General features: G+C 65.5%; 106 protein-coding genes and 1 other RNA gene (2 of these 107 only partly in view). 66 read left to right on the plus strand and 41 right to left on the minus strand.

Annotation, left to right across the window (positions count from 1 at the left end; all coding sequences use genetic code 11):
• Positions 1-342, plus strand: partial view of a methyl-accepting chemotaxis protein gene (locus tag DBY63_RS06635; protein WP_081398804.1) — the 3' end only. The gene continues 1,521 nt to the left of window position 1, outside the view; only the last 342 of its 1,863 coding nucleotides appear in the window; its start codon lies beyond the left edge, outside the window; the stop codon is at positions 340-342.
• A gap of 130 nt (positions 343-472) precedes the next feature.
• Here the strand turns inward: DBY63_RS06635 and DBY63_RS06640 are convergent, their stop codons facing one another.
• The gene (locus DBY63_RS06640; RefSeq protein ID WP_108581522.1) at positions 473-1,027 is read right to left on the minus strand and encodes a nucleotidyltransferase family protein; all 555 of its coding nucleotides are present in this window, start codon (positions 1,025-1,027) and stop codon (positions 473-475) included.
• Positions 1,028-1,286: 259 nt separating this feature from the next.
• Here DBY63_RS06640 and DBY63_RS06645 point away from each other — a divergent pair, with 259 nt between their 5' ends.
• From DBY63_RS06645 to DBY63_RS06655, 3 genes are read left to right on the plus strand one after another with little or no spacing between them, the layout of a single operon-like run.
• A complete protein-coding gene (locus DBY63_RS06645; RefSeq protein WP_042135324.1) occupies positions 1,287-2,909 on the plus strand; it encodes a methyl-accepting chemotaxis protein in 1,623 nt (540 codons plus the stop codon).
• Between the two features lie 51 nt (positions 2,910-2,960).
• Positions 2,961-4,082 (plus strand): hypothetical protein, encoded by a 1,122-nt coding sequence (locus DBY63_RS06650; RefSeq protein WP_051399180.1) that lies wholly within the window; start codon positions 2,961-2,963, stop codon positions 4,080-4,082.
• A gap of 11 nt (positions 4,083-4,093) precedes the next feature.
• On the plus strand, positions 4,094-4,495 hold the full coding sequence (locus DBY63_RS06655; RefSeq protein ID WP_074583517.1) for a phosphate ABC transporter substrate-binding protein: 402 nt from the start codon (positions 4,094-4,096) through the stop codon (positions 4,493-4,495).
• Positions 4,496-4,556: 61 nt separating this feature from the next.
• Here the strand turns inward: DBY63_RS06655 and DBY63_RS06660 are convergent, their stop codons facing one another.
• From DBY63_RS06660 to yrfG, 4 genes are all read right to left on the minus strand, one after another.
• Positions 4,557-6,881, minus strand: a complete 2,325-nt coding sequence (locus DBY63_RS06660) for an FdhF/YdeP family oxidoreductase (protein WP_108581523.1) — start codon at positions 6,879-6,881, stop codon at positions 4,557-4,559.
• A gap of 16 nt (positions 6,882-6,897) precedes the next feature.
• Positions 6,898-7,713, minus strand: a complete 816-nt coding sequence (gene fdhD / locus DBY63_RS06665) for a formate dehydrogenase accessory sulfurtransferase FdhD (protein ID WP_027598201.1) — start codon at positions 7,711-7,713, stop codon at positions 6,898-6,900.
• A 94-nt stretch (positions 7,714-7,807) separates the two neighbouring features.
• Complete coding sequence (locus DBY63_RS06670) at positions 7,808-8,701, minus strand: LysR family transcriptional regulator (RefSeq protein WP_007161326.1); 894 nt, start codon at positions 8,699-8,701, stop codon at positions 7,808-7,810.
• A gap of 77 nt (positions 8,702-8,778) precedes the next feature.
• Positions 8,779-9,438, minus strand: coding sequence for a GMP/IMP nucleotidase (gene yrfG / locus DBY63_RS06675; protein ID WP_027600319.1), 660 nt, complete (start codon positions 9,436-9,438; stop codon positions 8,779-8,781).
• Between the two features lie 63 nt (positions 9,439-9,501).
• On the opposite strand from yrfG, the gene nudE reads away from it, so the two are divergent.
• The 3 genes from nudE (at position 9,502) to DBY63_RS06690 (ending at position 12,463) form a co-directional block, all read left to right on the plus strand.
• A complete protein-coding gene (gene nudE / locus DBY63_RS06680; RefSeq protein ID WP_027598200.1) occupies positions 9,502-10,068 on the plus strand; it encodes an ADP compounds hydrolase NudE in 567 nt (188 codons plus the stop codon).
• A complete protein-coding gene (gene cysQ, locus DBY63_RS06685) occupies positions 10,065-10,901 on the plus strand; it encodes a 3'(2'),5'-bisphosphate nucleotidase CysQ (RefSeq protein WP_108581524.1) in 837 nt (278 codons plus the stop codon). Before nudE ends, cysQ begins: the two co-directional genes overlap by 4 nt.
• A gap of 122 nt (positions 10,902-11,023) precedes the next feature.
• Positions 11,024-12,463 carry a PD-(D/E)XK nuclease family protein gene (locus DBY63_RS06690; RefSeq protein ID WP_108581525.1) on the plus strand — a complete coding sequence of 480 codons (1,440 nt, stop codon included), beginning with the start codon at positions 11,024-11,026 and terminating at the stop codon, positions 12,461-12,463.
• Positions 12,464-12,511: 48 nt separating this feature from the next.
• Here the strand turns inward: DBY63_RS06690 and DBY63_RS06695 are convergent, their stop codons facing one another.
• Genes DBY63_RS06695 through DBY63_RS06710 form a run of 4 tightly spaced genes read right to left on the minus strand, consistent with a single transcriptional unit; the run spans position 12,512 to position 16,839 of the window.
• Positions 12,512-13,741 (minus strand): 2-octaprenyl-3-methyl-6-methoxy-1,4-benzoquinol hydroxylase, encoded by a 1,230-nt coding sequence (locus tag DBY63_RS06695; protein ID WP_108581526.1) that lies wholly within the window; start codon positions 13,739-13,741, stop codon positions 12,512-12,514.
• A 19-nt stretch (positions 13,742-13,760) separates the two neighbouring features.
• Entirely contained in the window at positions 13,761-14,942 is a 1,182-nt protein-coding gene (gene ubiH / locus DBY63_RS06700; protein ID WP_108581527.1) for a 2-octaprenyl-6-methoxyphenyl hydroxylase, read from the minus strand.
• Entirely contained in the window at positions 14,929-16,278 is a 1,350-nt protein-coding gene (pepP, locus tag DBY63_RS06705) for a Xaa-Pro aminopeptidase (RefSeq protein ID WP_027598196.1), read from the minus strand. The genes ubiH and pepP overlap by 14 nt, the downstream gene beginning before the upstream one ends.
• A gap of 6 nt (positions 16,279-16,284) precedes the next feature.
• A complete protein-coding gene (locus DBY63_RS06710; RefSeq protein ID WP_027598195.1) occupies positions 16,285-16,839 on the minus strand; it encodes a UPF0149 family protein in 555 nt (184 codons plus the stop codon).
• A 98-nt stretch (positions 16,840-16,937) separates the two neighbouring features.
• Here DBY63_RS06710 and DBY63_RS06715 point away from each other — a divergent pair, with 98 nt between their 5' ends.
• From DBY63_RS06715 to DBY63_RS06730, 4 genes are all read left to right on the plus strand, one after another.
• Positions 16,938-17,168, plus strand: coding sequence for a TIGR02449 family protein (locus tag DBY63_RS06715; protein WP_007161334.1), 231 nt, complete (start codon positions 16,938-16,940; stop codon positions 17,166-17,168).
• Positions 17,165-17,473, plus strand: coding sequence for a cell division protein ZapA (locus DBY63_RS06720; RefSeq protein ID WP_007161335.1), 309 nt, complete (start codon positions 17,165-17,167; stop codon positions 17,471-17,473). The genes DBY63_RS06715 and DBY63_RS06720 overlap by 4 nt, the downstream gene beginning before the upstream one ends.
• A gap of 58 nt (positions 17,474-17,531) precedes the next feature.
• A non-coding RNA gene (gene ssrS, locus DBY63_RS06725) (6S RNA) lies at positions 17,532-17,709 on the plus strand.
• 9 nt (positions 17,710-17,718) lie between these two features.
• The gene (locus tag DBY63_RS06730; protein ID WP_077171382.1) at positions 17,719-18,354 is read left to right on the plus strand and encodes a 5-formyltetrahydrofolate cyclo-ligase; all 636 of its coding nucleotides are present in this window, start codon (positions 17,719-17,721) and stop codon (positions 18,352-18,354) included.
• Here the strand turns inward: DBY63_RS06730 and DBY63_RS24975 are convergent.
• Positions 18,321-18,485 (minus strand): hypothetical protein, encoded by a 165-nt coding sequence (locus tag DBY63_RS24975; protein WP_169742417.1) that lies wholly within the window; start codon positions 18,483-18,485, stop codon positions 18,321-18,323. The genes DBY63_RS06730 and DBY63_RS24975 overlap by 34 nt on opposite strands.
• Before the next feature lie 182 nt (positions 18,486-18,667).
• Here DBY63_RS24975 and DBY63_RS06735 point away from each other — a divergent pair, with 182 nt between their 5' ends.
• Positions 18,668-19,123, plus strand: a complete 456-nt coding sequence (locus DBY63_RS06735) for an EVE domain-containing protein (RefSeq protein WP_077171340.1) — start codon at positions 18,668-18,670, stop codon at positions 19,121-19,123.
• Positions 19,124-19,132: 9 nt separating this feature from the next.
• Here the strand turns inward: DBY63_RS06735 and DBY63_RS06740 are convergent, their stop codons facing one another.
• Both DBY63_RS06740 and DBY63_RS06745 read right to left on the minus strand, forming a co-directional pair.
• A complete protein-coding gene (locus DBY63_RS06740; protein WP_027598192.1) occupies positions 19,133-19,546 on the minus strand; it encodes a flagellar basal body-associated protein FliL in 414 nt (137 codons plus the stop codon).
• A gap of 44 nt (positions 19,547-19,590) precedes the next feature.
• Positions 19,591-20,616, minus strand: a complete 1,026-nt coding sequence (locus tag DBY63_RS06745; protein WP_108581528.1) for a DUF5924 family protein — start codon at positions 20,614-20,616, stop codon at positions 19,591-19,593.
• Between the two features lie 190 nt (positions 20,617-20,806).
• Here DBY63_RS06745 and glpT point away from each other — a divergent pair, with 190 nt between their 5' ends.
• A complete protein-coding gene (glpT, locus tag DBY63_RS06750; RefSeq protein ID WP_042135302.1) occupies positions 20,807-22,147 on the plus strand; it encodes a glycerol-3-phosphate transporter in 1,341 nt (446 codons plus the stop codon).
• A gap of 86 nt (positions 22,148-22,233) precedes the next feature.
• Here the strand turns inward: glpT and DBY63_RS06755 are convergent, their stop codons facing one another.
• From DBY63_RS06755 to DBY63_RS06775, 5 genes are all read right to left on the minus strand, one after another.
• On the minus strand, positions 22,234-23,202 hold the full coding sequence (locus tag DBY63_RS06755) for a CDP-6-deoxy-delta-3,4-glucoseen reductase (RefSeq protein ID WP_108581529.1): 969 nt from the start codon (positions 23,200-23,202) through the stop codon (positions 22,234-22,236).
• A gap of 11 nt (positions 23,203-23,213) precedes the next feature.
• Entirely contained in the window at positions 23,214-24,680 is a 1,467-nt protein-coding gene (gene ubiD / locus DBY63_RS06760; RefSeq protein WP_074583511.1) for a 4-hydroxy-3-polyprenylbenzoate decarboxylase, read from the minus strand.
• A 118-nt stretch (positions 24,681-24,798) separates the two neighbouring features.
• Entirely contained in the window at positions 24,799-26,061 is a 1,263-nt protein-coding gene (gene rho, locus DBY63_RS06765; protein ID WP_007161344.1) for a transcription termination factor Rho, read from the minus strand.
• A 226-nt stretch (positions 26,062-26,287) separates the two neighbouring features.
• On the minus strand, positions 26,288-26,614 hold the full coding sequence (trxA, locus tag DBY63_RS06770; protein WP_017639417.1) for a thioredoxin TrxA: 327 nt from the start codon (positions 26,612-26,614) through the stop codon (positions 26,288-26,290).
• A 107-nt stretch (positions 26,615-26,721) separates the two neighbouring features.
• Positions 26,722-27,417 carry a FadR/GntR family transcriptional regulator gene (locus tag DBY63_RS06775; RefSeq protein ID WP_042135298.1) on the minus strand — a complete coding sequence of 232 codons (696 nt, stop codon included), beginning with the start codon at positions 27,415-27,417 and terminating at the stop codon, positions 26,722-26,724.
• 267 nt (positions 27,418-27,684) lie between these two features.
• Here DBY63_RS06775 and DBY63_RS06780 point away from each other — a divergent pair, with 267 nt between their 5' ends.
• The 5 genes from DBY63_RS06780 (at position 27,685) to ppx (ending at position 32,123) form a co-directional block, all read left to right on the plus strand.
• Positions 27,685-28,467: a transporter substrate-binding domain-containing protein gene (locus DBY63_RS06780; protein ID WP_027600330.1), complete on the plus strand. Its 783-nt coding sequence runs from the start codon at positions 27,685-27,687 to the stop codon at positions 28,465-28,467.
• Positions 28,468-28,480: 13 nt separating this feature from the next.
• Positions 28,481-29,146, plus strand: coding sequence for an amino acid ABC transporter permease (locus DBY63_RS06785; RefSeq protein WP_027598186.1), 666 nt, complete (start codon positions 28,481-28,483; stop codon positions 29,144-29,146).
• The gene (locus tag DBY63_RS06790; protein WP_169854531.1) at positions 29,143-29,793 is read left to right on the plus strand and encodes an amino acid ABC transporter permease; all 651 of its coding nucleotides are present in this window, start codon (positions 29,143-29,145) and stop codon (positions 29,791-29,793) included. Before DBY63_RS06785 ends, DBY63_RS06790 begins: the two co-directional genes overlap by 4 nt.
• Positions 29,780-30,511 (plus strand): amino acid ABC transporter ATP-binding protein, encoded by a 732-nt coding sequence (locus DBY63_RS06795; RefSeq protein WP_027598184.1) that lies wholly within the window; start codon positions 29,780-29,782, stop codon positions 30,509-30,511. Before DBY63_RS06790 ends, DBY63_RS06795 begins: the two co-directional genes overlap by 14 nt.
• 112 nt (positions 30,512-30,623) lie before the next feature.
• Positions 30,624-32,123, plus strand: coding sequence for an exopolyphosphatase (ppx, locus tag DBY63_RS06800; protein WP_108581569.1), 1,500 nt, complete (start codon positions 30,624-30,626; stop codon positions 32,121-32,123).
• 851 nt (positions 32,124-32,974) lie between these two features.
• Here the strand turns inward: ppx and ppk1 are convergent.
• Together ppk1 and hemB are read right to left on the minus strand one after the other, a co-directional pair.
• Positions 32,975-35,197: a polyphosphate kinase 1 gene (gene ppk1, locus DBY63_RS06810; RefSeq protein WP_007161352.1), complete on the minus strand. Its 2,223-nt coding sequence runs from the start codon at positions 35,195-35,197 to the stop codon at positions 32,975-32,977.
• A 9-nt stretch (positions 35,198-35,206) separates the two neighbouring features.
• Positions 35,207-36,229 (minus strand): porphobilinogen synthase, encoded by a 1,023-nt coding sequence (hemB, locus tag DBY63_RS06815; RefSeq protein WP_007161353.1) that lies wholly within the window; start codon positions 36,227-36,229, stop codon positions 35,207-35,209.
• Positions 36,230-36,492: 263 nt separating this feature from the next.
• Here hemB and DBY63_RS06820 point away from each other — a divergent pair, with 263 nt between their 5' ends.
• Both DBY63_RS06820 and DBY63_RS06825 read left to right on the plus strand, forming a co-directional pair.
• Positions 36,493-37,047 carry a DedA family protein gene (locus DBY63_RS06820; protein WP_027598182.1) on the plus strand — a complete coding sequence of 185 codons (555 nt, stop codon included), beginning with the start codon at positions 36,493-36,495 and terminating at the stop codon, positions 37,045-37,047.
• 118 nt (positions 37,048-37,165) lie between these two features.
• The gene (locus tag DBY63_RS06825) at positions 37,166-39,286 is read left to right on the plus strand and encodes an EAL domain-containing protein (RefSeq protein ID WP_082066275.1); all 2,121 of its coding nucleotides are present in this window, start codon (positions 37,166-37,168) and stop codon (positions 39,284-39,286) included.
• Between the two features lie 9 nt (positions 39,287-39,295).
• Here the strand turns inward: DBY63_RS06825 and DBY63_RS06830 are convergent, their stop codons facing one another.
• On the minus strand, positions 39,296-39,757 hold the full coding sequence (locus DBY63_RS06830; protein ID WP_017639406.1) for a YaiI/YqxD family protein: 462 nt from the start codon (positions 39,755-39,757) through the stop codon (positions 39,296-39,298).
• Positions 39,758-39,857: 100 nt separating this feature from the next.
• On the opposite strand from DBY63_RS06830, the gene DBY63_RS06835 reads away from it, so the two are divergent.
• A complete protein-coding gene (locus tag DBY63_RS06835; protein ID WP_108581531.1) occupies positions 39,858-40,622 on the plus strand; it encodes an SDR family NAD(P)-dependent oxidoreductase in 765 nt (254 codons plus the stop codon).
• Between the two features lie 8 nt (positions 40,623-40,630).
• Here the strand turns inward: DBY63_RS06835 and DBY63_RS06840 are convergent, their stop codons facing one another.
• Genes DBY63_RS06840 through DBY63_RS06850 form a run of 3 tightly spaced genes read right to left on the minus strand, consistent with a single transcriptional unit; the run spans position 40,631 to position 43,762 of the window.
• The gene (locus tag DBY63_RS06840) at positions 40,631-41,266 is read right to left on the minus strand and encodes a LysE family transporter (RefSeq protein ID WP_027600338.1); all 636 of its coding nucleotides are present in this window, start codon (positions 41,264-41,266) and stop codon (positions 40,631-40,633) included.
• A 4-nt stretch (positions 41,267-41,270) separates the two neighbouring features.
• The gene (locus DBY63_RS06845) at positions 41,271-41,849 is read right to left on the minus strand and encodes a mechanosensitive ion channel family protein (protein WP_027598178.1); all 579 of its coding nucleotides are present in this window, start codon (positions 41,847-41,849) and stop codon (positions 41,271-41,273) included.
• Entirely contained in the window at positions 41,849-43,762 is a 1,914-nt protein-coding gene (locus DBY63_RS06850) for an ATP-binding cassette domain-containing protein (RefSeq protein ID WP_108581532.1), read from the minus strand. Before DBY63_RS06850 ends, DBY63_RS06845 begins: the two co-directional genes overlap by 1 nt.
• 47 nt (positions 43,763-43,809) lie before the next feature.
• Between DBY63_RS06850 and DBY63_RS06855 the strand changes: the two genes are divergently transcribed.
• A complete protein-coding gene (locus DBY63_RS06855) occupies positions 43,810-44,274 on the plus strand; it encodes a TIGR02444 family protein (RefSeq protein WP_027598176.1) in 465 nt (154 codons plus the stop codon).
• Here DBY63_RS06855 and DBY63_RS06860 read toward each other — a convergent pair.
• The 8 genes from DBY63_RS06860 to DBY63_RS06895 form a co-directional block, all read right to left on the minus strand.
• Positions 44,271-44,747 (minus strand): Rsd/AlgQ family anti-sigma factor, encoded by a 477-nt coding sequence (locus DBY63_RS06860; protein ID WP_007161363.1) that lies wholly within the window; start codon positions 44,745-44,747, stop codon positions 44,271-44,273. The two genes, DBY63_RS06855 and DBY63_RS06860, sit on opposite strands and share 4 nt — an antisense overlap.
• Positions 44,748-44,856: 109 nt before the next feature.
• Entirely contained in the window at positions 44,857-45,342 is a 486-nt protein-coding gene (locus DBY63_RS06865; protein ID WP_027598175.1) for a disulfide bond formation protein B, read from the minus strand.
• An 88-nt stretch (positions 45,343-45,430) separates the two neighbouring features.
• On the minus strand, positions 45,431-46,639 hold the full coding sequence (locus DBY63_RS06870) for a heme biosynthesis HemY N-terminal domain-containing protein (RefSeq protein WP_027598174.1): 1,209 nt from the start codon (positions 46,637-46,639) through the stop codon (positions 45,431-45,433).
• The gene (locus tag DBY63_RS06875; RefSeq protein WP_042135286.1) at positions 46,636-47,802 is read right to left on the minus strand and encodes a uroporphyrinogen-III C-methyltransferase; all 1,167 of its coding nucleotides are present in this window, start codon (positions 47,800-47,802) and stop codon (positions 46,636-46,638) included. The genes DBY63_RS06870 and DBY63_RS06875 overlap by 4 nt, the downstream gene beginning before the upstream one ends.
• A 17-nt stretch (positions 47,803-47,819) precedes the next feature.
• Positions 47,820-48,578 carry a uroporphyrinogen-III synthase gene (locus DBY63_RS06880; protein ID WP_042135284.1) on the minus strand — a complete coding sequence of 253 codons (759 nt, stop codon included), beginning with the start codon at positions 48,576-48,578 and terminating at the stop codon, positions 47,820-47,822.
• The gene (gene hemC, locus DBY63_RS06885; RefSeq protein ID WP_027598171.1) at positions 48,575-49,519 is read right to left on the minus strand and encodes a hydroxymethylbilane synthase; all 945 of its coding nucleotides are present in this window, start codon (positions 49,517-49,519) and stop codon (positions 48,575-48,577) included. Before hemC ends, DBY63_RS06880 begins: the two co-directional genes overlap by 4 nt.
• A gap of 87 nt (positions 49,520-49,606) precedes the next feature.
• Positions 49,607-50,353, minus strand: coding sequence for a LytTR family DNA-binding domain-containing protein (locus DBY63_RS06890; RefSeq protein ID WP_007161369.1), 747 nt, complete (start codon positions 50,351-50,353; stop codon positions 49,607-49,609).
• A 4-nt stretch (positions 50,354-50,357) separates the two neighbouring features.
• Complete coding sequence (locus DBY63_RS06895) at positions 50,358-51,434, minus strand: sensor histidine kinase (protein WP_007161370.1); 1,077 nt, start codon at positions 51,432-51,434, stop codon at positions 50,358-50,360.
• A 128-nt stretch (positions 51,435-51,562) separates the two neighbouring features.
• Between DBY63_RS06895 and argH the strand changes: the two genes are divergently transcribed.
• Together argH and DBY63_RS06905 are read left to right on the plus strand one after the other, a co-directional pair.
• Positions 51,563-52,957, plus strand: coding sequence for an argininosuccinate lyase (gene argH, locus DBY63_RS06900; protein WP_108581533.1), 1,395 nt, complete (start codon positions 51,563-51,565; stop codon positions 52,955-52,957).
• A 331-nt stretch (positions 52,958-53,288) separates the two neighbouring features.
• Positions 53,289-54,017, plus strand: a complete 729-nt coding sequence (locus DBY63_RS06905; RefSeq protein ID WP_108581534.1) for an endo alpha-1,4 polygalactosaminidase — start codon at positions 53,289-53,291, stop codon at positions 54,015-54,017.
• A gap of 8 nt (positions 54,018-54,025) precedes the next feature.
• Here the strand turns inward: DBY63_RS06905 and DBY63_RS06910 are convergent, their stop codons facing one another.
• Both DBY63_RS06910 and DBY63_RS06915 read right to left on the minus strand, forming a co-directional pair.
• Complete coding sequence (locus tag DBY63_RS06910; protein WP_074583503.1) at positions 54,026-54,901, minus strand: NAD(P)-dependent oxidoreductase; 876 nt, start codon at positions 54,899-54,901, stop codon at positions 54,026-54,028.
• A gap of 36 nt (positions 54,902-54,937) precedes the next feature.
• Positions 54,938-55,924: a magnesium transporter CorA family protein gene (locus DBY63_RS06915; RefSeq protein WP_007161374.1), complete on the minus strand. Its 987-nt coding sequence runs from the start codon at positions 55,922-55,924 to the stop codon at positions 54,938-54,940.
• A 55-nt stretch (positions 55,925-55,979) separates the two neighbouring features.
• Here DBY63_RS06915 and DBY63_RS06920 point away from each other — a divergent pair, with 55 nt between their 5' ends.
• On the plus strand, positions 55,980-56,258 hold the full coding sequence (locus DBY63_RS06920) for a hypothetical protein (RefSeq protein ID WP_027600343.1): 279 nt from the start codon (positions 55,980-55,982) through the stop codon (positions 56,256-56,258).
• On the opposite strand, the gene rnk is transcribed toward DBY63_RS06920, so the two are convergent.
• Positions 56,255-56,638: a nucleoside diphosphate kinase regulator gene (gene rnk, locus DBY63_RS06925; RefSeq protein ID WP_007161376.1), complete on the minus strand. Its 384-nt coding sequence runs from the start codon at positions 56,636-56,638 to the stop codon at positions 56,255-56,257. The genes DBY63_RS06920 and rnk overlap by 4 nt on opposite strands.
• A 192-nt stretch (positions 56,639-56,830) precedes the next feature.
• Positions 56,831-57,160 (minus strand): iron donor protein CyaY, encoded by a 330-nt coding sequence (gene cyaY / locus DBY63_RS06930; RefSeq protein ID WP_027598165.1) that lies wholly within the window; start codon positions 57,158-57,160, stop codon positions 56,831-56,833.
• Between the two features lie 169 nt (positions 57,161-57,329).
• Here cyaY and DBY63_RS06935 point away from each other — a divergent pair, with 169 nt between their 5' ends.
• The 17 genes from DBY63_RS06935 (at position 57,330) to DBY63_RS07015 (ending at position 75,755) form a co-directional block, all read left to right on the plus strand.
• A complete protein-coding gene (locus DBY63_RS06935) occupies positions 57,330-57,455 on the plus strand; it encodes a lipoprotein (RefSeq protein ID WP_007161378.1) in 126 nt (41 codons plus the stop codon).
• Between the two features lie 9 nt (positions 57,456-57,464).
• Positions 57,465-58,712, plus strand: coding sequence for a diaminopimelate decarboxylase (gene lysA, locus DBY63_RS06940; RefSeq protein ID WP_027600344.1), 1,248 nt, complete (start codon positions 57,465-57,467; stop codon positions 58,710-58,712).
• A gap of 10 nt (positions 58,713-58,722) precedes the next feature.
• Positions 58,723-59,553, plus strand: a complete 831-nt coding sequence (gene dapF / locus DBY63_RS06945) for a diaminopimelate epimerase (RefSeq protein WP_007161380.1) — start codon at positions 58,723-58,725, stop codon at positions 59,551-59,553.
• A complete protein-coding gene (locus DBY63_RS06950) occupies positions 59,550-60,236 on the plus strand; it encodes a DUF484 family protein (protein ID WP_007161381.1) in 687 nt (228 codons plus the stop codon). Before dapF ends, DBY63_RS06950 begins: the two co-directional genes overlap by 4 nt.
• A 15-nt stretch (positions 60,237-60,251) precedes the next feature.
• Positions 60,252-61,145: a tyrosine recombinase XerC gene (xerC, locus tag DBY63_RS06955; protein ID WP_007161382.1), complete on the plus strand. Its 894-nt coding sequence runs from the start codon at positions 60,252-60,254 to the stop codon at positions 61,143-61,145.
• Positions 61,142-61,834 (plus strand): HAD-IA family hydrolase, encoded by a 693-nt coding sequence (locus tag DBY63_RS06960; protein ID WP_042135278.1) that lies wholly within the window; start codon positions 61,142-61,144, stop codon positions 61,832-61,834. Before xerC ends, DBY63_RS06960 begins: the two co-directional genes overlap by 4 nt.
• Positions 61,835-62,824: 990 nt before the next feature.
• Positions 62,825-64,204 carry a hypothetical protein gene (locus tag DBY63_RS06965; protein ID WP_027598161.1) on the plus strand — a complete coding sequence of 460 codons (1,380 nt, stop codon included), beginning with the start codon at positions 62,825-62,827 and terminating at the stop codon, positions 64,202-64,204.
• A 44-nt stretch (positions 64,205-64,248) separates the two neighbouring features.
• Positions 64,249-65,421 carry a DegT/DnrJ/EryC1/StrS family aminotransferase gene (locus tag DBY63_RS06970; RefSeq protein WP_042135276.1) on the plus strand — a complete coding sequence of 391 codons (1,173 nt, stop codon included), beginning with the start codon at positions 64,249-64,251 and terminating at the stop codon, positions 65,419-65,421.
• A 19-nt stretch (positions 65,422-65,440) separates the two neighbouring features.
• Entirely contained in the window at positions 65,441-66,976 is a 1,536-nt protein-coding gene (locus DBY63_RS06975; RefSeq protein ID WP_108581535.1) for an oligosaccharide flippase family protein, read from the plus strand.
• Between the two features lies 1 nt (position 66,977).
• Positions 66,978-67,913 carry a glycosyltransferase gene (locus DBY63_RS06980; RefSeq protein ID WP_007161387.1) on the plus strand — a complete coding sequence of 312 codons (936 nt, stop codon included), beginning with the start codon at positions 66,978-66,980 and terminating at the stop codon, positions 67,911-67,913.
• A gap of 57 nt (positions 67,914-67,970) precedes the next feature.
• Positions 67,971-70,184 (plus strand): polysaccharide biosynthesis tyrosine autokinase, encoded by a 2,214-nt coding sequence (locus DBY63_RS06985; protein WP_108581536.1) that lies wholly within the window; start codon positions 67,971-67,973, stop codon positions 70,182-70,184.
• 47 nt (positions 70,185-70,231) lie between these two features.
• Positions 70,232-70,762 (plus strand): transcription/translation regulatory transformer protein RfaH, encoded by a 531-nt coding sequence (gene rfaH / locus DBY63_RS06990; RefSeq protein WP_044341124.1) that lies wholly within the window; start codon positions 70,232-70,234, stop codon positions 70,760-70,762.
• A 33-nt stretch (positions 70,763-70,795) separates the two neighbouring features.
• Positions 70,796-71,794, plus strand: coding sequence for a glycosyltransferase (locus tag DBY63_RS06995; protein WP_027598158.1), 999 nt, complete (start codon positions 70,796-70,798; stop codon positions 71,792-71,794).
• Complete coding sequence (locus tag DBY63_RS07000) at positions 71,791-73,038, plus strand: glycosyltransferase family 4 protein (protein ID WP_108581537.1); 1,248 nt, start codon at positions 71,791-71,793, stop codon at positions 73,036-73,038. Before DBY63_RS06995 ends, DBY63_RS07000 begins: the two co-directional genes overlap by 4 nt.
• A 31-nt stretch (positions 73,039-73,069) precedes the next feature.
• The gene (locus DBY63_RS07005) at positions 73,070-74,158 is read left to right on the plus strand and encodes a glycosyltransferase family 1 protein (RefSeq protein WP_108581538.1); all 1,089 of its coding nucleotides are present in this window, start codon (positions 73,070-73,072) and stop codon (positions 74,156-74,158) included.
• Positions 74,159-74,195: 37 nt separating this feature from the next.
• The gene (locus DBY63_RS07010) at positions 74,196-74,510 is read left to right on the plus strand and encodes a hypothetical protein (RefSeq protein ID WP_037006539.1); all 315 of its coding nucleotides are present in this window, start codon (positions 74,196-74,198) and stop codon (positions 74,508-74,510) included.
• Positions 74,511-74,555: 45 nt separating this feature from the next.
• Entirely contained in the window at positions 74,556-75,755 is a 1,200-nt protein-coding gene (locus DBY63_RS07015; RefSeq protein ID WP_027598154.1) for a glycosyltransferase family 4 protein, read from the plus strand.
• Positions 75,756-75,758: 3 nt separating this feature from the next.
• On the opposite strand, the gene DBY63_RS07020 is transcribed toward DBY63_RS07015, so the two are convergent.
• Positions 75,759-76,622 (minus strand): oxaloacetate decarboxylase, encoded by an 864-nt coding sequence (locus tag DBY63_RS07020; RefSeq protein ID WP_027598153.1) that lies wholly within the window; start codon positions 76,620-76,622, stop codon positions 75,759-75,761.
• A gap of 298 nt (positions 76,623-76,920) precedes the next feature.
• On the opposite strand from DBY63_RS07020, the gene DBY63_RS07025 reads away from it, so the two are divergent.
• The 20 genes from DBY63_RS07025 (at position 76,921) to DBY63_RS07120 (ending at position 104,897) form a co-directional block, all read left to right on the plus strand.
• On the plus strand, positions 76,921-78,129 hold the full coding sequence (locus tag DBY63_RS07025) for a methyltransferase (RefSeq protein WP_108581539.1): 1,209 nt from the start codon (positions 76,921-76,923) through the stop codon (positions 78,127-78,129).
• 138 nt (positions 78,130-78,267) lie between these two features.
• On the plus strand, positions 78,268-78,480 hold the full coding sequence (locus DBY63_RS07030) for a hypothetical protein (RefSeq protein WP_027598151.1): 213 nt from the start codon (positions 78,268-78,270) through the stop codon (positions 78,478-78,480).
• A gap of 470 nt (positions 78,481-78,950) precedes the next feature.
• A complete protein-coding gene (locus DBY63_RS07035) occupies positions 78,951-80,360 on the plus strand; it encodes an undecaprenyl-phosphate glucose phosphotransferase (RefSeq protein WP_007161398.1) in 1,410 nt (469 codons plus the stop codon).
• Positions 80,361-80,516: 156 nt separating this feature from the next.
• On the plus strand, positions 80,517-80,957 hold the full coding sequence (locus tag DBY63_RS07040; protein WP_027598150.1) for a low molecular weight protein-tyrosine-phosphatase: 441 nt from the start codon (positions 80,517-80,519) through the stop codon (positions 80,955-80,957).
• A 15-nt stretch (positions 80,958-80,972) separates the two neighbouring features.
• A complete protein-coding gene (locus DBY63_RS07045; protein ID WP_027598149.1) occupies positions 80,973-83,189 on the plus strand; it encodes a polysaccharide biosynthesis tyrosine autokinase in 2,217 nt (738 codons plus the stop codon).
• A gap of 201 nt (positions 83,190-83,390) precedes the next feature.
• Positions 83,391-84,266: a glycosyltransferase family 2 protein gene (locus DBY63_RS07050; RefSeq protein ID WP_027598148.1), complete on the plus strand. Its 876-nt coding sequence runs from the start codon at positions 83,391-83,393 to the stop codon at positions 84,264-84,266.
• Positions 84,259-84,999: a WecB/TagA/CpsF family glycosyltransferase gene (locus DBY63_RS07055; RefSeq protein WP_027598147.1), complete on the plus strand. Its 741-nt coding sequence runs from the start codon at positions 84,259-84,261 to the stop codon at positions 84,997-84,999. The genes DBY63_RS07050 and DBY63_RS07055 overlap by 8 nt, the downstream gene beginning before the upstream one ends.
• Before the next feature lie 84 nt (positions 85,000-85,083).
• Positions 85,084-86,361 (plus strand): hypothetical protein, encoded by a 1,278-nt coding sequence (locus tag DBY63_RS07060; RefSeq protein WP_027598146.1) that lies wholly within the window; start codon positions 85,084-85,086, stop codon positions 86,359-86,361.
• Positions 86,362-86,416: 55 nt separating this feature from the next.
• Positions 86,417-87,688, plus strand: coding sequence for a flippase (locus DBY63_RS07065; RefSeq protein WP_074583494.1), 1,272 nt, complete (start codon positions 86,417-86,419; stop codon positions 87,686-87,688).
• A gap of 57 nt (positions 87,689-87,745) precedes the next feature.
• On the plus strand, positions 87,746-88,780 hold the full coding sequence (locus DBY63_RS07070; RefSeq protein ID WP_108581540.1) for a glycoside hydrolase family 5 protein: 1,035 nt from the start codon (positions 87,746-87,748) through the stop codon (positions 88,778-88,780).
• A gap of 283 nt (positions 88,781-89,063) precedes the next feature.
• Complete coding sequence (locus tag DBY63_RS07075; RefSeq protein ID WP_027598144.1) at positions 89,064-90,176, plus strand: polysaccharide biosynthesis/export family protein; 1,113 nt, start codon at positions 89,064-89,066, stop codon at positions 90,174-90,176.
• A 361-nt stretch (positions 90,177-90,537) separates the two neighbouring features.
• The gene (locus tag DBY63_RS07080) at positions 90,538-93,261 is read left to right on the plus strand and encodes a bifunctional glycoside hydrolase 114/ polysaccharide deacetylase family protein (protein WP_187697312.1); all 2,724 of its coding nucleotides are present in this window, start codon (positions 90,538-90,540) and stop codon (positions 93,259-93,261) included.
• On the plus strand, positions 93,242-96,838 hold the full coding sequence (locus DBY63_RS07085) for a tetratricopeptide repeat protein (RefSeq protein WP_177411433.1): 3,597 nt from the start codon (positions 93,242-93,244) through the stop codon (positions 96,836-96,838). Before DBY63_RS07080 ends, DBY63_RS07085 begins: the two co-directional genes overlap by 20 nt.
• A 22-nt stretch (positions 96,839-96,860) precedes the next feature.
• The gene (locus DBY63_RS07090; protein WP_108581542.1) at positions 96,861-97,376 is read left to right on the plus strand and encodes a penicillin-binding protein activator LpoB; all 516 of its coding nucleotides are present in this window, start codon (positions 96,861-96,863) and stop codon (positions 97,374-97,376) included.
• Positions 97,376-98,749: a PelD GGDEF domain-containing protein gene (locus DBY63_RS07095; protein ID WP_007161410.1), complete on the plus strand. Its 1,374-nt coding sequence runs from the start codon at positions 97,376-97,378 to the stop codon at positions 98,747-98,749. The genes DBY63_RS07090 and DBY63_RS07095 overlap by 1 nt, the downstream gene beginning before the upstream one ends.
• Positions 98,727-99,716, plus strand: coding sequence for a hypothetical protein (locus tag DBY63_RS07100; protein ID WP_027598139.1), 990 nt, complete (start codon positions 98,727-98,729; stop codon positions 99,714-99,716). Before DBY63_RS07095 ends, DBY63_RS07100 begins: the two co-directional genes overlap by 23 nt.
• The gene (pelF, locus tag DBY63_RS07105) at positions 99,713-101,236 is read left to right on the plus strand and encodes a GT4 family glycosyltransferase PelF (protein WP_007161412.1); all 1,524 of its coding nucleotides are present in this window, start codon (positions 99,713-99,715) and stop codon (positions 101,234-101,236) included. Before DBY63_RS07100 ends, pelF begins: the two co-directional genes overlap by 4 nt.
• A 1-nt stretch (position 101,237) precedes the next feature.
• Positions 101,238-102,608 carry an exopolysaccharide Pel transporter PelG gene (gene pelG / locus DBY63_RS07110; RefSeq protein WP_027598138.1) on the plus strand — a complete coding sequence of 457 codons (1,371 nt, stop codon included), beginning with the start codon at positions 101,238-101,240 and terminating at the stop codon, positions 102,606-102,608.
• An 80-nt stretch (positions 102,609-102,688) separates the two neighbouring features.
• Positions 102,689-103,300, plus strand: a complete 612-nt coding sequence (locus tag DBY63_RS07115; protein WP_044341133.1) for a hypothetical protein — start codon at positions 102,689-102,691, stop codon at positions 103,298-103,300.
• A 103-nt stretch (positions 103,301-103,403) separates the two neighbouring features.
• Positions 103,404-104,897 carry an aldehyde dehydrogenase gene (locus DBY63_RS07120; RefSeq protein WP_108581543.1) on the plus strand — a complete coding sequence of 498 codons (1,494 nt, stop codon included), beginning with the start codon at positions 103,404-103,406 and terminating at the stop codon, positions 104,895-104,897.
• A gap of 43 nt (positions 104,898-104,940) precedes the next feature.
• On the opposite strand, the gene DBY63_RS07125 is transcribed toward DBY63_RS07120, so the two are convergent.
• The 5 genes from DBY63_RS07125 to DBY63_RS07145 all read right to left on the minus strand — a co-directional run bounded on the left by DBY63_RS07125 (position 104,941) and on the right by DBY63_RS07145 (position 109,449).
• Positions 104,941-105,993 carry a hypothetical protein gene (locus DBY63_RS07125; RefSeq protein ID WP_027598135.1) on the minus strand — a complete coding sequence of 351 codons (1,053 nt, stop codon included), beginning with the start codon at positions 105,991-105,993 and terminating at the stop codon, positions 104,941-104,943.
• 263 nt (positions 105,994-106,256) lie between these two features.
• Positions 106,257-106,862 carry a hypothetical protein gene (locus tag DBY63_RS07130; protein ID WP_042135254.1) on the minus strand — a complete coding sequence of 202 codons (606 nt, stop codon included), beginning with the start codon at positions 106,860-106,862 and terminating at the stop codon, positions 106,257-106,259.
• Between the two features lie 12 nt (positions 106,863-106,874).
• Positions 106,875-107,369, minus strand: coding sequence for a hypothetical protein (locus DBY63_RS07135; protein WP_139346894.1), 495 nt, complete (start codon positions 107,367-107,369; stop codon positions 106,875-106,877).
• Between the two features lie 588 nt (positions 107,370-107,957).
• On the minus strand, positions 107,958-108,578 hold the full coding sequence (gene gmk / locus DBY63_RS07140) for a guanylate kinase (RefSeq protein WP_007161416.1): 621 nt from the start codon (positions 108,576-108,578) through the stop codon (positions 107,958-107,960).
• A gap of 10 nt (positions 108,579-108,588) precedes the next feature.
• Entirely contained in the window at positions 108,589-109,449 is an 861-nt protein-coding gene (locus tag DBY63_RS07145) for a YicC/YloC family endoribonuclease (protein WP_007161417.1), read from the minus strand.
• Between the two features lie 172 nt (positions 109,450-109,621).
• Between DBY63_RS07145 and rph the strand changes: the two genes are divergently transcribed.
• From rph to DBY63_RS07165, 4 genes are all read left to right on the plus strand, one after another.
• A complete protein-coding gene (rph, locus tag DBY63_RS07150; RefSeq protein ID WP_044341134.1) occupies positions 109,622-110,344 on the plus strand; it encodes a ribonuclease PH in 723 nt (240 codons plus the stop codon).
• Positions 110,345-110,356: 12 nt separating this feature from the next.
• Positions 110,357-110,719: a DUF4870 domain-containing protein gene (locus tag DBY63_RS07155; RefSeq protein WP_077171325.1), complete on the plus strand. Its 363-nt coding sequence runs from the start codon at positions 110,357-110,359 to the stop codon at positions 110,717-110,719.
• A 306-nt stretch (positions 110,720-111,025) separates the two neighbouring features.
• Positions 111,026-112,324, plus strand: a complete 1,299-nt coding sequence (locus DBY63_RS07160; RefSeq protein WP_042135246.1) for a membrane protein — start codon at positions 111,026-111,028, stop codon at positions 112,322-112,324.
• A gap of 48 nt (positions 112,325-112,372) precedes the next feature.
• Positions 112,373-113,016, plus strand: the 5' portion of a protein-coding gene (locus tag DBY63_RS07165; RefSeq protein WP_108581544.1) for an acyltransferase family protein. It continues 1,261 nt past the right edge of the window; only the first 644 of its 1,905 coding nucleotides appear in the window; the start codon lies at positions 112,373-112,375; the stop codon falls past the right edge of the window.

The following is a 113,016-nucleotide window of genomic DNA, read 5'->3' on the forward strand; positions in this document are numbered from 1 at the left end:
AGCCTCATCACCCGACTGCACGGCAGCACCGACAAGATGAGCGCCGCCCTCGACCGCAATATCGAACTGACCGGCGAAAGCGTCGACCTGACCCGCCAGGCAGGCGTGGTGCTGGGCAGCGTCAGCAGTGCGGTGAGCGAGATCGAGGCCATGAACGAGCAGATCGCCACCGCGGTCGAGCAACAGAGTGCGGCCAGTGAAAACATCAGCCGCAGCGTGGTCAAGGTCCACGAAGTGGCCGACCAGACCGCCGCCGCCACCGAGAAAACCGCCGGCTCCAGCACCGAACTGGCCAACCTGAGCCTGCAGCTGCAAGAGCTGACGTCGCGCTTCAGGGTCTGAGACCCGGGCCAGGCGATGCTCGGGAATCGCCTGGCCGCACCCCGGCCGCAAGGCTTCGAACTCGATCGGGCCGCGTTGCCGGAAGGCCACGGGCGACGCGCCTGACCCACACCCGCGGGAGCCCCCCTCCTCAAGCGGTTTGAATACGCAACCGCGGCCAACGCTCCAGCCAGCCCTTGGTCGCGAGCCGCTGGCGAAAGGCTTCGGGTCGTGGACGCCAGGGATTGGGCGTGAGATGCAGGGCGAAGAGCCCTTCCTGGGCGAAGGGGCTGACCACTTCGAGCTCGCCCTCGGCGGTCAGGCGCGCGGCCAGGGCAGACTCGACCTCGACCCAAAAACGCATGGCGTCCAGGCTATCGCCATAACGCGCATCGTCATTGCGCAGGTGCATGGCGGCTTGATTGCGTACCGACCAAGGCCAACCCGGCGCCCGCGCCGCCAACAGCGCTTCGATTTCCCTGTCCCGCTCGGGCCGGCAGTCAGTCGCGTCGAAATAGATGACATCCAGATCCGCCAGCGGCGTCGACTCGGCGTGGCCATGCAGTCGATCCCACACCAGGTTGCGTACGAAGCCCGCGGCCAGCCAGGCGTCGGGCAGGTGCAGGTCGGCGAGGACGCGCAGCAGGCGCAGACGCTCGGCGTCAGTCTTCAACCAGGACGCTATCTGGGAGAACTCCGGGGTCATGGCACGGCTACAGAGTCGGAAAATCCCGAAGATGACCGTCTACACCCGCTTTCGCAACGTCCATCGCCAATAATCGCAATAACCTTTGGCCCTCTTAAGTTTTACAAACAGATGTCGAAAATGTGACGGCTTCGCTTGATCACGTTTGCGAGGCCAACAGGACGTGGTGACCGGTCAGGACATGACCACTGGCAGCCCTCGCTGAAAAGAGGGCGCCGCACCTCGCTGCTCGCTACTGCCCAAGCTTTCCGAGGTGTAGATGTTCCGTAACCTGTCGCTGACGCTCAAGCTGTCGCTGCTGCCCGCTGCCGCTCTGCTGGGCCTGCTGCTCTACGTGGCCTACACCTCGGCCCAGCTGGCTGGCAACGATCAACGCCTCGACCAGCTGGAAAATCACAGCTATCCGCTGCTGGAAAAGGCTGACGCCGTACTGTTCCAGTTTTCCCGTTTGCCCGGCCTGTTCAACAGCGCGGTGACCGCTAGTGAGCTGGAAACCCTGGGCGAGGCGCGCAAGGTGGTCGATGACATCGACCACCGCCTGCAGGAAATGGCCGACCTCACCCGTCAGACCTCGGCGCGCAACGACGAGATATCCGGCTGGCGCCAGGGCATCCATCGCTATGCGGACAATGCCCTGGGCGCCTCCGAGCAGCTGATCAAGGGCAGCGGCTCCTTCGACTCCCTGCGACCCAACCTGGACCGCATGGCCACGGATCTCGCCGCCGCCCAGCAGCTGGGCACCACCCTGCGCAGCCATGCCTATACCGACTTCCAGCAGACCCTGGCCCAGGCTCGCGACCAGAACGCAGACACCACCCGGGTGGGTATCTGGCTGAGCCTGCTACTGGTGGTGATCCTGGCCGGCGCCGCGGTGCTGACCATCCGCAGCGTGCTCGGCAGCGTGCGCGAGGTGATCGCCTCGCTGCGCGCCATCGCCGAGGGCGACGGTGACCTCACCCGCCGCCTGCAGGTCGGTTCGCGGGACGAGATCGGCCAGATGACCGCGCTGTTCAACGTCTTTCTCGATCAGTTGCAGGGCACCATCAAGGCCATCGTCGACGCCGCCCATCCGCTGGGGCAGGTGTCCGGCGAGCTCTATAGACTCACCCAGACGGTAGAGAACAACGCCCGTTCCCAGCAGGGTCACACCGAGTCCATCGGCCGTGACATCCAGACCATGAACACCAACCTGCACGAGGTAGCCGACCGCTCGCGCGAGGCCGCCGACCAGGCCTCCGCCGCGGCCGAGCAGTCCGCCGCCGCCCGTACCAGCATCGGCCAGCTGTCGCGCAACATGGGCGAACTGGACGACAGCGTGCGCCAGTCGGCCGAGTCCATGCAGCAGCTGGAACAGGAAACCCGCCAGGTCGGGCTGGTGCTGGACGTGATCAAGTCCATCGCCGAGCAGACCAATCTGCTGGCGCTCAACGCCGCCATCGAGGCCGCGCGCGCCGGTGAACAGGGCCGCGGCTTTGCCGTGGTGGCCGACGAGGTACGCAATCTGGCGCAGAAGACCGCGCGCTCCACCGCCGAGATCCAGCAGATCATCGAACGCCTGCAGGGCAACGCCCAGCGCGTGCTGCAGGCCATGCAGGGCAGCCATACCCAGGCGCAGGTCAGCGCCAGCAGCTCCCAGGCCGCCACTGCCATGCTCGAAGGCATCGCCCAGGCCGTGGCGCGGATCAACGACTACAACGCTCAGATCGCCCTGCTCACCGGCGAGCAGCTGAGCCTTTCCGATTCGATCAGCAGCGACACCCGCCGCCTGCAAAGCGATACCCAGTCCAGTGCGGACAGCACCACCGCCACCGCCCGCATGGGTGAGCAACTGGTGGTGGTCGACACCGACCTCCGGCAGGCGACCTCGCGCTTCCGCATCTAGCTATCCCTCTACCGCCTTTCCCTATACCGAGAAACCTCTAGGAGCACTTCCATGGCTTTTGCACGTCTGCTCGCCTTCGGCGCGGCCCTCACCTGCGCGGGATCCGCGCTCGCCCTCGATCAGGGTGACTACCGCTTCAACGGCTTCGGCACCGCCGGCATCACCCACCTGGGCGGCGAAGACGACGGCCGCAGCTTCGGCATCAATGGCCAGACCAACGACCACTGGCGCGGCGATCAGCTGAGCAAGCTGGGCGGCCAGTTCCAGTACGGCCTGACAGACAAGCTGGACGCCACCGTGCAGGTCACCGCCAAGGCCGAGCAGGACCAGTGGAAGGCCAACCTGGAATGGGCCTACCTGGCCTTCCACGCCACCGACAACCTGACCTTCCGCGCCGGCCGCCTGCGTACGCCGGTGTTCATGTATTCCGAGACCCTGGACGTGGGTATCACCTACCCCTGGCTGCGCCTGCCCGACGAGGTCTACAGCCAGGTGCAGGTCTCCAACTACGAAGGCGCCGATGCCCTCTGGAGTCTGCCGGTCGCCTTCGGCACCCTGAACCTCCAGGTGAGCGGGGGCCAGGCGGTCAATCGCAACTACTTCGTCAACGACGACCTCTACGACATCGACTACAAGCGCATCGCCGCCGCCAACGTCAGCCTGGCGACCAACGAGTACGGCACCGTGCGCCTGGCCTACACCGAGTCCAGCATCGACCTGCACTATCCGTTGCTGACCCTGGACGACCAGAAGGGCAAGTTCACCTCGCTCGGCTACCAGTACGACAACGGCACCTGGCTGACCAGCAACGAATGGACCCGCCGCGTCATCGAGGGTGACAACCAGGGCAGCAGCAACGCCTTCTACCTGATGGCCGGTCGCCGCTTCGGTGACTTCCTGGCCCATGTGACCTACGCCCAGCTGGACGAGGAACGCGCCGGTCGCCAGAGCTCCTGGACCTACGGCCTGAACTACAACATCACCCCCAGCCTGGTGCTCAAGAGCGAATACAAGCGCGTCGACACCACCGGCGGCTACAACGGCACCTTCGTCAAGACCGACAACGAGAGCATCGCCAATGCCGTCTACGACCGCAGTGGCGGCCGCTTCGGCGCGCCGGCCCGCAACTTCGACGGCGACATCATCAGCATCGGCCTCGACTTCATCTTCTAAGGAATCCGCCCATGAGTTCTCTCCGCCTGCTCACCGGCGCCGCCCTACTGTTCAGCGTCAGCCTGGTCCACGCCGAAGTCGCCGTGATCGTCAATCCGGCCGCTGCCAAGACACCCGGCCAGGAGGAAGTGGCCAACATCTTCCTCGGCAAGGACAAGTCGCTGAAGGGCGTCGACCAGAAGGACTGGTCGGCCACCAAGGAAGCCTTCTATGCCAAGGTCGCCAACAAGAACGAAGCCCAGCTGAAGTCCTACTGGTCGGGCCTGGTGTTCACCGGCAAGGGCCAGCCGCTGCCCAGCGTGGCCGGCGATGCCGCCGTGGTCGCCCAGGTGGCCGGCGAAGCCGATGCCATCGGCTACGTGGACAAGGCCGCGGTCACCGACAAGGTAAAGGTGCTCTTCACCCTGCAGTGATCAGCGCAGCGCCATGAAAAAAGCCGTCTTAACGACGGCTTTTTTCGTTTCCGGGAGAGCGTCAGGCCACCGAGGCGATGCGGTTGCCGGCGCTGGCCTTCTCGACCTTGATGGCGACGAACTTGGAGGTGGGCGTGAAGCTGCCCTCGCCGTAGCTTTCCAGGGGCACCAGCGGATTGGTCTCCGGGTAGTAGCCGGCTGCCTGGCCGACCGGGATGTCGAACGGCAGCGCAGTGAAGCCGCGGACCCGGCGTTCGAGGCCGTCGTCCCACAGGGCGACCAGATCCACCTTCTCGCCGGCGGCCACGCCCAGGCGATCCAGATCGGCCTGGTTGACGAAGACCACGTCGCGCTGGCCCTTCACGCCGCGATAGCGGTCGTCGAGGCTGTAGATGGTGGTGTTGTACTGGTCGTGGGATCTCATGGTCTGCAGGATCAGGTCGGGCTTGATGCCCTGGCGCCGGACCGCATCCGGCAAGAGGTCATGCAACAGCGCATTGGCCGCGAAGTTGGCCTTGCCGGTGGGGGTGTTCCACTCCCGGCGTCCGGCCCTGTTGCCCAGGTAGAAACCGCCGGGTGCGGCGAGACGCGCGTTGAAGTCCTGGAAGCCGGGAATGACGTCGGCGATCAGATCGCGGATGCGGTCGTAATCCTCGATCAGCCAGTCCCAGTCCACCGGATGGTTGCCCAGGGTGGCCTTGGCCAGGCCGGCGACGATGGCCGGCTCGGACTTCATCTGCGTCGACAGCGGCCGCAGGATACCGGCCGAGGCGTGCACCATGCTGAAGCTGTCTTCCACGGTGATCGCCTGCTTGCCACCCCTCTGCACGTCCATCTCGGTGCGGCCCAGGCAGGGCAGGATCAGCGCCTGGCGACCGGTCACCAGGTGGCTGCGGTTGAGCTTGGTGGCGATATGCACGGTCAGGTCGCACTTGCGCAGCGCCCTGTGGGTGCGCGGGGTGTCCGGGGTCGCCTGGGCGAAGTTGCCGCCGAGGCCGATGAACACCTTGGCCTTGCCCTGCTCCATGGCGGCGATGGCTTCCACGGTGTTGTGACCACGATTGCGTGGCGGCTCGAAGGCGAAGCGCCTGGCCAGGGCGTCGCTGAGCCAGGCCGGGGCCTTCTCGTCGATGCCCATGGTGCGGTCGCCCTGGACGTTGCTGTGGCCGCGCACCGGGCAGAGGCCGGCGCCGGGCCGGCCGATGTGACCGCAGAGCAGCTGCAGGTTGGCGATCTCCTGCACCGTGGCCACCGAGTGGCGGTGCTGGGTGATGCCCATGGCCCAGCAGATGATGACCTTCTCGGCGCGGGCATACATGCGCGCGGCCTGCTCGATCTCGTGCAGCGACAAGCCCGACTGGCGCTCGATCAGCTCCCAGGAGGTGGCGTCGACCTGGGCCAGGTAGTCGTCCATGCCCAGGGTGTGGGCGGCGATGAAATCGTGGTCGAAGACCCGCTTGGCGCCCTTGGCAGCGGCTTCGCGCTCCCACTGCAGGAGGTACTTGGCGATGCCGCGCAGCGCCGCCATGTCGCCGCCCAGGGCCGGACGGAAGTAGGCGGTGTTGGTCGGCCGCGAGTCGTTGGTGAGCATCTCCAGCGGACTTTGCGGGTGCTGGAAGCGCTCCAGGCCCCGCTCCTTGAGCGGGTTGAAGCAGACCACCTGGGCACCGCGCTTCACCGCGTTGCGCAGGGTCTCGATCATGCGCGGGTGGTTGGTGCCGGGGTTCTGGCCGATGACGAAGATGGCATCCGCCTCGTCCAGGTCGTGATAGGTCACGGTGCCCTTGCCGACGCCGATGCTGCGGCCCAGGCCGACGCCGCTGGCCTCGTGGCACATGTTCGAGCAGTCGGGGAAGTTGTTGGTGCCATAGGCGCGCACGAACAGCTGATAGAGGAAGGCCGCCTCGTTGCTGGCGCGCCCCGAGGTGTAGAACTCGGCTTCGTCGGGACTGGCCAGGGCCTTGAGCTCCTTGGCGATCAGCGCGAAGGCGGCGTCCCAGGCGATGGGCACATAGCGATCGGTGGCCGCGTCATAGCGCAGCGGCTCGGTCAGCCGGCCCTGGTATTCGAGCCAGTAGTCGCTCTGCTCCAGCAGCGAGGTCACGCTGTGGCGAGCGAAGAAGGCGGCATCGACGCGGCGCTTGGTGGCTTCCCAGTTGACCGCCTTGGCGCCGTTCTCGCAGAACTTCACCAGGCCGTTTTCCGGGGCCTCGCCCCAGGCGCAGCCGGGGCAATCGAAGCCATGGTCCTGGTTGGTCTTGAGCAGGGTCCGCAGATTCTTGAAGGCGTTGCCGCTGTCGAGCCAGAAGTGCACCACGCTCTTCAGGGCGCCCCAGCCGGCGGCGGGGCCTTGATAGGGTTTGAAGGACTGCTGAGGTTTGTTCATGGCGATTCCCGTGGGATCAAGGGGCCACCGGCGCCGGGGCATAGACCCGCGGCGGCGACCGGTGTGGCAGATGGATCAGATTGAGACGATGACGGCGCGCCCACTCCACGGCCAGCCCGGTAGGCGCCGACAGAGTGATGAGGGTGGCGAGTCCGGCCCGCACCGCCTTGTGGATGAGTTCGAGGCTGCAACGGCTGGTGACCACCACGCAGCCCTCGCGCACCGGCTGGCGCTGGCGCAACAGGGCGCCGATCAGCTTGTCCAGGGCGTTGTGGCGACCGATGTCCTCGCGGCACAGGGTCAGTTCGCCCTGGCCGTCGATGAACAGCGCGGCGTGCACCGCGCCGCTGCGCTGGCCCAGGTCCTGGGCGGCATCGATGCGCTGGCGTAGGTCGTGCAGGTGGGCGGCCGGTGGCAGCGGCACCTTGCGCAGGCGATCCAGCTGCGGCAGCGCCTGTTCCAGGGCCTCGACCCCGCACAGGCCGCAGCCACTGGTGCCGGCCAGCTGGCGGCGCTGCTGCTTGAGCGCCCAGAAGGTGCGGCTGCTGATCTCGACGTCGACATTGAGGGCTTCGCCGACGCGCCGCACCTGGATGCCATAGATGTCGTCGATGGCATCGACGATACCGGCGCTGAGACTGAAACCGACCACGTAGTCTTCGACGTCGGCCGGCGTCGCCATCATCACCGCATGGCTGATGCCGTTGTAGGCGATGGCCAGCGCCACCTCCTCGGCCAGCGGCTGTTCGCCGCGCACGGCAGGCTGCTCCAGCTCGGCGAAGGCATAGCCGGCGGGGGGCGCGGCAACGAGGTCTGGCGAATCCTGGGACATGGGCGAAAACGACCTGCGGCGGTTTGACACAGATCAAAGATTAACCAGCACATCCCGGGGCGTCTAATCGCTATGACCGATGCCTTGATAAACGCTATCTATCACTCTCGGCATAGAGCGCCTTGACCGCCTGGAAACAGGCATCGGCGACCGCCAGTCGGGGTTCGGTCCGACGAATGAGCAGCCCCAGAGGCGCTAGGGTGCGGGCCGTGGCGATGGGGATCAGCCGCGCATGGGGGGTGAGCCGATCGAAACCGCCGGCCAGGGGCACCACGGCGCAGCAGAGACCGGCATTGACCGCCTGCAAGAGCAGATAGACGGCGTCGGTCTCCAGCACCGGCTGTGGCGTCAGCCCCAGGCTGCGAAAGCCATGGTCCACCGACTGGCGAAAATGCATGGCGCCGGTAAGCAGGCCGAGCGGCAAGCCGGCCACCGCCTGCCAGTCCAGCGCGGCCTGGTCGAAGCTGAAATGGCGCTCGTCATAGAGCAGGCCCATGCGCGTCTCGGTCAGGGTCAGGCTGTCGAAGCGCGCCGGATCCAGGTGTTCCAGGTAGGAGATGCCCAGCTCCAGGCGATTGCTGGCCACGGCTTCGAGGATGCGCTCGGTGCTGAGCACCTGCAGCTGGAAATGCAGCTTGGGGTGCAGCAGGCGCAGGTGCTGCAGCAGCGGCATGGGATCGAAGCTGGCCAGCGGTACCAGGCCGACCCTCAGGGTGCCCACCAGTTGCCCCTGGAAGGCCTGGGCCTCGGCATAGAGACCGTCATGGGCGGCCATCAGGGTGCGCGCCCAGGCGAGGATGCGCTGCCCCGCCTCGGTGAATCCCTCGAAGCGCTGCCCGCGACGCACCAGTTCCACCCCCAGCTCGTCTTCCAGGCCACGCAGGCGCATGGACAGGGTCGGCTGGGTGACGTGGCAGCGCGCCGCCGCCTGGCCGAAGTGACGCGTCTCGTCCAGGGCGATGAGAAAACGCAGTTGCTTGATATCCACTGATTACCTCCGGGCGCTCTGCCCCCTCTCCCCCCGGGAGAGGGCCGGGGTGAGGGTCGCCAGGACGGCGGCAATCCTCACTGCGGCAGCAGCTCGCGATAATCCCGCACCGCCTCGAACTCCTCGCTGTCCTTGGGACCGCGCCGGCTGTCCGGCTCGTGGATCGCCAGCAGGTGGGCGACGCCATAGTCGCGGGCGCTGCGCAGGATCGGCAGGTTGTCGTCGATGAACAGGGTACGCGCCGGATCGAAGGCGAAGTCGGCCTGCAGGGCGTGCCAGAACTGCTGTTCTTCCTTGGGGAAGCCGTAGTCGTGGGAGCTGATCAGCCGGTCGAAATAGGGCGCCAGCTCGATGCGCTCCAGCTTCAGCGACAGGGAATCGCGGTGGGCGTTGGTGATCAGCGCCACCCGCTTGCCGGCGCGTTGCAGGGCGGCGAGAAAGGTGTCGGCGTCCGGCCGCAGGGCGATCAGGTGAGCGATCTCCTCCTTGAGTTCGCGCATGGAAAAGCCCAGCTCGGCGCTCCAGAAGTCCAGGCAGTACCAGGTCAGCTTGCCCTGGTGGCTACGAAACAGCGGCTCCAGCTCGGCCTTGGCCAGCGCCAGGGACTGGCCGTGGCGCTCGGCATAGCGCTGCGGCAGGTACTCCAGCCAGAAATGGTTGTCGAAATGCAGATCGAGCAGGGTGCCGTCCATGTCCAGCAACACGGTATCGATACGGCTCCAGTCGAGAGGGGTCATGGTGACTCCGGATCATGTAACAGGCGGGTTATCATACCCGTCCGCCCAGCCCAGGAGCCGTCCATGCGCCAGAAACCCACTGTTCTCGCCCGACAGATCGTGGCCAAGAGCCGTCTGTTCACCGTCGAGGAGATGCAGTTGCGCTTCGCCAACGGCGAGGAACGCACCTACGAGCGCCTGGCCAACAAGGGCACCGGTCATGGCGCGGTGATGGTGGTGGCCCTGCAGGACGCCACCCACGCCCTGCTCATCGAGGAATACTGCGGCGGCGTGGAAGACTACGAACTGTCGCTGCCCAAGGGGCTGGTGGAGCCGGGCGAAGAGATCCTCGACGCCGCCAATCGCGAACTCAAGGAAGAAGCCGGCTTTGGCGCGCGCCAGCTGGAATACCTCACCGCCCTGTCGCTGAGCCCGGGCTACATGAGCCAGCGCATCCACGTGGTGCTGGCCCGCGACCTCTATCCCGAGCGCCTGCCGGGCGACGAACCCGAGCCCCTGGAAGTCAGCAGCGTCGACCTGCGCGAACTGTCGCAGCTGGTGCAGAATCCGCGCTTTTCCGAAGGCCGCGCCCTGGCCGCCCTCTACCTGGTGCGCGACCTGCTCACCCAACGCGGAGAACTGCCGGCATGATGGCGCCCGTTTCCATTACCGCTCCGCTGGTGCTCAACGTCGTCGACCTGGTGCGCCAGGCCGGCGCGGCCATCCTGCCCCATTGGCGCCAGGGCGTGGCGGTGCGGCAGAAGAGCGACGACTCGCCGGTGACCGCCGCCGACCTCGCCGCCCACCGGGTGCTGGCCGAAGGCCTGGCGCGGCTGACCCCGGACGTCCCGGTGCTGTCGGAAGAAGCCTGTGACATCCCCTTCGCGGCGCGCAGCGCCTGGGACGTCTGGTGGGTGGTCGACCCCCTGGACGGCACCAAGGAATTCATCGACGGCAGCGAGGAATTCACCGTCAACGTGGCCCTGGTCGAGCGCGGCCAGGTGATCTTCGGCGTGGTCGGCATCCCTACCCGGGACGTCTGCTTCAGCGGCGGCCGCGAACTGGGCGCCTTCCGCATCCAGGGCGAGGACGGCGTCGAGATCGGCGTGCGCACCCAACTGGAAGAAGCCTTCACCGTGGTCGCCAGTCGCCGTCACGGCAGTCCGGCGCAGCAGCGGCTGCTGGAAGAACTGGGCACCACCCTGGGCGAACCCAAGCTGGTCAGCGTCGGCAGCTCGCTCAAGTTCTGCCTCCTGGCCGAAGGCCTGGCCGACTTCTATCCCCGGCTCGCCCCCACCTCCCAGTGGGACACCGCCGCCGCCCAGGGCGTGCTGGAAGGCGCCGGCGGCGAGGTCCTGACCCTGGACGGCCAGCCCCTCACCTACGAGATGCGCGAGTCCTTTCTCAATCCGCACTTCCTCGCCCTGCCCCGCGAGGCCACCTGGCGGCAGCAGGTGCTGGAGCTGGCCGCTGCAGGTGGCTGAAGGTCCACCCCCTTAGACCTTCTATTATTGGTAGCTCGCGGCGTAGCTATATAAATTTTCGAATTGCTGTCGCAGAGCTGCCCTTCAAAGGGCTACACCCTCACCTGCCAGAGGGACTAGCCATGCACACTGCTACTGATGATGAAGCACGCCTATCGCATTTGCTTTCGAAGACCCGCAAGCCTCTCGGGATATCTGCGATACAGAGGCGCTTGAAGTGGGGCTACCATCGCGTACGTAGCGCCTTAGCGGCACTTGAATCAGCAAAGCACGTAGCGATTCATCCGCTTGGCCAAGGTTGGATCACTACGTTGGTAACTGAAGGTGAATGGGTCATGTTCGATAAACAGCGCCAATTACTAGAAAACCTTTCAGGCCAATTACGCCTTTTACAGCGCACCAATCGACTTTATCAGCGTCAGCTATCGCCAGATTTTTCCGCTTTCAACTTCATGAGATTTGACGAGAATGGATTCTCCAGAATTCTCGCTTCGCTTTTGGACCCCCACGGCAACCATGCCCAAGGCAGCAGCTTTCTCAGGCTGTTTATCGAGCACTTCGGCATCACCGAATCAGCTGACTGGGAGCGAGCACACGTCAAGACTGAACAGTCCACTTCTCATTTGCCTGATAATTCAAAGCGCAGAATTGACATAGAAATTTCAGCGAGTGGCTTCGGACTGGGCATAGAGAACAAACTATATGCAGCAGATCAAGCCGATCAAATAAGCGATTACCTATCTCATCTGCAAGCAAAGTACGGAGAACGCCATCAGCTCCTCTACCTTACTGCAGAAACTGGTCGAACCCCTTCCGTGGCCTCAATCAGTAAAGAAAAATCGCAGGCGGCAATGGAAAAAGGACATCTCATCGTAGGCAGCTACGCCGACCTCGTTGAGTGGATCGATAAAGCACGCAGAGTCTGCGACTCTGAGCGGGTACGCAGCTTCTTGACAGACATGATTCTTTATCTAAAAAAGAACTTTCTCGGAGTAAAGGACATGGGCGAGCAGAATCTTATAGTCGATTGCATAACATCGTCACCCGAGCTGGCCGAAGCCGCATTCAAACTGATTTACTCTCGAGAGCTCATCGAAAAACAGCTCATTGAAAATCTTCATACGGAGCTACAGGAACGCCTCACACCAGACGGCTTCCTTATCGAACTAAATCTGAAAGACCGCAACCACTTCTTGAGTATCTTCAAAGAAGATTGGACACGACAAAAAATTGTCTTTGGTTTTGAAAAAATCTATGCGGATTTCTTCTGCGCCCTCTACTCCCAGCTTGAAGGACCGGAAACTTCCATTCTTTTTGAGCGCTTAAGCCAAGCGCAGCCGAATAACCCTGACCTCTCCACCTCGGCGCATTATGAGTCATGGACCTGGTACAGCTACTTTCGTCGGCATGGTGTTTGGGCTGGCAATGCAGACGCATGGACGGCAGTGGCCACGGGCAAAATGGCTGAATTCATAGCGGAACATGCACGTTGGCTATCCGCGATCGCAGAGCCTGTCTTGGTCAGACTTCCCGAGGCATCGAAACCCACAGAGAAGCCCTGACCATGCTCTCCGTTCGGAAAACATTGCTACCTGATTAGCACCCGCTTCTTAGGCCACCACCCGGGCCAATTCCGGCACATCGCCGGACAGGCCCAGGGCGCGGCGCACGAACAGGGCCTTGGCTTCGAAATGGCGATCGACCTGCTTGAGCGCGGCATTGCGCAGCCAGCGCAGCGGCAGGCGGTCGTCCTGGAACAGCCGCTGGAAGCCTTCCATCGCCGCCATCATCGCCAGGTTGTGCGGCATGCGGCGGCGCTCGTAGCGCTCCAGCACCCGCTGTTCGGCGATGGATTCGCCGCGCGCCTGGGCATGGCGCAGTTCCTCGGCCAGCACCGCGGCATCGAGAAAGCCCAGATTGACGCCCTGCCCGGCCAGCGGGTGGATGACGTGGGCGGCATCGCCGATCAGGGCCAGACCGGGTTCCACATAGCGCTTGGCATGGCGCTGGCGCAGCGGGATGCACAGCCGTGTGTCGCTGCACTCCACCTTGCCCAGGCGCTGCTCGAAGGCCTCGCCCAGGGCCTGACAGAAGGCCGCGTCGTCCAGCGCCATCAGCCGCTCGCCCTGCTTGGGCGTGCAGGACCAGACGATGGAGCACCAGCGGGTATCGCCACCGCGATCCAGCGGCAGGAAGGCCAGCGGGCCGTCATCGGTGAATCTTTGCCAGGCGGTGCGCTGGTGCGATTCGGCGCAGCGCACGCTGGTGACGATGGCATGGTGCAGATAGTCCCACTCGCGGGTTTCCAGCCCGGCCAGACGGCGCACGGCGGAGTTGGCGCCATCGGCAGCCACCACCAGGGGCGCGCGGATCTGGCGGTCGCCGGCCAGCTGCACCAGCCACTGATCACCGGAGCGACGCAGCAATTCCAGGCGCGCCTCGGGCAGGAGCAGGACGTTGGCCTCGGCCAGGCGTTCGAGCAGAGCATCCTGCACCACGCGATTCTCGACGATGTGGCCGAGCACCTCGGCGTGCACGCTGGCGGCATCGAAATGCACGGCGCCGGTGCCGGAGCCGTCCCATACGTGCATCGCCTGGTAGGGACTGACACGCCGCGCGAGGATGCCGTCCCAGGCGCCCAGGCGCTGCAGGATGCGCTGGCTGGCCAGCGACAGGGCGCTGACCCGGGGTTCGAAGGGCAGGTCGCTTTCGACCGCGCCGGGGGTGAGCGGGCCGCGGTCGAGCAGCACCACCGACAGGCCGCTGTCGGCCAGGGCCAGGGCCAGGGCGCTGCCGACCATGCCGGCACCGACGATCACCAGATCCGCATGGGTCAGCATGCTCGTTTCTCCTCGCAGGTCAGGGACGGGTACCCAGGCCCATGGCCTGGCGGGCGAAGGCACTCTTGGCCGGCGGGCACAGCTCCAGGCCGACCAGGCCCAGGTTGCGCCCGGCACTGAGCCAGGGCCGGCTGTTGGAAAACAGCCGGGTGATGCGATCGGAAAAGCCGATGGTCAGCTGCTGGTCCAGGCGCTGGCGCTGCAGGTAGTCCTGCAGGGTGGCGAAGTCGCCGGGCGCCGCGGCGCTCTCCAGCAGGCACTCGGCCAGACTGTCGACGTCGCGCAGGGACAGGTTGAAACCCTGGCCGGCGATGGGGTGCAGGCTGTGGGCGGCATTGCCCAGGACCACCAGGTGCGGGCGGACCTGTTCGCTGGCTTCCAGCAGGGTCAGCGGATATGCATGGCGGGTGCCGACCTGGGTGAAGCTGCCGAGGCGATAGCCCACCGCCTGCTGCAATTCGGCGAGAAAGACGGCAGCGGGCGCCTGTTGCAGTCGCAGGGCCTCGCCGTCCGGCTGGGTCCAGACCAGCGCGCTGCGCTGGCCCGGCAGGGGCAGCAGCGCCAGGGGGCCGTGGGGCGTGAAGCGCTCGAAGGCGCGGCCGCCATGGCCGAGATTGGTCGAGACGTTGGCGATCAGCGCGGTCTGCTCATAGACCGTCCGCCGCACCTCGATGCCGAGGGACTCGCGCAGCGCCGAGCGGCCGCCGTCGGCCAGTACCGCCAGGCCGCATTCGAGGATGTCGCCATCCTCCAGCTCCAGGCGATAGCCGTCGGCAACGGCGGTGAGCGTGCGTACCTCGGCCGGGCAGCGCCATTCCACCACCTCGCGATCCAGCGCCTGCCAGAGCACCTGGCCGATCCAGGCGTTCTCCACCACATAGCCCAGCGCTGGCAGGTTCTCGTCGCGGGCGAGCAGCTGGGTCACGCCGAAGCGGCCCTGGTCGGAGACCTGGATCTCGCGGATCGCCTCGGCATGCTCGGCCAGGGCGTCCCAGACGCCGAGGCGCTGGTAGATCAGCCGCGAGCCGTAGGAGAGCGCCGAGGAGCGGGCATCGTAGCTGGGCTGATAGGTGTCGCCGGGGGCGAAGGGCTCCACCAGCAGGATGCGCCAGCCGCGCGCCTTGGCGCCGGCCTGCAGGGCCAGGGCCAGACTGGCGCCCACCAGGCCGCCACCGATGATGGCGATATCAGGACGTTGCATGAGCGTTCTCCCGGCGGTCGCGCGCGGCCGCCATCAAGCCTTCGATCTCCGCGGCCGCCTTGGGCAGGCCGGCGGTCAGCACCTCGCAACCACTGCGCGTCACCAGCACCTCGTCTTCGATGCGGATGCCCAGGCCGCGCCATTTGCGCGGCACCTCGGCCTCCACCGGGATGTAGAGTCCGGGCTCCACGGTCAGCACCATGCCGGGCTCCAGCATCCGCCACTGATCGCCGATGCGGTATTCGCCGACGTCGTGGACGTCCAGCCCCAGCCAGTGTCCGGCGCGGTGCATGTAGAACTCACGACAGGCGCCGGCCTCGATCAGCGCATCCAGTTCGCCCTGCAGCAGACCCAGGGCGAGCAGCCCCTCGGTGATCACCCTGACCGTGGCTTCGTGGGGTTCGTTCCAGTGCCGGCCGGGCGCCACGCAGGCGATGGCGGCCTGGTTGGCGGCCAGCACGATGTCGTACAGCTGCCGCTGCTCCGGCGAGAAGCGGCCATTCACCGGAAAGGTGCGGGTCACGTCGCTGGCATAGCATTCCAGCTCGCAGCCGGCATCGATCAGCACCAGGTCGCCGTCGCGCAGAGGGGCATCGTTCGCCTGGTAGTGCATGACGCAGGCATTGGCCCCGGCGGCGACGATGGAGCCATAGGCCGCCAGCCGGGCACCGCCCTGGCGGAAGCAATAGTCCAGCTCCGCCTCCAGGTGATACTCGCGCAGCCCCGGTCGGCAGGCCTGGATGGCGCGCAGGTGGGCGGCGCAGGTCAGCTCGGCGGCGGCCTTGAGCAGACGCACCTCGGCGGCCGACTTGTACAGCCGGCTGTCGTGCAACAGGGTATCCAGCGCCAGCAGCTCCCGCGGCGGCGAGGCGCCCTGGTCGGCCTTGGCGCGGATCAGTTCGATCCAGTTGAGCAGTTGCCGCTCGAATTCCGGATGGGCGCCCATGGCGTAGTAGACCCGCTCGCGCCCCTCCAGCAGCCCGGGCAGGATGTCGTCCAGATCGCCGATGGGAAAGGCATCGTCGGCGCCATAGTCGGCCAGTGCCCCTTCCTGACCGGCGCGCCGGCCTTCCCAGCGCTCCAGCTCCGCGTCCCGCTCGCGGCAGAACAGCAGGTATTCACCGTGGGCCCGGCCGGGAATCAGCACGGCCAGGGCCTCGGGTTCGGGAAAGCCGGTGAGGTACTGGAAGTCGCTGTCCTGGCGATAGGGTTGTTCGATGTCGCGATTGCGCAGGCACACCGGAGCGGCGGGCAGCAGGGCGATGCCGCCGTGGCCGATCTCGGCCATCAGGGCGCGGCGGCGACGGGCGAATTCGGCCTTGTGGATCCGCGGCATGGCCGCTCAGTGCACCACGGGTGCGGGTTCGGGAATGGGACCGCGGCCGTATTCGCCATAGAGCAGCAGCGGGGCGACGCGCAGGTACTCGGTGACTTCCATGAAGTCGTTCTCGCCCTCTTCGCCTTCCTCGGCCGGCTCCTGGATCTGGGCGATGGCCGCCAGGTCCTCGAGCACCTCGCGCGCCTCGCCGGAGACCTCGCCGGTGCGGCCGGACAGGCCGAAGCCGGCGAGGAAGCCCTGACACCACTGGCCCAGGGCCGCGGTGCGCTCGGCGAGCGGCACCTCGTCCGGCGGCAGCATCAGCACCAGGGCCACCTGCTGACCGGCGAATTCCTGCTGCACCATGCCCAGCAGCCCCGAGAGCGCCGCCTGCAGACGCTCGCCCGGCGCGCCACCGAGCAGCTCGCTGGCCGCGGCCAGCCAGTCGTTCTCGTCGAAGCCCGCGCCCCCGCAGACCCGCCCGAGCAGGTGACCGTGGAGTTCGGCGGGCGAGACCGGCAGAGCGGCCTCGGCGAGCAGGGTGGCGAAGGCGGCGTAGGCGGATGCTGAGCTGGACATGGCGTCGAGGTGAGGCGCTGGCTAGAATGAAGCCTTATCCTACGCGCTGACCCCGCCGGCGGCCAATCTCGTTGCACCCTTCTGGAGCTGTAGCCCTCATGCGCGAGTCTCGCGACACGCCCCTCGACGCCGATCTGGAAGCCCTCGGTGACCGTGTGGAGCGCCTGCTCCTGCGTCTCGAGGAATTGCAGCGGCAGAATCGACAACTGCGCCAGGGCGAGCGCAACTGGCGCCAGGAGCGCGCCGAGTTGATCGAGAAGAACGAATTGGCCAGATCGAAGGTCGAAGCGATGATTTTACGCCTGAAAGCCTTGGAGCAGGACTCATGAGCATCGAGACCGTGACCGTCCAGATACTGGAAAAGGAATATCGCATCAGCTGCCCGGCTGACGAGCGCGCCAACCTGGAGAGCACCGCTCGCTACCTGGACGGCAAGATGCGCGAGATCCGCGGCAGCGGCAAGGTCATCGGCGCCGACCGCGTGGCCGTGATGGCCGCCCTCAACATCACCCACGAACTGCTGCACCGCCAGGACGACGTCAGCCTGGAAGTCAGCAGCACCCGCGAGCGGGTTCGCGATCTGCTGGATCGCGTCGACCGGGCGCTGATCACCGAACACGACACCACCGCCTGATCGCCGACCGGGGACAGGTGGGGGTTTGCATCCCGGCTCAGGGGCGTATACTGGAGATCACTCTCTGGTGTGTGCGCCAGTCGGTCATGTCCCCGAGCCGATAAGCAACACCCCGGGGGTTGCTCGTCAGACTGGTGTGCATGTCCGCTACGGCGGAAAGCCTAAAGGTCTACGACTTCTCCCACCTTGAACCAAGGGTTCAAGGGCTACACCGGCAGCGGCATTCCGGAGAGCTCATTTCCTTCATGACCACCCTGTCTTCTCCCGATCTCAGCAGGCCCGCGCTGCGCAAGCTCCTCCGCCAGCGACGTCGCGCCCTCACCCCTGTTCAGCAACGCCAGGCCGCCCGCCAGCTCTATCGGCAGCTCGCGCAGCATCCGCTGTTTCGCCGTGCCCGGCACATCGCCTTCTACCTGCCCAGCGATGGCGAGATCGATCCGCGTCCGCTGCTCGAGGAAGCCCAGCGCCGCGGCAAGGCCACCTACCTGCCGGTGCTGTCCCGCTGGCCGCGGACGGCGATGATCTTTCAGCGCGTGGGTCGTGGCGAATCCTGGGTGCGCAATAGGTTCGGCATCGCCGAGCCGCGCCCGGATCGGCGCCTGGGTCGCCCGACCTGGGCCCTGGACCTGATTCTGATGCCACTGGTGGGTTTCGATCCCCAGGGCGGACGCCTGGGCATGGGCAAGGGCTTCTACGACCGCAACCTGGCCTATCTGGCGCGCCGGCGGCAATGGCACAGCCCGCAGCTGATCGGCTGTGCCCATGAATGTCAGAAGGTGGAGCGGCTGGCACTGGCGGCCTGGGACGTGCCCATGGCGGCCGTGGTGAGCGATGACGGCTGGTACGCTCAGCGTACGGGCGAGACTTCCCGCGCCGGCTGAGTGTCGCTGGCATAGCGGGCGTATTGCTGGCTCTGGCGCTGCTCCCAGAAGCTCTGGGTGTACCCGGTGGTGACGACACCCAGGGTAAAGATCAGGACCAGCACCCACAACAGATCAGGTTTGCGTTTCATCGAGCTGGGCCACCCCCTTGCTGGCACCTTTGGGCAGGACAGGACGTCGCCCTGTTATGCTCAGCGCGTACGATCAGACTACATCCGGAATGCGCGGCATTCTGCGACAAGCGGTCGCCCCTTGCAATCGACCAGACCCTTTCCTGGAAGCTCCCGAGCCTCCATTCGTCAGGAGACGAACCGTGGCCTGCTGGCTGTTGAAATCCGAGCCCGATGAATTCTCGCTGGCCGACCTGGAACGCCTGGGCCAGGCGCGCTGGGACGGGGTACGCAACTACCAGGCGCGCAACTTCCTGCGCGCCATGGCGCCCGACGAGCTGTTCTTCTTTCACCATTCGAGTTGCGCCGAACCCGGCATTGCCGGCATCGGCCGCATCGTCGGCGAAGCCTTCGCGGATCCCACCGCCCTGGATCCCGAAAGTCCGTATCATGCGCCCAAGGCCAGTGTCTCAGACAACCCCTGGACGGCGCGCCAGGTCGCCTTCGTCGAGGCCTTTCCGCGGGTGCTGACCCTGCCGCGCCTGCGCCAGCTGCCGGCACTCGCCGACTTCGCCCTGCTGCGCAAGGGCAACCGCCTCTCGGTGATGCCGGTCAGCGCGGCGGAATGGGCGGCGATCGTCGCCGCGGCCCGCGGCTGAGCGCTGGCTTCAGGGCTGGATGATCAGGTTGTTGAACAGCAGGTCTTCCACCAAGGGCTTGCCCTCCTCCTGGGTCAGGACGCTCTGCACCTGCTTGAGGGCCTCCTGACGCAGCTTCTCGCGGGCTTCCACGCCCGCCAGGGTCTCATCGGTCTGCTGGGCGAAGAGCATCACCAGCTGATTGCGCAGCAGCGGCTCGTGGAACTCGACCTTATCCTTGGCTTCCTTGCCGGTCATCATCAGGGCGATGTCGGCCTTGTAGTACTTGAGCTTGGGACCGCTGCCATAGTTGCCGACCAGCGCCGGGGTCAGGTTGTAGAACTCGGTCTTGGGCGCCTCGCCTTCCTTCCCTTCCTTCTTCTCTTCGCCCCAGACATTCATGGCCAGGCAGAAAGACAACACAATGGCAACGACAGCTTTCACGTTGGATCCTCGCGGGTGGATGGCTGCAGCATAGCCAGCACGGCTCAAGGGGTCACCTCGAACCTGAGGGTTCCGATCACCTGGCCGACGTCCGTCACCACTTGCACCTGCCAACGGCCGGTCACGTCACCGGGGAAGTTCTGCTTGTGGGTCCAGGCGCGATAACCGGCCTCGCGACCGCCGCTGATATCCAGCGGAATCCGATCCACCTCCTGACCGGCATGGCGCCAGACGTGGTAGATGCGCTCGTTCAGACCGCGCGGCGCATTGATGGCGGTGAAGGCATAAAGCCCCTGGGCGCGCAGTTGGCCGATGCTCAGGCTTTTCACCGCATCGCCGGGCTGGCGCTTGAGGCTGTCGAAGTTGGTGCTCATGCCCATGTCGGTCAGCCACAGGGTGGCCGGCGGCACCCAGGCGCGCCCCAGCCAGCCGAAGGCGCCGATAGCCAGGCACAGCCCCAGCAGCCCCAGCCAGCGCCAGCCGAGGCGTACCCGGAAGGCCACCGCCAGACTGGGAAAGGACAGCAGCACGGCGACCCCCAGGGCCAGTTCGTAGCTCTGGGTGGTGGTCAGGTGCAGGATGATCGGCAGCGCCGTGAGCAGCACCGCGAACAGGGTCAGGGTGTGGTAGCTGAGGAAGACCCAGCGCCGCGGCGCCAGGGCCTTGTAGTAGAGCGGATCGATGATGGACACCAGCGCGGCCGCGCCGAGCAGCCCGGTGAACAGCGCCTGGCCGCTGTTCCAGGCCGTGGTGATGGCAAAGAACGGCAGGCAGAAGAACAGGCTTTCCTGGTGGATCAGCTGGGTGGCGTAGCGCAGCAGCGGCGGCGGCAATTCCCAGCCGAAACGGCGGCTGACCCAGCCCCGCAGCACGTTTTCCAGCATCAGCCAGACCCAGCTCGCCAGCATGACCACGGCCATCACCGGGGCGAAGCCCTTCTGCCGGTCCACCAGCAGGAAGCTGCAGATCCCCGAGATGAAGCCGGCCAGGGCGATCAGCCGCGGATAGCGTTCGAACAGGGCGGTGGCCAGGTTCAGGGCGCGGGAGGAGAGGACTTTCCAGGCAGGCATGACGACTCGCGAAAACAGCGGCAAAGACGCGCCACCCTAGGCGCGCAACCCCCGCAGATCAAGAGGGAATCCGGGCTGCCGCTGCCACAGGGCGGAAAAGCCTGGACCCGCTGTAATATCATTGTAATATTCGAAAACGAACCTGGAATGTTCGCTTTCGATTAATACCTATAACAATACCGAGGCTCCCATGCTTGGAATCTTCGCCCCCGCAGCCCACCGCGCGCCGCTGCCCGCCGATCGCATCGACCCCGTCTACCGCCGTCTCCGCTGGCAGATCTTTGCCGGGATCTTTATCGGCTATGCCGGCTACTACCTGCTCCGCAAGAACTTCTCGCTGGCCATGCCCTACCTGGTGGAGCAAGGCTACAGCCGGGGCGAACTGGGCGTGGCGCTGTCCGCGGTGGCCATCGCCTACGGCCTGTCCAAATTCCTCATGGGGCTGGTCTCGGACCGCTCCAATCCGCGCTACTTCCTGCCCTTCGGGCTGGTGATGTCGGCGCTGGTGATGCTGCTGTTCGGATTCGCGCCCTGGGCTACCTCCAGCGTCAGCATCATGTTCGTCCTGCTGTTCCTCAACGGCTGGTTCCAGGGCATGGGCTGGCCGCCCAGCGGTCGCACCATGGTGCACTGGTGGTCGCAGAAGGAGCGTGGCGGGGTGGTTTCGGTGTGGAACGTCGCCCACAACGTCGGCGGGGGCCTGATCGGTCCGCTGTTCCTGCTCGGCTTGGCCTGGTTCAACGACTGGCACGCCGCCTTCTATGTCCCGGCCGTGGTGGCCCTGGCGGTCGCGGCCTTCGCCTTCATCGCCATGAGAGACACCCCGCAATCCTGCGGCCTGCCGTCGGTGGAACACTGGAAACAGGACTTCCCCGAGGGCTACAGCGAAGGTCACGAACGTGAATTCTCCACCAAGGAGATCTTCGTCGAGTACGTGCTGAAGAACCGCCTGCTCTGGTACATCGCCTTTGCCAACGTCTTCGTCTATCTGCTGCGTTATGGCGTGCTGGACTGGGCCCCCACCTACCTCAAGGAAGCCAAGCACTTCTCGGTGGACAAGACCTCCTGGGCCTACTTCTTCTACGAGTGGGCCGGCATCCCCGGCACCCTGCTCTGCGGCTGGCTCTCGGACAAGCTGTTTCGCGGCAACCGCGGCGCCACCGGCGTGGTGTTCATGCTTGGCGTGATGATCGCCACCCTGGTCTACTGGCTCAACCCGGAAGGCAATCCCGGCGTCGACCTGGCGGCCCTGGTCTGCATCGGTTTCCTGATCTACGGTCCGGTGATGCTGATCGGTCTGCAGGCGCTGGAACTGGTGCCCAAGAAGGCCGCCGGCACCGCTGCGGGCTTTACCGGACTGTTCGGCTACCTGGGTGGCTCGGTGGCGGCCAATGCCCTGGTCGGCTACACCGTGGACCACTTCGGCTGGGATGGCGGCTTCATGCTGCTGATCGGCTCCTGCGTCCTGGCCATCGTCTTCCTGGCGATGACTCTGAGACACACCGGCATGGTGGCCAAGTCGCAGCGGTAGCGCTGAACGCCACTGACAAATCGCGGCCATGGGCCGCTCCTACAGTTAGGGTGAACTGTAAGAGCGGCCCATGGCCGCGAGCCGCATCAACCCCGCGGCGCGTAGGCGAAGACGTCGGCGCGCATCTGGTGCGCGTCCATGCCGGCGTCCACCAGGGCGTCCAGGGTGGCATAGACCATGGCCGGTGAGCCGCTGGCATAGACGTGCAGGCCGCTCAGGTCGGCGAAATCCGCCCGCACCACCTCGTGCAGCAGACCACAGCGCCCTTCCCAGCCACAGGCATCGCTTACCACCCGGTTGAGGACGAGATTGGGCAGCTCCGCCCATTGCTCCCAGGCCTCGATGGCATAGAAGTCGTCCGGCGTGCGCACGCCCCAGTAGAGGTGCACCGGATGGGCGAAGCCGCGGGTGCGGGCGTCTTCGATCAGGCTGTGCATCTGCGCCATGCCGGTCCCGGCGGCGATCAGCACCAGGGGGCCATCGGGCAGCTCGGCCAGATGGGCATCCCCATAGGGCAGCTCGACCTGGGCCATGCCCTTGCCTTCCAGTTGCGCCAGCAGCGCCTGGCTGCTGGCCTCGCGCGCCAGCACGTGCAATTCCAGCTCACGCCCCTGGTGGGGCGCCGAGGCCAGGGAAAAGGCCGACTGCTTGCCGTCGTCACGACCGATCAGCAGGTACTGGCCGGCGTGATAGCGCGGCGGTCGCCCGGCCGGCGCGCGCAGCCGTACCCGGCGAACATCGCCCCCCACGTCATCCAGCGCCACCACCTGGCAGGCCAGCGTGCGCACCGGCAATTCGCCGGGCGCCAGGACGCCGTCCCACTGCAGCAGACAATCGCTCAGGGGCACCGCCACGCAGACATAGACCTCGCCGTGATCGACGGTCTGGCCGTGCTGGCTGACCTGCCCTTCCACCAGCAGCGCGGCGCAGAGCTGGCAGTTGCCGTTGCGGCAGCTGTGCGGTCCGCTGTAGCCGAGGCGCTGCGCGGCGGCCAGGATGGCTTCGCCGGGCCGGGTTTCCAGTACCGCACCCGAGGGCTGCAGGGTGACCTTCATCGTCGTCTCCGTTAATCGATCCCGAGACTGGACCACATCTCGTCCACCCGTTTGACCACCGCTTCGTCCTTGACGATCGCCCGCCCCCACTCGCGGGTGGTTTCGCCCGGCCACTTGTGGGTGGCATCCAGGCCCATCTTCGAGCCCAGGCCGGAGATCGGCGAGGCGAAGTCCAGGTAGTCGATGGGGGTGTTGTCGATCATCACGGTGTCGCGCTTGGGATCCATGCGCGTGGTCACGGCCCAGATGACGTCGTTCCAGTCACGGGCATTGATGTCGTCGTCGGTGACGATCACGAACTTGGTGTACATGAACTGCCGCAGGAACGACCAGACGCCCAGCATCACCCGCTTGGCGTGGCCGGGGTACTGCTTCTTGATGGTCACCACCGCCATACGGTACGAGCAGCCTTCCGGCGGCAGATAGAAGTCGACGATTTCCGGAAACTGCTTTTGCAGGATGGGCACGAAGACTTCGTTGAGCGCCACGCCCAGGATGGCCGGCTCGTCCGGCGGCCGCCCGGTGTAGGTGCTGTGATAGATGGGATCGCGACGCCGGGTGATGCGCTCCACGGTAAAGACCGGGAAGGTATCGACCTCGTTGTAGTAGCCGGTGTGATCGCCATAGGGCCCTTCCGGCGCGGTCTCGCCCGGATGGATGACGCCTTCCAGCACGATCTCGGCGCTGGCCGGCACCTGCAGGTCGTTGCCCACGCACTTGACCAGTTCGCTGCGACTGCCGCGCAAGAGGCCGGCGAAGGCGTATTCGGACAGGGTATCGGGCACCGGCGTGACCGCGCCGAGGATGGTGGCCGGATCGGCGCCCAGGGCCACGGCCACCGGATAGGGCTGACCGGGATGCTTCTGGCACCACTCGCGGAAGTCCAGGGCGCCGCCCCGATGGCTCAGCCAGCGCATGATCAGCTTGTTGCGGCCGATGACCTGCTGGCGATAGATGCCGAGGTTCTGACGCTCCTTGTTGGGGCCGCGGGTGACCGTCAGGCCCCAGGTGATCAGCGGCGCCACGTCGCCCGGCCAGCAGTGCTGGATCGGCAATTTGCCCAGATCGACCGCCTCGCCCTCCTCGATCACCTCCTGGCAGGGGGCGTCCTTGAGGACCTTGGGCGCCATGCTGATGACCTTCTTGTAGATCGGCAGCTTCGACCAGGCGTCCTTGAGGCCCTTGGGCGGCTCGGGCTCCTTGAGGAAGGCCAGCAGCTTGCCGATCTCGCGCAGGGCGCCGACGTCCTCGGCACCCATGCCCAAGGCTACGCGCTGGGGCGTGCCGAACAGGTTGCCCAGCACGGGCATGGAGAAGCCCACGGGATTCTCGAACAGCAGCGCCGGGCCTTGCTTGCGCAGGGTCCGGTCGCAGATTTCGGTCATCTCGAGGATCGGCGAGACCGGGGCGGTCACGCGCTTCAGTTCACCACGCTGCTCCAGGCTGCGGATGAAGTCACGCAGATCTCGGTATTGCATGCGGCCTCTTGGCGCTGGGGAAAGTCTGGCAGTCTACCGCCTGAGTCGCGCATCGAGAAAGCACTGGCCCAGAAACGCCAAAGGCCGGGATTTCCCGGCCTTTGCATGCGACTGCGCCTTACTTGCTGCGCTTCATCGAATCGAAGAACTCGTTGTTGGTCTTGGTCTGACGCAACTTGTCGAGGAGGAATTCGATGCCGGCGATCTCGTCCATCGGATGCAGGATCTTGCGCAGGATCCACATGCGGGACAGCTCTTCCTCGTCGGTGAGCAGCTCTTCGCGGCGGGTGCCGGACTTGTTGATGTTGATGGCCGGGAAGACGCGCTTCTCGGCGATGCGCCGCTCCAGGGGCAGCTCCATGTTGCCGGTGCCCTTGAATTCCTCGTAGATCACCTCGTCCATCTTCGAGCCGGTTTCCACCAGCGCGGTGGCGATGATGGTCAGGCTGCCGCCTTCCTCGATGTTGCGCGCGGCACCGAAGAAGCGCTTGGGCTTCTCCAGGGCGTGGGCATCGACACCACCGGTGAGCACCTTGCCGGAACTGGGGATCACGGTGTTGTAGGCACGCGCCAGACGGGTGATGGAGTCCAGCAGGATGACCACGTCCTTCTTGTGCTCGACCAGGCGCTTGGCCTTCTCGATCACCATGTCGGCGACCTGCACGTGGCGGGTCGGCGGCTCGTCGAAGGTGGAGGCCACCACTTCGCCGCGTACGGTACGCTGCATCTCGGTCACTTCCTCGGGACGCTCGTCGATGAGCAGCACGATGAGGTAGCACTCGGGATTGTTGCGGGTGATGTTGGCCGCGATGTTCTGCAGCATGATGGTCTTGCCGGCCTTGGGCGGCGCGACGATCAGACCGCGCTGACCCTTGCCGATGGGGGCGCAGAGGTCGATGACCCGACCGGTGAGGTCTTCGGTGGAGCCGTTGCCGGCTTCCATGGTCAGGCGCTTGTTGGGGAACAGGGGCGTGAGGTTCTCGAACAGCACCTTGTTCTTGGCGTTTTCCGGACGGTCGAAGTTGATGGTGTCGACCTTTAGCAGCGCGAAGTAGCGCTCGCCCTCTTTCGGCGGACGAATCTTGCCGATGATGGTGTCGCCGGTGCGCAGGTTGAAGCGGCGGATCTGGCTGGGAGAGACATAGATGTCGTCGGGACCGGCCAGGTAGGAGGAGTCGGCGCTACGCAGGAAGCCGAAGCCGTCCTGCAGGATCTCCAGCACGCCATCCCCGGAAATCTCGTCGCCACCCTTGGCGTGCTTCTTGAGCAGCGCAAAGATGATGTCCTGCTTGCGGGACCGGGCCATGTTTTCCAAGCCCGCGGCATCCGCCATTTCCAACAGTTCCGTGATGGGCTTTTGCTTGAGTTCGGTCAGATTCATAGACGTATGTTGACGTGAGAAGAGGCGAAGGAGGGATTCGAGCTGAGCGGCCGGATGCGAGATTAGCTTCGCGGGATGCGTTCTGAAGAGGAGAACTGACGGCTACAGCAGATGAGAAGACGGCCCGCTGATGGGGTCGTGGCTGGAATCTAGCACCTGCACCTGTGCTCGTCCAGCCGTCCAGGCATAAAAAAGCCCCGCATGGCGGGGCTTTCGACTGGCTGACTCAGACGTTGGCGTCGAGGAAGGCGGCCAGTTGCGACTTGGACAGGGCGCCGACCTTGGTGGCCTCGACCGCGCCGTTCTTGAACAGCATCAGGGTCGGGATGCCACGCACGCCGTACTTCGGCGGGGTGTCCTGGTTTTCGTCGATGTTCAGCTTGCAGACCTTGAGCTTGCCTTGGTAGTCCTTGGCGATCTCGTCCAGAACCGGGGCAATCATCTTGCAGGGACCGCACCATTCGGCCCAGTAGTCGACCAGCACGGGGCTGTCGGACTTCAGCACGTCCTGCTCGAAGCTGGCGTCGCTGACGTTGGTGATGTATTCGCTCATTGACTCTCTCCGAATTCGGGTGCGACTTGAAGTACGGCCATGATAGCCCTGCTGCCGTCACTTCGAAAGCATTCGAACATTGATGGTGGCTATGACCGGCATTGATGTTAGACCGCAGGTACCGGGAAAGGGGTTCCACTGCGCAGCGCCGCATTGCGGATATGTTCGCGCATGGCCTTTTGCGCGGCCGCGGGCGAGCGGCGGCTCAGCGCCCTGAGGATCCGCCGGTGTTCCTGCCAGGTTTCCAGGGCCCGCTCGGGGCGCACGAAGGGTAGCTTCTGGCTTTCGTGGAAACGCTCGGGGCTGCTGGTGATCACCGCCAGCATGGCCGGATTGTCCGCGGCCAGCAGCAGTTGGCGATGGAAATCGAAGTCCAGCACGGCCGCCTCTTCCAGCTCGTTGGCCCGCAGCGCCCGGTGCAGGGCGGCCAGATTGACCTCCAGGCGATCCAGGTCGGCGGCGCCCAGGGTGACGGCGGCGAGGCCAGCCGCGAAGCCCTCCAGGGCGAATCTCAGCTGGAAGACATGGGCGGCGGCGACCTCGCCGGCGAAGGGCCAGTGCCCATCCGGCGCGCCCGTCGCTTCCTGCACATAGACCCCGCGCCCGGGCTGGACGCTGACCAGGCCCAGGGCACTGAGGGTGGACAGCGCCTCGCGCAGGGAAGCGCGACTCACCCCCAGCCGCTCGGCCAGCTCGCGCTGCGCGGGCAGCGCCGCGCCGGGGGCATAGCCTTCGGTCTCGATCAGCCGGCGAATGGCGTCGACGGCATATTGGGGTACGGCACGGGTGGCAGCGAGGGGCATGGCGTGGTCAGGCCAGTCAGTCCGGAAGCTTGCCTTTTATGCCCAATTTCCAGCGACTTCAAGTGCAGCCCCAAGGCAGAGCACGCCGCCATAGCCGCGCACCAAAGCGGCTCACGGCAAGCGGAAGTTCAGGGCACTGAGCGGGACAACTGTTCAGACCAGTAAGACCAATCCTCAGGCCAGACGGCCCTTGCACCCGTCTGGCAGGGGACTGGCACATGAAATGCACTGGGCAGAGCCATCCCTTCCTGCTTTCGGAGTCTCGTCATGCTCAAGCGCTGGACCGCCCTCTCCCTGCTCGCCCTGGGCCTGACCGCCCTGCACACCTCCGCCCAAGCCGATCAGCTGGCCGACATCCAGCAGCGCGGCGTGCTCAAGGTCGCCGTGCCGCAGGACTTCCCGCCCTTCGGCTCGATCGGCCCGGATCTCAAGCCGCGCGGCCTGGACATCGACACCGCGCAACTGATGGCGGACAAGCTGAACGTGAAGCTGGAAGTCACCCCGGTCAACAGCACCAACCGCATTCCCTTCCTGACCACCGGCAAGGTCGACCTGGTCATCTCCAGCCTGGGCAAGAATCCCGACCGCGAAAAGGTCATCGACTTCAGCAAGCCCTATGCGCCCTTCTATCTCGGCGTCTTCGGTCCCAAGGATGCCGCCATCAGCACGCCCGAGCAGCTGGCCGGCAAGGTGATCTCGGTGACCCGCGGCTCCATCGAAGACCTGGCGCTCACCGACGTGGCGCCGAAGGACAGCGTGATCAAGCGCTTCGAAGACAACAACTCCACCATCGCCGCCTACCTGGCCGGGCAGTCCGAGCTGATCGCCAGCGGCAGCGTGGTGATGAAGGTGATCGGTGCGCGCAATCCGGCCAAGGAGCCAGTGCTCAAGGTCAAGCTCAAGGATTCGCCGGTGTACGTGGGCATCAACAAGAACGAGCCGGCGCTCAAGGCCAAGGTCGACGCCATTCTCGATGCGGCCCGCGCCGACGGCACCCTGAGCAAGAACTCCGAAAAATGGCTGGGCGATCCCCTGCCGGCCACTCTCTGAGGATCGACGCGCCATGGCGTATCAGTTCGACTTCCAGCCCGTGCTCGCGCAGAGCGACCTGCTGCTCAAGGGAGCGCTCTACACCCTTGAGCTGACGGTGATCGGTGGCTTCTTCGGCATCCTCATCGGCATCGTCGGCGCCACCTGCCGCGCCTGGCGCCTGAAACCCTTCGCCCAGGCCTTCGGGGTCTACGTCGAACTGATCCGCAACACGCCCTTCCTGATCCAGCTGTTCTTCATCTTCTTCGGCCTGCCCTCCATCGGGGTGCGGATCGAAGCCGGCCAGGCGGCGGTGCTGGCCATGGTCATCAACCTCGGCGCCTACTCCACCGAGATCATCCGCGCCGGCATCCAGGCGATCCCGCGCGGCCAGCTGGAAGCGGCGGCGGCCCTGGCCATGACCCGCTTCGAAACCCTGCGCTACGTGATCCTGCGCCCGGCGCTGGCCAAGGTCTGGCCGGCGCTGTCGAGCCAGGTGGTGATCGTGATGCTGGGCTCGGCGGTCTGCTCGCAGATCTCCACCGAAGAGCTGACCTTCGCCGCCAACTTCATCCAGTCGCGCAATTTCCGCGCCTTCGAAACCTATCTGCTGACCACCCTCATCTATCTGCTCATGGCCATCGGCGTGCGCCAGGCGCTGCACTGGCTGGGCGTCTTTTTCATCGTCAGGAGGCGCTGATGGACTTCACTCTCGCCGACATCCTGCGCAGCCTGGCCAGCGGTCTCGGCCTGACGCTGCTGCTGTCGCTGGCGGCCTTCCTCTTCGGCGGCCTGGCCAGCGTGCTGGTGCTGCTGGCGCGCAACTCGACGCTCCGGCCGCTCCGCCTGCTGGCGCGCGGCTACATCGAGCTGTTCCAGGGCACCCCGCTGCTGATGCAGCTGTTCCTGACCTTCTTCGGCCTGTCGCTGCTGGGCCTGGAAGTCCCCGCCTGGCTGGCCGCCGGCCTGGCCCTGACGCTGTTCACCAGCGCCTATCTCGCCGAGATCTGGCGGGGCTGCGTCGACGCCATTCCCCACGGCCAGTGGGAAGCCTCGGAAAGCCTGGCGCTGACCCGCTTCGAGCAGTTGCGCCACGTGATCCTGCCCCAGGCCCTGCGCATCGCCGTGGCGCCCACCGTGGGCTTCTCGGTGCAGGTGGTCAAGGGCACCGCGGTGACCTCCATCATCGGCTTCACCGAACTGACCAAGATCGGCGGCATGCTCGCCAACGCGACCTTCCAGCCCTTCACCGTCTACGGCCTCGCGGCCCTGGGCTATTTCATCCTCTGTTATCCGCTGTCGCTGGCCGCCCGCTGGCTGGAAAGGAGACTGCATGCCGCTGCTTAGAGTGACCGCCCTGCACAAACACTATGGCAACCACCATGTGCTCAAGGGTATCGACCTGACCGTCGAGGAAGGCCAGGTGGTGGCCATCATCGGCAAGAGCGGCTCGGGCAAGAGCACCCTGCTGCGCACCCTGAATGGCCTGGAATCCATCAACGACGGCGTCATCGAGGTGGATGGCGAATACCTGGACGCCGCCCGGGTCAATCTGAGGTCGCTGCGGCAGAAGGTCGGCATGGTTTTCCAGCAATTCAACCTCTTCCCGCACCTGACCGTGGGCGAGAACGTGATGCTGGCGCCCCAGGTGGTCAAGAAGACCAGCAAGGACGAAGCCCGCGCCCTGGCGCGGCAGATGCTCGAACGGGTCGGCCTGGCGGAGAAATTCGACAGCTATCCGGATCGCCTCTCCGGCGGCCAGCAGCAGCGGGTGGCGATCGCCCGCGCCCTGGCCATGTCGCCCAAGGTGTTGCTCTGCGACGAGATCACCTCGGCGCTGGACCCGGAACTGGTCAACGAGGTGCTGATGGTGGTCAAGCAACTGGCCCGCGAGGGGATGACGCTGATCATGGTCACCCACGAGATGAGATTCGCCCGCGAGGTCGGCGACAAGCTGGTGTTCATGCACCAGGGCAAGGTGCACGAAAGCGGTCATCCCCAGGAGCTGTTCGCCCATCCGCAGACGCCGGAACTGGCCCAGTTCATCGGTCAGGTGGCCTCCTGAGGCGGAAAAACCCTATTTTTCCTGCCACTTTGCGCAACCGTAACCGCTGTGCGCTTGAAGCCGCCACCGGCTAGCTGGCACGATGGCGCGGTTTATCGCCGAGAGCCTCCAGATGCAGCCTTCGCCAGCCGAACCCCACGAACTGATCGCCGCGATCGACCTGGGCTCGAACAGCTTTCACATCGTCCGGGCGCGCCACTCCCACGGGGAAATCCGCATCCTTGAGCGGTTGGGCGAAAAGATCCAGCTGGCCGCCGGTCTGGACGAGTCGCGCCTGCTCAGCGAAGAGGCCATCCAGCGCGGCCTGGACTGCCTGCGCCGCTTCGCCCAGCTGATCGCCGGCATGCCGCGCGGCGCCGTGCGGGTGGTGGGCACCAACGCCCTGCGCGAGGCGCGCAACCGCGCCGAATTCATCCAGCGCGCCGAAGCCGTGCTCGGCCATGCGGTCGAGGTCATCTCCGGTCGCGAAGAGGCCCGTCTCATCTACCTGGGCGTGTCCCACTCCATGCCCGATGTGCCCGGACGCCGCCTGGTGACCGACATCGGCGGCGGCAGCACCGAATTCATCATCGGCCAGCGCTTCGAGACCCTGCAGCGCGAGAGTCTGCAGATGGGCTGCGTCAGCTTCACCAAGAGATTCTTCGCCGACGGCAAGATCACCGCCGCCCAGTACGCCCGCGCCTATACCGCCGCCCGCCTGGAACTGATGAACATCGACCAGGGCCTGCGCGAGATGGGCTGGCACCAGGCCCTCGGCGCATCCGGCACCATCCGCGCGGTGGCCCTGGCGATCCAGGCCGCCGGCCGCGGCAATGGCGAGATCACCCCGGACGGCATCGAATGGCTCAAGCGCAAGCTGCTCAAGCAGGGTGACATCAACCTGCTCAACATCGACGGCGTGAAGCCGGATCGACGCGCCATCCTGCCAGGCGGCCTGGCCATCCTCGAAGCCCTGTTCAAGGCACTGGAACTGCAGGAGATGCATCTCTCCGAAGGCGCCCTGCGCGAAGGGGTGCTCTACGACATGATCGGCCGGCACAGCCACGAAGACGTCCGCGAACGCACCCTCAACGCCCTGGCCGAGCGCTACCACGTCGACCAGCGCCATGCCGAGCGGGTGGAAAAGCGCGCCCTGAAGTCCCTGGCACAGGTCGCCGAGGCCTGGGCCCTGACCGACGAGAACCATGCCGAACTGCTGCGCTGGGCCGCGCGCCTGCACGGCGTCGGCCTGGACATCGCCCACTACCAGTACCACAAGCACGGCGCCTACCTGATCGAGCACTCGGACCTGCCCGGCTTCTCCCGCCGTGACCAGCAGGCCCTGGCCCTGCTGGTACGCGGCCATCGCCGCAACATTCCGCTGGACCGCCTGCAGGAGCTGGGCCCGGAAGGCGAGCCGCTGCTGCGCCTGACCTTGCTGCTGCGCTTCGCCATCCTTTTCCACCACATCCGCCACAAGAGTATTCCGGATGTGCAGCTCAGCGCTGGCGAGCGTAGCCTCGATGTGCAATTCCCCGATGGCTGGCTGGCGGAAAACCCCCTGACTCAGGCCGACTTCGAACTGGAAGCCCAGTGGTTAGAGCGGGTGGGATACAAGTTGAGCGTACGCTGAGGGGATTTTTCGTAGGTTGGGTTGAGCGGGAGCGAAGCCCCACGCTTTGGGTTTTAGCCTTTCACGGCACTAGCTGATTATCGTGGTCTGCTGATGGCTCTTGTTTCGCCCACCCGGGCGACTCACTTTTGCCAATCGCGGCTGCGCGCCCCGGACAAAAGTAAGCAAAAACGCTTGCCCCACGTTTCGGCCCTCCGCTGCGCTCCGGATCCCCTCGCTCCGGCGCCGCTCCAAGTGCACGACACGAAGTGGACTCTTGCCCCTTGCGCCTTGCTCGCCGTCCTGCCTCGCATCCCCCTCCGCGACACCTGGACTCTGCCTCACTGACGGGAACAGGGCGCAAGCCTGATGCCTGATGCACATCCTTGTAGCGTGGAAAACCGCGCAGCGTTTTCCACTGGTATGCACCGCGGGCTTTGTGGACAAGGCTACGCCGTTGGCCACGCTACGGTTTTTCAATCAAAACTTTCAGGCTAGCGATTCGCCCCGTTCAGGAGGGCGAACGCCAGTGCCGTGGAGTGGGTCGAGCCGCATGGATGCGGCGAGAGGTTCAGTGGGCCATGGATGGCCCATCTGGACCGACCCCGGAACGGTGCTGGTGTGAGCGGACCCGGAGCGAAGCGTAGGGCCGGATGGTCGGGGCAAGCGTTTTTGGTTACTTTTTGCGCGACTGCAAAAAGTGACTCGCCCGGGCGGGCGAAACAAGAAACATCAGCAAAGCTCAATGCACAGCCAGGGCACCCACAAAACCTAAGGTGCAGAGCTGCACACGCAACAGCTGGGCTTCGCTCCCGCTCAGCCCAACCTACGAAACCGGCCAGGGCCCATGGCGGCATGGGCCCGAAACGCCATCACCGCGTATTCACCACCGGACTGGCCAACCGCTCCAGCAGCGTCGCCTGCACGCTGCGGGCATTCTGGTTGCCGGTGGGCGATTGGCGGATGTAGCTGCCGTCTTCCTGCAGCACCCAGGCCTGGGTGTTGTCGGTGAGGTAGCCTTCCAGCTCCTTCTTGACCCGGCTGATGAGCTTCTTGCCTTCCACCGGGAAGCAGGTCTCGACGCGCATGTCGAGGTTGCGCTCCATCCAGTCGGCGCTGGAGAGATAGAGTTTCTCGTCGCCACCGTTGAGGAAGTAGTAGATGCGGCTGTGCTCCAGGAAGCGGCCGATGATGGAGCGCACCTGGATATTGTGGGACACGCCCGGTACGCCTGGCCGCAGGCAGCACATGCCGCGCACCACCAGGTCGATCTTCACCCCGGCCTGGCTGGCCTTGTAGAGGGCGCGGATGACCTTGGGATCGGTGAGGCCGTTGACCTTGGCCATGATCTGCGCCGGCCGCCCTTCGCTGGCCGCCACCGCTTCGCGGTTGATCATCTCCAGCAGGTTCTTCTTCAGGGTGAAGGGCGCGTGCAGCAGCTTCTTCATGCGCAGGGTCTTGCCCATGCCGATCAGCTGGTTGAACAGCTTGTGCACGTCCTCGGTCAGGGCCACGTCGGCGGTCAGCAGGCTGTAGTCGGTGTACAGCTTGGCGTTGCCGGCGTGGTAGTTGCCGGTGCCCAGGTGGGCATAGCGGCGCAGCTCGCCATTCTCGCGGCGCAGGATCAGCATCATCTTGGCGTGGGTCTTGAAGCCCACCACGCCATAGATGACCACGGCGCCAGCCTGCTGCAGGCGGCTGGCCAGCTGCAGGTTGGATTCCTCGTCGAAGCGCGCGCGCAATTCGATGACCGCGGTCACCTCCTTGCCGCTGCGTGCCGCGTCCACCAGGGCGTCGACGATCTCGGAGTTGGCGCCGCTGCGGTAGAGCGTCTGCTTGATCGCCAGGACGTTGGGGTCCTTGGCGGCCTGGCGCATCAGGTCGATCACCGGGGTAAAGGACTCGAAGGGGTGCAGCAGCAGCACATCGAGCTTGCCCAGCACGTTGAAGAGGTTGTCCTTCTTCTGCAGGAGCTTGGGAATGGTCGGGGTGAAGGGGGCGTTCTGCAGCTCCGGGTGACTGTCCAGCCCGGTGATGGAGAACAGCCGGGTCAGGTTGACCGGACCATTGACCTTGTACAGCTCGCTGTCGCCCAGGCCGAATTGCTTGAGCAGGTAGTCGGTGAGGTGTTTCGGGCAGATGTCCACCACCTCGAGCCGCACCGCATCGCCATAGCGCCGCGAGAATAGCTCGCCGCGCAGCGCGCGGGCCAGGTCTTCGACGTCCTCGGTGTCCACCGAGAGATCGGCGTTACGGGTCAGGCGGAACTGGAAGCAGCCCTTGACCTTCATGCCGGGGAAGAGGTCATCGGCATGGGCGTGGATCATGGAGGACAGGAAGACGTAGTTGTCGCCGGGCCCGGCGACCTCCTCCGGCACCCGTATGATCCGCGGCAGCAGGCGCGGCGCCGGGATGATGGCCAGGCCCGAGTCGCGGCCGAAGGCGTCCATGCCCTCCAGCTCGACGATGAAGTTGAGGCTCTTGTTCACCAGCAGCGGAAAGGGGTGGGTCGGATCCAGGCCGATAGGGGTGATGATGGGCGCGATCTCGTCGCGGAAGAACTTGCGCACCCAGGCCTTGATCTTGACGTCCCAGTAACGCCGGCGGATGAAGCGGATCTGCTGCTCGGCCAGGGCCGGCAGGAGCACGTCGTTGAGGATGGCGTACTGCCGCTCCACCTGGCCGTGGACGATGTCGCTAATGCGCGCCAGCGCCTGGTGCGGCAGCAGGCCGTCGGCGCCGGCCTGCTCGCGGGCGAAGGTGATCTGCTTCTTCAGACCCGCCACGCGGATCTCGAAGAATTCGTCCAGGTTGCTGGAAAAGATCAGCAGGTACTTGAGCCGCTCGAGCAGCGGATAGGATTCGTCGAGGGCCTGTTCTAGCACCCGGATGTTGAACTGCAGCTGCGACAGCTCGCGATGGATGTAGAGGCTGCTGTCGTCCACGTTGGCCGCCGGCACGCTGGGCGCGGCCGGCGCCTCGGCGGCGGGTGCCGGTACTTCGGCGTCCAGCGCCAATGTCTCTTCCGCGGTCTCCAGGGACTCGGCGGTGACGGGCTGTTGCAGATCGGTTTCGACGAAACCCTGGCTACTCATTGAAGCTCCTTAGGAACGCGAAGGCCCCTGGCGAAGTTGTTGGGCGGCGCGTTTGGCGAAATAGGTTAGGATGCCGTTGGCCCCGGCGCGCTTGAAGGCCAAGAGCGATTCGAGGATGACGGCGTCGGACAGCCAGCCGTTCTGGATCGCGGCCATGTGCATGGCGTACTCGCCGCTCACCTGGTACACGAAGGTCGGCACGCGGAATTCCTCGCGGACCCGGCGAACGATGTCCAGGTAGGGCATGCCCGGCTTGACCATCACCGAGTCGGCGCCCTCGGCCAGGTCGCCGGCGATCTCGTGCAGCGCCTCGTCGCTGTTGCCCGGATCCATCTGGTAGGTGGCCTTGTTGCCCTTGCCCAGATTGGCGGCCGAGCCGACGGCGTCGCGGAACGGCCCATAGTAGGCGCTGGCGTACTTGGCCGAGTAGGCCATGATCTGCACGTTGTGATAACCGGCGTCTTCCAGGGCCGCGCGGATGGCGCCGATGCGACCGTCCATCATGTCCGAGGGGGCGATCACCTGGGCCCCGGCAGCGGCATGGGACAGCGCCTGCTTGACCAGCACCTCGACCGAGACGTCGTTGAGCACGTAGCCGCGCTCGTCGAGGATGCCGTCCTGGCCGTGGGTGGTGAAGGGATCCAGGGCCACGTCGGTGATCACCCCCAGCTCGGGGAAGTGCTCGCGCAGGGCGCGGGTGGCGCGCTGGGCGATCCCGTCCGGGTTGTAGGCCTCGGCGCCGTCCAGCGACTTGCGCTCGGTGGGCGTGACCGGGAACAGGGCGACCGCGGGAATCCCCAGCGCCACCAGCTCGGCGGCCTCTTCCAGCAGCAGGTCGATGGACAGCCGCTCGACGCCGGGCATCGAGGGGATCGCCTCGCGGCGGCCTTCACCATCAAGCACGAATACCGGCAGGATCAGGTCATCCACCGTCAGCACATGCTCGCGCATCAGGCGACGGGAAAACTCGTCGCGGCGCTGACGGCGCATGCGAGTGGCAGGGTAGCTACGGTTGATGGGGGTAAAACTCACGATCGACTCCCAGACCCGGATCACGGGTCAGTGTGATGGGTTATAGGCCACAATCATGACCGATTGGTAACAGCAGATGACAATATGGAGTGCCTATAGGTCCTATCCAAGGCAGACGCCGGCTGGACCCGGCGTGACACAGGGTCGCAGTGAAATCCCTGCCTGACCGTCTGGCGCCCGGCGGACGGAAGTCCGTCACACTTTCTTTCCAGACGCCAACCGGGGTAGGCTGCGCCATCTTTATTCATCTCGTGTAGCGCCGAATGCTCCAACAATTCCTCCATGATTTCGGCTATTTCGCCCTTTTTCTCGGCACCTTTTTCGAGGGCGAAACCATTCTGGTATTGGCCGGCTTCCTGGCCTTCCGCGACTACATGAACATCCAGACCGTCATCCTGGTCGCCTTCTGCGGCAGCTACGCCGGCGATCAGCTCTGGTACTTCCTCGGCCGGCGCCACGGGCGCAAGCTGCTGGCGCGCAAACCCAAGTGGGAAGCCGCCGGCGAAAAGGCGCTGGCGCACATCCGACGCCATCCGGACCTCTGGGTGCTGAGCTTTCGCTTCGTCTACGGCCTGCGCACGGTAATGCCGGTGGCGATCGGCCTGTCGGGCTATCCGCCGGCGCGCTATCTGATCCTCAACGGCATCGGTGCCATCGTCTGGGCCACGGTGCTCGGTTACGCCGCCTATCATTTCGGCGCCGTCCTCGAAGGGGTGCTGGGCAATCTCAAGCGGTATGAATTGATGGTGCTGGGCGGCCTGGTGGTGATCGGTCTGCTGCTCTGGCTGTGGCGTCGCAGCCGGACGCCCAAGGCCTGATGGCCAGGCAGCCCCTCACCCGGTACGTCCATCGAACGGATTAAAGGCCCGGCTGCCGCTGCCGATGCCCTGAGCAGCAACCCCTCCCAAAACCTCGTGTGCACGCTGGCGATTGAGCATGCTGAACTTCTCCACCCTGCTGCCTCCCGGCCATCAGATCCTGGCTGCCAACGAGTACGAAAGCCTGCTCGTGGTGCTGGCGTACCTGATCGCCAGCGCCGCCGGCTACACCGCCCTGGCCATGGCCGACTGGGTGACCAACAGTCGCTCCCGCCGCGGCAGCGAGCTGGCCAAGCTGATCGGTGCCGTCGCCCTGGGCGGGGGCATCTGGTCGATGCACTTCCTCGCCATGCTGTCGTTCAAGATCGGCATCCATGTGCACTATGCGCCCCTGCAGACCCTGGCCTCGCTGCTGATCGCCATCGCCGTGTCCTATACGGTCATGCACCTGATCGGGCGCGAGTCCCTGACCGCACCGCAATACGGGCTCGCCGCCCTCGCCGCCGGCCTGGGCATCGCGACCATGCACTACACCGGCATGCTGGCCATGCAGTCGGTGGCCGTGCAGCTCTATGATCCCCTGCTGGTGGTGGTTTCGGTGGTGATCGCCAGCCTCGCCTCCCTGGGCGCGCTGCTGCTGGCCTTCCGCCTGCGCGGCAGGACCGGCCTCAGGACCTTCTGGCTGCGCCTGCTGGGCAGTCTGGTCCTGGGTTTCGCCATCGTCTCCATGCACTTCACCGGCATGGCCGCCCTCACCCTCGCCGTGCCCATCGGTTTCGAACCCGGCGGCCTGGCGGAAGCCAATCAGCACCTGGAACTGGGCATGGGCATCGCCCTCGGCACCCTGTTCATCATCATGGTCGGCCTGCTCGCCGCCTGGGCCGGCGAACGCTTCAATGCCCAGCGCCTGCGGCTGGAGCGGGTCTCGACCACCCTCGACCAGATCACCCTGCACGATCCCCTCACCCACCTGCTCAATGGCGGCAGCTTCATCCAGACCGTCGATCGGGCCATCGGCCAGGCGCGCACCGGTGAGCAGTTCGCCCTGCTGATGCTGGACATCGATCACTTCAAGCGCATCAACGACAGCCTCGGCCATGCCCTTGGCGATGAACTGCTGATCCAGATGGCGCAGCGGATCCGCGCGGTGCTCGATGACGACCTGCCGCTGGCCCGCTATGCCGGCGACGAATTCAGCCTGCTGCTGCCGCTCGGCCAGCGCGGCGACAGCCAGCCCCTGGCCATGCGCCTGCTGGAGCAGTTGCGACCGCCCTTCGAGCTGGCCGGGCAGCGCATCGCCATGACCTTCAGCCTGGGCATCGCCCACTATCCCCAGGACGGCGCCAACGCCGGCCAGCTGCTGCGCAGCGCCGGCCTCGCGGTCGGCCATTGCAAGCGCAGCGGGCGCAATCGCAGCCAGAGATTCACCACCGAACTCCAGCGCGACGCCGACGACCTGCTGAGCCTGGAGATGGACCTGCGCCAGGCTCTAGCCCAGGGCGGCCTGCACGTGGCCTACCAACCCATCGTCGACCCCGCCGGTGCGCCGGTGGCCCTGGAAGCCCTGGTCCGCTGGCAGCATCCGGTCCTGGGTCCGCTGAGTCCCGAGCGCTTCGTCCGCGTCGCCGAGGAAACCGGGTTGATCGCCGACCTGGATGGCTGGGTCATGCGCCAGGCCTGCGCGGACCTCGCCCAGCTGCACCGCGAAGGTCACGCGGCTCTGCGCGTCTCGGTGAATTGCTCGGCGCTCAATCTGAGCGATCGCCTCCTGCCCCAGTCCATCGCCCGGGCGCTGCAGGCCGAAGATCTGCCGGCCTCGGCGCTGATTCTCGAGGTGACCGAGAACGCCCTGATGCACAGCCTCAACGTGGCGGTCGAGGTGCTCGGCGAGATCCGGACCCTGGGCGTGCGGGTATCCATCGACGATTTCGGCAGTGGCTACTCGTCGCTGGCCTACCTGAGTCGGCTGCCGGTGGATTCGCTCAAGGTCGATCGCGCCTTCGTCCGCACCATCCCCAAGCAGAGCAACGACATGGCCATCGCCGCGGCGATCATCGCCATGGCGCACAAACTGGGCCTCAATGTGGTCGCCGAGGGGGTGGAAACCAGCGAGCAACGCCAGTTCCTGCAGGCCAACGGCTGCAATTTCATGCAGGGCTATCTGTTCGGCCGGCCCATGCCGTTGCCGCAGCTGCGTACCTGGCTGCAGCAACCCGCCCTCGCCGCCGTGCCCGCCTAGCAGGCCGCCCTAGCCGGCGGCGCTGCGCTGGAGGCGGGTGATCAGCCGGTCCAGGGCGTTGGCGAAGGCCTGGCGATCACGCTCGCCGTAGCCGGCCTGGCCCCCACCCATCTGTCCCTGGTCGCGCAGATCGGTCATCAGATTGCGCATGGCCAGCCGCTGCCCCATGTTGCGCTCGTCGAATTCCTGACCACGCGGATCCAGGGCGGCCACGCCCTTCTTCACCAGCCGATCGGCCAGGGGAATGTCGCTGCAGATCACCAGGTCACCCGGCTGAGCCTGCTCGACCAGGTGGTCGTCGGCGGCGTCGGGGCCACTGGGGACCACCACCAGGCGGACACAGGCGAAGGGCGGCTTGATCTGCGGCTGCCCCGCCACCAGTACCACCTCCAGCTTACGCTTGAGAGCGAACTTGCAGACCAGCTCCTTGGCGGCGCGTGGACAGGCATCGGCATCGATCCACAGGATCACGGGAATTTCTCCGGCAAAAGCCCAGGATACCGCGCTACGCCGGCGCACCCCAGCGCAGTGGCGCGGTCGGACAGGGATAGCGACCTGACTGGAGTCCCCCATGACTTTCTGGCAACGCCTGGCGCAGCCCGCCCAGGCCCTGGTGTATGGCGCCACCGGCGGCCTCGGCCTGGCCCTGTGCGATCAGCTGCTGGCGCGTGATGACATTGCGCGGGTCTGGGCCTGCGCGCGCCACGCCGAGGCGCATGACGGCCTGGCCGCGCTGGAGCGGCAGCATGGCCCGCGCCTGCGCCGCCTCGACGTTGATCCGCTGACCACAGTCGATCTGGCAGCCCGGCTGGCGGACGAGACGCCCCGTCTGGATCTGCTGCTGTGCGCCTCGGGGCTGCTGCAGGGCGAACGGGCGCGCGCCGAGAAGAGTCTGGCGCAGGTGGATCAGGCCGGGCTGCTGGAAAGCTATCTGGCCAATGCCGTGCTGCCGCTGCTGCTGATCCGCCAGCTGACGCCACTGCTCAAGGGCCAGCATCCCTGTCAGATCGCGGCGCTGTCGGCACGCGTGGGCTCCATCGGCGACAACCAGCTGGGTGGCTGGTATGGCTATCGGATGGCCAAGGCGGCGCTGAATCAGGGGCTGCGCTGCGCCAGCATCGAGCTGACCCGGCTCAATCCCCAGAGCTGCGTGCTGGCCCTGCATCCCGGCACCACGGACACGGCGTTGTCCCGGCCCTTCCAGGCGCGGGTGCCGGCGGACAAGCTGTTCACGCCCGCCTACGCGGCAGAGCGCCTGCTGGCGGTGCTGGCCGCCCGTACGCCGGCCGAGACCGGCAGTTTCTGGGATTGGCAGGGGCAGTCGGTGGTCTGGTAGCCCCGGCTTCAGACCGCGGCGCGGCGCACCGTGGACAGCAACGCGGCCGCCGCGAGGAACAGGCTGGCGAATACCCGGTTGGTGATGCGCTGCTGGCGCGGGGTGCGCAGCAGGGTCAGCACCCGGGCAGCCAGCCCGGTGTAGCCCGCCATCACGATCAGGTCGACGCTGACCATGGTCGCCCCGATGATCAGATACTGCGCGGTCAGGGGCGCGTGGGGATCGACGAATTGCGGCAGCACCGCGAGCATGAAGATCAGCGCCTTGGGATTGCTGACATTGACCAGGAAACCGCGCATGACCAGGGCGCCGATCCGCGGTGGCAGACGCTCGCCGACCACCTGTTCACCCAGATCCATGGGCGCCGCGCGCCACTGGCGGAGCGCCAGGTAGGCGAGATAGGCCACACCGAACCACTTTATCAGGGTGAAGGCCAGCTGCGAGGTCGCCAGCAGGGCGCCGACGCCCACGGCAACGATGGCGATCTGCAGCGCCAGTCCCAGCTGCAGACCGATGGCCGTCCAGTAGCCACGGCGGAAGCCCAGGGTCACGCCGGCGCTCATGGAGGCGATCGCCCCGGCTCCGGGCGAGAGGCTGATCATCCAGCAGGCGATGAAGAAGCCGGTCCAGACCTGCAGACTCATGGGTTCACCTGTCGAGATGGAAATCGAAGGAGCCGTCGGCATCGCGCCAGCGGCGGACCGACTTCTGGAAGAACTGGGTGTTGGGAATCTGCACCAGGGCGCCTTCCTGGTTGTCGTCCAGTTCCTGCAGGGTCACGAAGAGCATGTTGATCGCCACCACCCGGCCCTTGATGCCGGGTTTGTCCGAGGCGTCCAGCACCTCGATGCGATCGCCCAGGCGGAAGGGGCCGACGGTAAAGATCAGCACCGCGCAGAACAGGTTGGAGAGCACGCTCCAGATGGCGAAGAAGGCCACCGCGGCCACGGCGACGAAACCGGAAATGGCCGTCCAGAGCACCGCTGCGGACACCCCGAAGCGCTCCAGGGCCATGAGGATGGCACTGCCCATGATCAGCCAGCGCAGGGTGCCGCGCAGGCCGAGGACGATCTGCGGCGGCAGCGGATAGCGTTCGCCCAGGCCGGTGACGGCGCGGGCGACGATGCGCTGCAGCACATAGCCGATCAGCAGTACCAGGGCGACCTGGCCGGCCACCAGCAGGTAGTCGCCCCACCCCGGCAGCCAGGTGTGCAGCCACTCGGTCATCAGGCCCCCTCGAGTTCGGCTTGCAGGCTTTCCAGCCGTTCCAGGGCCTCCAGCCACTGCTCTTCCAGCTCGGCTTCGCGGGTCTTGGCCGCGGCCTGGTCGGCCAGCGCCTGGCGCAGTTCTTCCTTGCGCGCGGCGTCATAGAGACCGCTGTCACCCAGACGGGCTTCCAGGGCGGCGAGCCTTTCCTGCAGCTTGCCCAGCTCGGCTTCCAGCTTGTCGGCGGCCTTCTTCAGCGGTGCCAGCTGCTGTCGCAGGGCGGCAGCGGCCTGGCGCTGGGCCTTGCGATCGGTCTTGTCGACCGCGGCGCCCTCACCGGCGGCGAGGCCCGGCTCCTGGCGGGCGCGGAAGTCCACCAGCCAGCGGCTGTAGTCGTCCAGATCGCCGTCGAAGGCCTGCACCTTGCCATCGGCCACCAGCAGGAATTCGTCGGTGGTACTCTTGAGCAGATGACGATCGTGGGAAACCACCAGCACCGCCCCGGCGAATTCCTGCAGGGCCAGGGTCAGGGCCAGGCGCATGTCCAGGTCCAGGTGGTTGGTGGGTTCGTCCAGCAGCAGCAGATTGGGCTTCTGCCAGGCGATCAGCGCCAGGGCCAGGCGCGCCTTCTCGCCACCGGAGAAATTCAGCACCGCCTCGTCGCAGCGCGGACCGCGGAAATCGAAGCCGCCGAGGAAGTCGCGCAGGCTCTGTTCGCGCTCGCCGGGGGCGATGCGTTGCAGGTGCAGCAAGGGACTGGCCTTGGCGTCCAGCGAATCGAGCTGGTGCTGGGCGAAGTAGCCGATGGCCAGGTTCTCGCCGCGCTGCAGCCGGCCGCCAAGGGGTTCGAGTTCGGCGGCCAGGGTCTTGATCAGGGTCGACTTGCCGGCACCGTTGGGGCCGAGCAGGCCGATGCGGGCGCCTGGCGTCAGCTGCAGCTTGACCGGGTGCAGGATGGTGGTCTCGCCGTAGCCGAGTCGGCCTTCGGCCAGGTCGAGCAACGGACTGGACAGCTTGTCCGCCTCGCGGAAGACGAATTCGAAGGGCGAATCGACATGGGCCGGCGCCAGCTCTTCCAGGCGTTCCAGGGCCTTGATCCGGCTCTGTGCCTGACGGGCCTTGGTGGCCTGGGCCTTGAAGCGGGCGATGTACTTCTCCATGTGGGCGCGCTGGGCCTGCTGCTTGTCGTAGGCCTGCTGCTGCTGCGCCAGGCGCTCGGCGCGAGTACGCTCGAAGCTGGAGTAGCCGCCGCGATAGAGCACGAGTTTCTGCTGGTCCAGGTGCACCACATGATCGACCACGGCATCGAGGAAGTCGCGGTCGTGGGAGATCAGGATCAGGGTGCCGGGATAGCCCTTGAGCCAGTCTTCCAGCCAGAGGATGGCGTCCAGATCCAGGTGGTTGGTGGGTTCGTCGAGCAGCAGCAGGTCCGAGGGGCACATCAGCGCCTGGGCCAGGTTGAGGCGCATCCGCCAGCCACCGGAGAAGTCGCCGACCTGGCGCTCCATCTGCGAGGCGGTAAAGCCCAGACCGGCCAGCAGCTTGCGGGCCCGGGCATCGGCGGTATAGCCGTCGGCGGCCTCGAAGTCGGCATGCAGCCGGCCAAGGGCGTTGCCGTCCTGGGCCGCTTCGGCCGCCGCCAGTTCGCGCTGGATGCGGCGCAGGTCGATGTCGCCGTCCAGCACATAGTCCACCGCCAGCCGCTCCAGGGTATCCACCTCCTGGCGCATGTGGGCGATGCGCCAGGCCGCCGGGATGTGGCAGTCGCCGGCATCGGCCCCGAGCTGCCCGCGCAGCAGGGCGAAGAGACTGGATTTACCGGCGCCATTGGCACCGATCAGACCGGCTTTCTGGCCGGGATGCAGGGTCAGTTCAGCGCTTTCGAGCAGACGCTGGGGACCACGCTGTAGAGTAAGGTTCTGTAGTCGGATCATGGCGGCGGAGTGTAGCAGCTCCACCACCCACGAACGGGGAGGCGGACATGCAAGAGGACCTGTGGGAATTCGCGTTGGCAGTATACGCCCGGCCCGGCGTGGAAGGCGCCTGTTTGCGTCTGCAAGAGGCCGGCGCCGACGTCTGTCTGGTGCTGACGGCGCTCTGGCTGGATCGCCGCAACTGCGCCCTGGATGCCGAGGGCCTGGCCCGGCTGCAGCGCGCCTCGCAGCACTGGCAGGATACGGTGGTACGCCCCCTGCGCCAGTTGCGCCAGGCCTGGAAGGCCGCGTCCAGCGCGGACGAGAGCCTGGCGGCCCTGCGGGAGCAGCTCAAGGGACTGGAATTGGCCGCGGAACGTGAACAGCTCGCGCGTCTGGCACGACTCGCGGGCCATTGGCCGTGTCGCGGGGCACAGGGCCCGGGGGATTGGCTGCACGCGCTGGCACCGCGCGAGGCAGCCGCAGCGGACCTCGACCTGCTGGCCGAGGCCGCGCGGGGGAACCGGGGCTAGACCGACGCCAGCCGCGGTTGCTGGTGCGAGGTGTGCAGCACCTCGATCAGGCAGTCTTCGAGTTCGAAGCGCTCGCGCAGGGTTTCGCCCAGCAGCTTGAGTTCGATGGTCAGCAGACCCGGGTCCCGATAGGCCCCGCGCTCGAATCTGTCGTTGAAGTTCAGAGCGGCGTCCGTCAGGGCCTGCAGGCGCGGATAGACGCTGTCGGCGAACTCGATGGCGCGCTCGTCCTGGAATTCCCGGGCTTCGGCCACCAGTTGCTCGTAGATCTCGAAATGCGCGGTGGACATGTAGTCGACCAGCATGTCGCAGAGCCGCTCCAGTTCGCTGACCTCGCGCACCGGTCCCAGCAGGGGCTCCATGTCCAGGGTTTCGTAAGCGGTCACCAGCTCGCGGCGGGCAATCAGCCAGCGGTCGATCAGCTGGTGGACCCCACCCCAGCGTTCCTGGGCATTGCGGCAGGTTTCTAGCATGACGGCAGCTCTCTATACGGGCGAGACGGTCCGGGCGCAGGCGCCCGGCTGTTATCAGGAACTATACCGACATCGCCTCGCCAGGCGAGTGCCGTTGCTCGGAGAAAGCTCAGCGACGGCGGAAGATCTTGACCAGGCTCAGGGCCATGAGCAGCACGAAGGCCAGCAGGCTCCATTCCGGGATGCTCAGACCGAACAGCGTCCAGTTGACCTCGGCGCAGTCGGCGGTGCCGTGCAGGACCAGGCGGATGATTTCCTGGAAGGGCAGCGCCTGCATCATGTAGTCGAGGCTCGGCAGGCAGGCCGCCAGCTCTTCCGCCGGGACCGTCTGCAGATAGACCTGGCGGCCCGCGGTGGCGGCGCCGGCGGCGGCCAGCAGCAGCAGGACCACGCCATAGATGCGTCGTCCGCGCTTGCCCGGCGCCTGGATGCCGGCGATCAGCGCCACCACCCCGACCAGAATGAAGAAGATCCGTTGCATGACGCACAGCGGGCAGGGCTCGAGGCCGACCACGTGTTCGAGATAGAGACCGACGCCCATGAGCACCGCACAGGTGGCGGCCATGAACAGAAAGATGAAGCGGGGACTAGTCACGGACGCGCCGTCTCCAACAGGGAATTGGGACGTTACGGTAGAGAAAGCCCGGGCACCTTTCAAGGACCCGGGCAGACGAGCCGCGCCGTCAGACCCGCGGCGTCGGCAGCGAAGTGGTGTCGGACTCGCGCCACTGGCTCTGCAGGAGCTGCTGGCTGCGGTCCACATCGCCCAGCTGGATGGCCACCCTGGCCAGTTCGCCGGCGGTGACCGCGGACGGCCGCTGCGCCAGACTGCGCTCCAGATATTCGCGCGCCTTGCCCCACAGCTGGTTGTTCATGCACAACCGGCCCAGGGCCAGCAGCAGCACCGCATCCTGGGGGCGATCCTTGAGCCAGCCTTCGGCGTGGTGCAGCGGACGACTGGCATCGCGCGGACGCAGCTGGCCATAGAGCTCGACCAGGCGCTCGTCCCACTGGCGATTCAGGGTGATGTGCAGCACCTCTTCGGCCAGGTCGTCGCGGCCGATGGCGCGCAGCTGACGGGCATAGGCCAGCACCACCGAGGCATCGCCCTTGAGCGCCGTGGGCACCTGCTGCCACTGGGCATCCACCGCCGATTCCGCGCCCTGGGCGGGCACCTCGTCGAGGGTCGCGATCCAGACCTTGCGCTCCAGGTCGTCCTGCTCCTGGGGGCGCAGCACCTGCTGCTTGCGCAGTTGCGGCAGCAGGGCGATCAGCGCCGGCCAGTCGCGCAGGGTCACCTGCAGGCGCTGCAGTTGCAGCAGCACCTCGCCATTCTTCGGATACTTGGCCTGCAACGGCGCCAGGCTGTCACGGGCTTCCAGATACTGGCCGCGGTCGATCTGCAACCGGGCCTGCTGCAGACCGATGGCCAGGTCGGCCTGGGGCTCGCGCTCGCGGGCCTGGCGCAGTAGGCGGTCGCGTTCTTCGAGGTCGCCCAGTTCGTTGGCGGCGCGGGCGGCGCCCAGCAGGACGAAGAGCGGCTGGTCGGCGTGCTCGGCGGCGCCTTTCAGGTGCTTGAGGGCACCGCTCCAGTTGCCTTCGGCCAGTTCCAGCTGCCCCTTGTGGCGCGCCTGCTCCAGGCGGCGCTGGCGATTGTGCCGCGACCAGGGGTTGAGCACCTTGCCGGTCAGGCCGAGGGCGCCCAGCACCAGCTTGAGGATGTAGAGCGCCAGCCAGACCGCCACCAGCAGGGCCAGGAAGGCCCAGAGACTCGATTCGTAGCGGAAGTTGCTGTAGGACAGCAGCACGTAGCCCGGCTCCTTGGCCAGCACCACGGCAACGCCCAGGCCGACGAGCAGGGCGAACAGGAACAGCAGGTACAGGCGCTTCATGGGCGATTCTCCTGAGCCGCGCCGGCGGCGGCATTGTTCGGCTGGATTTGCTGACGCTGGGCGATGTAGGCCTGCAGCGCGGTCAGGGCCGGCGTCAGGTCAGGGGCCTCGAAGGTGACCGGCCGCTCGGCCAGCTCCTGCAGGCGCAGCTTGACCGCACGGCTGTCGGGATTCTGGTTGTTGAAGTGGGCGGCGAGGACGTCTTCGGCCTGCTCGATGGAGAGCCGGTAGACCTCCTGGTTGCCGTTGAGCACGGCCCACTGCGCCTGTTCCAGGGCCAGGCTCATGGCCAGGCGGACCTGGGCCAGGGATTCCTCGGCCAGCAGCGGACGAATCGGCTGGTCGGCGGAAAAGTCGATGCGGAAGTAGCTGGAGATGCGCTGGCGGAAATCCTGCCACCACTGCTGCAGGGCATTGCTCGGCGGGACCGCGGCCTTTTCGACGCCGGGCTGGTCGGCCACGGTGGTGGAAAAGCGTGGCGGCAGGGGTTCCAGGCTCTGCACCTGATTGCGCAGCGATGCCAGCTGGACGAATTGCCCGGTGCGATCCAGGTCGGGCAGCTGGCGCAGGGTCTGCTGGGCATTGGCCAGTTGCTGGCGGGCGGCGAAGGCGGCCGGATCGTTCTGGGCCTTGAGGATGTCATCGACACCCTGCAGCAGATTCTGGGCGCTGGGCACGTCCTGCAGCGCGGTCATGCGCAGGGTGGCCATGCGCAGCAGGTGCTCGGCCTCGGTCAGGCGCCAAGCCTGGCGACTCTGGCCGACCACCTCCTTGAATTGTTCGGCGAGGTGCTGCTGGTCGCCCTGCAGCTCACCAAGCTGACGGCGGCGCTCTTCCAGCTCGTTGGCCGAGGGCAGGCGGCCCAGATCGGCACTCAACGCCTGGTTGCGCATTTCCAGCTGGCGCAGCTGGCTGCGCAGATCCTCGGCCTGGGCGGCCTGACTCTGCTCGGCCTGACGCACCTGCTGCAGTTGCCAGACGCTCCAGCCGCCGACACCCAGGCCACCGGCGGCCACCAGCAGGGCCAGCAGCGCCAGACCGGACGCCTTGCCCGAGCCCTTGCGGCGCACGCTTGCCGGTGGGGGTGCCGGCGGCGGCGAGGCGGGAGTCACGACAGGATCGGGAGAGACGTCGTCGGCGCGGGGGGCTTGAGTTTCGCTCACGGGAATTCCTTGTAGGGTCAATCCGGATGGTGATGGGCAAGCGCGGCGATCAGGGCGCCGGCGCTGGCGCCCTGGCACTCGATGATGAGCTCGCAGCCGCTGGCACGAGCCAGTTCGGCCACACGGGCGCTGGGTACCAGCAGGGGATAACGGCGCACCGCGGGCCAATCCGCACCCGCACAGGCCTGCAGATGCGCGAAACCCTGCCCACTGCTGACCATGATGGCATTCAGGCGTTCCGCTGCCAGGGTCTCTAGGACCTGCCCTGCGGGGTAGTCCGGGCACTGGCGGCGATAGAGTTCGAGCACCTCGACGCGGGCGCCGCGGGCGGTGAGGGTGTCGACCAGCAGGTCGCGGCCGCCCTCTCCGCGCAGCAGCAGCACCTCGGGCGCCGGGCGCTCTAGGGCTTCCTGCAAGGCCGGCAGGGCCAGCAGGCCTTCGCTGTCCTCACGCTGGGGATGGTGCACCTGCAGTCCATAGTCTTCGAGCACGGCGGCGGTGGCCGCGCCCACGGCGAACCAGGCCTGCAGCGGCGGTTGCGGCCAGTACTGATCGAGGGCGGCGAGGCCCATGCGGGCCGCCGGCTTGCTCACCACCAGCACGGCGGCATAGCGATCGAGATCGAGCCAGAGTGAGCGCTGTTCGGGGGTTTCCGCCAGGGGCTGCAATTCCAGCAGCGGCAGGCTGGCCGTGGCGATGCCCGCCGTGTCCAGGGCGGCGGCCAGGGGTGGATTCTCCTCCGCCGGCCGGGTCAGCAGCAGTCGCCAGGCGCTCATGATGCGCCGGAGACCCCATAGACGGCATCGAGAATGCCCTGGGCGCCCTGGGCCAGCAGGTCTTCGGCCACGGTCACGCCCAGCCCGGCCGGGTCGTTCAGCGGGCCGCGGGCCTCGGCACGCAGCAGCAGCCCGCCATCGGGCTGGCCGACCAGGCCGCGCAGCCAGAGCAGTTCGCCTTCCTGTACCGCATAGCAGGCGATGGGCACCTGGCAGCCGCCATTGAGACGCCGATTCAGGGCGCGCTCGGCGGCGACGCGGCGTTCGGTGTCGAAATGGTGCAGGGGTTCGAGCAGCGCATGGACCTCGGCATCGTCGGTCCGGCATTCGATGCCCACGGCGCCCTGGCCGCCCGCCGGCAGGCTGTCTTCGACGGTCAGGTATTCGCGGATGCGCTCGGCGAAGCCCAGGCGGATCAGCCCGGCCGCGGCCAGGATGATGGCGTCATAGTCATCGGCATCGAGCTTGGCCAGGCGGGTATTGACGTTGCCGCGCAGAAAGCGGATCTCGAGATCCGGGCGCAGGGCCAGCAACTGGGCCTGACGCCTCAGGCTGGAGGTGCCCACCACACTGCCCTGGGGCAATTCGGCAAGACCGGAATGGCGATTGGAAACGAAGGCATCGCGCGGGTCTTCCCGCTCGCAGATGGCATACAGCCCGAGACCTGCGGGGAATTCCATGGGCACGTCCTTCATGGAGTGCACGGCGATGTCGGCGCTGCCGTCGAGCAGGGCGTTTTCCAGTTCCTTGACGAACAGACCCTTGCCGCCGATCTTGGCCAGGGGCGCGTCGAGCAGCTTGTCGCCGCGACTGGTCATGGGCAGCAGACTCACCCGCAATCCCGGGTGGGCCGCTTCGAGGCGGGCTTTCACATAGTCGGCTTGCCAGAGTGCCAGGGCACTCTGGCGCGTGGCGATACGGATTTCGCGGAGCATGGACATTACCGGCACGTCAGATTGCCGGCCATGATAGCAGGTCGACCGGCGCCCCTCCCCCGCTGCGCGCCGGTCGCCAACCCGCGAGCGACGTCAGATGCTGTGCATCAGGCGGCGCACACCGGCCACATGACGGCGGCTGACGGTCAGGGCGTCGCCGTTCATGCCCTTGAGGAACAACTGGAAGTGGCCCAGGGGCGTGCGCTGCAGGCGCTCGATGCGCTCGCGGGAGACCAGCGCATTGCGGTGGATGCGCACGAAGCGCTCACCGAATTCGTCTTCCAGCGCCTTGAGCGGTTCATCCAGCAGTACTTCGCCGCCAGAGTGTCTCAGGGTCACGTACTTGTGGTCGGCGATGAAATAGACCACGTCATCCAGGGGGATCAGCTCGATGCCCTTGCGGGTCCGGGCGCTGATATGGCTGCGCGGGCCAGGGCCACCGCTGGCCGGCGGCTTGGTCAGGGCCGCCAGCTGCATCCGGTTGGGTCGCTGGGCCTTGCTCAGGGCAGCGGCCAGGTCCTCCTGCCGCACCGGCTTGACCAGATAGCCCACGGCGCTGACCTGGAAGGCGTCGAGCGCGTATTCGTCGTGGGCGGTCACGAAGATCACCGCGGGCGGCGACTCGCGCTCGCAGAGACGCGCGGCCACTTGCAGACCGTCCAGACCCGGCATGCGGATGTCGAGCAGGACGATATCGGGCTTGAGGTTTTCAACCAAAGCGAGGGCTTCCTCACCGTTGGTGGCTGTTGGCTCCAGGGCGGTATAACCGTCCAGTTGCCCCACCAGACGGGCCAGACGCTCGCGCGCCAAGGGTTCGTCATCGACGATCAGGACATTCATAAGCTCAGGCTTCCCGCATGAGTCGCTCGCATGGATAGCGAAGAGACGTTGTATGCCGCTGGTCGCGGCGTTCGATTTTGAGACTCGCAGCTGGTCCGAAAAGTGCCGTCAATCGCGCCTCGATATTGCTTAAAGCTTGACGGGTGCCCTTGGGTGGGCGTGGCTGCTGCTCCACCTCGGGGTCATAGGGGTTGCTGATGACCAGCTCGAACACCCCCTCCCGGTAGGTGGCGAAGATGGTGACCAGGCCCCCTTCGATGCGCGGCGCCACACCATAGATCAGGGCGTTTTCCAGCAGCGGCTGCAGCGTCAGCTGGGGAATCGGCAGATCCGCCGGCACCCCGTCCACGTCCCACTGCAACTGCAGGCGATCGCCCAGGCGCAGGCGTTCGATCTCCAGATAGCGCCGCGAGAGCTCCAGCTCCTCGACCCAGCGCACCTTGGTGCCGGGCTGGGCGAGGCTGGCGCGGAACAGCGCCGACAGGTCCAGCACCGCGCGCTCGGCCTTGTCGGCGTCCAGGGCGACCAGGCTGGCGATACTGTTCAGGCTGTTGAACAGGAAATGCGGGCGGATGCGCGCCTGCAGCGACTCGATGCGCGCCTGCAATTCGGCCTGCTGCTGGCGGCGCCACTGGCTTTGCAGCCAGAAGTAGCGCAGCAGCAGCATGGACATGATCAGGGCGATCAGCGCGTGCCTCATGTACAGCCGCACCTCGCCGACCCGCTGCAGCGGTCCGGCCAGCTGCAGCCAGTCGGCCACCAGGGTGCAGAGCAGGGTCAGGGCCACCACGATGGCGCAGCAGAAACCACCCGCCACCACCGGTCTATGGCGTGCCAGCCAGGGACGCAGGCGACAGAGCAGCGCCGCCGACAGCAGCACGATCCACTGCACGAACAGCGACACCAGCGCCAGGCGGATCCAGTTGAACTGCAGGGTGAAGGGTTCTGCCAGCACCAGGACCAGCACCAGCAGCTCGGCCAGCACCACCAGCACGAGCAGGGCCTCCGGTTCGCAGAGCGCCGGGACGAAGAAGTCGTCGACCTTGACCGGTCGGGGGGTTTTGCGGCGTTCGAGTATCATGGAGGCAGTGTGGGTCAGATACCACTCGTCGGCAAGTCGGCTCCGTTGAATCGGGCCGGCACCCGCTCAGGACTGCTATCATCGGCCCCCTCCTTTCCTTACCGACAAGCCCAGCAGCAGGCCGATCCATGAGCAGCGAAAAAACCAACCAGTCCTGGGGCGGACGCTTCAGCGAACCCGTCGACGCCTTCGTCGCCCGCTTCACCGCCTCGGTGGACTTCGACAAGCGTCTCTACCGCCACGACATCCTCGGCAGCCAGGCCCATGCCCGCATGCTGACCCAGGCCGGAGTGCTCAGCGAAGCCGAGCGCGATGCCATCGTCGCCGGACTGGACGAGATCCGCAGCGAGATCGAGGCCGGCACCTTCGAGTGGCGCGTCGACCTGGAAGACGTGCACATGAACATCGAGGCGCGCCTGACCGAGCGCCTGGGCGTGGTCGGCAAGAAGCTGCACACCGGTCGCAGCCGCAATGACCAGGTGGCCACCGACATCCGCCTCTGGCTGCGCGACGAGATCGACGCCATCCTCGTCGAGCTCGACCGCCTGCAGGCGGGCCTGCTGCAACTGGCCGAGACCGAAGCCGACACCATCATGCCCGGCTTCACCCACCTGCAGACCGCGCAACCCGTGACCTTCGGCCACCACCTGCTGGCCTGGTTCGAGATGCTCTCCCGCGACCACGAGCGCCTGGTCGACTGCCGCAAGCGCGTCAATCGCATGCCCCTGGGCAGCGCGGCGCTGGCCGGCACCACCTACCCCATCCAGCGCCAGGTCACCTGCGAGCTGCTGGGCTTCGAGGCCATCGGCGGCAACTCCCTGGACGGCGTCTCGGATCGCGACTTCGCCATCGAATTCTGCGCCGCGGCCTCCCTGGCGATGATGCACCTGTCGCGCTTCTCCGAAGAGCTGGTGCTCTGGACCAGCGCCCAGTTCCAGTTCATCGACCTGCCCGATCGCTTCTGCACCGGCTCCTCGATCATGCCGCAGAAGAAGAACCCCGACGTGCCCGAGCTGGTGCGCGGCAAGACCGGCCGGGTGTTCGGCGCCCTCACCGGCCTGCTGACCCTGATGAAGGGCCAGCCGCTGGCCTACAACAAGGACAACCAGGAAGACAAGGAACCGCTGTTCGACGCCGCCGACACCCTGCGCGACTCCCTGCGCGCCTTCGCCGACATGGTCCCGGCCATCAAGCCCAAGCGCGAGATCATGCGCGAGGCGGCCCGCCGCGGCTTCTCCACCGCCACCGACCTCGCCGACTACCTGGTGCGCAAGGGCCTGCCCTTCCGCGACTGCCACGAGATCGTCGGCCATGCGGTCAAGTACGGCGTGGACAGCGGCAAGGACCTGGCCGAGATGAGCCTGGACGAACTGCGGCGCTTCAGCGACCAGATCGAGCAGGACGTCTTCGCCGTCCTGACCCTGGAAGGCTCGGTCAACGCCCGCGACCACATTGGCGGTACCGCCCCGGCCCAGGTCCGCGCCGCCGTGCAGCGCGGCCGCGCGCTGCTGGCCCAGCGCTAACGCCTGCCACTGCGCCTCTCGCCTACCCCTCTGCGGGGTGGGCGGGAACGCCGCCGGCCGAAGACCCCACCCCTGCCGCTCATCGGCCGCGCCAAAGGGCGCAAGAGCTCCTTCCACCGCCCCGCAGGCGCCTGGCCCGACGGCAAGGGCTCTAGGCCAGGGGTCTCCGCGCAGGAGGCCTGAAAGCCGGTCGAACGAGCGCCGACCAGCCGTTGATAGGTACGACGACTGGTGCTCAGGAAGGAGACCCGGCAGCCGATACTGGAGGCTTGACCAGCCGTTCGAGTCAAGTCTCATGCGCCTTTCAGCCTGTTCCCTCCTGCTTTGCGGAATGTTCGCCGCGGCTTCCAGCCAGGCCGCCCTGCCGCCGCCGCTGCCACAGACGCTCACCTGGCATGTCCAGCTGAACGGCGTGCTGCAAAAGCCCAATCGCACCCTCTACGACATCGATCTCTATGACACCAGCAAGGCGGTGATCGCCAATCTGAAGGGCAACGGGAAGACGGTGATCTGCTATTTCAGCGCCGGCACCTGGGAAGACTGGCGGCCCGACGCCGCCCTCTATCCCAAGGCCGCCCTGGGCAAGGCGCTGGACGCCTGGCCGGGCGAGCGCTGGCTGGACATCCGTCGCACCGACGTCCGCGTGCTGCTGGCCAAGCGGCTGGACCTGGCCGTGCAGAAGGGCTGCCAGGGGGTGGACCCGGACAACGTCGATGGCTTCAGCAACCCCAACGGCCTCAAGCTGACCCGGGCCCAGCAGCTGGATTTCCTCAACTGGCTGGCCGACGAGGCGCACAAGCGCAGTCTGCTGGTGGGCCTGAAGAACGCCGTCAACCTGGTGCCGAGCCTCTACACCAAGTTCGACTTCGCCCTCAACGAGAGCTGCTACGACTACGCCGAGTGCAACGCCTACAGCTACTTCCGCACCCAGAAGAAGCCGGTGATGATCATCGACTACGGCCTCTACAGCACCAAGCGCTGCAGCCAGGCCAAGACCTCGGGCTACAACCTGCAATTCTACCCGCTGTCGCTGGCGGCGCTGGGCACCGCCTGCAAGTAGGGCGGCGCTCAGTCGAGGCCGGCCTTCTTGTGCGACCGCTGCCCCAGCGCGATCCAGTCCAGATCGCCTTCGCCCTGAGCGACGGCCTCCAGCAGGTTGTCCCTCAGGACGCTGGCGAAGGGTAGCGGTACCGCCTTCTCCTGACCGGCCGCCAGGGCCAGGCCGACGTCCTTGAGTCCCAGGCTGAGCTTGAAGGCCGCCGGCGAGAACTTTCGCTCGGTCAGCAGGCGCCCGTAATTCTGGTACACCGGCGCGGCGAACAGGGTGCTGGTGAGGATCTCCAAGAGTGCCGCGGGCTCCACGCCATAGCTGCGCGCCAGGGCGGTGCTCTCGCCCATGGTCTCGATGGCACTGGCGATCATGAAGTTGCCGGCGATCTTGACCACATTGGCCTGCCGCGGCTCCGCGCCCACCGGCCAGGTCTTGCGCCCCAGCACATCGAGCAGTGGCTGGACCCGCGCGATCGCCTCAGGATCCCCTGCCACCACGATGTTGAGCTGGCCACTGGCGGCCACGTCGGTACGCCCGAACACCGGCGCCGCCACGTAGCCCACGCCGGCCTCGGTATGGCGCGCGGCCAGTTCGTCGACCAGGGCCACCGACAGGGTGGCCATGCTGACGTGGACCAGCCCGGCCTGCGCCCGCTGCAAGGCGCCGCTGTCGAGGATCACTTCGCGGGTGGCCGCGTCATTGGCCAGGATGCTGAAGACCACCTCGGTCTCGAAGGCCTCCGCGGGCGACGCCGCCGCGCGGGCGCCCTGGGCGACCAGGCCCTGCACCGGCTCCGGGGAGCGATTCCAGACCACCACCTCATGACCGGCCTTGAGCAGATTGGCGGCCATGCCCTGGCCCATGCCGCCCAGGCCTATGAATCCGATACGCATAGCTTTGCCTCCTCGAGGTGCGATGGATGCCGCCGGCTACAACCAGCGGCGAAATTTGAACCAGGCATAGGGAATCAGCGCCGAGACCACCATGGCGCCCAGCGCCAGCGGATAGCCGAAATGCCAGTCCAGCTCCGGCATGACCTTGAAGTTCATGCCGTAGATGGTGCCCACCAGGGTCGGCGGCAGGAACAGCACCGAGGCGATGGTGAACACCTTGACGATGTTGTTCTGCTCCACGCTGATCAGGCCCAGGGTGGCATCGAGCAGGAAGCCGATCTCGCCGTTCATCTTGGCCTGGTAGTCGCTCAGCGAGCGGACGTCGCGTTCCAGCGTCTTGAACCAGGTCTTGGCCGTGCCGGAGATCCAGGTCGCCCCCGCCCGGCGCAGGTAGGAGACGATGCGATTGATGCCCAGCAGGCTCTCGCTGAGCTGCGCCAGCAGCTGGTTGCTGCGGCCCAGTTGCTTGACGATGGATTGCAGGTCGGTCTTGGGCTGCTGCTTTTCCTGTTGCGGATCCAGGGGTTCGCGAAACACCGCCTTGGCCAGGCGATTGAGGTGCGCCTGCACCGATTCGAGGATGTCGGCCACGCGGTCCACCAGGCTGTCCAGCAGCGAGGCGAAGATGACGTCGCTGCGACAGTGCTGCCGTGCCTGCTGCTGGGCCTTGCCGAGAAAGGCCTTGAAGGCGGCCAGCTCGGCGTAGCGCACCGTCACCAGCCAGTCGGGGGTCAGTACGAAATTGACCACCGAGGCCTGCGGCTGATGCTCACTGAAGCCGCTGACCACCGTGGTGGTCAGGTGCAGGGCCTGGTCGGTCTGATAGAGTCGCGAGGATTCCTCGATCTCGGCGATTTCTTCCCGGGTGGGGATGTCCATCGCCAACGCCTGTTCGAGATAGCGTTCCTCTGCCTCGCTGGGGTCGAGCAGATCGACCCAGAGCAGATCCGCGGGCAGCGGGTCTCCCGGCGACAGGGGCTGGGCGACCAGCTCGTCGGCGGACAGGCGATAGCAGGTGATCATCGAGAAGACTCCAGGCCGGCATCAGGGGTCGCACTGTAACAAAAGGTATCCAGACATGATTGACCACGCCGATGACGAAGAATCCTTTGTCTCCTCGCATCTAATCGAAGCGGTGGAGAATCAGCTTGCCGCCGGCGAGCCGAGCTATGTGCAGGCGGTACTCAACAAGCTGACCCTGGTCGGCTATGACCGCGAGGAAGCGGTGCTGCTGATGGCCCAGGCGCTGTCCTGCGAGATCGCCGCCATGCTCGATGCCGACCGCCCCTTCGACGGCGCCCACTACGAGCGCCTGTTGCGAGCCCTGCCGGACCTGCCCGAGATCGCGGACGACTAGGCCTCGGCCGGCTCCAGCGCCAGCAGCTCCACCTGCTGCTCCTTGCCACCCGGCACCGGCCAGCTCAGGTGCTCGCCGGGCGTGGCTCCGAGCAGCGCGCTGCCGGCCGGCGCCAGCACCGAAACCCGTCCCTCGCCACCGGCGTCCTCCGGATAGACCAGCACCACCTGGTACTCCTTGCCGGTATCGGTCTCGCGGCAGCGTACGCGCGAATTCATGGTCACAACCGCGCCGATCTCCTCGGGCGCCACCACCCGGGCCTGGGCCAGTTCCTCGTCCAGGGCCTCGGCCACGGGGCCGAATTCGGGCAGGGCATCGAGCAGGCGTTCGAGACGGGGCAGGTCGACGGCGGAAACGGTAATGGGCGATGCGTGGCGCATGGCGGACTCCTGGAGGACGAGACGGTGCGATCCCCGCCGCGGGAGGCGGCCGGACCACCGGGGATGACGGGCGGCAGGCGCCCAGCGGGAAGCCGCCTGAGGCGGCAAAAGAAAACGGCGCTCGAAAGGCGCCGTCAGGTCACGCTAGCACAGGGGTCTCGGCAGCGGTCAAGCCGCACCGACCGCAGGTCGTTACAGCCCCGGCAGGGCCACGCTCTCGCCGGTCTGCTCCAGGGTCACCCGCACCAGCAGCGCGCCGAGGGTTTCGGACGAGGTGTCGCAGATCCAGTTCTGGCCATCCCAGTCGAAGTGATAGCCACCCGAGCGCGCCGCCACCCAGAGCTGCACCAGCGGGGGCTGGCGGCTGAGAATGACCTGGCTGCCGTTGTCAAACTTGATCGTCAGCACGCCACCGGCATTTTCCAGATCGAGGTCCAGACCGCTGTCGTCATAGGCGTCCTCGACCTGACGCTGGGTCTGGTCGACGAGGTGATGGAATTGCGCTTCGCTGAGCCGGCTCATGACGATCCTCGAAAGAAGGGAAAGAATCGCCGCACGGTAGCGGGCCGCCCAGATGACGTCCAGTCGCGACGGCGGCCGGCAGCTGCGCTTCAGCCATCCGGGCGTGTCAAAGAGTCGTTCAACCCCGTTATACTCCGGGCAATATTCGCCTGAATAAAGGTTTAGCGTCATGAAGCGCCTGTCTCTTCTCTTCATCGCCTGCGCCTGCCTGCTGGCCGGCTGCGGTCAGAAAGGCCCGCTGTACCTGCCCGACGACCAGAAAGCCGCCAAAGAACACCGCCACGACGTGTTCTAAGGAGCCACCATGGAAGTCTTCGCTGTCCGTGCAGGTGAACTGCATGCGGAAGGGGTAGCCCTGAGCGCCGTGGCGCAGGAATTCGGCACCCCCGCCTACGTCTACTCGCGAGCGCACATCGAGGGCCAGTACCGCGCCTATACCGATGCGCTGGCCGGTCTGCCGCATCTGGTCTGCTTTGCCGTCAAGGCCAACTCCAACCTCGGCGTGCTCAACGTCCTGGCCCGTCTCGGCGCCGGCTTCGACATCGTTTCCCGTGGTGAACTGGAGCGCGTCCTGGCCGCCGGTGGCGATCCGCACCGGGTGGTGTTCTCCGGGGTCGGCAAGACCCGTGACGACATGCGCCGTGCCCTGGAAGTGGGCGTGCACTGCTTCAACGTCGAATCCACCGACGAGCTGGAACGGCTGCAACAGGTGGCCGCGGAGCTGGGTGTGGTCGCGCCGATCTCGCTGCGGGTCAATCCCGACGTCGACGCCGGTACCCATCCCTACATCTCTACCGGCCTCAAGGAAAACAAGTTCGGCATCGACATCGCCGACGCCGAGGCGGTCTACGCCCGCGCCGCCGAACTGCCCAACCTGGACATCCTCGGAGTGGACTGCCACATCGGCTCCCAACTCACCACCCTGCCGCCCTTCCTCGACGCCCTCGACCGCCTGCTGGCGCTGATCGACCGCCTCGCCGAGCGCGGTATCGTCCTGCGCCATCTGGACCTCGGTGGCGGCCTGGGCGTGCGCTATCGCGACGAGCAGCCGCCGCTGGCCGGCGACTACATCCAGGCCATCCGCGAGCGCATCGCCGGGCGCAACCTGACCCTGGTGTTCGAACCCGGCCGCTTCATCGTGGCCAACGCCGGTGTCCTGCTGACCCGCGTGGAGTACCTCAAGCACACCGCCCACAAGGACTTCGCCATCGTCGATGCGGCGATGAACGACCTGATCCGTCCGGCGCTGTACCAGGCCTGGATGGCGGTGGAGCCGGTGACCGCGCGCCAGGGCGATGCCCGCCGCTACGACCTGGTCGGCCCCATCTGCGAGACCGGCGACTTCCTCGCCAAGGACCGCGAGCTGGTGCTGGCCGAAGGCGATCTGCTGGCCATCCGCTCCGCCGGGGCCTATGGCTTCACCATGAGTTCCAACTACAACACCCGTGGCCGTGCCGCCGAGGTGATGGTGGATGGCGACCAGGCGCACCTGGTCCGTCGGCGCGAGACGCTGGAAGAACTCTTCGCGGGCGAGAGCCGGCTGCCGGCCTGAGGGGAGTTCCATGCAACTGCGCTTCACCAAGATGCACGGTCTGGGCAACGACTTCATGGTCCTCGACCTGATCAGCCAGCACGCGCACATCCAGCCCAAGCACGTCCGTCTGTGGGGTGACCGCAAGACCGGCATCGGCTTCGATCAGCTGCTGATCGTCGAGACCCCCAGCACCCCGGACGTGGACTTTCGCTATCGCATCTTCAACGCCGATGGCTCCGAGGTCGAACAGTGCGGCAACGGTGCCCGCTGCTTCGCCCGCTTCGTCTTCGACAAGCGCCTGACGGTCAAGAAGCAGATCCGCGTCGAGACCAAGGGCGGCATCATCGAGCTGCTGCTCAAGGGCGACGGCCAGGTCCGCGTCGACATGGGCGCGCCGCGCCTGCAGGCGGCCGAGATCCCCTTCATCGCCGAGACGGAGACCCTGAGTCATGCCGTCCAGGTCGAGGGCGAGACGGTCGAGCTGGCGGTGGTCTCCATGGGCAATCCCCATGGTGTGCTGCGGGTCGCCGACGTCGACCAGGCGCCGGTGCTGACCCTCGGGCCCAAGCTGGAGTGCCATCCGCGCTTTCCGCAAAAGGCCAATATCGGTTTCCTGCAGGTCATCGACGCCCAGCGCGCCCGCCTGCGGGTCTGGGAACGCGGTGTCGGCGAAACCCGCGCCTGCGGCACCGGTGCCTGCGCCGCTGCGGTAGCCGGTATCCGCCAGGGCTGGCTGAAATCGCCGGTGAGCATCGAATTGCCGGGCGGCCTGCTCAACATCGAGTGGGATGGCGTCGGTCAATCGGTGCTCATGACCGGTCCGGCCACCCGTGTCTACGAAGGCCAGGTAAGAGTATGAGCGACACCCCCGAACTGACCGCGGACCAGGTCGCCGACTGGCTGCTGGACCATCCGCACTTCTTCGCCGATCGCGAAGAGCTGCTGGCGGAGATGCGCGTGCCCCATCAGCGGGGTACCGCCATCTCCCTGGTCGAGCGGCAACTCGGTCTCTTGCGCGATCGCAACGGCGAGATGCGCCATCGCCTGACCCACCTGATGGACGTGGCGCGGGACAACGACCGGCTGTTCGACAAGACCCGCCGGCTGATCATCGGCCTGCTCGACGCCAACAGCCTGGAAGAGGTGATAGGCACCGTCGAAGACAGCCTGCGTCATGAATTCAAGGTGCCCTACGTCGGCCTCATCCTGTTCCACGAGCATCCCCTGCCGGTCGGCCGCAGCGTCACCCCCGCCGAGGCGCAAAAGGTGATCGGTGGCCTGCTGGGCGGCGAGAAGACCACCAGCGGCGTCCTGCGCGCCCACGAACTGGCTTTCCTGTTCGGTGATTCGGCCAAGGAAGAGGTCGGCTCCGCCGCCGTCGCCGCCCTCTCCCACCAGGGCCTGCATGGCGTCCTGGCGATCGGCAGCCCCGATCCCCAGCACTATCGCAGCAGCCTGGGCACCCTGTTCCTCAGCCATGTGGCGGAAGTCCTGGCGCGGGTCCTGCCGCGCTTTCCCGTCCCCTTGCGTACGGTGCGCTGAGCCCGGGAGCGGAGCATGCAGGTCCAGCTCGATGCCTATCTCGATCATCTGCGCCTGGAACGCCAGGTTTCGCCCCACACCCTCGACGGCTACCGGCGCGACCTGCGCAAGCTGCTGAGCTTCGCCGAAGCCGAAGGCCTGGGCGACTGGGGCGGCCTGGACAGTCGGCGCCTGCGCGCCCTGATCGCCCAGCTGCACCGGGCCGGCGCTTCCAGTCGCAGCCTGGCGCGGCTGCTGTCGGCCTGCCGCGGCTTCTATCTCTATCTGATCCGCGAAGGCCACTGCAGCCAGGACCCGGCCCACGGCCTCTCGCCGCCCAAGGCGCAGAAGGCCCTGCCCAAGGTGCTCGATGTCGACCGCTCCATGCAGTTGCTCGACGGCGCCGTGGAGGACGACTTCCTCGCCCTGCGCGACCAGGCCCTGCTGGAGCTGTTCTACAGCTCCGGGCTGCGGCTGTCCGAGCTGGTGGGGCTGGACCTGGCGGATGTGGACCTGGCCCAGGGCCTGGTCCAGGTACGCGGCAAGGGCAACAAGGAGCGGGTGCTGCCCATCGGCAGCAAGGCCCGCGACGCCCTGGAGACCTGGCTCAAGGTCCGGCTCCAGGCCGCACCGCGTGACGACGCCCTGTTCATCGGCCAGCGCGGTCTGCGCCTGACGCCCCGCGCGGTGCAGCTGCGGGTGCGCGAGGCCGGCGTGCGCGAGCTGGGCCAGCACCTGCATCCGCACATGCTCAGGCACAGCTTCGCCAGCCACATGCTCAGTGCCTCCGGCGATCTGCGCGCGGTCCAGGAGCTGCTCGGCCACGCCGACATCGCCACTACCCAGATCTACACCCACCTGGACTTCGGCCAGCTCGCCGAGGTCTATGACAAGGCGCACCCCCGCGCCAAGCGCAAGGCCAGCCGATGACGATTCGCCTCGTGACCTTCGACCTCGACGACACCCTCTGGGAAATCGCCCCGGTCATCCACTCCGCCGAAGCCCTGCTGCGTGACTGGTTCGCCGCCTCCGCGCCGCGGCTGGGCAGCGTGCCGGTCGAGCACCTCTGGGCGATTCGCGATCGCCTGCTGCAAGAGGACGCCGGTCTCAAGCACCGCGTCAGCGAGCTGCGCCGCCGGGTGATCCATCAGGCGCTGCTCGATGCCGGCTACGGCGAACCCGAGGCGGCGCAGCTGGCCGAAGCCGGCTTCGCGGTCTATCTGGCCGCCCGCCAGCAGGTCACCCTGTTCGACGACGTCCATCCCACCCTGGAGCAACTGGCCGATCGCTACACCCTGGGGGTGCTGACCAATGGCAATGCGGACGTCCAGACCATCGGCCTGGCCGACTATTTCCGCTTCGCCCTGAATGCCGAGCAGCTGGGCGTCGGCAAACCCGATCCCACGCCCTTTCGCGAAGCGCTGCGCCTCACCGGCATTCCCGCCGAAGCCACCGTGCACGTGGGCGATAACCCCGTGGATGACGTCCAGGGCGCCCAGCGCGCCGGCATTCGCGCCGTCTGGTTCAATCCCCTGCAGCATCCCTGGCAGGGGCCTGGCCAACCGGATGCGGAGGTCCGCAGCTTGAGCGAGCTTCCCGCCGTCCTGGCAGGCTGGTAAGCCGGTGGAAAACATTAGCAATACTAAATAGCGAAAAGCTGATTTATTTCCGCTCGCCAGCCGTCTACTAGACCCCTGGGTTCTGTTAACCAATCGCCAAAATATTCGTCACATTTATTGCCTTGCCTGGCAGAGGCTTTGCGACTCCCTTCACCAAAAGCTTCGGCCTCGGCCGTTTTTTTGCCAAGCACACCTCATTTGGCCGCCGATTCACCCGGATCAACGGCATTAATAGCCGTCTCGCTGGCCGGATTTGCCGTTCGGACCTCGCGTTGACAGTCCAAACCCTTTTGACAATCATTGCCCCAGGTTCGAAGTAGCGCTGGGATTGCGCGCTGAACCTGCTGCCGTACAGGTCAGGGAAGACAGCATTACCTCCCCCTCCTCTGCGTCTCGCCGATGGCTTTTCAAGTTCCTGTTTTCTGCGTTGTCGGGTCTTGATATCGGTAAATAACCCTCTGTTCATCCCGTCCAGGTGCAAACCCGTGCGGTAGCCATGTCCCGACCGGACCGGTTACCACCCAAGACACGGCAAACCTGTGCGGTAGCCATGCCCAGGCACTGGACAGCAGGGGACGATCACCGTGCCAGCGAGCACCTGCAGGACTACATGGATGTCACCTGAACTGGACTTAACTCTTTTCGCTCATGCCACTTCAGTCTTGCCTGCAACAGGCGGGCGAGTGGCTGCCCAGCCAAACGAACTTCAGCACCCTTAAGGCGGCACGCAGTGTGGCCGGAATCATCGGGTAAAGATCGAAAAGTCTTCGGCAGATGGCCGTGAGCAAGTTGCTGTACACCCGGCGCCGATACTTTCGAATTAATTACCGGCAATGGCTGGCACCGGTACTGACCGACGTTCATCAGACGGTCACTCAATCAATAAAGATTAAAACGATCTCTTGAATTTCTTGCTGACTGCCGGGCACTGCGAAAGCCAGTTTCTACCACGTTAATTGCGCCCTGATTGCGCACAGAGAGGATGCCCCGATGGCAAGGAATGATCTATCGGAATCGACATTAGGATGTCTAATTGGCGGCGCCGGTCCGGCGGGCCTGGGATTCCTGTTCAATGCCATCAAGCGTGGCGCCCTGGAGCAACTGGCCCAGGCCGGCACCATCATCGTCGATGCTGGGACCGAACTCGGCGCCGGCAAGCTGGGTGACTATCAGATCATCGCCAACTCGGTCAGCGACGTCTTTCTGGACTGCCTGCGCGATCCCCTGCTGGCGCCCATCCTGGCCCCGCTGCAGGCCTCGCCGACCTTTCGCCACCTCAAGCTGAATTCCCAGGAAGCGCCGGCGCTGCCCATCGTCGGCCAGCTCTTCCAGCAGGCCGCCGGCCTGGTCCTGCCCTGGCTCGAACGCCAATACGGCATCCCCACCTGGCGCCAGACCCGCATCACCGAAGTCACCTGCGAAGGCTCGAGCTATGTCGTCTGGCTGGAACAGGCCGGTGCCATCCGCCGCGTGCGCACCTCCAGCCTGGTCCTCAACCTGGGTGGCCAGCAGACCCGCCACAGCTTCGAGGAAAGCATCCAGGCCATGGGCCTGCAGCTGCCCCAGAGCGCCTCGATCGACAGCTCCGACAATCTACTGCGCCTGCAACCCGAGGCCCTGCGCCAGCGCTATCGGGCGCGCCTCAAGGATGGCGGCCCGATCTGCGTGGTCGGCGGCTCCCACAGTGCCTTTTCCGCCCTGGACAACCTGGCCAGCGCCCTGCACCACGATGGTCTGCGCGAGCTGACCCTGGTCCATCGCTCGCCGATCCGGCTGTTCTACGAGACCGCCGCCGAAGCCCTGGCCGCCGGCTACGACTTCGACCCGATCCAGGACATCTGCCCCATTTCCAAGCGGGTCAACCGTTCCGGCGGACTGCGCTACCGCGCCCACGAGATCGGTCGCCAGGTCCTTGCCGGTCAGGGCATCGGCGGCACCCCGGTCAAGGTCAGGACGCTGCAGCTGGATGGCAGCGCCGACCAGCTCGCCAGCGCCCAGACGCTGTTCGACAGCGCCGCCCTGCTGGTCCAGGGCATGGGTTACCAACCCATAGTGCCCGAGCTGCGCTGCCAGGACGGCCGGCCGCTGACCCTGCGCACCCTGCGCGGCGGCCTGGACTCCGACGCCGCCGGCAGTCCGCTGGACCAGCACGGCCAGCGCCTCAAGGGCCTGCACCTGTTCGGCCTGGGCTCGGGATTGGCGGTGGATCCCCGCCTGGGAAGCGAAGCGTCCTTTTCCGGACGCATCTACGGGGTCTGGCAGTTCCACAACGATGCCAGTCGCGAGGCCCTGGAGTCGGTTCTGGAGCGCCTGGACAAGCCCGGCGCCTCCTTCCGGCAACCGGCTAGCCCAGTCGCCGAGCACGCTTGACCGAACCGACACGTATCAAGGACTCGATAAGCAGGTACCGGATCATGATCAATGTGACCAAGCCCTACCTTGGCGATAAGGAACGCTTCAAGGCGTATATCGACAAGATCTACGCCAACAACTGGATCACCAACCAGGGCCCTCTGCACGCTCAGCTCGAAGAACGCCTGCGCGACTATCTGGGCGTCAGAAACATCATCCTGGTCAACAACGGTACCCTGGCCCTGCAGGTCGCCTATCGCGCCCTGGGCCTGACCGGCAGTGCCATCACCACGCCGTTCAGCTTTGTCGCCACCACCAGCACCCTGCACTGGGAAGGGATCCGGCCGGTGTTCGCCGACATCCACCCGGAAACCTGGAACCTGGATCCGGCCAACGTCGAGGCCGCCATCGAGCCTGACACCTCGGCCATCGTCGCCACCCACGTGTTCGGCAATCCCTGCGACGTCCGCGGCCTGCAGCAGGTCGCCCAGCGCCACGGCCTGAAGGTCGTCTACGACGGCGCCCATGCCTTCGGCACCCTGTTCGAAGGCCGCTCGGTACTGCAGTGGGGCGACATCACCACCGTCAGCTTCCACGCCACCAAGCTGTTCCACACCATCGAAGGCGGCGCGATCATCACCGAAGACGACGAACTCGCCGAGCGCGTTCGCCGCATGATCAACTTCGGCATCGTCGATGCCGAGCGCATCGAGGGCGTCGGCATCAACGCCAAGCTCAACGAGGTCTCCGCGGCCATGGGGCTGTGCATCCTCGACGAGCTGGAAGACATCCTGGCCCGCCGCGCCGTCATCGGTCAGCACTATGAAAGAAGCCTGCAGGGCGCCTTCGACCTGCAGCGCCCCACCTACGGGACCCAGCTGAACTACAGCTACTTCCCGGTGGCCCTGCGCGACGAGCCGAGTCTGCTGGATACCAAGAAGGCGCTGAACGCCGTCGGCATCAATCCGCGCCGCTACTTCTATCCGTCGCTGGAAACCCTGGATTACCTGCAGCCCCAGGCGATCAAGCCGGTCTCGCGCAAGCTGAGTCACCGCATCCTCTGCGTGCCGCTCTATCCGGACCTGCCGCAGGCGACCCAGGACCTGCTGATCGACACCCTGCTCCTGGCGCAGCAGAAAAAGACCAGCATGGAATCCTTGCGGGCACTCATCACCCCGGCACAGCTGCTGCCGAGCTGGGATTTTCCCGGCGACTCCTCTCCTGTTCTAACCTGACCCTGGCCCGCTATCTCCCATGACCAGTCCCGCGAAAGTGTCGGTGTTGCGCAACACCCTGATCAACTATGCCGGCCAAGCCTATGCGCTGCTGATCGGCATCTTGATCCAGCCGATGTATCTCGGTCATCTGGGTGCCGAAACCTATGGTCTGATCGGCTTCTTCGCCGTGCTGCAGACCTGGCTGCAACTCCTCGACGTCGGCATTTCCGCCTCGCTGGTCCGCGACGTCGCCCACGGCCGCGGTCAGACCGGCGCGGGGCGTACCCGCGGCCAGCTGCTGCGTTCGCTGGAGTTCATCTTCATCCCCCTGGCCACCCTGGCCTTCGTCGCCATCGAGCTGAATTCGGAGTGGATGGCGGGGCACTGGCTCAACGTCCAGGGCCTGCCCACGGAAACCGTGGCCCACTGCATCGGCCTGATGGGGCTGATGATCGCCTTCCGCCTGCTGTCGACCCTGTACAAGAGCGGCGTCCAGGGGGTCGAGCTGCACGGCTGGCTGAACATGGTCAACGTGCTGATCGCCACCGTGCGCTACTTCGGCGGCCTGGTCCTGGTGATGTGGATTTCCCAGGAGCCACTGGACTTCTTTGTGTTCCAGGCCTTCGTCGCCGTGTTCGAGATGCTGGTCTATGCGCTCAAGGCCTATCGGCTGCTGCCCAACCCCACCTGGTGGAGCGGCTTCGACTGGCAGCGGGTCAAGCCCATCGTGCCCTTCGCCCTGAGCATGTCCTTTACCTCGATCCTGTGGATCGCCCTGACCCAGCTCGACAAGCTGGTGCTGTCCAAGGTGCTGCCCCTGGCCGAGTACGGCTACTTCAGCCTGGTAGCGCTGATCTCCACCGGCATCGTGACCCTGACCAATCCGCTGGTGCAGGCGCTGTTGCCACGCATGACGGTGCTGGTGTCCCAGGACAAGCCGCTCGAACTGGAACGGCTCTATCGCAACGCGGCGCGCTTCGCCTTCGCCATCCTGCTGCCGCTGGCGGCCATGGTGGCCTTCCATGGCGAGGCGCTGGTCTTTGCCTGGACCGGCGACAAGGTCTCCGCCCACTGGAGCGAGCCGATCCTGTTCTGGTACGCCCTGGGCTCGGCGCTGCTCGCCCTCAGCCAGTTCCAGTTCTACCTGCAGTACGCCTACGGCAAGTTGCGCCTGCACGTCTGGTACAGCCTGGTATCGGCGGCCATCTCGGTGCCCATCGTGATCCTGGTGGTCCTGCACTACGGCGCCTATGGCGCAGCGCTGGCCTGGTTCTTCATGCGCCTGATCCCCTTCGTGATCTGGCCGATGATCGTCCACGGCCGCTTCGCGCCGAATCTGCAGCGCTACTGGAACCAGGATCTGCTGGTGGCCGTGGTGGTGACCGCCATCGGCGTGGGCCTGAGCAAGCTGCTGTACCAAGAGATTCAACCGCAGGAGCGGTTCTCCATCCTGGCCACCCTCGCCCTGGGCGGTGGCCTGACCCTGGTGCTGATGGCGCTGAGCTACGTGCTCTGTTCTCCGAAACAGACCCGCTCGCGCCTGTTTTCCCAACTCTACAAAGCAGGTATCTGACATGGACGCTCGGACCGAAGCAGAGATCATGAAGCACTGGCCGACGAATTGCAGTCGGCCGGTCGCCAGCATCGTCTGCCTGACCTTCAACCATCGTGACTACATCGGCCAGGCCATCGACGGCTTCCTGCGCCAGCAGACCGATTTCCCCTTCGAGATCATCGTCAACGACGACGCCTCGACCGATGGCACCCGGGAAATCCTCCAGGACTACGAGCGCCGCTACCCCCGGCTGATCCGCCTGATCCTGCAAAAGGAAAACCAGTACAGCCAGGGCAAGCCCTATGGCATGCCGGTGTTCCAGCACGCCCGCGGCGACTACATCGCCTACTGCGAAGGCGACGACTACTGGAACGATCCGCGCAAGCTGCAGCTGCAGGTGGACTTCCTGGAGAACAACCGGGACTACGCCCTGACCTTCCACGCGTCCTATGCCTTCAACAGCACGGGGATCGTCAATCCGCAGCGGTTCAATGGCCAGGATCACTACGATCGCAGCGAAACCGACCTGAAGAAGGCCCTGCCGCTGTCGACCCTGACCGCCTGCTTCCGCAACGTCCTGCGCGAACTGCCGCCGGAGCTGGAAACCGCCGCGCTCATGGACATCGTCTGGTGGTCGCTGCTGGGTGCCCACGGCAAGGGCAAGTTCATGGACGAGATCCGCCCCGCCGCCTACCGCGTGCACGAGGGCGGGATCTTTTCCATGCGCGCCAGCCAGAAGCGCCTGCAGATGGATCTCCACACCCAGTACTGCCTGGCCAACTACTACTACCGGCTGGGCGAGCGCGACCTGCACGTGTTCTTCCTGCGCCAGGTCCTGAGTCTTTCGCTGTCCTCGATTCCGCCGACGCAGAAGGTCAAGGCGCTCCTGCGGGCGGTAAGCAACATCACCCTCAACATCGGCCGACGCTTCGCCCCCAAGCGCGTCACCTACTGAACTTACGCAGAGCAGTTTTCCGGCTGCGCTGTATCCAGCTAAAAGGAAGGGACCCCAATGACCGTCATGCAGCGCTCTTCGTTCGAACAACACGAAGAACAACATCTGGACCTCAAGACGATGGCCCTCACGCTTCTTGATCACAAGAAGCTGATCGCAGGCATCACCGCGGGTTTTCTGGCCGTGGGCATCACCTATGCCGTGCTGTCGACTCCGCAATACGTCGCCGGGGCGATGATCCAGATCGAACCCAAGAAGAACGCGCTCACGGCGGTCGCCGAGACCGTGGTGCGACCCAACTCCGCCTCGCCGGCGGTAGCCGAGATCGAGCTGCTGAAGTCGCGCGCGGTGCTGACCAAGACTGTGGAGAACCTGCGCCTGGACATCGAGGCCAAGCCGCGTTTCTTCCCGCTGATCGGCCACTACCTGTGGCGTCACTACGAAGCCGAGAAGCCGGGTCAGCTGGCGGACAGCTGGTCGCAGCTGCGCGGCTTCGCCTGGGGCGGCGAGCAGATCGACGTCTTCCAGTTCGACGTCCCGGACGACATGTATGGCGAAACCCTGACCGTGGTGGCCGGCAGAAACGGTCGCTACCGCCTGCTGGACAAGGACAAGCAGCCCCTGCTCGACGGCCAGGTCGGCCAGATGGCCAGCGGTAACGGCTACCGCATGCAGATCAAGACCCTGACCGCGCGTCCCGGTACCGAATTCAAGGTGACCCGCAACCGCGTCATCACCACCGCGCAGCTCTATCAGAACCGCATCAAGACCAGCGAAGCGGGCAAGGAGTCGGGGATCATCTACCTGTCCCTGGCCGACGAGAATCCTGACCTCGCCAAGAGCGTCCTGTCCGAGATCAGCCGCCTGTACGTGCTGCAGAACGTCGAGCGCAGCTCAGCCGAAGCCGCCCAACGCCTGGACTTCCTCCGTGGCCAGCTGCCGGCGGTGCGCAAGGACCTGGAAAGCGCCGAAGCGGCCCTGAACAACTACCAGACCAACAGCCGCTCCGTGGACATCAGCCTGGAAACCAAGGCGGTCCTGGACAAGATCGTCACCCTCGACACCTCCATTTCCCAGCTCAAGCTCAAGCAGGCCGAATACGATCGCCTCTATACCCGCGATCACCCCAGCTACAAGACCCTGCTGAACCAGCTCGCCCAGCTGGAAGTGGAAAAACGCAGCCTGCAGCGCAAGGTGGAGGCCCTGCCGAGCACCCAGCAGGAGCTGCTGCGCCTGAACCGCGACATGAAGGTCACCAACCAGACCTATCAGCTGCTGCTCAACCAGGCCCAGGAACAGGACATCATCCGTGCCGGCACCATCGGCAACGTGCGCCTGGTCGACAACGCCGACGTCAACCTCGACGAGCCGGCCACCAACCGCAAGATCGCGCTGATCCTGTCGCTGCTGCTGGGTCTGGTGACCTCGGTGGTGGTGGTCTTCGTCCGCCAGGCCTTCCAGAAGGGCATCGAGAATCCGGACACCGTCGAGCAGATCGGCCTGCCGGTCTATTCCACCCTGCCCTTCACCAAGGACCAGGAGCGCCTGAACCGTCGCCTGAAGAAGAAGACCCGTACCGGCGAACCCAATCTGCTGAGCGTGGTGCAGCCGGCCAACCTGGCGGTGGAATCCCTGCGCAGCCTGAGATCCAGCCTGCACTTCGCCATGCTGGAAGCCAAGAACCGGGTGATCATGATTTCCAGCCCGACCCCGGGCGTCGGCAAGTCCTTCGTCTCCAGCAACCTCGCCGCGGTGGTCGCCCAGTCGGGTCAGCGCGTGCTGCTGATCGACGCCGACATGCGCAAGGGCTATCTGCACCGCGTGTTCGGCCTGCAGCCGCAAGCCGGCCTGTCCGAGCTGCTGACCGGTCGCAGCAAGCTGCGTGAAGCCATCGTGCCGAGCGGTATCGCCCAACTGGACATCATCAGCTGTGGTCAGGCCGCGCCGAATCCCTCGGAGCTGCTGATGCACGCCAACTTCTCCCGTCTGCTGGACGAAGTGGGCGGCCTCTACGACCTGGTGATCATCGATACCCCGCCGATCCTGGCGGTGACCGATGCCGCCCTGGTGGGTCGCCTCGCCGGCACCACCCTGCTGGTCACCCGTTTCGGCCAGAGCACCCTCAAGGCGGTGGAGAACTCCCGTCGTCGCTTCGCCCAGAACGGCATCACCATCAAGGGCGCCATCCTCAACGGCGTGCAGCGCAAGGCCTCGACGTCCATGGAAGACGATGGCGTCTACGGCTACTACGAATACGGCCCCCGTACCTGATACGCCGCTCCGTCGCGACCGATAGCCCCAAGAGAAGGAACTCGCCCATGACGCTCGCCCATCCCGCCGGTCACTGGTACCTGGTGCAGACCAAGCCCAATCAGGAGGTCCGCGCCGAAGAAAACCTGAGCAGACAGGGCTATGTCTGCTTCCGGCCCCAGCGCGAGCGCAAGGCGTCCGGCAGAAGTCGCGCGGCCGGCAGCGAATCGCTGTTCCCGGGGTACCTGTTCATCCAGCTCAATGACGTGAACGACAACTGGTACCCCATCCGCTCGACGCGCGGCGTCAATCGCATCGTCAGCTTCGGCACCCAGCCGACGGCGGTGAGCGAAGCCATCATCGACGATATCCGTCAGCGGCTCGCCGCCCTGGCGGAGCCTGCACCCGCCCACCAGCCCGGCGCGGCCGTGCGGGTGCAATACAGCCAGGAGCTGGAAATGGACGCCGTGTTCCTGAGTGCCGATGGCAACGAGCGGGCCATCATCCTGCTGCGCATCCTGCAACGCGAACAGCGGGTCAGCGTCGCTCTCGATCAATTGTCGGCAGCGGCCCCCGTCAGCCAACGGCTGCGCGCCTGACCCAGTACCCAAGGCCCTTTGGAGAGTCTCTTCATGCAATGCAAAACCACGGTCGTTACCGTCACCTACGGCAATCGCCTCTGCTACCTGGAGCAGCTCGTCACCCGCGCCCTGGCCGAGCGCACCATTCACCAGGTCATCGTGGTGAGCAATGCGGCGACGGTGTCGCTGGATAGCCTCGAAGCCCGCTGGCCCGGTCAGGTCAAGGTGATCGCCCTGAGCGAGAACACCGGTTCCGCCAACGGTTACGCCGTAGCCCTGGAAGCGGCCCTGGCCACCGACACCACCCATATCTGGATGATGGACGACGACAACGCCCCCCTGGGCGATGCCCTCGACGTCCTGCACCGGCGCCTCGGCGAACTCGGCGCCGCCCATGGCCACGACAAGGTCGCCGTGCTCGGCTACCGGCCGACCCAGCAGGCCGACATCGCCCAGTGCATCCCGACCAAGATGATCACCCAGCCACGTTCGAGCTACTTCGGCTTCCACGTGGCCCGCATCCCCTACAAGATCTGGCGCCGCCTGCCCTGGGGCCGTCCGCGCGGTGGCCAGCCGGAAGCCCTGGTCGAGCTGCCCTTCGCCCCCTATGGCGGCATGCTCGCCCACCGCAGCCTCTATGAGCGCATCGGCCTGCCCCTGCGCGAGCTGGTGCTCTATTCCGACGACACCGAGTACACCTACCGCATCACCCAGGCCGGCGGAAAGCTGTTCATGGTCACCGAGGCGGAACTCGAAGAACTGGAGCATTCCTGGAACATCAAGGAAGGCACCAGCAACGTCTACCAGAACTATCTGCAGGCCGGCTCGGACTTCCGCGCCTACTACGCCGCGCGCAACCAGGCCTGGTTCGACAAGAACGTCTGGGCCAGCTCCCGGCCGATGTACAGCCTCAACCGCTATGTCTTCCACACCCTGCTCAAGCTGTTCGCCCGTGACGACAAGAGCCGTCAGCGCCTGGCGCTGATCCGGCAGGCGGTCCAGGACGGCGAAACCGGCGCGCTGGGGATAAACCGCAGCTATCCGCTATGAAACTGCTCTTTCTCAACAGCTTCTATCCGCCCCATGTGGGCGGTGGTGCGGAGCTCATCCTGCAACGCAGCGTGGAAGGCTTCCAGCAGCGCGGTCACGACGTGGCCGTGCTGGTGACCGGTCCCGAGCAGGGTGTGCGGCAGGAGACGGTGAACGACGTTCGCGTCTATCGCGCCGGGCTGAAGAATTTCTACTGGCCCCTGACCCAGCAGCGCCCCGGTCCGCTGGCGCGCTTCGGCTGGCACTTTCGCGACCAGTACAACAGCGCGATGCGGGCGCCCCTGCGCCAGGTGCTGCAACAGGAAAAGCCGGACCTGGTGGTATGCCACAACCTGTCCGGCTGGTCGGTCGCGGCCTGGGACGAGATCCGCGCCAGCGGCGTGCCCATCGTGCAGGTGCTGCACGACATGTACCTGCTGTGCCCGAAGAACACCCTGTTCAAGAAGGGCCAGAGCTGCCAGAAACTCTGTGGCAGCTGCGCGGCCCTGCGCCGGCCCCATGCCGAGCAGTCCGCCAAGGTGGATGCCGTCGTCGGCGTCAGCCGGTACCTGCTGGATACCATCGTGAACAAGGGCTACTTCAGCGGCGTTCCGCGCCAGGTCATCCACAACGCCAGCCTGATCGCCGGCAGCAATGCCGAGACCGCGACCCCCAGTCCGGACGGCGTCGTCCGCTTCGGCTACATGGGCACCCTGTCGGAAAACAAGGGTGTGGGCTGGCTGATCGAGCAGTTCCAGCGGCTGTCGCTCAACGCGACCCTGACCATCGCCGGCAAGGGCCAGCTGGACTACGAAGCCCAGCTCAAGGCCATGGCCGATCCGCAAAAGGTCAGCTTAGTCGGTTATCAGAAGCCCGAAGCCTTCTACCGAAACATCGATGTCTTCGTCGCGCCGTCGCTGTGGGCCGAGCCCTTCGGCATGGTTGCCGTCGAGGCCTGTGCCTTCCAGAAGCCGGTCATCGCCAGCCGAATGGGCGGTCTGCCGGAGATCGTCCGCGACGGCGTCAACGGGCTGCTCTGCAACCCCGACGACCGCGACTCCCTGGGCCGCGCCCTGCAGTGCCTGCATGACGATACCGAGCTGCGCCAGCGCCTGAGTCTGCTGAGCCGCACCGCGGTGGCCGATCTGCTGAGCATGGACACCATGCTCGACCAGTACCAGGCGCTCTTCGAGGACGTCCTGGGCAAGGCGCAACACGGCTCCACCAAGCCGCTTCTCGTACCTCACACACAGCTTTCCAACTGATCCACCCCAGGTCACGGCAACGGGCAGAATCATGATCATCGTCAATTCCCGCTTCATCACCCAGGATCTTCGCGGCGTTCAGCGCTTCGCGGAATGCATCTCGCTGGAGCTGGCGAAGCTGAGATCCGACCTGCGCTTCGTCGCACCGCCCGGCGCCGTCAGGCCCGAGGTGGCCAAACGGCTGGGCATCGAAGTCATCGGCACCCGCCAGGGGCAGCGCTGGGAGCAATGGGATCTGCCGAACTGGCTGAAGAGCCAGGGCAGCCCCCTGCTGCTGTCGCTGTGCAGCACGGCGCCACTGCTCTACACCAACCAGATCGCCACCCATCACGACATCAACTACGTGCGCTTTCCCGAGAGCTATTCGTGGAAATTCCGCACCTCGTACCGCTGCCTGATCCCCATGCTGCTCAAGCGCTCGAATGCCCTGATCACCGTGAGTGAATTCTCCCGGGACGAGATCTCGCGCTTCTATCGCTATCCGAGCGACTCGATCACGGTGGTGCCCAACGCCGTCGCCGACGCCTTCACCCTGGAGCCGCGGATCGATCGCGCCGACACCCCCTATCTGCTGGCAGTGTCCTCGCCCAGCTACCACAAGAATTTCTCGCGGATGCTGGAGGCCTTCGCCGCCCTGCCGCGGGATCTGAAGGTCGAGTTGCGCATCGTCGGCGACAGCCACGCCGTGTTCGGTCAGAACGACCTGGCGACCCTGGCCGCCCGGGATTCGCGGGTCAAGCTGCTCGGCCGCATCGACGATGCCGAACTGGCACGCCAGTATCGCCAGGCCACCGCCTTCGTCTTTCCGTCGCTCTACGAGGGGTTCGGCATCCCGCCCCTCGAAGCCCAGGCCTGCGGCTGCCCGGTGATCTCGGCCAACACCGCCTCCATGCCGGAAGTGCTGCAGGACAGCGTCCTCTACTTCGATCCCTACGAGACGGCCAGCATCACCCAGGCGATGCGCACCATTCTCCAGGACGCACCGCTCAGGGAGGCGCTTCGCGCCAAGGGCCTGGCCAACATCCAGCGCTTCAACTGGCAGACCTCGGCGAGAAAGGTCTCCGACCTGCTGGACAGCGCCCTGGCGACAACCACGAAGGCCACGGCCAGAGCCGCCTGAAACGACCCCACAACAACAATTCAGCGATCAAGAACTCATGGAAGAGACAAGCAACGCCATGGCAGGCCAGAGCCGTTCCTCTGTACCCCTGACGCTCGACGACTCGAGTGTGTCCGGGCGCGTCCTTCAGGTCGCTGATTGCCACCGGCTGCACAGCAGCTCGGACGCCACCGCGGCAGAGACCGTGGAGCGCCCGGAAAACGCCGAATGTTTCGAAACGCCTGCAACAGACGCCGTCTTTGCACCAAGCCCAACCATCAAGTTGCATGAACTCGACAGCGCTTCGGACGAGATCGAGATTACCCGGCTGCCCTGGGGATATGCAGTGACCAGAAAGACCCGCACTCCATGATTCAGCACCAGCACTTGATTTCATTTCACGCTTAAGGAAGACGACATGAAAATCGCCATCGTTCACGATTGGTTGGTAACCTTTGCTGGCGCCGAACGCGTGCTCGCCGAACTGCTCGACATCTGGCCGGAGGCCGACCTGTTCAGCGTGATCGACTTCCTCTCGGACGAGGATCGGGCGCAGCTGCAAGGCAAGCAGGCGACCACCACCTTCATCCAGCGCCTGCCCCAGGCCAAGAAGCGCTATCAGACCTATCTGCCGCTGATGCCGCACGCCATCGAGCAACTCGACCTGTCCGGCTACGATCTGATCATCTCCAGCAGCCATGCGGTGGCCAAGGGCGTCCTGACCGGTCCGGACCAGCTGCACATCAGCTATGTCCACTCGCCCATCCGCTACGCCTGGGACCTGCAGCACCAGTACCTCAAGGAAGCCGGTCTCGACCGCGGCCTCAAGGGCAAGCTGGCGCGCGTCATCCTGCACTACGTGCGCATCTGGGATCAGCGCACCGCCGCCGGCGTGGACGCCTTCGTCGCCAACTCCCACTTCATCGCCCGGCGCATCAGCAAGGCCTATCGCCGCGAAGCCAAGGTCATCTATCCGCCGGTCGACATCAGTCGCTTCACCCCCAGCGGCGGCAAGGAGGACTTCTATCTCACGGCGTCGCGCATGGTGCCCTACAAGCGCATGCCCATGATCGTCGAGGCCTTCAGCTCGATGCCCGACAAGAAGCTGGTGGTGATCGGCGCCGGCCCCGAATTCGAGAAGGCCAAGGAAGTCGCCGGCCCCAACGTCACCCTGCTCGGTTACCAGGACTTCGACTGCCTGCTCGACCACATGCGCAGAGCGCGGGCCTTCGTCTTTGCCGCCGAGGAAGATTTCGGCATCACCCCCATCGAAGCCCAGGCCTGCGGTACCCCCGTCATCGCCTATGGCCGGGGTGGCGTCCTGGAAACCGTGCGCGGCCTCGATGCGCAACACCCCACCGGCGTCTTCTATCCGGAGCAGACCGCTGCCTCGCTATGCGCCGCCGTGCGCCAGTTCGAGGCCCTGGAAACGCCGATCAGCCAGCAGGCGTGCCGGCAGAATGCCGAGCGCTTCGCCACCAAGCGCTTCCGTCAGGAAATGCGCGCCTTTGTCGAGGCCCGGGTCGCTGCGCTGCATCTGCCCGCCGATCTGGATCTGGAGATCGTGACACCCTTTCCCAGCAAGGCTCTGCAACCGAGTTCGCTGAGCACCGCCTGATGGTTACTCCTTCACGTCCATGAATTCCCGCGCCCAGACTCGATACTCCTGCAGGGTCGAGTACTTGGTGGAGAGTTCGGACGCGGACAGGTCGGACGCGGTGATGTCGCGCTGCTCTCTGAGGCAGTCGTAGGTCGCCTTGATCGCCGCGAAGTAGGCCGCATGCCCGTTCACCACCACCCGGACCCCGGCCTTGGCCAGGCGGGCGTTGTCGCGCAACTGGGGATTGCCGTAGGTCACCAGCATTACCGGCACGCTCAGGTGCTGGGTGATCTCTTCCAGATGAGCGAAATCGCGAATGCCGACCATGCAGATACCGTCCGCACCCGCGGCCTCGTAGGCCTTGGTGCGGGAGATGACTTCCTCGGTGCTCAATTCGGTGGCGTTGGTGCGGGCGAAGATGCTCAGGGCCTCGTCGATACGGGCTTCCAGCGCACCCTTGATCTTGCCGATGCCTTCTTCGACGCTCACCAGATCCGTGGACTTGCGACCATAGCCGGCCGGCAGCACGGTGTCCTCGATGGTCAGGGCAGCCACCCCGGCGCGTTCGAGTTCGGTGATGGTGCGCATCACGTTCAGCGCATTGCCGTAGCCGTGATCGGCGTCGGCAATGATGGGCAGCCGGGCGACCCGCCCGATGCGCGTGGCCTGCTCGACGAACTCGCTGAGGGTGATCAGGGCGAAGTCCGGCGCGGCCAACACCTGCAGGGAAGCCACCGACCCGCCGAGGATGCCCATTTCGAAACCCAGGTCGTTGGCGATGCGCGCCGACATGGGATCGAAGACGGACGCCGTGTGATAGCAGCTGTCCGATTTGAGCAGGGCTCTGAACGCTAGACGCAGCTTGTGCGGGGAGGTTGGCTTCATAGGATTTTCCTTCTGGGAGATACCGAACAGACAATGTTAGCGCGACAAGTACTGGTCACACGACCGGATGTCCGGCTTTGAGATAAATCGATTCATCCAACTGACCCACGGTCGTCGCCTGGCCTCGCTCTTCGAGAGCCGCAGGCCCCGCGTCGAACGTCAAATGAATGCGGATCGGCAGCGCAGCCAGCCACCTGGCCAGGCGCGGGAAATTTCGATACCCAAGCATGCCCGGGCAAAGTGACAATAGTGGCCAGGCCTTGCCTTCCTGCCAATCCCGTCACTGCATAATGCCATCATGCTCGCCGCTGCTTTCCTCGAACGCTTCACCGCCCTGGATCTCTTTCTAACCCGCCATCAGCACCTGTGGCGACCCAGACCCTTCGTCGAACGGGAGCTGGCCTGGGAATCGAGCCATGCGGAGCTGGCCCGCTGGCTGCGGGCCCGCAGTCTGGAGGAAGCCGAGGCCGCCCATAATACCCCTCAGCTGCTGGCTGCACCTGAGCCCTTCCGCTCCCTGGCAGAGACCTCGCTGGCGCTCAGCCAGGTCCACGCCTACCCAGACGCTCCTGGCCGCACCTTGTCCGGCAGGCAAGACGTCGACGTGCCGGGGCGCAAGTGGCTGCAGATCGAAGCCTTCAGTCGCAAACTGGACTTCCGGCAACCGGTGCAGCGCTGGGTCGACTGGTGCGCGGGCAAGGGCCACCTGGCCAGGCACCTGACCCATCAGGGTGCGCCAGCCGTCTGCCTGGAGTTCGACGCGGCCCTGGTCGAGGAGGGCGAAAGGCTCAGCCACCGGGGCCGGGCCCCGGTGCACCATTATCAGGCCGATGTGCTCCAACCGCTGGCAGGCGACCAGCTCGGCAGTCGCGACACGCCCGTCGCCCTGCACGCCTGCGGCGACCTGCACACCCGGCTGATCAAGGTGACGGCAGCGCGCGGCTGTCAGCAACTGGCCCTGGCGCCCTGCTGCTATGACCGCATCTCTGCCGAGGTGTATGACCCGTTGTCCACTGCGGCGCAGGCCTCGGCGCTACGCCTGGACCGCGAAGCCCTGCGCCTGGCGCTCTGCGAAACCGTCACCGGCGGGCAGCGGGTGCGGCGGGACAGGGACCTGTCCATGGCGCGACGCCTGGGATTCGATCTCCTGCAACGCGAACTCAGTGGGCGCGACGTCTATCTCAATACGCCGCCGCTACCCAGCCACTGGCTGCGCCAGCCCTTCTCGGCGTTCGGTGCGGAGCTGGCGCGGCGCAAGGCGCTAAAGCTTCCCGCGACGATCGACTGGCCGCTGTGGGAACGCCGGGGCTTCCAGCGGCTGGCAGAAGTTCGTAATCTCGAACTGCTGCGCGGCCTGTTCCGCCGTCCGCTGGAACTCTGGCTGGTGCTGGACCAGGCGCTGTTCCTACAGGAACAAGGTTACAGTGTGACGTTGGGGACCTTCTGTCCGGCCAGCCTGACACCCCGGAATCTGCTGTTGAGCGCGGAAAAACCCTGCCCGGCATAGGCCTACAGCCGCTCTATCCTGCACGTTTGTCGGAATCTGAGCTGACGAGTGTAAAAAATACCTTTTGGTGATGGACTTCTCACAAAGTCTGCACAATAGTTAGGTTGCAATCTCGCAAAAAAAGCAGGAATAACAAAAATGCGCTACTACCTGCCCGTTTGGACCGGCGTTGCCGGTTGCCTCGTCTTCGCCCAAGCCCAGCTGCCCTGGCTTGCGGTGGCCTCGCTCCTCGTCAGCTGGTCGTTCCTGTTGTTCTCCCACGACAACTCGAGAAATTCAGCCTGGCACTCCAAGATTTCCAACCTTCCCGTCAATTCCCCCCTGAGTTTTCAGTCCCATCATCGCCATTGAGGCGTGTTTCAGGCCAGGGACTGGCCTACACCCGACCTGATCGGTCTGGCTGTCTCATTGTTTGGTGAAGCAGCTCACAATTCCCACATCCCGCGTTAAAGTCCGACGGAACGTTTTCCTCCCTTCCGCTGCCCGGGCAAGCCACTCATCGCACCCTGATGCGAGAGAAGTGTGCCAGCCGTCCGCCCGCGCTGTGACGCACTGCCCCCTTCTTCACTTCCCCTCCTCCGCCGCAGCCCGACTGGCGTGCTATTTGCCCTGATCTGGGCCAACTCGACAGCGCCTTCCCGCCTTTTTACCGTGTGAACCTCTTTATCAGTGCCGAGTCCTAACGTCGCTACAGCCATCATGGCATTTAGCGATCGGTGGTCAGTCATCGGTCCTAGAGCGCCATAGTGAACATTTCATACGCTGGTAGCTGCCTCGCCCAGTTGAAAGTTCGTGCACGGTATACGCACAAGGATGGAACCATGAATTTGAAAGAACGCGGCATTTTGCATACGAATTCCTCGGCAATCTCGCTCGCACACCGCCTGCTCGACCTCGCCGTGATCACGCTGAGCGCCTACGTGGCAGGCACCTGGGCGTCGGAAACCGGCATGCGTCCCGAGCATTGGGTCGTCATCTTCCTGTCCTTGCTGATCTTCCATTTCCTCACCGAGCTGAACCACGTCTATGGTTCCTGGCGGGGTGAGCGCATCACCGACGAACTGCTCAAGATCGCCACCTACTGGGTGCTGACCTTCGCGACCGTGTTCATGGTCGACTACTTCTTCTTCGACCAGTCCTATCTCTCGCCTGGCGTGATGCAGGGCTGGCTGGGTCTGACGCTGGGCACGCTGTGCGGCTATCGCGTGCTGCTGCGCTCGATCATGCATTCCCTGCGCAAGGCCGGCATCAACACCCGCAATGTCGCCATCGCCGGCAACGGCATGGTCGCCCAGCGCTTGGCGCACACCATCAGCACCGCCCCCTGGATGGGCCTGCGCATCGCCGGTTTCTACAGCGACAACCAGGACACCGGTGAAGAAGGCGTGCCCAGCCCGGCGCTGAATGGCGGTCTGGATCGCCTCATGCAGGACGTTCGCTCTGGCCAGGTCGACAAGGTCTACATCACCCTGGGCATGGCCGATCAGAGCAAGATCAACTGGCTGGTCCAGGAGCTGAGCGATACCACCGCGTCCGTCTACATCATCCCGGACATCTTCATGTTCCACCTGCTGCATGCCCGTAGCGAGAGCCTGGACGGCCTGCCCAGCATCAGCATCTTCGATACCCCGATGGATGGCGCCAGCCATATCGTCAAGCGTATCGAGGACATCGTGCTGTCTTCGATCATCCTGGCCATGATCTCCCTGCCCATGCTGGCCATCGCCATCGGCATCAAGATCACCTCGCCCGGTCCGATCTTCTTCAAGCAGAAGCGCTACGGCATGGATGGCAAGCCGATCGAAGTGTGGAAATTCCGCAGCATGAAGGTCATGGAAAATGGCGCCAAGGTCACCCAGGCGACCAAGAATGACTCCCGCATCACCCCGTTTGGTGCATTTTTACGACGTACGTCTCTCGATGAATTGCCTCAATTCATTAATGTACTCCGCGGCGAAATGTCCATCGTGGGTCCCCGTCCCCATGCCGTCGCTCATAACGAGCAATACCGCAAGCTGGTGCAGGGCTACATGCTCCGCCACAAGATGAAGCCCGGCATTACCGGTTGGGCTCAGGTCAATGGCTGGCGCGGCGAGACCGACACTCTGGACAAGATGCAGAAGCGCGTCGAGTTCGATCTGGACTATATCCACCACTGGTCCTTCTGGTGGGACGTCAAGATCATCTTCCTCACGCTGTTCAAAGGCTTCATCAATAAGAACGCATACTGAGTCTGGCCGGGCCGTTGGCCCCACTACTCAGCACGACGATCTGGAGCCTGGACTCCCGACTCTAATTACATCGGCAGCGAGCAACTCCTGTACGGGCTTTGCTGGGCTATCTGCCGTCGATACCTGTTGTCCGGACAACAGGAAGGTTTTTGAAGAATGATCAAGTCGATATTGGTTGTATGCGAAGGGAACATCTGTCGCAGCCCGGTCGCAGAAGCACTACTGGCCAAGGCGCTGGAAGGCCGTGACGTCCAGGTCGGTTCGGCCGGCATCAGGGCGCTGGTGGGCCACGGCATGGAAAAGACCGCTCAGGAGGTATTGCTACGGGAGAACGGCATCGATTTCACCACCCACAAAGCTCGCCAGGCGGATGCAGAGATGCTGCGCAAGGCGGATTTGATTTTGACCATGGAAGAGTTCCACTCACGCTCCGTCGAAAGTATTGCTCCTGAAGTCAGGGGTAAGGTTTTTCTGATCGGGAAATGGTTGAGCAATCAAGAAGTACCAGACCCTTATCGCCTTTCTAAAGAGATGTTTCAAAATGTCCAAATACTTTTGACGCGCTGTGTAGACAGTTGGCTTCCATACATCAAATAGGGAAGAAGGAATTTCATGACCACGATGCCTCGCTTTACTCCCGAAGTTAAAAATGAGTCGGATATCAACTTCTCCGCACTCTTCGGAATGTTGATCGATTACAAATGGCAACTGCTGTCGGTAATCGGCATTTTCGCTGCGCTCGGTATTGGCTACGCCATCCTGGCCACGCCGATGTATTCGTCCAACGCCATGATCCAGATCGAAATGGAGAAGAAGGGCGTTACCCGACTGACCGACCAGACCAGCGGCATGCCGCCGCCCATGCCTGAGGCGGTGACCGAGATCGAGCTGCTCAAGTCGCGCTCGGTGATCGGCAAGGCGATCGAGAACCTCAAGCTGGATATCGAGGTCAAGCCGCGCTATTTCCCACTGATCGGCAACTTCGTCGCGCGCCGTTTCGAGCCGCAGAATGAAACCGACGTCGCCTCTCCCCTGCTCGGCCTGAACAGCTTCGCCTGGGGCGGCGAGAAACTGGTCATCGACCAGCTGGAAGTGCCGGACAGCAACCTCGACAAGCCGATGAAGCTGAAGGTCGAGGACAACCAGAACTTCACCGTCTTCAACGCCGACGACGAAGTGGTACTGCACGGTGGCCTCGGCCAGCCGGTGAGCAATGCCGGTTACCAGATCAAGGTGACTACGCTGCAGGCTCGCCCCGGCACCGAATTCACCATCATGAAGAAGCGTTTCTCCAAGACCATCCAGGAATACCAGGGCCGCATCGTCGCCGGTGAACGCGGCAAGATGTCGGGCATCATCGGTGTCGGTCTGCAAGACGCGGATCCGCTGAAGGCCCAGGCCATCGTCCAGGAAGTCGCGGACATCTACGTTCAGCAGAACATCGATCGCAACGCCGCCGAGTCCACCCAGAGCCTGGAATTCCTACGCGCCCAGATCCCGGTCGTGAAATCCGATCTGGAAAAGGCTCAGTCCGCGCTGAACTACTACCAGACCAACAAGAAGTCGGTCGATATCGACAGCGAGACCAAGGGTGTCCTGGAACAGACCGTTGCCCTGGATAACCAGATCTCCGAGCTGAACCTCAAGCGCACCGAGATGGACCGCAAGTTCACTCGCCAGCACCCGGCCTACCAGGCGCTGATGAGCCAGCTGGGCCAACTCCAGGCCGAGCGCGCCAAGCTGCAGAAGCGCGTCGAAGTGCTGCCGGAAACCCAGCAGGAACTGCTGCGCCTGAACCGCGACATCGAAGTGACCGGTCAGACCTATGCGCTGATGCTGAACAAGGCCCAGGAGCTGGAAGTCATTCGCGCCGGTACCGTGGGTAGTGTCCGCATCATCGACAACGCCAATGCCAACGTCGACGATCCGTCCGCCCCCAACAAGCCGCTGATCATCGCCGTCGCCATCATCCTGGGCGGCATCGTCGGCCTGGCCATCGTCTACACCCGTCACACCCTGCGTCGCGGTGTCGAGACCCCGGAAGCCATCGAGCAGATCGGCCTGCCGGTCTACGCCTCGATCCCCTACAGCAAGAACCAGGCGGACACCACCAAGGTACTGGGCACCAAGCAGCCGGGCGAGTCCTCGCTGACCGCCCTCACCCATCCGACCGATCTGAGCACCGAGGCGCTGCGCAGCCTGCGTACCAGCCTGCACTTCGCCATGATCGAGGCCAAGAACAACATCCTGATGATCTCCGGTCCCAGCCCGGGCGTCGGCAAGTCCTTCGTGTCCTCGAACCTGGCCGCGGTGATCGCCGAGTCCGGTCAACGCGTCCTGCTGATCGATGGCGACATGCGCAAGGGCTATCTGCACAAGCTGATGAACACCAAGCAGCAGGACGGTCTGTCCGATCTGCTGAGTGGCCGCATCGCCCTGAACGACGCCATCAAGAAGACCGAAGTCGGCAGCCTGGATTTCGTCTCCTGCGGCCAGTTCCCGCCGAATCCGTCGGAACTGCTGATGAGCCTGAGATTCACCACCGTGCTGAAGAAATTCAGCGAGCTGTACGACATCGTGATCATCGACACCCCGCCGATCCTGGCGGTGACCGAGGCCGGCATCATCGGCAGCCACGCCGGTACCAGCCTGATCGTCGCACGTTTCGGCGTGAACAGTGTCAAGGAGCTTGAGGCGACCAAGCGCCGCTTCGACCTCAACGGCATTCCGCTCAAGGGCGTGATCTTCAACGCCGTGGAGCGCAAGGCCAGTAACTACGGCTCCTACGGCAACTATCACTACTCTTACGAGCAGAACGCCAAGAGCTGATGCACGACCCCGGCTGGACGGCCCGAGCGCCGTCCAGCCAATCCCTTCAGGGATCGCGGCAGTATTCGTACAGGCGCATCGAACAAGAAACTACCTCACACAGCGATTTCGAAGGGTTCGCTCCTGAACCCGGCCACGCTTGGCAGCCTTGGATCTCGACGCTGTACCGGATTGATGATTCTGAAGAATAGGAACACGCCAATGAACGTAGTCATGGTGCTCAACTACAAGGCCCCCAACGAAACCATCAGTTGTGTGGAGAGCATCCTCAAGCACTGCCCGTCCATCGATCACGCGGTGGTGGTGGACAATGATTCCCAGGACGGCTCCATCGACGTCCTGCAACGCTGGCAGGCCGACAACGGCCTGAGCCAGGTCACCGTGCTCGCCAGTCCGCGCAACGACGGCTATGCCGGTGGCAACAACTACGGCATGCGCTGGGCGCTGGACAACCTGGCGGTCAAGCATTTCTGGGTCGTCAACAATGACGCCTACGTCAAGGACGATGCCTTCGCCCCGCTGCTGGCCGAGCTGCAGCGCGCGCCCAAGACCATCGTCGGCTCGGTGATCCTGAGCTCCCAGACCGGTCGCCTGGAATGCTATGGCGGCGGCATCCTCTACCCGCTGCTGGGCAAGTCCAAGCTGCTGGGCAAGGACATCGCGGTCAGCGACATCGCCAAGCTCGATCGTGAACCCGACTACATCATGGGTTGCAGCATGGCCTTCTGCGCCAGCCTGCTGACCGAGATCGGGTTCATGGACGAAGCCTACTTCATGTACTCCGAAGAGGTGGACTGGCAGTACCAGGCCAAGCGCAAGGGCGTCGCCCTCAAGGTGCTGCGGGAGAGCCAGCTCTATCATTACGGCTCGATGAGCTCGGGCGGACGCAGTGCCTTCTATCACTACTTCCGCAATCGCGCCGCGACCCGCTTCAATCGCAAATTTCATGGCACGCCCTACGCACTGGTCTCCGCCGTGCTGCTGTCCGGCATCACCGTGCTCAAGGAATTCAAGAATCCGAAACTGGCCTGGTCGGGCGTGAAGGGCGCCTTCAAGGGAGCGACGATGCATGTCTAACCTACGCACCCAAGCCTTTGGTATCGACTTCTTCACCGGTACCAAGGACGAGCTGATGAGCTCGATCAGCCAGGACATCCACCGGCCCTACAGCTACATCGTCACGCCGAACATCGACCATGTCGTGCAGCTGCAGAGCAACCCCGACATGCGCGAGTCCTACCAGCGCGCCGGCAAGCGCATCTGCGACAGCCGGATCCTGATGCCCATCCTCAAGTCGCTGGGGGTGGCCGTACCCGAGGTCATCACCGGCAGCGATCTGACGCTGAGCATCCTGCGCAAGGCCAACGACGAGCGCCTGTCGGTGGTGTTGATCGGTTCGAGCGAGAATGACGTGGGCAAGCTGCGGCGGATGTATCCGCACATGCAGCTGGCGCACTACAACCCGCCGATGGGCTTCATCAACGATCCGCTGGAAACGCAGAAATGCGTCGACTTCGTGATGCAGAATCCGTCGGAGTTCATCCTCTATGCCGTCGGGGCGCCGCGTCAGGAAAAGCTCGCGCGGCAGATCGACAGCAGCAAGCGCACCGGCGTCGGCCTGTGCATCGGCGCGTCCATCCTGTTCGCCGTCGGCACCGTCAAGCGGGCGCCGCGCTGGATGCAGAAGGCCAAGCTGGAGTGGCTGCACCGGATGTGTTCGGAGCCCAAGCGGCTGGCCAAGCGTTACGTGCACGATGCGGTGAGCATCCTGCCCATCTATCTCAAGGAACGCAGCAGTCGACGCACCTGAGTGGCTGCCCCGCAGCGTTCTCAGCCGCAAGGAAGATGACCACCGGACAAGCAGTCCGGTGGTCCCGTCTGGATGGGTAGGTCTATGAGCATTCTCCGTAAAAGTACCGTTTCCTTCGTTCTCCTGGTTCCGTTGCTGATCCTGCACCTGGACGTGTTCGGCGAAAGCCCGCACAACCCGGTCGGCATCCTCTATCTGAACGAGTTGTACCTGGCCATCTGCATGGCCTTCACCTTTTTCTACCTGCTGACCAGCATTGGTACCCAGCAGCGCGAATTCAAGATCCTGATGACCTACGCCGTCTATTCGTCGGTGGTCTTCATCGGTCTGCCAGCGATCTTTTCCTTCCTGTTCTACGGCCAGCCGCTGGTCTACGGCCTAATCGAGGAGCGGCGGATCCTGTTCAGCTTCGGCTTCGCCACCCTGATGTTCCTCGGGCGCAACATGAGCGCCTCGCAATTCGAGAAGGCCCTGCTGATCACCGCGCTGCTGGCCGCCGTCATGGCCTGGATGTTCAAGTTCGGCGTGCTGCCGGACCTGCGGGACAAGCAGTCCTCCTTCGACCGCCCGGACCGTTCCTCCATCGGTGCGCCGGCGCTGTGCCTGGCCTACTTCTACTGCATCCAGACCTGGAACAAGGGCATCTCGCCGATCGATGGCTCGGCGCGCAGCAAGACCGTGCACATCGTGCTGGCCATGGTGTTCCTGCTGACCCTGGTGTTCGGCACCCAGACCCGGCAGCTGATCGTGCTGGCGCTGGTGTTCACCGTGTTCTGCCTGAAGAGCAAGTCGATCGTCTGGATCTGCGTCTCCGCGCTGCTGCTATCGCCCTTCTTCATCTTCCCGGACCTGATGAAGGTGCTGGGGTTGAACCTGGACTTCTATGCCCAGTCGGTGCAGGACGGCCCCACCGACGGGGTGCGCGAGCAGACCATCGGCTACATCTTCTCCCACCTCAGTCAGAACCACTGGTTGCCGAGCGGCTCGCTGTCGCTGATGTGGAACAACGGCTTCATCCCCTACTTCGGTGAGTACTTCTTCCTTTCCGACGTCGGCGTGTTCGGCACCCTGTTCCGCTTCGGCTTCCTGGCCTTCATCATCATCCCGGTGTCGCTGTTCCTCTACTATCGCTGGGCGAAGATGCTGCACCCCGATACCGGTTTCGTGGTGACCGCCACCCTGGCGCAGCTGGTGATCTGGCCGCTGGCCGGTTTCTTCGAGTACCTCCAGGCCACCATCTGCTACCTGCTGGTGATCCAGGCGCTGCGTGCGCTGCACCATTACAGCTCCGCATCCGTCCAGGAGACCTACGTCAGCAGTCCCTACCCGCGTCCGAGCAGCCAGCTGGCTCGCCCGGTCTGATCCCGCGTGCCGCCCGACGTCGGTCGGGCGGCCTCAAGGAGTTTTCACCCCCACGATGTCGATGATCAAAAACAGCACCTGGAACATCCTGGGTGTCGTCATTCCCAGTGCCATCGCGCTGCCCACCATGGGCGTGCTGTCGCGCCTGCTCGGGGTCGAGCAGTTCGGCCTGTTCACCCTGGCCTTCGCCATCGTTGGCTATGCCACCCTGTTCGATGCCGGCCTGTCGCGGGCGGTAATCCGCGCCGTGGCCATGCACCATGGCGACAAGGGACTCAACCGGCTGGTCATGGGCACGGCCACCGGCGCCGTCATCGGCCTGAGCCTGCTGGCGACGCTGCTGCTGTGGTTCGGCGCGGGCAAGGTGGTGAGTCTGCTGCACGTCTCGCCCGAACATTTCGACAATGCCGTGGCCGGCTTTCGCTGGCTGAGCCTGTGCGTGCCGCCCTTCCTGCTGGCGACGGTCTGGTTCGCCTACCTGGAAGGCAACGAGCGCTTCGGTGAATTCAACATCCTGCGGACCTTCTCCAACAGCCTGCTGGCGATCGCGCCGCTGATCGCGGTGCTGATCGAACCGAGCTTTTCCGCCACGGTGATCGGTCTGGTGCTGGCGCGGGTGGTGTCCATGGCGCTGGCCTACTGGCCGCTGCACAAGGACTTCCCGGAAGGCATCCGCACCTTCAAGGTCGAGGTGTTCAAGGAACTGCTGAAATTCGGCAGCTGGATGACGGTGAGCAACATCATCAGTCCGCTGATGGTCTACTTCGACCGCTTCGTGCTGTCGCACATGGTCGGCGCCAGCCGCGTGTCCTTCTATACCGCTCCGGCCGAAGCGGTCTCGCGGATGCTGATCATCCCCAATGCCGTGGCCCGGGTGGTGTTCCCGCTGCTGAGCAAGAGCGGCGACGACGCCGCGCGCCAAGCCAACAAGGCCTTCTGGGGCCTGCTGCTGATCAGCCTGGCGATGGTGCTGCCGATCCTCGTCCTGGCGCCCTGGATCATGACCGTGTGGATGGGTCCGGAGTACGGCGGCGATGCCGCGCAGATCCTGCGCATCCTGGCGGTGGGTTTCATCTTCAACGCCCTGGCGCAGATTCCCTTCGCCAAGATCCAGGCCCGCGGCCATTCGCGGACCACGGCGATGATCCATCTCGCCGAGCTGCTGCCCTACCTGGGTCTGCTGGTGGTGTGCATCCAGCATTTCTCCATCATGGGCGCCGCCATCGCCTGGACCATCCGGGTGACAGTGGACTACCTGGCGCTGGAATACTTCGCCCGGCGCACGCCGCCGCTGCAACCCACGCCGGTCTACCAGCAGAGCTCCTGAGGGAGCCCTGTCCAGACGAACTTACGCAACACACGAGAGGTGCTGTCCGTGTCACGAGTGAAACGTCGTATCGGTGGTGGCCTGCTGGCCACCGTATTACTTTCCGCGGCGCTTTATGGCCAGGCTCAGCCACAGCCGGCGACAGCCAAGGTGGATCTCATCGGCATCAACCTGTCGGCCGCCGGCTTCGCCGGCCAGGTGCTGCCCGGCGTGGAAGGCACCAACTACTTCTATCCCACCGAGGATTACTTCCGCCGCTACGCGGCCAAGGGCATCCGCTTCATCCGCTTCCCCTTCCTCTGGGAGCGGGTGCAGCCCCAGCTGGGCGGTGAACTGGATCAGGCCCAGGTCGCCCTGCTGCAGCGCACCCTGGACTTCGCCGACAAGTACGGCATCCGGGTGATCCTCGACCTGCACAACTACGCACGCTATCGCGGCCAGCTGATCGGCTCGCCCCAGGTGTCCTATGCCAGCTACGCCGATGTCTGGAAGCGCCTGGCGCTGACCTTCCAGAAGCATCCGGCGCTGTACGGCTACGATGTCATGAACGAACCCCATGACACCCAGGGCCTCTGGCCGCGGGCGGCGCAGACGGCCGTGGACAGCATCCGCACGGTGGACATGAAGACGCCGATCTTCATCGCCGGCGACAGCTGGTCCAGTGCCCAGCGCTGGCCACAGGTGAATGGCGATCTGCTGATCAAGGATCCGGCGGACAACCTGATCTACGAGGCGCACATCTACTTCGACGAAGACTCCAGTGGCAACTACGCCTCGGGCATGAAGGGCGTCCATCCCATGATCGGCGTGGAAAGAACCCGCCCCTTCATCGAGTGGCTGAAAAAGCACAATTTGCGCGGCTTCATTGGCGAATATGGGATACCTGCACACCCGCAATGGCTGGAAGCCATGGACAATCTGCTCAGCTATCTGGGCGAGCAGTGCGTACCCAGCGCCTATTGGGCGGCGGGTCCGGGCTGGGGCGACTATCCTCTGGCCATCGAACCGAAGAATGGCGCGGAGAAGCCGCAGATGGCCCTGCTGGAAAAACACCTGAACAAACATGACTGCGAAGTCATAGGACCTCGTTAGCGGAGATATGACGGATTTCGAACGGCGTCACCTTTTTCCGCTCCGGTGGCGCTGAACTCGATGGCCAAGGGCCAGTCCTAGACCAGCAGACTCAGGTGCTCGTACAACTAAAAACTGAGACCCGAGTTCTCTCGCCGCTGGATAGGCTGGCCGCATGGAATCCAGTCCCCTGTCGAGGACCGTTATGTCTCGCGAAGGAACACCATGAATAACCGGCTCGTTGCTTCTACCTTCCGATTTATTCCTCTTGCTCACACTCAATCAGCAATCAAGGACGAATGACATGAAAACCAAATTTACCGCTCTGGCCTTGCTGTCTGGCATCGTCCTGCAGGGTTGTGCCTACTCCCCGGGTCAGTACCTGGATCAGGACGACCTGAAAAGCGATCCGAGCATCCAGGGCACCAAGGTCCAGCTGATCCCGATCACCAGCTCGCTGCTGATGAGCCAGGATTCCGCGGCCCTGTCCAAGGCTCCCGACCTCAAGCCCCTGCTGGACTACAAGCCGCAGGCTTACCGCGTCGGTGCGAGCGACCTGCTCTACATCACCGTCTGGGATCACCCCGAACTGACCGCTCCGTCCGGCGCCCAGCAGCAGCTGGAAGCCAACGGTCGCCTGGTGCGTCCGGATGGCACCCTGTTCTACCCCTACGTCGGCACCGTGCGCGCCGCCGGCAAGACCCTGGAAGAGATCCGTACCGATATCTCCCGTCGTCTGGCCACCTTCATCGACAATCCCCAGGTCGACGTCAGCGTGCTGAAGTTCGGCAGCCAGAAGGTCACCATCTCCGGCGCCGTGAACAAGGGCGATGCCATTCCCCTGACCACCAAGCCCATCACCCTGGTGGAAGCCCTGGGTCAGGCCGGCGTGGCCAACAGCGGTGGCGCCGATCTGACCGGCGTGACCCTGGTGCGTGACGGCAAGGAATACCGCCTGGACACCGACAGCCTGAACCGCAAGGATTCCAAGCTGTACGGCATCTACCTGAAGGACGGCGACAGCCTCCACCTGCCCTACAACGATGCCCGCAAGGTCTATGTGGTCGGTGAAGTCCGCGCTCCGGCAGCGGTCAGCTACAAGATCACCAACCTGAACCTGATGGAAGCCCTGAGCCAGGCCGGCGGCATCCAGCAGGAAACCGCCAACGCCGATGCCGTCTACGTCATCCGTGGCCCGGAAGACCTGAAGGCCCCGGGTGCCACCGCCCAGGTCTTCCACCTGGCGGCCAAGAATCCCACCGCCTATGTGCTGGCGCAGAACTTCCATCTGCAGCCGCAGGACGTGGTCTTCGTCGGCCCGGCCGGTATCACCCGCTGGAACCGCTTCGTCAGCCAGCTGCTGGGCTCGACCAACATCCTCTCCACCAGCGCCAACCTGAACAGCAGCTTCAAGTAACAGCGCTCGCTTGCCGTCATGCCGGTTACCGCCGCGCATGACGGCAATTCCCCTGATGTTCCGCGACCCCCCTCCTGCCTTCCCGCGCTACACCTCCTCGCCCACACGTCTGAAACCCGCTGCCTAGACAGGCTTTCCAGCAGACGATTAATTATTTCGATACCTATTAACCCGGTAATTGCTGCCGCTCGGCTTGGCGCTGGCAGTTTTTCGTCACGCTTTTGCGTAATGTAGCTAACCTGATACCGAAGTTGGGCACGTTTAAGGACTGGGTGTGGCGTCAGGCAAGGCAATTAGAGCAGGGTCCCGCTTGGGTTGGTGGAGCAGGCTGACGGTATGGCTGTTGGGCTCCCTGTCCCTCATGGGGACGGCCCTGGCCGCGCCCGCCAGCGTGGCCTTCTGGTATGCGGAAAAGCCGCCGGTGGCCGAACTCGCCCAGTTCGACTGGGTGGTGCTCGAACCCGGCCATGCCAGTGCTGCCGATGTCCGCGCGCTGCACGACGGCGGTGCCCAGCCCTTCGCCTACCTGTCCATCGGCGAATTCGCCGGCGATGCGGCGGCGCTGGAGAAGGCCGGTCTCAGCGCGGGTGCCAGCCCGGTGGCCAACAAGGCCTGGGGCAGCCAGGTGATGAACCTGGCAGCGCCGGTATGGCGAACCCACCTGCTCGAACGCGCCGCCCAGCTGGCCAAAGCCGGTTACACGGGGCTGTTCCTCGACACCCTCGACAGTTTCCAGCTGGTGGCCGAAGACCAGCGGGAAACCCAGCGCCTGGCGCTGAAGAGCCTGCTGGCCGAGCTGCACCGCCGCCAGCCAGCGCTCAAGCTGTTCTTCAACCGTGGCTTCGAGGTGCAACCGGAATTGCCCGGGGTGGCTGCCGCCATGGCGGTGGAATCCCTCTACGCCGGCTGGGATGCCGGCAAGAAGACCTATCGTCCCGTCAGCGAGCAAGACCGCGAGTGGCTGAAGCCGCGGATCGAGGCGGCGCGCAGTGCCGGTATCCCGGTCATCGCCATCGAGTACCTGCCGCCGGAGCAGCGTGAGGAAGCCCGGCGCCTGGCCAAGCGGCTGCGCGACGAAGGCTATGTGCCCTATATCACCACGCCCGATCTCAATACCCTGGGCATCAGCTCGGTGGCCCTGCAGCCACGGCGGCTGGCGCTGCTCTACGACGGCCGCGAAGGCGCCCTGCGCCAGTCGGCGGTGCACCGTTTCCTGGGCAGTGCCCTGGAGTATCAGGGCTATCGCCTGGACTATTTCGATGCCTCCAAGCCGCTGCCCGCGGCCTGGCCCAGTGCTCTCTACGCCGGGGTGGTGGTGTGGATGACCAGCGGTCCGCCCCCTCATTCCCGGGAATTCAGCGACTGGATCGGCCTGCGCCTGGACGAAAAGACCCCCCTGCTGATTCTCGGCGGCCTGCCGCTGGACAACGAGGCCCTGCTCAAGCGCCTGGGTCTGGGCGTCAGTCGCAAGCCGCTGCCCGACGGCCTGACCCTCAAGGTGCTGGACCCTGCCCTGGCCGGCAACTTCGAAGCACCGGTCAAGTTGCGCACGCGTGACCTGCCCGCCGTGCAGACGCTGCCCGGTGGGCCGACCCCGGTGGTCAGCCTGAGCGGTCCGGGCGGTACCTTCGTGCCCATGGGCGTGGCCTCCTGGGGCGGCTTCGCCTTCGGCCCCTATGTCATGGAAGACGGTCCCGAAGCCAGTCGCTGGATCATCGATCCCTTCGCCTTCACCGCGAAGACCCTGCAACTGCCACCCCTGCCGGTACCCGATCCGACCACGGAGAACGGTCGACGCATCGCCACCGTGCACATCGACGGCGACGCCTTCGCGTCCAAGGCGGAGATTCCGGGGGCGCCCTTTTCCGGCCAGGTGGTGCTGGAGCAGTTCATCCAGCCGCATCCCTTTCTGACCTCGGCGTCGATCATCGAAGGCGAGGTCGGCCCCAAGGGCCGCTATCCGGAGCTGACCGCGCAGCTGGAGCCCATCGCCCGTCGCCTGTTCGCCGATCCCAAGGTGGAGGTGGCCACCCACACCTTCAGCCATCCGTTCTTCTGGCAACCGGCGGTGGCCGAGCAGAGCGAGAACTTCGAAGCCCAGTACGGTTACATGATGCAGATTCCCGGCTACGACAAGGTGGATTTCACCCGGGAGATCGTGGGTTCGACCCGCTATATCAACGAGCGCCTGACCACCCCGCAAAAGCCGGTGAAGATGGTGTTCTGGTCCGGGGACGCCCAGCCGGATGCCGCCACCCTCAAGCTCGCCTACGACAATGGCCTGCTCAACGTGAACGGCGGTAACTCGCACATCACCCGGTCGCAGCCTTCGGTGAGCGGACTCTATCCCTTCATCCGCCCCACCCCGGGCGGCCTGCAGTTCTATGCGCCCATCATCAACGAGAACGTCTACACCAATCTCTGGCGCGGTCCCTACTACGGCTTTCGCGATCTGCTCTATACCTTCGAGCGGACCGAGCACCCCCGGCGTCTGCGCGGCCTGCATCTCTATTACCACTTCTACTCGGGCACCAAGCAGGCGTCACTCAAGGTCATGGAAGAGATCTACCAGGGCATGGCCGCCGAACATCCCATTTCGCTGTGGATGAGCGACTACCTGAGTCGCCTGCGCGGCTTCTATACCGCCAGTCTCGCCCGGGAAGACGACGGCAGCTGGTCGATCAAGGCCCTCGACGGTCTGCGTACCCTGCGCCTGGATCCGCGCCTGGGTTGGCCGGATCTGCAGCGCTCCAGGGGCATCGCCGGGGTCCGCGATCTGCCGCAGGGGCGTTATGTCCACCTGGCCGGCGCTCAGGCGCGGCTGGTCCTGCGCGACAGCCGCGACCCCACCCCCGCCCTCGAAGAGGCCAATATTCCGCTGCAGCAGTGGGACTACCTGTCGCCGACGCGCATCCGCTTCGCCTTCGCCGGGCAATTTCCGCTGGAGCTGACCCTGCGCGCGTCCTCGGCCTGCGAGGTGCGGGTCGGCCGCGAGCGCTACAAGAGCCAGCCGGCTGCGGCCGGACTCCAGACGTTCAAACTTCCGCTAACACGAGTGAGTGACGGTGAGATCGTCTGCGGCTAAGAAAACCCGGCTCCTGAGTGGTTGGACGCTGCTGGGGGTCGCGCTCCTCACCGCACTGGTGCTGGTGCTGACCTTTCATGGCAAGCAGGTCTTCCTGCCCGGCGAGGAGCCGGCCGATCAGGTATCCATCAGCTACGCCCAGGTGCTGCTCAAGGCGACCCCGGACGACACCGGGCTGCGCATGAAGCTGATCGACCAGCTGATCGCCCTCGGGCGCATCGCCGAGGCGCGGCGGCAATTGCAGCTGCTGCCGAAACCGCTGGCGTCGACGCCCTTCTATGCCCTGGAGCTGGACATCCTGCAGGCTGAAGCCCAGCCGCAAGGCCTGGCCGACGCCGATCGCGAGCGCCTGGCCCAACAGCTGAGCGCCCTGGACGTGGCGACCCTGAGCACGCCCCAGCTGCAACGGGTGGCCGAGCGCGCCCTGCAACTGGGCGATCCGGCCACGGCGGCACAGCGTTATGTCGAACTGGCCCGCCGCGATCCGCCCCGGCGCCAGCAATGGCTGGAGCAGGCGGCGCGCTGGAGCCTGGCCGGCGGTCGTCAGCAGGAGGCCGCGCGCCTCTATCTGCGCCTGGCCGATCTCACCGATTCGGCCGAGCAACGCCAGGGCTACCGGCACCAGGCCTTCGATGCCTGGCTTGCCGCCGGCCAGGGCGCCGAGGCCGCCGCCCTGCTGGAACAGGAACTGCCGCGGCTGCAGGCCGATGCCAGCGGTCTGGCCTGGCTGCAGGCCGGGGTGGCCGCCGCCCAGGGCAGCGGGCGCCTGGACCTGGCCCAGCGCCTGGTCGATCGCTGGCGCGAGTGGCAGCCGGACGACCCGGCCGCCCTGGAGGCCGGCTACCGACTGGCCCTGGGCCGAGGCGACACCGAACGTGCCTGGGAAGAGGGTCATCAGCTGCTGGCACTGCGTCCGGACGATGAAAAACTGCTCGCGGAACTGGCCCAGCTGGGCGAGTGGACCGGCCATATGGACGAAGCCCTCGACCTCTGGTTGCGCCTGCTGGCGCGCCAGGACGATCCGGAACGGCGCGATCATGCCTGGAAGCTGGCCGCCCGGGCGTTTCGCTTCGATGCCGTGGTCGAGTTGCTGGCCGAGGCGTCGCGGCAACGGCAACTGGACAAGACCGAACTGGATGCGCTGATCTTCGCTTACGAATCCCTGGGCGATCCCGCCGCCGAGGAGCGCTGGCTGCGGGACTACATCCGGCGTCAGCCGAAGCAGCGCCTGGCCTGGGAGCGGCTGCAGCAGCTGCTGGCCCGTACCGAGCAGGGCGACGCCGAAGCCGCAGGCTGGGCCGCGTTCGGCAAGAGATTCCCGCTGACCAACGCGGAGTATCTGACCTGGGCCGGCACCCTGTGGGAGCTGTTCAAGCCCGAAGAAGCCTGGAAGGTGCTCGAGGGCATGCCGGCCAAGCAGCGGCAGGGCGTCGACTACTGGCGGCTGCGGGCGGAGCTGGCCTGGGAGCTGGAGCGCGACGGCGAGGCTCAGCTGGCCTTCGAACGCCTGGCCACGATCGACAAGGGCCTGACCGCCAACGACGAGGATCGCCTGCTGGCGATCTATCTGCGCACGGCGCCGCGCAAGGCCCTGGCCTTGCTGGAAAAGAGCTGGGAAAAGAGCAAGAACCAGAAGCGCCTGACCGACGCCCTGCAATGGGCCGAGCAACTCAAGGACACGGCGGCGCTGGAGCGGCTGCTGGCCAGTGCCGCGCGCGAGCCAGCTTCGGCCGACAATCCCGCGGTCTGGCTGGCGCGCTCGGGGCTGGACTTCCAGCGCGGGCGCATCGCCCAGGCCGAAGAGGGCTATCGCCAGGCCTTGCAGCGCTTTCCGGATGACGACCGCTTCCGCGAACGGCTGCTGTGGCTGCTCATTGATCAGAATCGCCAGACCGAACTGGCCACCCTGCTGCGCGACTGGAAGGGTCGGGCCCGAGACAGCGACGTGCTCTGGTTGCCCTTCGGCAGCGGTCTGGTGCTGCTGGGCCAGGCGGAAGAGGCGCTCGGCTGGTATCGCCGCTACCTGGACGCCCATCCCCAGGACTGGCTGGTGCAGGCCGCCTACGCCGATGCCCTGGACGCCGCCGGTCACCAGGACGCGGCGCTGCGGCTGCGCAAGGCCGTCACGCCGCACCTGGCCAACGACGAGGTGCCGGCCACCCCCGAGCGCTATGCCACCTACCTGCGCCTGCTCTCCAGCCTGCGCGGTCCCCAGGCGGCGCTGGCCCAGGCGCGCCTCTGGCAGGATGGCTCGCCGAGCATGCTGCAACTCTGGTTCGATCAGTGGCTCGACGCCCTCAGCCAGAACAACGACGACGGCCTCAAGGGCGAATGGCTGGCCTGGGCCAAGAGCCGTGGTCTGAAGGTGCGCCAGTACGAGCAGTTGCAGGAAGTCCTGCGCCGGCAGAATCGCGGCGAGCTGGAAAAGCTGCTGGCGGCCGGCGACCTGGATCCGGCGCAGCGTGTCGAGGTGCTGCAGCGCCTCGGCCATGCCGGCGACGCCCAGGCCGCGGCCCTGACCGCCGCCGGCGACGAGCCGCCGGAGGTCATCCAGCGGCAGCTGCTGCGCCAGGCCACCGAGCAGGCCGAGCGCACCCCCAACGGCGTCCAGGCCGGCTGGGAACGCCGCGACTATGGCGGTCTGATCGAACAGGGCACCGAGGTGCGCGCCGCCCGGCGACTCAGCGATGACATCTATGCCGATGTCCAGCTCAAGCAGAATCGCGTGGAGAGCAGTGGCCTCAAGTCCGATGCCCTGGGCAACGAACACCAGATGCTGCTCAAGGTGCTGAAGAACCTGGCCGATGGCGGTCTGGAAACCACCGTCGACGCCAGCCAGCGTTCGGACAGCAATCGCCTGGGCCTGGGCGTCGCCCGCACCTGGCGTATCGATGGCAACACCGAGATCGAAGCGGCCCTGGACTGGCACCGGCAACCCGACGAGAGCGGCTATCTGCGCGCCCTCGGCCGGCGTGACAGCGTCAGTCTGGCCGGGCGTCACAACCTCACGCCACGCGACCAGCTGAGCTGGCGGGCGGCGCACAATCGCTATTCCAGTCGGGACGGCGATGCCCTGGGCAGCGGCTTCGCCTTCAACCTGGAGCTGAGCCACATGATCTTCTTCGAAGGTCCCACCTGGCAGGTGCGCAGTGGCATCACCTATCAGCAGAACAGTGCGCGCAGCACCCTGCCCGCCAGCGTCACCCGCTACCTGCAACCGCTGGCCGGCAGTGGCGAGAACGGCGAGGTCACCGTGGCCGACCTGGAAGCCCTGGGCGGCACCCAGCTGTTGCAGGATCGCTATGGCCAGCTCTATGTCGGCAGCAGCTGGCGACGCGGCATTCCCGGTTCGCTCAACCGCACCCATCCTCAGTACAGCTGGCTGGTGGACACCCTGGTCGGCTGGCAGTGGACCGAGCGCGAATTCAACTACGGTTTGAATGTCGGCCTGGGCATGGTAGTGCTCGGCGACGACGAACTGGCGTTCACCGCCGGCTACCAGTCCGCGCCCCAGGGCAGCGGCGGTCAGGCCGGCAGCACCCTGGGCATTCAATACAGCAATCGAATCGGTCGCTAGGCCGCTTCAAGGGAGAGACCTCATGAACATCACGCGTCTGCTCGTCGCCAGTGTCGCCACCGTGCTCCTGGCCGGCTGCTCGAGCTTTACCCGACCCAGTGGCGAAGCCCTGCCCAAGGATGCCCGCTGGGGCCTGGTGCCCCTGGCCAACTATGCCCAGGCGCCCATGGCTGGCGATCGCGCGGCGCAGATTCTGGTCAGCGTGCTCGGCGAGCGCGGCATCCGTCCGCAGGTCTATGACGACGGCCAGGGTGGCAATCCCACCGACGACGAGAAGGCCCGCCAGCGCGCGGCCCTGGACTGGGCGCGGCAACAGAATCTGCAATACGTGCTCACCGGCAGCGTCGACGAGTGGCAGTACAAGAACGGCCTGGACGGCGAACCGGCGGTGGGCGTGACCCTGCAGGTCATCGAGCCGGCCAGCGGCCGGGTGGTCTGGAGCAACAGCGGCGCCCGCTCCGGCTGGTCGCGCGAGAGCCTGGCCGCCACCGCGCAAAAGGTCCTGCGCGGCACCGCGCAAGAGCTGCAGCTGCGCTGATGGCCCTGCAATCCGTCCACAAGGACTACACCCTGGCGCCCCGCGCCAGTGGCCGCCTGTCCTGGCTGGAAACCCTGCTGGTCACGGCGGCCGCCCTGGGGCTGGGCTTCTGGCTGGTGCCGGAAGATCCCCTGATGGTCGGCCTGGCCTTTCCCTGGGTGGTGTTCGCGCCCATCCTCATGGGCGTGCGCTATGGCTTCATGCGCGGCCTGGTGAGCGCCAGCCTCTTGGTTGTGGCCCTGCTCTATCTGCACCGCCAGGGCTATCCGGCCTACGAGGAGATCCCGCCGTCCTTTATCGTCGGCGTGTTGCTCTGCGCCATGCTGGTGGGCGAATTCCGCGATCTCTGGGATCGGCGCCTGGAACGGCTGGACCTGGCCAACGACTATCGCCAGCTGCGCCTGGATGAATTCACCCGCGCCCACCACCTGCTGCGCATCTCCCACGATCGCCTGGAGCAGCGCGTCGCCGGCAACGATCTCAGCCTGCGCAGCTCCCTGCTGGACCTGCGTCGCCAGCTGCGCGAGGTGCCGCGCGAGCAGGATGCCCTGCAGGCCCTGGCCGAACCCATCGTCGGCCTGCTGACCCAGTACGGTTCGCTGCGGGTAGCGGGGCTGTACCGGGTCGACGGCAACGGCCGTGTGGATCGTCGCGCCCTCGCCAGCCAGGGCGAGATGCCCGGCATCGATCCCGACGACCTGCTGGTGCGCCTGACCCTGGAGCGTGGCGAGACCCTGAGTATCCGCCAGGCGCTGCTGGAACGCGGCGAGACCCAGCATTCGGCGCTGCAGGCCTGCGTGCCGCTGCTGGACACCGAGGAGCGGCTGCTGGCGGTACTGGCCATCGAGCAGATGCCATTCTTTTCCTTCAACGAACGCACCCTCAACCTGCTGACCATCCTCGCCGGCCACATCGCCGACCTGCTCGGCAGCGATCCCCAGGCGCTGGCCCTGGCCGACGATGATGCCCAGCAATTCTCCCAGCACCTCAAGCGCTCGCTGCGCGACGCCCAGCAGCACGCCCTGCCCGCCTGCCTGTTCTGCTTCGAGATGACCGAGGCCGACGGTGGCGAACGCGCCCTGGCGCTGCTGGAAGGCAGTCGCCGAGGCCTCGACCTGCAACTGCGCCTGACCAATCAGGCCGGTCACCCCTGCCTGCTGGTCCTGCTGCCGCTGACCTCCTCCGACGGCCTGGAAGGCTATCGCCGCCGGCTGCGCCAGCTGCTGGCCGAGCGCCATGGCCAGGACAGCACCCTGGAAAGCCTGGGCGTGCGCAGCCATGAGCACGAGCTGCTGCCCAAGACCCGCGCCCAGGAGCTGCGCGTCTTCCTGTTCAACGAGTGTGGCCTGCATGAACAGCAAGTGGCTGTTTAGCGGCGCCTTCGCCTTCGAGGCCAGCAGCTGGGCGCTGCTGTTTGCCAACCTGCCGGTGGCGGCGGCGGCCCTGGCCTTCGCCGCCGCCCATGCCGCCGGCAGCGCCCTGCTGGCAGGGGGCGCCTGGCTGCTGCTGCCCCGGCGCTACCAGCGCCCACTGCCCTGGAGTCCGCTGTTTCTCTTTGCCCTGGCCTTCTTCATTCCGCTGCTGGGCGCAGCCGGGGTGATCGCCGCGGTGTTTCCAGCGCTCTATCTGCCGCGCAAACATCGCGAGATCGCCTGGGAGGCGCGCAGCGTGCCCAATCTGCCGTTCCGCCCGCTGGAACGGCGCGAGGAGATGCTGTTCAGCGACGGCGGCCTGCAGGACGTCCTGCGCCACGCGCCCAGCACCGACAAGCGCCTGACCGCGCTTTTCGCCACCCGCCGCATGCCGGGGCGCGACGCCATCCCCATCCTCAAGCTGGCCCTGCGCGATCCGGCCGACGACGTGCGGCTGCTCGCCTATTCGATGCTCGACCAGCAGGAAAGCCAGATCAACCAGCGCATCGAGACCCAGCTCGGCGAACTGGCCAGCACCCCCGCCGAGCGCCAGCCGGCGCTGCACGGCACCCTGGCCCGCGGCTACTGGGAGCTGGCCTACCTGGGCCTGGCCCAAGGCAGCGTCCTGCGTCACGTGCTCGGCCAGGCCCGCGAACACATCGAACTGGCCCTGGCCGGGGAAGAAAACGAAGAATTGCGCATCCTCGCCGGGCGTATCGCCCTGGAGCAGGGCGAGCCCGAGCGTGCCCTGGAATTCTTCCAGGCCGCCGAGGCGGCGGGCGTACCCCTGGCCCAACTGGCGCCCTTTCGCGCCGAGATCGCCTTTCTGCGCCGCGATTACGCGGTCATCCCGGCACTGCTCGACAGCCTGCCGGCGGATCTGAAGAAGCGGCCGCCGTTCGCCGCCCTGGTGAAGTACTGGTTATGAAAGACGCCCCCGCCGCGACCGTGACGCCCGATGTCTGCCTGCTCTTGGAGGGCACCTGGCCCTATGTGCGCGGCGGGGTGTCGAGCTGGGTCAACCAGTTGATCCTCGGCCTGCCGGAGCTGACCTTCTCGGTGTTCTTCATCGGCGGTCAGCGCGAGAACTACGAGAAGCGCCACTACGCCATCCCGCCCAATGTGGTGCACATCGAGGAACACTTCCTCGCCGGGTCCTGGGTGCCCAAGGCGGCGCCCATCAGTCCAAGACGCCAGGCGCCGGTGCAACTGCTGCGCGACCTGCACGCCTTCCTGCACCACCCCGACGAACCCAGCGCCGCCCAGGGCGATGCCCTGGTGGACGCCTTCGCCCAGGGCAGCGTGACCCTGGATGACTTCATGTACAGCCGCGCCAGCTGGGAGGCCATCACCGAGGGCTACGAGCGCTATTGCACCGACCCCTCCTTCGTCGACTACCTCTGGACCCTGCGCGCCATGCAGGCGCCCTTGCTGATGCTGGCCGAGGCCGCGCGCCGCCTGCCGCGTCCGCGGATGATCCACTCCATCTCCACCGGTTACGCCGGCATGCTCGGCGCCATCCTGCAGCGGCGCTGGGGCTGCAACTTCCTGCTCAGCGAGCACGGCATCTACACCAAGGAACGCAAGATCGACCTGGCCCAGGCCAAGTGGATCGCCGAAGGGCCCGACGAAGCCCTGCGCACCGGGCTGGACGTGGACGTCAGCTACATCCGCCGGCTTTGGATCCGCTTCTTCGAGCGCATCGGCCTGCTCACCTACAAGGCCGCCGATCCGATCATCTCGCTCTATGACGGCAACCGCCGCCGGCAGATCCAGGATGGCGCCGATCCCGCGCGCTGCCGGGTGATCCCCAACGGCATCAGCCTCACCCAGTGGCAGGACGCCCTGGAGCGCCGCCCGGAAGGGGTGCCGCCGGTGGTCGGGCTGCTCGGCCGGGTGGTGCCGATCAAGGACGTCAAGACCTTCATCCGCGCCATGCGCGGGGTGATCAGCGCCATGCCCGAGGCCGAGGCCTGGGTGGTCGGCCCGGAAGACGAAGACGAGGAATACGCCGCCGAATGCCACAGCCTGGTCACCAGCCTGGGCCTGGAGGGCAAGGTGAAATTCCTCGGCTTCCAGAAGATCGGCGACATCCTGCCCAAGCTCGGCCTCATGGTGCTGACCTCCATCAGCGAGGCCCAGCCGCTGGTGATCCTCGAAGGCTGGGCCGCCGGGGTGCCGGTGGTGAGCAGCGACGTGGGCTCGTGCCGCGAGCTGATCGAGGGTTCCATCCCCGAGGACCGCGCCCTGGGCACCGGCGGCAGCGTGGTCGCCATCGCCGATCCCCAGGCCACCGCCCGCGCCATCCTCGCCCTGCTGCGCAATCCCGGTCGCTGGCAGGCCGCGCAGCGCACCGGCCTCGCCCGGGTCAATCGCTACTACACCGAGCCGCTGATGCTGGAACGCTATCGCGAGCTCTACCAGGACGCCATCGGGAGGGTCGTCTGACATGGCCGGCATCGGCTTCGAACTGCGCAAGATCCTCGCGCGCGACTCCTACACCGCCACCCTGCGCGCCTATGTCTACGCCGGCTTGATCAGTTCCGGCCCCTGGGTGCTGTCGATCATCAGCGTCATGCTGATCGGCGTGCTGGCCACCGGCATCGTCACCCCCAGCGTGCTGATCCGCCAGTTCCTGGTCACGGTGACCTACCTCATGGCCAGCTCGCTGATCCTCACCGGCGGCCTGCAGCTGTATTTCACCCGCTTCGTCTCGGACCGGCTGTTCGAGGAGAAACAGACCAGCATCCTGCCCAATCTGGTGGGCATCCTGCTCCTGGTCACGCTGGTCGCCGGCGGCCTGGGTTTCCTGCTGCTGGCCACCCTGTTCGACCAGCCCTTCGCCTACCGGCTGCTGGTGCTGGCCAACTTCGTCACCCTCTGCGATCTCTGGCTGGTGATCATCTTCCTGTCGGGGATGAAGGCCTACAACCGCATCCTGGTGGTGATGACGCTAGGCTACGCCATCATGATCGCCGCCGCCTTCGTGCTGCGCTTCCTCGGCATGGACGGCCTGCTGATGGCGCTGCTGCTGGGCCACGCCGCCCTGCTGTTCATGTTTCTCTACGACATCATCCGCGAATACCCGGCCGACCGCCTGGTGGCCTTCGACTTCCTCGACCGCAAGCAGATCTTCATCAGCCTGCTGGTCACCGGGCTGTTCTACAACCTGGGCATCTGGGTCGACAAATTCGTCTTCTGGTTCAATCCGCTGACCTCCGATGCCGTCATCGGTCCGCTGCGCGCCTCCATCCTCTACGACCTGCCGATCTTTCTCGCCTACCTGGCCATCATCCCCGGCATGGCGGTGTTCCTGGTGCGCATCGAGACCGACTTCGCCGAGTGGTACGAGCGGGTGTTCAACGCCGTGCGCGGCGGCGAGACTCTGCAGCACATCAGCCAGCTCAAGGAGCAGATGATCCTGGCCATCCGCCAGGGGCTGCTGGAGATCTGCAAGGTCCAGGGCCTGACCCTGGTGCTGGTGTTCCTGCTGGCGCCCCAGCTGCTGGCCTGGCTCGGCATGTCGCACTACTACCTGCCGCTGTTCTATATCGACGTGGTAGGGGTGAGCATCCAGGTGGTGTTCATGGCGCTGCTCAACGTCTTCTTCTACCTGGACCGGCGCGACACCGTGCTGATGCTCTGCACCCTGTTTCTCGGCCTCAACCTGGCGCTGACCCTGCTGAGCATCGAGCTGGGTCCGAGCTTCTTCGGCTACGGCTTCACCGTCTCCCTGGCCTGTTGCGTGCTGCTGGGCCTGCACCGCCTGGACCGGGTGCTGGATGACCTGGAATACGATACCTTCATGCTTCGGCACTGAAGGCCGCCGGCACCGGACGAACGGTGTGACCCGCTCCCTCTGGAGGCGTCCAACACAGCTCATCCCTGCAGGACCCTGCCATGAATACCGCCGCCTTGCGCCTCGTGATCCAGACCACCCAGGGGCGCGCTCGGGACAGTGGCGAGGCCAGCCGTACCTTTGCCGACCAGGCGGCGCGTACCGCCAGCGCCGACGCCACCCGCGGGCCGGCCCTGGAGCGCTTCGCCAGCGCCTATGTCGACAAGGTGCCCGATGCCCTCGAAGCCCTGCTGCTGCAGGCGCGAGCGGTGGCCTTCGAGGCGCCCCTGACCGGGGTGCTGGAACGCGCCCTGGCCGGCTTCGCCCCGGCGGCGCTGGCCCAGGCACCCTCGGCCAGCCTGGCCCTGCTGGCCGCGGCCTATCGCCTCCATCGCCTGCTTGAAGGCCTGCAGGAGCGCCTGGCCGCCTGGTGGGGCGCCACCCGCGCGCCGGCGGCGCCCAGCCTGGGCAATCTCATCGCCCATCAGGTACTGGGCCAGCTCACCGTCGCCGCCCTGGAAGACGCCGTGGAGGGCTGGCTGGATGACCTGGACGCCAGCGTCGAGGCGCCGCTCACCCAGCAGTGCTTCCAGCCGCGGCAACGGCGTGGCGCCCTGACCACGGCCCGCCCGGCCCTGACCCTGAGTCGTCAACGCCAGCGCAGCGTTCGATAAAACGCACGTTTCGGCGCCTTTGGCGGCCGAGTGTCAAATATATTGATAACCCTTCCGGGCCGGTTTAGGGTGGCTGCTCACCGCCATTAGCGAGGAGTCACCCATGAGCTTGCCCAGCCGCGCCGAGTGGGAGCAGCGCTTCCAAGGTCTCACCCTGGAAGGTCGCGCCTTCATCGACGGCGCCTATGTCGACGCCACCGCCGGCGCCACCTTCGACTGCCTGAGTCCGGTGGACGGACGTTTCCTCGCCAAGGTCGCCAGCTGTGACGCCGCCGATGCCGACCTGGCCGTGGCTGCCGCCCGCGCCGCCTTCCAGAAGGGTACCTGGGCGCACCTGGCGCCGGCCCAGCGCAAGCGCGTGCTGATCCGCTTCGCCGACCTGCTGCTGGCCAACGCCGAAGAGCTGGCGCTGCTGGAAACCCTGGACATGGGCAAGCCCATCGCCGACTCCCTCACCATCGACGTGCCGGCCTCGGCCAATGCCATCCGCTGGAGCGCCGAGGCCATCGACAAGCTCTACGACGAGGTCGCGCCCACGCCCCATGACCAGCTCGGCCTGGTCACCCGCGAGCCGGTCGGCGTGGTCGCCGCCGTGGTGCCCTGGAATTTCCCGCTGATGATGGCCTGCTGGAAACTCGGCCCGGCGCTCGCCACCGGCAACTCGGTGGTGCTCAAGCCCTCGGAGAAGTCGCCGCTGACCGCCATCCGCGTCGCCCAGCTGGCGCAGCAGGCGGGCATCCCGGCCGGGGTGTTCAACGTGTTGCCGGGTTACGGCCATACCGTCGGCAAGGCCCTGGGCCTGCATGCGGACGTCGACACCATCGTCTTCACCGGTTCCACCCGGGTCGCCAAGCAGCTGCTGGCCTATTCCGGCGAATCCAACATGAAGCGCGTCTGGCTGGAAGCCGGCGGCAAGAGCCCCAACATCGTCTTCGCCGATGCCCCCGACCTCAAGGACGCCGCCGCGGCCGCCGCCAGCGGTATCGCCTTCAACCAGGGCGAGGACTGCACCGCCGGTTCGCGCCTGCTGGTGGAGCGCTCCATCAAGGAAGAATTCCTGCCGCTGGTGGTTGAGGCCCTAAAGGGCTGGAAGCCCGGCCATGCGCTGGACCCCGAGACCAACGTCGGCGCCCTGGTGGACACCACCCAGCTGGACACCGTGCTGCGCTACATCGAAGCCGGCCATGCCGAAGGCGCCACCCTGGTGGCCGGTGGCAAGCGCACCCTGGAAGAGACCGGTGGCGTCTATGTCGAGCCGACCATCTTCGACGGCGTGAGCAACGCCATGAAGATCGCCCGCGAAGAGATCTTCGGCCCGGTGCTCTCGGTGATCACCTTCGACACCGCCGAAGAAGCCGTGCAGATCGCCAACGACACCCAATACGGCCTGGCCGCCGCGGTCTGGACCCGCGACATCTCCAAGGCCCACAAGACCGCCCGCGCCCTGCGCGCCGGCAGCGTCTGGGTCAACCAGTACGACGGCGGCGACATGACCGCGCCCTTCGGCGGCTTCAAGCAGTCCGGCAACGGTCGCGACAAGTCCCTGCACGCCTTCGACAAGTACACCGAGCTCAAGGCGACCTGGATCAAGCTGTAAGCCATCGGCAGGCTGATCCCGGTCGGGGTCAGCCCGTCTCCCTTCAGCGCTGGTAGATCGTCGCCTGGTTACCGAAGCCGCTCTGCGTGATGCGCGCCGTGGAACCGACCTGGTCGATCATCGCCGAGTTGGAGTCGCCGGTCTGGCCGATGAAGGCACTGGCGCCGCTGAAGCTGTCCGGCACCGTGTCCTGGGTAATGGACGCCAGGTTGCCATTGCCTTGCTGCTGGATCTCCGCCTCCACCCGCACGCCGCTCTGAACGAAGGTCGCCTGGTTGGCATCGCCTGCGCTGATGCCGGCGATTCGGGCTTCCAAGCCGGTCTGGGTGGCGCTCAGTTCGTTGGCGTTGCCCTGCTGGGTGAAGGTGATGTCGCTGAAGCCAGCGCGTTGTGACAACTGGGCCTGGTTACCATCGCCGCCCTGGCTCAGCGCCAGGGCGCTGCTGTAGCGACTGGTTTCCTGCTCGGCCTGCACCTGATTGCCGTTGCCCTGCTGACGCAGCGTGGCCCGCCCACCGGCGAAAGACACGCTTTGCGTCAGCTGCGCCGCGTTGTTGTTGCCGGTCTGCACCACCTCTGCCAGGCCGCCGCCGCGTTGCTCCACGGTCACCCGATTGCCATCGCCGGTGCTGGTCGCCCGCAGGTCGTTGCCGCCGAAGCCCGCCTGGCGCACGCTGTACACATTGAGATCGCCCGCCTGGCTCAGGTAGGCCGATGCCGCATTGCCGCGCTGCTCCAGCTCCAGGCCGTTGCCCGCGCCACCGCCGGTTTGGGTGATCTCGGCGTAGTGGTTGCCGTTTTCCAGTTGGGTCACGACGATCTGCTGATTACTGCCTTCCTGGAAAATCTGCAGCCCATTGCCGCTGGACGTCTGCGCGATCCGCGCCTGGGCGCCGAAGGCCTGGCGCTGTTCGAGGGTCGTGCGATTGTCATCGCCGCTTTGCAGTTGCTCAACGCTATTGGCGCGACCACCGCTCTGGTTCAGGGTGGCCTGGTTGTCATTACCGGTCTGAGTCAGGGTGATGCTCTGCTCGACGGCGAATGCCGGCGCTGCAAGGCCAGCGAGCAGCGCCGCCAGCAAGGTAGGGGTCTTCATGACGGTCTTCCGCTCCAGTGGAATCTACCGAGGACAGGACGACTAGCCGCGACCCCGGCGAGATGGCGGAATCGACCGTACTGCAAGGAGGGCGTCGCGCACGGACGGCCCGTGCTGAGTGTGATCAGCCGGGCCCCCATCGCCATCCATCCAAAGAGCGGTTTTGACGAGCGTTGGCGGCGGACTGCCTGGGTACTCGACCAGCAGCCACCGCGACGGCCAAGGCCGGGGCGCCATGACCCGGCCTTGGCGCGGGCGCAGGCCTAGCGATAGACGTGGTAGGTGGCGTATCTGCTCACCTCCACGCTACCGCTCCAGCTGCTGATCACCCGCTTGGAATCCCAGTCGTACCAGTGCATCCCGGGTGGGTTGCCGATGCCGCGCGAACAACTGCCGGTGCGGACCCAGGCGCCGCGGAACTTGCCGCTTTTCCAGCGTCGCTCCACCACCTGAATGGGTTGCGCCTTGTAGCCCGGCTCTATCCTCACGCCCCAGGTGAAGGCGGTACTCATCGTGCGATCCTGCTTGTAGCTGCCATCGACGCCGAGGATGCTCAGGTATTTGCCGATGAAGGGCAGCTTCTCCGGATTGATCTTGACCCCTACCGACCAGCCGTAGCTGGAGGTCTTGGTCTCGCCCCAGGTGTAGGTGCAGTCGATGGTTCCTCTGGTCGAGCAGCGGAAGATCGGCCCGCGCCAGATCCAGTCCTCCCAGGTCTTGCCTGCCTGCTGGGTGGCGAAGGCCCGGGAACCGTCACCCAGGATGGCGGGCTCGGTGTGGTCGGTGAAGCACTCGCCGGCCTGCACCAGACCGGTCGACAGCAGGAAGCCGAGCGCACCAACCAAGGTGGATTTCGCAAAGGTATTCATAACTTTGGTCCCTCAAAGTCCGAAGACGTTTTCGATGGTGTTGCTCGCCTGATCCTGCTTGTTGCTCTGGGCCTTGCTCGCGGACAGGGCATCGGCGCGCGTGGGCCGATCGACGGGGGTTATCAGCAGGCCAGTGTCCTTCTCCGGCTTCTTCACCATCAGGGCATCCGCCTCGACGGTCATGCCCAGCGCCAGGGCCGCGTTCTCACTGGCGAGGTGCTGACCGGGTTGATTGTCGAAGATCACGCGTTTGCCTTGATCAAGGGCGTCGTTGATCTCCTTCTTGACGTTGCCGTCGACCTGCACATTGGGCCCGACCACCAGATAGTCGTATTCACCACCCGTGACGATCTTGGTGTCTTCCGCCTTCAATCTATTGAGGACGAATCCGGTATTGCCCAGCACCTTGAGCCGCAAGTAAGGACCCGTACTCAAGGACTCTGCTGCCTGGGCGGTAGTACCCAACAGCGTTGCCAACATCAGCGTGGCCACAGGCTTTAATTTCATATCGAACGCTCCTGTTACGACAGTCATGTCAAAAACGAAAGTCCCACTGAAATACCGAAAGCTCCCGCGAAATGCTCAACTACGCGGCTCTGGCAGTTCTAGCGGACAGCAGGAAACCCTTTACCGAAGTCAGTTCCGATAATTGTTTCCCTGACAGTGCTCAGGTAATCAGACAACCGCTAACAGCAACGACCTTGATAGCTAAATGCCCGCCTTTAGCCCACGGGCAACTTCGCTAGTCGTCCGGAAAAAGCCTAGCCAAAGTTTCTTTAAACAAATAGTAACGAATGGCGAGCAGGCGAAAGCAGGTAGAAAGTCGCTGTTTTAATGCTTTTAAATAAGCATATAAAAAGCGGCCTTACATTAGAGCAGAGCCAATAACCGTCAGCCGATGATCAATATTTTTTGTGTAAAACCAGATAAATAGCGCGACTGCCAAAACATCGACAGGCGCCAGCCGCCCAAGCCAAGGCCCAGAAAAAATGTAACGAGATAATTCATGGCTTTGGAAGGGCGCCGGACGTCCTGCGGCGGCGACGCGGGGAGCGGACAGCCCGCGCGCTGAAGGCGCGGGCCGCGAGGCAGGTATCAGCCCAGCAGATCCACCAGCAGATCGTCGTGGCGGCGCTGCTGACGATCCAGGCGCAGCTGGCGGGTGCGGAAGATCGACTTGAGGTCTTCCAGGGCGCTGGCGAAGTCGTCGTTGATGATCAGGTAGTCGTATTCGACATAGTGACTCATCTCGCTGACCGCCTCGCGCATGCGTCTTTCGATGATCTCGGCGCTGTCCTGGCCGCGATTGTCCAGGCGCTGGCGCAGGGCGGCCTGGCTCGGCGGCAGGATGAAGATCGACTGGGCGTGGGGCAGCTTGCGACGGACCTGCTGGGCGCCCTGCCAGTCGATTTCCAGGATCAGGTCGTGGCCTTCGGCGAGGGTGCGCTCCAGGGCGGCCTGGGAGGTGCCGTAGTAGTTGCCGAACACCTCGGCGTGCTCGAGGAAGTCGCCGTGTTCGAGCAGGTTGGTAAAGGTCGCGCAATCGACGAAGTGGTAGTTCACCCCGTCGGCTTCACCCGGGCGCATGGCGCGGGTGGTGTGGGAGACCGACACGCGGATGTCGGGCAGGGCATCCAGCAGGGCCTTGACCAGGCTGGTCTTGCCGGCGCCGGAAGGCGCGGAAACGATGTAGAGGGTGCCGGGAAGGGCTGTCATGAAGGTCCGCCTATTCGATGTTCTGCACTTGCTCACGCATCTGTTCGATGAGCACCTTGAGATTGATGGCCGCCTGGGAGGCCCGGGCGTCGATGGCCTTGGAACCCAGGGTATTGGCCTCGCGATTGAGTTCCTGCATGAGGAAATCCAGCCGCCGGCCGGCCGCGCCGCTGCCCGCCAGGACCCGCCGCACCTCGGCCACATGGGTCTCCAGACGATCCAGTTCCTCGGCCACGTCGCTCTTCTGCGCCAGCAGCACCAGTTCCTGCTCCAGCCGCGCCGGTTCGAACTCGACCCCCGCCTCGGCGCAGCGCTCGAGGATACGGCGCCGTTGCAGGGCCAGCAGCTCGGGCAGCAGCGCGCGCAGGGTCGCCACCTCCGCCAGCACCTGGTCCAGGCGTTCCTCGATCAGGCGCGCCAGTTCGCGGCCCTCGCGCTGCCGGCCGTCGAGCAATTCATCCAGCGCCGCCTCGAACAGCGCCAGGGTCTGGGCCTTGAGTTCGGCGCCATCCACCTCGGCGCCCGCCAGCACCCCGGGCCAGGCCAGCACGGCCAGGGGATCGAGCTTGGCCGGGCGCGCGATCAGCGCGGCGACGTCTTCGGCGGCGGCCACCAGTTGCGCGGCGCGGCGGGCATCGACGCGCAGGGCCACGCTCTCGTCGCGCTCCTCACGCAGCACGCACTCCAGCTTGCCCCGCGACAGGCGCCGGCGCAGCGCCTCGCGCACGCCGGACTCCAGATCGCGAAAGGTCTCCGGCAGCCGCAGGTGGGGCTCCAGATAGCGGTGATTGACCGAGCGCAACTCCCAGCTCAGGGTGCCCTGGGGCCCCGGCCGCTCGACCCGGGCGAACGCCGTCATGCTGTGCACCATGGCAGGATCCTCGTCTGACGATGCGTGGATCTGGGGCGATCCCGAGCGACCACGCATGTAAAACGCACGATTCTAGCGCACCTGATCGGAGCGACCCAATGCATCCGTGTCGCATGAGCCGGACGCTCCCTATACTATGGACCTGATATCTACGCCTTACAGGAAGCCCGCAATGAAGCGTCCCAGTGGCCGCGCCGCCGATCAGCTGCGCCCCATCCGCATCACCCGTCAGTACACCAAGCACGCCGAGGGTTCGGTCCTGGTGGAATTCGGCGATACCAAGGTGATCTGCACCGCCAGCGTCGAGGCCGGGGTGCCGCGCTTTCTCAAGGGCAAGGGCCAGGGCTGGCTCACCGCCGAGTACGGCATGCTGCCGCGCGCGACCGGCGAGCGGAACCAGCGGGAAGCCGCCAAGGGCAAGCAGGGCGGTCGGACCCTGGAGATCCAGCGGCTGATCGGTCGTTCGCTGCGCGCCGCCGTCGACCTGTCCAAGCTGGGCGAGAACACCATCTATATCGACTGCGACGTGATCCAGGCCGACGGCGGTACCCGCACCGCCTCGGTGACCGGTGCCTGCGTGGCCCTGGTCGATGCCCTGGGCGCGCTCAAGCGCCGCGGCAACCTCAAGGGCAATCCGCTCAAGCAGATGGTGGCCGCCATCTCCGTGGGCATCTACCAGGGCACCCCGGTGCTCGACCTGGATTACCTGGAAGACTCCGCCGCCGAGACCGATCTCAACGTGATCATGACCGACGCCGGTGGCTTCATCGAGGTGCAGGGCACCGCCGAAGGCGCGCCCTTCCAGCCGGCCGAACTCAACGCCATGCTCGAACTGGCCCAGGGTGGCCTGCGCGACCTGTTCGAGCTCCAGCAAGCCGCCCTGCACGGCGAGTAAGGAAGCCCGCTCATGCACGATCTCGTCCCCGCCCCCAGCGCCGAAGCCCGGCGCTGGGCCATGCTCTGCCACTACGCCGCCTTCCTGGGCTTCGTGGTGCCCTTCATCGGTAACGTCATAGGTCCGCTGGTGGTCTGGCAGTTCAAGCGCGAGGACGACCCCTTCATCGACAGCCAGGGCAAAGAGGCGTTGAACTTCCAGCTCACCGTCACCCTGCTGCACATGATCTGCTGGCTGCTGGTGTGGGTGCTGATCGGCTTTCCGCTGATGCTACTGGTGGCCTGCGTGGCCTTCGTGCTGACGGTGATCGCCGGCATCAAGGCCAACCAGGGCCGCGATTACCGCTATCCCTTGACCTGGCGGATGGTGAAATAGCGGGCTTTTTGTGGCCTGCTTCTGATATCCGCGTTGAGGATTTCCGGTCGGCCCGGCGCCGTTTGACAGGCGCCGGAAGCCCTCCGCTATCATCCCCGCGTCGTACCTTTTTCCACCTGTCGCCCGTGGCCGTTCCTGACCGCCATGGGCGGTAGCGTGCCTGCCTTTCGCTTGCAGACCTCATCCAGCCCAGGGACAACGCCAAGGTGGCGAGCCCTCGCGCTGGTTATCGCTTTCGCGCCTTTCACGTCAGCGCAGCGGCCGCCCACGGCCCGCTGCCTCGGCATCAACCCAGGGATGATGATCATGTCGGCCGTAGTCGCCCCCCCGCAATCGGCGTTCCAGCAGGCTTTGTCCTGGCGCTATTCGACCCTCGCGGTCTGGACCGCCATCTCGCTGCTGTTCGTCGAGACCTTTTCCGGCGCCCTGCGCTACTACCTCGACATGGCCGGTGCCTCGGCGCTGATCTACCTGCCCAAGATCGCCTGCCTGGCGCTCTTCGCCCTGCAACTGGCCACCGCCAAGCTACCGCGCATCCTCTGGGTGGCCCTGCTCAGCATCCCGGCCTATGCGGCCCTGGCGTTGCTGCATGGCGCCAGCATCAACAACGTCTTCTTCTCGCTGTTCGTCTACAGCCCACTGCTGTTCGGCCTGCTCTGCGGCCGCGAGCTGCTGGAGCAGCGACGCCTGCTCGGCCGGGTGGTGCTGGGTCTGCTGATCGCCTCGCTCATCGGCATCCTGCTGGACAAGTACACCTCCGTCCCCTGGAAGGGCTACAGCTACACCCTGGGTGGCAACGACATCGCCGGCAACACCAACTGGATGGCCGGCGAGGCCGACCGCATCGCCGGTTTCGCCCGCGTGTCCAACGTCCTGGCCGCCCTGATCGCCGTCTACTGCCTCTATCTCTCCTATTTCGCGCGCTCCTACACGCTTTGGCTGCTGATGGCCCTGACCGGCCTGTTCGGCATCCTGCTGACCACCAGCAAGGCCCCGGCTGCGGCCTTCGCCTTCACCCTGATGCTGATGCTGGGTCGGCGCTTCCCGTGGTCCACCTACCTGCTGTTGCTGCTCGGCGTGGTGGGCGGCCTGCTGCTGCCGATCCTGAGCCTGATCCGCGACTTCGATCCCCATGTGGTAACCAGCGACAGCGGCCTGGCCTCCTTCTACGACCGCCTGGTCAACACCTGGCCCAACGTGGTCGAGGTCATGAGCGAACCCGGCTGGACCCTGACCGGCGCCGGCTTCGGCATGTTCGGTAGCACCATGGCCGCCTTCCCGGTGCCAGGCCTGGACCTGATGGTCAACTGCGACAGCAGCGTGGTCTATCTGTGGTGCGTGTTCGGCGTGGTCGGCATCGCTCTATACTGCCTGCAGCTGCCGCTGTTCATCCGTCTGTACCTCAATCGCGACCGTGAAAGCCACACTCTGCTGGCCATCGCCTTCTGTCTCTGCCTGATCGGCTGGACCACCGACCTCTTCGAGATCGGCGTGGCCAACCTGTTCATCGGCATCACCCTGGGCTATCTGCTGCTCAAGCCCAAGACCGACCCCGGCCTGCACCTGGTCCGCCCGGCACCGGAAACCCTGGCCCCCCACGCCTAGCCCGACGCCTCCTTCTCTCGCCTTCCCCTTGCTGCCCGGATGCCGCTCATGGACTTCAGGAAAGATATCAATGGGCTGCGCGCGATCGCCGTGATCGCCGTCGTCCTCTTCCACTTCAATGCCGACTGGCTACCGGGCGGTTTCGCCGGGGTCGACGTCTTCTTCGTCATCTCCGGCTTCCTGATCACCGGGATCATCTTTCGCGCCCTCGAACAGCAGCGCTTCCGCCTGTCCGCCTTCTACCTGTCCCGCGTCCGCCGCATCGTGCCGGCGCTGGCGGTACTCTGCGCCGTGCTGTTGATTGCCGGCTGGTTCTTCCTGCTGCCCAACGCCTATGGCGAACTGGGCAAGCACGTGGCGAGCAGCCTGGGTTTCGTTTCCAACCTGGTCTACTGGAAGGAAGCCGGCTACTTCACCGCCGCGGCCCATGAGAAATGGCTGCTGCACACCTGGTCGCTGTCGGTGGAATGGCAGTTCTACCTGGTCTATCCGCTGATCCTGGTGCTGCTGTCCAAGCTGGTGTCGCTCAAGACCCTGCGGGTGCTGATCCTGCTCGCCACCGCGGCCGGCTTCGCCTTCGCCGTCACCGCCTCCCTGCTCTGGCCGGAAGCGGCCTTCTATCTACTGCCGACCCGTGCCTGGGAGCTGATGGTGGGCGGCGTCGCCTATCTCTTCCCGCTGCAACTCGCCGC

This window comes from Pseudomonas sp. RIT411, assembly GCF_003057735.2.
Lineage (GTDB): Bacteria > Pseudomonadota > Gammaproteobacteria > Pseudomonadales > Pseudomonadaceae > Chryseomonas > Chryseomonas oryzihabitans.

Coding starts and splice junctions, on each gene's coding strand:
- DBY63_RS06640 (WP_108581522.1), bottom strand. CDS start 1,027: ATGACCCCGGAGTTCTCCCAGATAGCGTCCTGGTTGAAGACTGACGCC.
- DBY63_RS06645 (WP_042135324.1), top strand. CDS start 1,287: ATGTTCCGTAACCTGTCGCTGACGCTCAAGCTGTCGCTGCTGCCCGCT.
- DBY63_RS06650 (WP_051399180.1), top strand. CDS start 2,961: ATGGCTTTTGCACGTCTGCTCGCCTTCGGCGCGGCCCTCACCTGCGCG.
- DBY63_RS06655 (WP_074583517.1), top strand. CDS start 4,094: ATGAGTTCTCTCCGCCTGCTCACCGGCGCCGCCCTACTGTTCAGCGTC.
- DBY63_RS06660 (WP_108581523.1), bottom strand. CDS start 6,881: ATGAACAAACCTCAGCAGTCCTTCAAACCCTATCAAGGCCCCGCCGCC.
- fdhD (WP_027598201.1), bottom strand. CDS start 7,713: ATGTCCCAGGATTCGCCAGACCTCGTTGCCGCGCCCCCCGCCGGCTAT.
- yrfG (WP_027600319.1), bottom strand. CDS start 9,438: ATGACCCCTCTCGACTGGAGCCGTATCGATACCGTGTTGCTGGACATG.
- nudE (WP_027598200.1), top strand. CDS start 9,502: ATGCGCCAGAAACCCACTGTTCTCGCCCGACAGATCGTGGCCAAGAGC.
- cysQ (WP_108581524.1), top strand. CDS start 10,065: ATGATGGCGCCCGTTTCCATTACCGCTCCGCTGGTGCTCAACGTCGTC.
- DBY63_RS06690 (WP_108581525.1), top strand. CDS start 11,024: ATGCACACTGCTACTGATGATGAAGCACGCCTATCGCATTTGCTTTCG.
- DBY63_RS06695 (WP_108581526.1), bottom strand. CDS start 13,741: ATGCTGACCCATGCGGATCTGGTGATCGTCGGTGCCGGCATGGTCGGC.
- ubiH (WP_108581527.1), bottom strand. CDS start 14,942: ATGCAACGTCCTGATATCGCCATCATCGGTGGCGGCCTGGTGGGCGCC.
- pepP (WP_027598196.1), bottom strand. CDS start 16,278: ATGCCGCGGATCCACAAGGCCGAATTCGCCCGTCGCCGCCGCGCCCTG.
- DBY63_RS06710 (WP_027598195.1), bottom strand. CDS start 16,839: ATGTCCAGCTCAGCATCCGCCTACGCCGCCTTCGCCACCCTGCTCGCC.
- DBY63_RS06715 (WP_007161334.1), top strand. CDS start 16,938: ATGCGCGAGTCTCGCGACACGCCCCTCGACGCCGATCTGGAAGCCCTC.
- DBY63_RS06720 (WP_007161335.1), top strand. CDS start 17,165: ATGAGCATCGAGACCGTGACCGTCCAGATACTGGAAAAGGAATATCGC.
- DBY63_RS06730 (WP_077171382.1), top strand. CDS start 17,719: ATGACCACCCTGTCTTCTCCCGATCTCAGCAGGCCCGCGCTGCGCAAG.
- DBY63_RS24975 (WP_169742417.1), bottom strand. CDS start 18,485: ATGAAACGCAAACCTGATCTGTTGTGGGTGCTGGTCCTGATCTTTACC.
- DBY63_RS06745 (WP_108581528.1), bottom strand. CDS start 20,616: ATGCCTGCCTGGAAAGTCCTCTCCTCCCGCGCCCTGAACCTGGCCACC.
- glpT (WP_042135302.1), top strand. CDS start 20,807: ATGCTTGGAATCTTCGCCCCCGCAGCCCACCGCGCGCCGCTGCCCGCC.
- DBY63_RS06755 (WP_108581529.1), bottom strand. CDS start 23,202: ATGAAGGTCACCCTGCAGCCCTCGGGTGCGGTACTGGAAACCCGGCCC.
- ubiD (WP_074583511.1), bottom strand. CDS start 24,680: ATGCAATACCGAGATCTGCGTGACTTCATCCGCAGCCTGGAGCAGCGT.
- rho (WP_007161344.1), bottom strand. CDS start 26,061: ATGAATCTGACCGAACTCAAGCAAAAGCCCATCACGGAACTGTTGGAA.
- trxA (WP_017639417.1), bottom strand. CDS start 26,614: ATGAGCGAATACATCACCAACGTCAGCGACGCCAGCTTCGAGCAGGAC.
- DBY63_RS06775 (WP_042135298.1), bottom strand. CDS start 27,417: ATGCCCCTCGCTGCCACCCGTGCCGTACCCCAATATGCCGTCGACGCC.
- DBY63_RS06780 (WP_027600330.1), top strand. CDS start 27,685: ATGCTCAAGCGCTGGACCGCCCTCTCCCTGCTCGCCCTGGGCCTGACC.
- DBY63_RS06785 (WP_027598186.1), top strand. CDS start 28,481: ATGGCGTATCAGTTCGACTTCCAGCCCGTGCTCGCGCAGAGCGACCTG.
- DBY63_RS06795 (WP_027598184.1), top strand. CDS start 29,780: ATGCCGCTGCTTAGAGTGACCGCCCTGCACAAACACTATGGCAACCAC.
- ppx (WP_108581569.1), top strand. CDS start 30,624: ATGCAGCCTTCGCCAGCCGAACCCCACGAACTGATCGCCGCGATCGAC.
- ppk1 (WP_007161352.1), bottom strand. CDS start 35,197: ATGAGTAGCCAGGGTTTCGTCGAAACCGATCTGCAACAGCCCGTCACC.
- DBY63_RS06820 (WP_027598182.1), top strand. CDS start 36,493: ATGCTCCAACAATTCCTCCATGATTTCGGCTATTTCGCCCTTTTTCTC.
- DBY63_RS06825 (WP_082066275.1), top strand. CDS start 37,166: ATGCTGAACTTCTCCACCCTGCTGCCTCCCGGCCATCAGATCCTGGCT.
- DBY63_RS06835 (WP_108581531.1), top strand. CDS start 39,858: ATGACTTTCTGGCAACGCCTGGCGCAGCCCGCCCAGGCCCTGGTGTAT.
- DBY63_RS06840 (WP_027600338.1), bottom strand. CDS start 41,266: ATGAGTCTGCAGGTCTGGACCGGCTTCTTCATCGCCTGCTGGATGATC.
- DBY63_RS06845 (WP_027598178.1), bottom strand. CDS start 41,849: ATGACCGAGTGGCTGCACACCTGGCTGCCGGGGTGGGGCGACTACCTG.
- DBY63_RS06850 (WP_108581532.1), bottom strand. CDS start 43,762: ATGATCCGACTACAGAACCTTACTCTACAGCGTGGTCCCCAGCGTCTG.
- DBY63_RS06855 (WP_027598176.1), top strand. CDS start 43,810: ATGCAAGAGGACCTGTGGGAATTCGCGTTGGCAGTATACGCCCGGCCC.
- DBY63_RS06860 (WP_007161363.1), bottom strand. CDS start 44,747: ATGCTAGAAACCTGCCGCAATGCCCAGGAACGCTGGGGTGGGGTCCAC.
- DBY63_RS06870 (WP_027598174.1), bottom strand. CDS start 46,639: ATGAAGCGCCTGTACCTGCTGTTCCTGTTCGCCCTGCTCGTCGGCCTG.
- DBY63_RS06880 (WP_042135284.1), bottom strand. CDS start 48,578: ATGAGCGCCTGGCGACTGCTGCTGACCCGGCCGGCGGAGGAGAATCCA.
- hemC (WP_027598171.1), bottom strand. CDS start 49,519: ATGTCCATGCTCCGCGAAATCCGTATCGCCACGCGCCAGAGTGCCCTG.
- DBY63_RS06890 (WP_007161369.1), bottom strand. CDS start 50,353: ATGAATGTCCTGATCGTCGATGACGAACCCTTGGCGCGCGAGCGTCTG.
- DBY63_RS06895 (WP_007161370.1), bottom strand. CDS start 51,434: ATGATACTCGAACGCCGCAAAACCCCCCGACCGGTCAAGGTCGACGAC.
- argH (WP_108581533.1), top strand. CDS start 51,563: ATGAGCAGCGAAAAAACCAACCAGTCCTGGGGCGGACGCTTCAGCGAA.
- DBY63_RS06905 (WP_108581534.1), top strand. CDS start 53,289: ATGTTCGCCGCGGCTTCCAGCCAGGCCGCCCTGCCGCCGCCGCTGCCA.
- DBY63_RS06910 (WP_074583503.1), bottom strand. CDS start 54,901: ATGCGTATCGGATTCATAGGCCTGGGCGGCATGGGCCAGGGCATGGCC.
- DBY63_RS06915 (WP_007161374.1), bottom strand. CDS start 55,924: ATGATCACCTGCTATCGCCTGTCCGCCGACGAGCTGGTCGCCCAGCCC.
- DBY63_RS06920 (WP_027600343.1), top strand. CDS start 55,980: ATGATTGACCACGCCGATGACGAAGAATCCTTTGTCTCCTCGCATCTA.
- rnk (WP_007161376.1), bottom strand. CDS start 56,638: ATGCGCCACGCATCGCCCATTACCGTTTCCGCCGTCGACCTGCCCCGT.
- cyaY (WP_027598165.1), bottom strand. CDS start 57,160: ATGAGCCGGCTCAGCGAAGCGCAATTCCATCACCTCGTCGACCAGACC.
- DBY63_RS06935 (WP_007161378.1), top strand. CDS start 57,330: ATGAAGCGCCTGTCTCTTCTCTTCATCGCCTGCGCCTGCCTGCTGGCC.
- lysA (WP_027600344.1), top strand. CDS start 57,465: ATGGAAGTCTTCGCTGTCCGTGCAGGTGAACTGCATGCGGAAGGGGTA.
- dapF (WP_007161380.1), top strand. CDS start 58,723: ATGCAACTGCGCTTCACCAAGATGCACGGTCTGGGCAACGACTTCATG.
- DBY63_RS06950 (WP_007161381.1), top strand. CDS start 59,550: ATGAGCGACACCCCCGAACTGACCGCGGACCAGGTCGCCGACTGGCTG.
- xerC (WP_007161382.1), top strand. CDS start 60,252: ATGCAGGTCCAGCTCGATGCCTATCTCGATCATCTGCGCCTGGAACGC.
- DBY63_RS06960 (WP_042135278.1), top strand. CDS start 61,142: ATGACGATTCGCCTCGTGACCTTCGACCTCGACGACACCCTCTGGGAA.
- DBY63_RS06965 (WP_027598161.1), top strand. CDS start 62,825: ATGGCAAGGAATGATCTATCGGAATCGACATTAGGATGTCTAATTGGC.
- DBY63_RS06970 (WP_042135276.1), top strand. CDS start 64,249: ATGATCAATGTGACCAAGCCCTACCTTGGCGATAAGGAACGCTTCAAG.
- DBY63_RS06975 (WP_108581535.1), top strand. CDS start 65,441: ATGACCAGTCCCGCGAAAGTGTCGGTGTTGCGCAACACCCTGATCAAC.
- DBY63_RS06980 (WP_007161387.1), top strand. CDS start 66,978: ATGGACGCTCGGACCGAAGCAGAGATCATGAAGCACTGGCCGACGAAT.
- DBY63_RS06985 (WP_108581536.1), top strand. CDS start 67,971: ATGACCGTCATGCAGCGCTCTTCGTTCGAACAACACGAAGAACAACAT.
- rfaH (WP_044341124.1), top strand. CDS start 70,232: ATGACGCTCGCCCATCCCGCCGGTCACTGGTACCTGGTGCAGACCAAG.
- DBY63_RS06995 (WP_027598158.1), top strand. CDS start 70,796: ATGCAATGCAAAACCACGGTCGTTACCGTCACCTACGGCAATCGCCTC.
- DBY63_RS07000 (WP_108581537.1), top strand. CDS start 71,791: ATGAAACTGCTCTTTCTCAACAGCTTCTATCCGCCCCATGTGGGCGGT.
- DBY63_RS07005 (WP_108581538.1), top strand. CDS start 73,070: ATGATCATCGTCAATTCCCGCTTCATCACCCAGGATCTTCGCGGCGTT.
- DBY63_RS07010 (WP_037006539.1), top strand. CDS start 74,196: ATGGAAGAGACAAGCAACGCCATGGCAGGCCAGAGCCGTTCCTCTGTA.
- DBY63_RS07015 (WP_027598154.1), top strand. CDS start 74,556: ATGAAAATCGCCATCGTTCACGATTGGTTGGTAACCTTTGCTGGCGCC.
- DBY63_RS07020 (WP_027598153.1), bottom strand. CDS start 76,622: ATGAAGCCAACCTCCCCGCACAAGCTGCGTCTAGCGTTCAGAGCCCTG.
- DBY63_RS07025 (WP_108581539.1), top strand. CDS start 76,921: ATGCTCGCCGCTGCTTTCCTCGAACGCTTCACCGCCCTGGATCTCTTT.
- DBY63_RS07030 (WP_027598151.1), top strand. CDS start 78,268: ATGCGCTACTACCTGCCCGTTTGGACCGGCGTTGCCGGTTGCCTCGTC.
- DBY63_RS07035 (WP_007161398.1), top strand. CDS start 78,951: ATGAATTTGAAAGAACGCGGCATTTTGCATACGAATTCCTCGGCAATC.
- DBY63_RS07040 (WP_027598150.1), top strand. CDS start 80,517: ATGATCAAGTCGATATTGGTTGTATGCGAAGGGAACATCTGTCGCAGC.
- DBY63_RS07045 (WP_027598149.1), top strand. CDS start 80,973: ATGACCACGATGCCTCGCTTTACTCCCGAAGTTAAAAATGAGTCGGAT.
- DBY63_RS07050 (WP_027598148.1), top strand. CDS start 83,391: ATGAACGTAGTCATGGTGCTCAACTACAAGGCCCCCAACGAAACCATC.
- DBY63_RS07055 (WP_027598147.1), top strand. CDS start 84,259: ATGTCTAACCTACGCACCCAAGCCTTTGGTATCGACTTCTTCACCGGT.
- DBY63_RS07060 (WP_027598146.1), top strand. CDS start 85,084: ATGAGCATTCTCCGTAAAAGTACCGTTTCCTTCGTTCTCCTGGTTCCG.
- DBY63_RS07065 (WP_074583494.1), top strand. CDS start 86,417: ATGTCGATGATCAAAAACAGCACCTGGAACATCCTGGGTGTCGTCATT.
- DBY63_RS07075 (WP_027598144.1), top strand. CDS start 89,064: ATGAAAACCAAATTTACCGCTCTGGCCTTGCTGTCTGGCATCGTCCTG.
- DBY63_RS07080 (WP_187697312.1), top strand. CDS start 90,538: ATGGGGACGGCCCTGGCCGCGCCCGCCAGCGTGGCCTTCTGGTATGCG.
- DBY63_RS07090 (WP_108581542.1), top strand. CDS start 96,861: ATGAACATCACGCGTCTGCTCGTCGCCAGTGTCGCCACCGTGCTCCTG.
- DBY63_RS07095 (WP_007161410.1), top strand. CDS start 97,376: ATGGCCCTGCAATCCGTCCACAAGGACTACACCCTGGCGCCCCGCGCC.
- DBY63_RS07100 (WP_027598139.1), top strand. CDS start 98,727: ATGAACAGCAAGTGGCTGTTTAGCGGCGCCTTCGCCTTCGAGGCCAGC.
- pelF (WP_007161412.1), top strand. CDS start 99,713: ATGAAAGACGCCCCCGCCGCGACCGTGACGCCCGATGTCTGCCTGCTC.
- pelG (WP_027598138.1), top strand. CDS start 101,238: ATGGCCGGCATCGGCTTCGAACTGCGCAAGATCCTCGCGCGCGACTCC.
- DBY63_RS07115 (WP_044341133.1), top strand. CDS start 102,689: ATGAATACCGCCGCCTTGCGCCTCGTGATCCAGACCACCCAGGGGCGC.
- DBY63_RS07120 (WP_108581543.1), top strand. CDS start 103,404: ATGAGCTTGCCCAGCCGCGCCGAGTGGGAGCAGCGCTTCCAAGGTCTC.
- DBY63_RS07125 (WP_027598135.1), bottom strand. CDS start 105,993: ATGAAGACCCCTACCTTGCTGGCGGCGCTGCTCGCTGGCCTTGCAGCG.
- DBY63_RS07130 (WP_042135254.1), bottom strand. CDS start 106,862: ATGAATACCTTTGCGAAATCCACCTTGGTTGGTGCGCTCGGCTTCCTG.
- DBY63_RS07135 (WP_139346894.1), bottom strand. CDS start 107,369: ATGAAATTAAAGCCTGTGGCCACGCTGATGTTGGCAACGCTGTTGGGT.
- gmk (WP_007161416.1), bottom strand. CDS start 108,578: ATGACAGCCCTTCCCGGCACCCTCTACATCGTTTCCGCGCCTTCCGGC.
- DBY63_RS07145 (WP_007161417.1), bottom strand. CDS start 109,449: ATGGTGCACAGCATGACGGCGTTCGCCCGGGTCGAGCGGCCGGGGCCC.
- rph (WP_044341134.1), top strand. CDS start 109,622: ATGAAGCGTCCCAGTGGCCGCGCCGCCGATCAGCTGCGCCCCATCCGC.
- DBY63_RS07155 (WP_077171325.1), top strand. CDS start 110,357: ATGCACGATCTCGTCCCCGCCCCCAGCGCCGAAGCCCGGCGCTGGGCC.
- DBY63_RS07160 (WP_042135246.1), top strand. CDS start 111,026: ATGTCGGCCGTAGTCGCCCCCCCGCAATCGGCGTTCCAGCAGGCTTTG.